Origin of the sequence: Enterococcus haemoperoxidus ATCC BAA-382, from assembly GCF_000407165.1 — a bacterium.
Lineage (GTDB): Bacteria > Bacillota > Bacilli > Lactobacillales > Enterococcaceae > Enterococcus_L > Enterococcus_L haemoperoxidus.
The window spans coordinates 1062402-1177744 of sequence record NZ_KE136479.1; the positions used below are offsets into that span (position 1 = coordinate 1062402).

The 115343-nt window shown below is 35.0% G+C and carries 98 protein-coding genes, 1 other RNA gene, 2 pseudogenes and 1 other annotated feature (2 of these 102 cut by a window edge); of the genes and pseudogenes, 81 read left to right on the forward strand and 20 right to left on the reverse strand.

The window, feature by feature from the left end; genetic code table 11:
- Nucleotides 1-134, forward strand: the 3' portion of a protein-coding gene (locus I583_RS05005) for an SDR family oxidoreductase (protein ID WP_010760267.1). Its footprint begins 613 nt before the window's first position; 134 of the gene's 747 nt are visible here — the last part of the coding sequence; the start codon falls outside the window, past its left edge; it ends in the stop codon at nucleotides 132-134.
- 291 nt (nucleotides 135-425) lie between these two features.
- Nucleotides 426-1406: an aldo/keto reductase gene (locus tag I583_RS05010; protein WP_010760268.1), complete on the forward strand. Its 981-nt coding sequence runs from the start codon at nucleotides 426-428 to the stop codon at nucleotides 1404-1406.
- Between the two features lie 42 nt (nucleotides 1407-1448).
- Here the strand turns inward: I583_RS05010 and I583_RS05015 are convergent, their stop codons facing one another.
- Together I583_RS05015 and I583_RS05020 are read right to left on the reverse strand one after the other, a co-directional pair.
- Nucleotides 1449-2249: an MBL fold metallo-hydrolase gene (locus tag I583_RS05015; RefSeq protein WP_010760269.1), complete on the reverse strand. Its 801-nt coding sequence runs from the start codon at nucleotides 2247-2249 to the stop codon at nucleotides 1449-1451.
- A 22-nt stretch (nucleotides 2250-2271) separates the two neighbouring features.
- On the reverse strand, nucleotides 2272-2589 hold the full coding sequence (locus I583_RS05020; protein ID WP_010760270.1) for a carboxymuconolactone decarboxylase family protein: 318 nt from the start codon (nucleotides 2587-2589) through the stop codon (nucleotides 2272-2274).
- Nucleotides 2590-2715: 126 nt separating this feature from the next.
- Here I583_RS05020 and I583_RS05025 point away from each other — a divergent pair, with 126 nt between their 5' ends.
- Entirely contained in the window at nucleotides 2716-3108 is a 393-nt protein-coding gene (locus I583_RS05025) for a MerR family transcriptional regulator (RefSeq protein WP_010760271.1), read from the forward strand.
- A 22-nt stretch (nucleotides 3109-3130) separates the two neighbouring features.
- Nucleotides 3131-4024: a MurR/RpiR family transcriptional regulator gene (locus I583_RS05030; protein ID WP_010760272.1), complete on the forward strand. Its 894-nt coding sequence runs from the start codon at nucleotides 3131-3133 to the stop codon at nucleotides 4022-4024.
- Nucleotides 4025-4083: 59 nt separating this feature from the next.
- Here I583_RS05030 and I583_RS05035 read toward each other — a convergent pair whose 3' ends face one another.
- Complete coding sequence (locus tag I583_RS05035) at nucleotides 4084-4680, reverse strand: histidine phosphatase family protein (RefSeq protein ID WP_010760273.1); 597 nt, start codon at nucleotides 4678-4680, stop codon at nucleotides 4084-4086.
- Between the two features lie 250 nt (nucleotides 4681-4930).
- Here I583_RS05035 and I583_RS05040 point away from each other — a divergent pair, with 250 nt between their 5' ends.
- Entirely contained in the window at nucleotides 4931-6778 is a 1848-nt protein-coding gene (locus I583_RS05040; protein ID WP_010760274.1) for a beta-glucoside-specific PTS transporter subunit IIABC, read from the forward strand.
- 76 nt (nucleotides 6779-6854) lie between these two features.
- A complete protein-coding gene (locus I583_RS05045; protein ID WP_010760275.1) occupies nucleotides 6855-8306 on the forward strand; it encodes a 6-phospho-beta-glucosidase in 1452 nt (483 codons plus the stop codon).
- Nucleotides 8307-8398: 92 nt separating this feature from the next.
- Here I583_RS05045 and I583_RS05050 read toward each other — a convergent pair whose 3' ends face one another.
- From I583_RS05050 to I583_RS05065, 4 genes are all read right to left on the reverse strand, one after another.
- A complete protein-coding gene (locus tag I583_RS05050) occupies nucleotides 8399-8695 on the reverse strand; it encodes a bacteriocin immunity family protein (RefSeq protein WP_010760276.1) in 297 nt (98 codons plus the stop codon).
- 242 nt (nucleotides 8696-8937) lie between these two features.
- Nucleotides 8938-10614: a glycosyltransferase family protein gene (locus I583_RS05055; RefSeq protein ID WP_010760277.1), complete on the reverse strand. Its 1677-nt coding sequence runs from the start codon at nucleotides 10612-10614 to the stop codon at nucleotides 8938-8940.
- A gap of 412 nt (nucleotides 10615-11026) precedes the next feature.
- Nucleotides 11027-11941, reverse strand: coding sequence for a helix-turn-helix domain-containing protein (locus I583_RS05060; protein WP_010760278.1), 915 nt, complete (start codon nucleotides 11939-11941; stop codon nucleotides 11027-11029).
- 470 nt (nucleotides 11942-12411) lie between these two features.
- On the reverse strand, nucleotides 12412-12744 hold the full coding sequence (locus tag I583_RS05065) for a hypothetical protein (protein WP_010760279.1): 333 nt from the start codon (nucleotides 12742-12744) through the stop codon (nucleotides 12412-12414).
- Nucleotides 12745-12966: 222 nt separating this feature from the next.
- On the opposite strand from I583_RS05065, the gene I583_RS05070 reads away from it, so the two are divergent.
- The 10 genes from I583_RS05070 (at nucleotide 12967) to I583_RS05115 (ending at nucleotide 22546) form a co-directional block, all read left to right on the forward strand.
- Nucleotides 12967-13284, forward strand: a complete 318-nt coding sequence (locus tag I583_RS05070; protein WP_010760280.1) for a hypothetical protein — start codon at nucleotides 12967-12969, stop codon at nucleotides 13282-13284.
- Nucleotides 13285-13500: 216 nt separating this feature from the next.
- Nucleotides 13501-13548: a sequence feature (sodium ion sensor (DUF1646 type); this cis-regulatory element may regulate processes involved in with the transportation of sodium ions), on the forward strand.
- A gap of 169 nt (nucleotides 13549-13717) precedes the next feature.
- Nucleotides 13718-14044, forward strand: coding sequence for a hypothetical protein (locus I583_RS05075; RefSeq protein ID WP_010760281.1), 327 nt, complete (start codon nucleotides 13718-13720; stop codon nucleotides 14042-14044).
- Nucleotides 14031-16034: a V-type ATP synthase subunit I gene (locus I583_RS05080; protein WP_010760282.1), complete on the forward strand. Its 2004-nt coding sequence runs from the start codon at nucleotides 14031-14033 to the stop codon at nucleotides 16032-16034. The genes I583_RS05075 and I583_RS05080 overlap by 14 nt, the downstream gene beginning before the upstream one ends.
- Nucleotides 16035-16049: 15 nt before the next feature.
- The gene (locus I583_RS05085; protein ID WP_010760283.1) at nucleotides 16050-16523 is read left to right on the forward strand and encodes a V-type ATP synthase subunit K; all 474 of its coding nucleotides are present in this window, start codon (nucleotides 16050-16052) and stop codon (nucleotides 16521-16523) included.
- 13 nt (nucleotides 16524-16536) lie between these two features.
- Nucleotides 16537-17118: a hypothetical protein gene (locus tag I583_RS05090; RefSeq protein WP_010760284.1), complete on the forward strand. Its 582-nt coding sequence runs from the start codon at nucleotides 16537-16539 to the stop codon at nucleotides 17116-17118.
- Between the two features lie 168 nt (nucleotides 17119-17286).
- On the forward strand, nucleotides 17287-18288 hold the full coding sequence (locus I583_RS05095; protein ID WP_010760285.1) for a V-type ATPase subunit: 1002 nt from the start codon (nucleotides 17287-17289) through the stop codon (nucleotides 18286-18288).
- Nucleotides 18278-18589, forward strand: coding sequence for a V-type ATP synthase subunit F (locus I583_RS05100; protein WP_010760286.1), 312 nt, complete (start codon nucleotides 18278-18280; stop codon nucleotides 18587-18589). Before I583_RS05095 ends, I583_RS05100 begins: the two co-directional genes overlap by 11 nt.
- A gap of 164 nt (nucleotides 18590-18753) precedes the next feature.
- On the forward strand, nucleotides 18754-20535 hold the full coding sequence (locus I583_RS05105; protein WP_010760287.1) for a V-type ATP synthase subunit A: 1782 nt from the start codon (nucleotides 18754-18756) through the stop codon (nucleotides 20533-20535).
- Nucleotides 20528-21904: a V-type ATP synthase subunit B gene (locus I583_RS05110; RefSeq protein ID WP_010760288.1), complete on the forward strand. Its 1377-nt coding sequence runs from the start codon at nucleotides 20528-20530 to the stop codon at nucleotides 21902-21904. The genes I583_RS05105 and I583_RS05110 overlap by 8 nt, the downstream gene beginning before the upstream one ends.
- 6 nt (nucleotides 21905-21910) lie before the next feature.
- Complete coding sequence (locus I583_RS05115) at nucleotides 21911-22546, forward strand: V-type ATP synthase subunit D (RefSeq protein ID WP_010760289.1); 636 nt, start codon at nucleotides 21911-21913, stop codon at nucleotides 22544-22546.
- Between the two features lie 82 nt (nucleotides 22547-22628).
- Here I583_RS05115 and I583_RS05120 read toward each other — a convergent pair whose 3' ends face one another.
- Nucleotides 22629-24125 (reverse strand): helix-turn-helix domain-containing protein, encoded by a 1497-nt coding sequence (locus I583_RS05120; RefSeq protein WP_010760290.1) that lies wholly within the window; start codon nucleotides 24123-24125, stop codon nucleotides 22629-22631.
- A 1237-nt stretch (nucleotides 24126-25362) separates the two neighbouring features.
- On the opposite strand from I583_RS05120, the gene I583_RS05130 reads away from it, so the two are divergent.
- The 8 genes from I583_RS05130 to I583_RS05165 all read left to right on the forward strand — a co-directional run bounded on the left by I583_RS05130 (nucleotide 25363) and on the right by I583_RS05165 (nucleotide 35586).
- Nucleotides 25363-26133, forward strand: a complete 771-nt coding sequence (locus I583_RS05130) for a helix-turn-helix domain-containing protein (RefSeq protein WP_010760291.1) — start codon at nucleotides 25363-25365, stop codon at nucleotides 26131-26133.
- A 42-nt stretch (nucleotides 26134-26175) separates the two neighbouring features.
- Nucleotides 26176-26829 carry a hypothetical protein gene (locus I583_RS05135; protein ID WP_010760292.1) on the forward strand — a complete coding sequence of 218 codons (654 nt, stop codon included), beginning with the start codon at nucleotides 26176-26178 and terminating at the stop codon, nucleotides 26827-26829.
- 34 nt (nucleotides 26830-26863) lie between these two features.
- Nucleotides 26864-27967 (forward strand): WxLIP family cell surface protein, encoded by a 1104-nt coding sequence (locus tag I583_RS05140; RefSeq protein WP_010760293.1) that lies wholly within the window; start codon nucleotides 26864-26866, stop codon nucleotides 27965-27967.
- 2 nt (nucleotides 27968-27969) lie between these two features.
- Entirely contained in the window at nucleotides 27970-28287 is a 318-nt protein-coding gene (locus tag I583_RS05145) for a hypothetical protein (protein WP_010760294.1), read from the forward strand.
- Nucleotides 28288-28296: 9 nt separating this feature from the next.
- Complete coding sequence (locus I583_RS05150) at nucleotides 28297-28521, forward strand: hypothetical protein (protein WP_010760295.1); 225 nt, start codon at nucleotides 28297-28299, stop codon at nucleotides 28519-28521.
- 90 nt (nucleotides 28522-28611) lie between these two features.
- Entirely contained in the window at nucleotides 28612-29334 is a 723-nt protein-coding gene (locus I583_RS05155; RefSeq protein ID WP_016249895.1) for a WxL domain-containing protein, read from the forward strand.
- Between the two features lie 134 nt (nucleotides 29335-29468).
- Nucleotides 29469-30521 carry a WxLIP family cell surface protein gene (locus tag I583_RS05160; protein ID WP_016249896.1) on the forward strand — a complete coding sequence of 351 codons (1053 nt, stop codon included), beginning with the start codon at nucleotides 29469-29471 and terminating at the stop codon, nucleotides 30519-30521.
- Nucleotides 30522-30741: 220 nt separating this feature from the next.
- The gene (locus I583_RS05165; protein WP_016249897.1) at nucleotides 30742-35586 is read left to right on the forward strand and encodes a MucBP domain-containing protein; all 4845 of its coding nucleotides are present in this window, start codon (nucleotides 30742-30744) and stop codon (nucleotides 35584-35586) included.
- Nucleotides 35587-35819: 233 nt separating this feature from the next.
- Here the strand turns inward: I583_RS05165 and I583_RS05170 are convergent, their stop codons facing one another.
- Nucleotides 35820-36773: a serine hydrolase gene (locus tag I583_RS05170; RefSeq protein WP_167584569.1), complete on the reverse strand. Its 954-nt coding sequence runs from the start codon at nucleotides 36771-36773 to the stop codon at nucleotides 35820-35822.
- Nucleotides 36774-37083: 310 nt separating this feature from the next.
- On the opposite strand from I583_RS05170, the gene I583_RS05175 reads away from it, so the two are divergent.
- Nucleotides 37084-38601: an ABC transporter permease gene (locus I583_RS05175; protein ID WP_010761573.1), complete on the forward strand. Its 1518-nt coding sequence runs from the start codon at nucleotides 37084-37086 to the stop codon at nucleotides 38599-38601.
- A 15-nt stretch (nucleotides 38602-38616) separates the two neighbouring features.
- Complete coding sequence (locus I583_RS05180; RefSeq protein ID WP_010761572.1) at nucleotides 38617-39276, forward strand: ABC transporter ATP-binding protein; 660 nt, start codon at nucleotides 38617-38619, stop codon at nucleotides 39274-39276.
- 50 nt (nucleotides 39277-39326) lie between these two features.
- Here I583_RS05180 and I583_RS05185 read toward each other — a convergent pair whose 3' ends face one another.
- Genes I583_RS05185 through ccpN form a run of 3 tightly spaced genes read right to left on the reverse strand, consistent with a single transcriptional unit; the run spans nucleotide 39327 to nucleotide 42746 of the window.
- Nucleotides 39327-41222 carry a fructose-bisphosphatase class III gene (locus I583_RS05185; RefSeq protein ID WP_010761571.1) on the reverse strand — a complete coding sequence of 632 codons (1896 nt, stop codon included), beginning with the start codon at nucleotides 41220-41222 and terminating at the stop codon, nucleotides 39327-39329.
- A gap of 15 nt (nucleotides 41223-41237) precedes the next feature.
- Nucleotides 41238-42050 carry a pyruvate, water dikinase regulatory protein gene (locus I583_RS05190; RefSeq protein ID WP_010761570.1) on the reverse strand — a complete coding sequence of 271 codons (813 nt, stop codon included), beginning with the start codon at nucleotides 42048-42050 and terminating at the stop codon, nucleotides 41238-41240.
- A 60-nt stretch (nucleotides 42051-42110) separates the two neighbouring features.
- Nucleotides 42111-42746, reverse strand: coding sequence for a transcriptional regulator CcpN (gene ccpN / locus I583_RS05195; RefSeq protein WP_010761569.1), 636 nt, complete (start codon nucleotides 42744-42746; stop codon nucleotides 42111-42113).
- Between the two features lie 174 nt (nucleotides 42747-42920).
- Between ccpN and ppdK the strand changes: the two genes are divergently transcribed.
- The 7 genes from ppdK (at nucleotide 42921) to I583_RS05230 (ending at nucleotide 50909) form a co-directional block, all read left to right on the forward strand.
- The gene (gene ppdK / locus I583_RS05200) at nucleotides 42921-45530 is read left to right on the forward strand and encodes a pyruvate, phosphate dikinase (RefSeq protein ID WP_010761568.1); all 2610 of its coding nucleotides are present in this window, start codon (nucleotides 42921-42923) and stop codon (nucleotides 45528-45530) included.
- 136 nt (nucleotides 45531-45666) lie between these two features.
- On the forward strand, nucleotides 45667-46773 hold the full coding sequence (locus I583_RS05205) for a serine hydrolase domain-containing protein (RefSeq protein WP_034682670.1): 1107 nt from the start codon (nucleotides 45667-45669) through the stop codon (nucleotides 46771-46773).
- 91 nt (nucleotides 46774-46864) lie between these two features.
- Nucleotides 46865-48169 carry a diaminopimelate decarboxylase gene (gene lysA / locus I583_RS05210; RefSeq protein WP_010761566.1) on the forward strand — a complete coding sequence of 435 codons (1305 nt, stop codon included), beginning with the start codon at nucleotides 46865-46867 and terminating at the stop codon, nucleotides 48167-48169.
- Between the two features lie 200 nt (nucleotides 48170-48369).
- Entirely contained in the window at nucleotides 48370-49338 is a 969-nt protein-coding gene (locus I583_RS05215; RefSeq protein WP_010761565.1) for an alpha/beta hydrolase, read from the forward strand.
- 15 nt (nucleotides 49339-49353) lie between these two features.
- Nucleotides 49354-49722, forward strand: a complete 369-nt coding sequence (locus I583_RS05220; RefSeq protein ID WP_010761564.1) for an EamA family transporter — start codon at nucleotides 49354-49356, stop codon at nucleotides 49720-49722.
- Complete coding sequence (locus tag I583_RS05225; RefSeq protein ID WP_010761563.1) at nucleotides 49719-50066, forward strand: EamA family transporter; 348 nt, start codon at nucleotides 49719-49721, stop codon at nucleotides 50064-50066. Before I583_RS05220 ends, I583_RS05225 begins: the two co-directional genes overlap by 4 nt.
- A 423-nt stretch (nucleotides 50067-50489) precedes the next feature.
- Nucleotides 50490-50909 (forward strand): hypothetical protein, encoded by a 420-nt coding sequence (locus tag I583_RS05230; protein ID WP_010761561.1) that lies wholly within the window; start codon nucleotides 50490-50492, stop codon nucleotides 50907-50909.
- Between the two features lie 70 nt (nucleotides 50910-50979).
- Here I583_RS05230 and I583_RS05235 read toward each other — a convergent pair whose 3' ends face one another.
- Nucleotides 50980-51321: a metal-sulfur cluster assembly factor gene (locus I583_RS05235; protein WP_010761560.1), complete on the reverse strand. Its 342-nt coding sequence runs from the start codon at nucleotides 51319-51321 to the stop codon at nucleotides 50980-50982.
- Nucleotides 51322-51493: 172 nt separating this feature from the next.
- A complete protein-coding gene (locus I583_RS05240) occupies nucleotides 51494-52060 on the reverse strand; it encodes a helix-turn-helix domain-containing protein (RefSeq protein ID WP_010761559.1) in 567 nt (188 codons plus the stop codon).
- Nucleotides 52061-52355: 295 nt separating this feature from the next.
- Here I583_RS05240 and I583_RS05245 point away from each other — a divergent pair, with 295 nt between their 5' ends.
- From I583_RS05245 to I583_RS16430, 5 genes are all read left to right on the forward strand, one after another.
- Nucleotides 52356-53420 carry a mandelate racemase/muconate lactonizing enzyme family protein gene (locus tag I583_RS05245; protein ID WP_010761558.1) on the forward strand — a complete coding sequence of 355 codons (1065 nt, stop codon included), beginning with the start codon at nucleotides 52356-52358 and terminating at the stop codon, nucleotides 53418-53420.
- Between the two features lie 16 nt (nucleotides 53421-53436).
- Nucleotides 53437-54807: a transglutaminase-like domain-containing protein gene (locus I583_RS05250; RefSeq protein ID WP_010761557.1), complete on the forward strand. Its 1371-nt coding sequence runs from the start codon at nucleotides 53437-53439 to the stop codon at nucleotides 54805-54807.
- 32 nt (nucleotides 54808-54839) lie between these two features.
- Nucleotides 54840-56507 (forward strand): peptide ABC transporter substrate-binding protein, encoded by a 1668-nt coding sequence (locus tag I583_RS05255; RefSeq protein WP_010761556.1) that lies wholly within the window; start codon nucleotides 54840-54842, stop codon nucleotides 56505-56507.
- Nucleotides 56508-56751: 244 nt separating this feature from the next.
- Nucleotides 56752-58353, forward strand: coding sequence for a CTP synthase (locus I583_RS05260; RefSeq protein ID WP_010761555.1), 1602 nt, complete (start codon nucleotides 56752-56754; stop codon nucleotides 58351-58353).
- Nucleotides 58354-58491: 138 nt separating this feature from the next.
- Nucleotides 58492-60285, forward strand: a complete 1794-nt coding sequence (locus I583_RS16430; protein ID WP_010761554.1) for an IS1182 family transposase — start codon at nucleotides 58492-58494, stop codon at nucleotides 60283-60285.
- On the opposite strand, the gene I583_RS05270 is transcribed toward I583_RS16430, so the two are convergent.
- Together I583_RS05270 and recU are read right to left on the reverse strand one after the other, a co-directional pair.
- Nucleotides 60178-62508, reverse strand: coding sequence for a PBP1A family penicillin-binding protein (locus I583_RS05270; protein ID WP_010761553.1), 2331 nt, complete (start codon nucleotides 62506-62508; stop codon nucleotides 60178-60180). The two genes, I583_RS16430 and I583_RS05270, sit on opposite strands and share 108 nt — an antisense overlap.
- Nucleotides 62498-63139, reverse strand: a complete 642-nt coding sequence (gene recU, locus I583_RS05275; protein ID WP_010761552.1) for a Holliday junction resolvase RecU — start codon at nucleotides 63137-63139, stop codon at nucleotides 62498-62500. The genes I583_RS05270 and recU overlap by 11 nt, the downstream gene beginning before the upstream one ends.
- A 61-nt stretch (nucleotides 63140-63200) precedes the next feature.
- Between recU and I583_RS05280 the strand changes: the two genes are divergently transcribed.
- From I583_RS05280 to nth, 7 genes are all read left to right on the forward strand, one after another.
- Nucleotides 63201-63743: an SLOG family protein gene (locus I583_RS05280; RefSeq protein ID WP_010761551.1), complete on the forward strand. Its 543-nt coding sequence runs from the start codon at nucleotides 63201-63203 to the stop codon at nucleotides 63741-63743.
- A 93-nt stretch (nucleotides 63744-63836) separates the two neighbouring features.
- Complete coding sequence (gene gpsB, locus I583_RS05285; RefSeq protein ID WP_010761550.1) at nucleotides 63837-64268, forward strand: cell division regulator GpsB; 432 nt, start codon at nucleotides 63837-63839, stop codon at nucleotides 64266-64268.
- Between the two features lie 23 nt (nucleotides 64269-64291).
- An RNA gene (gene rnpB, locus I583_RS16435) (RNase P RNA component class B) lies at nucleotides 64292-64706 on the forward strand.
- A gap of 126 nt (nucleotides 64707-64832) precedes the next feature.
- On the forward strand, nucleotides 64833-65996 hold the full coding sequence (locus I583_RS05290; RefSeq protein ID WP_010761549.1) for a THUMP domain-containing class I SAM-dependent RNA methyltransferase: 1164 nt from the start codon (nucleotides 64833-64835) through the stop codon (nucleotides 65994-65996).
- 10 nt (nucleotides 65997-66006) lie between these two features.
- On the forward strand, nucleotides 66007-67506 hold the full coding sequence (locus tag I583_RS05295; RefSeq protein WP_010761548.1) for a carboxypeptidase M32: 1500 nt from the start codon (nucleotides 66007-66009) through the stop codon (nucleotides 67504-67506).
- A gap of 35 nt (nucleotides 67507-67541) precedes the next feature.
- Nucleotides 67542-68258, forward strand: coding sequence for a DnaD domain protein (locus I583_RS05300; protein WP_010761547.1), 717 nt, complete (start codon nucleotides 67542-67544; stop codon nucleotides 68256-68258).
- 11 nt (nucleotides 68259-68269) lie between these two features.
- Nucleotides 68270-68917 carry an endonuclease III gene (gene nth, locus I583_RS05305; RefSeq protein ID WP_010761546.1) on the forward strand — a complete coding sequence of 216 codons (648 nt, stop codon included), beginning with the start codon at nucleotides 68270-68272 and terminating at the stop codon, nucleotides 68915-68917.
- Nucleotides 68918-68972: 55 nt separating this feature from the next.
- On the opposite strand, the gene I583_RS05310 is transcribed toward nth, so the two are convergent.
- Nucleotides 68973-70775: a glycerophosphoryl diester phosphodiesterase membrane domain-containing protein gene (locus I583_RS05310; RefSeq protein ID WP_010761545.1), complete on the reverse strand. Its 1803-nt coding sequence runs from the start codon at nucleotides 70773-70775 to the stop codon at nucleotides 68973-68975.
- Between the two features lie 92 nt (nucleotides 70776-70867).
- Nucleotides 70868-71257: pseudogene (locus tag I583_RS05315) on the reverse strand (TVP38/TMEM64 family protein); the annotation flags it as partial.
- 609 nt (nucleotides 71258-71866) lie between these two features.
- Between I583_RS05315 and I583_RS05320 the strand changes: the two are divergent.
- The 4 genes from I583_RS05320 to rplS all read left to right on the forward strand — a co-directional run bounded on the left by I583_RS05320 (nucleotide 71867) and on the right by rplS (nucleotide 75109).
- Nucleotides 71867-73234, forward strand: coding sequence for an Nramp family divalent metal transporter (locus I583_RS05320; protein WP_010761543.1), 1368 nt, complete (start codon nucleotides 71867-71869; stop codon nucleotides 73232-73234).
- Between the two features lie 119 nt (nucleotides 73235-73353).
- Nucleotides 73354-73878, forward strand: coding sequence for a ribosome maturation factor RimM (rimM, locus tag I583_RS05325; RefSeq protein WP_010761542.1), 525 nt, complete (start codon nucleotides 73354-73356; stop codon nucleotides 73876-73878).
- Entirely contained in the window at nucleotides 73868-74617 is a 750-nt protein-coding gene (gene trmD, locus I583_RS05330) for a tRNA (guanosine(37)-N1)-methyltransferase TrmD (protein WP_010761541.1), read from the forward strand. Before rimM ends, trmD begins: the two co-directional genes overlap by 11 nt.
- 144 nt (nucleotides 74618-74761) lie before the next feature.
- Entirely contained in the window at nucleotides 74762-75109 is a 348-nt protein-coding gene (rplS, locus tag I583_RS05335; protein ID WP_010761540.1) for a 50S ribosomal protein L19, read from the forward strand.
- Between the two features lie 558 nt (nucleotides 75110-75667).
- Here the strand turns inward: rplS and I583_RS16440 are convergent.
- On the reverse strand, nucleotides 75668-78082 hold the full coding sequence (locus I583_RS16440; protein ID WP_010761539.1) for a hydroxymethylglutaryl-CoA reductase, degradative: 2415 nt from the start codon (nucleotides 78080-78082) through the stop codon (nucleotides 75668-75670).
- A 185-nt stretch (nucleotides 78083-78267) separates the two neighbouring features.
- On the opposite strand from I583_RS16440, the gene I583_RS05350 reads away from it, so the two are divergent.
- The 22 genes and pseudogenes from I583_RS05350 to I583_RS05450 all read left to right on the forward strand — a co-directional run bounded on the left by I583_RS05350 (nucleotide 78268) and on the right by I583_RS05450 (nucleotide 99766).
- Complete coding sequence (locus tag I583_RS05350) at nucleotides 78268-79419, forward strand: hydroxymethylglutaryl-CoA synthase (RefSeq protein ID WP_010761538.1); 1152 nt, start codon at nucleotides 78268-78270, stop codon at nucleotides 79417-79419.
- 440 nt (nucleotides 79420-79859) lie between these two features.
- Nucleotides 79860-80252 (forward strand): MerR family transcriptional regulator, encoded by a 393-nt coding sequence (locus tag I583_RS05355; RefSeq protein ID WP_010761537.1) that lies wholly within the window; start codon nucleotides 79860-79862, stop codon nucleotides 80250-80252.
- A 366-nt stretch (nucleotides 80253-80618) separates the two neighbouring features.
- Nucleotides 80619-81602 carry an aldo/keto reductase gene (locus I583_RS05360; RefSeq protein WP_010761536.1) on the forward strand — a complete coding sequence of 328 codons (984 nt, stop codon included), beginning with the start codon at nucleotides 80619-80621 and terminating at the stop codon, nucleotides 81600-81602.
- A gap of 33 nt (nucleotides 81603-81635) precedes the next feature.
- A complete protein-coding gene (locus I583_RS05365; protein ID WP_010761535.1) occupies nucleotides 81636-81914 on the forward strand; it encodes an NAD(P)H-binding protein in 279 nt (92 codons plus the stop codon).
- Nucleotides 81871-82245, forward strand: coding sequence for a MerR family transcriptional regulator (locus tag I583_RS05370; RefSeq protein ID WP_010761534.1), 375 nt, complete (start codon nucleotides 81871-81873; stop codon nucleotides 82243-82245). Before I583_RS05365 ends, I583_RS05370 begins: the two co-directional genes overlap by 44 nt.
- Nucleotides 82246-82256: 11 nt before the next feature.
- Nucleotides 82257-82394, forward strand: a complete 138-nt coding sequence (locus tag I583_RS16745; RefSeq protein WP_155854181.1) for a hypothetical protein — start codon at nucleotides 82257-82259, stop codon at nucleotides 82392-82394.
- 76 nt (nucleotides 82395-82470) lie between these two features.
- Nucleotides 82471-83355 (forward strand): LysR family transcriptional regulator, encoded by an 885-nt coding sequence (locus I583_RS05375; protein ID WP_010761533.1) that lies wholly within the window; start codon nucleotides 82471-82473, stop codon nucleotides 83353-83355.
- A gap of 112 nt (nucleotides 83356-83467) precedes the next feature.
- Nucleotides 83468-83974, forward strand: coding sequence for a flavodoxin (locus tag I583_RS05380; RefSeq protein ID WP_010761532.1), 507 nt, complete (start codon nucleotides 83468-83470; stop codon nucleotides 83972-83974).
- 28 nt (nucleotides 83975-84002) lie between these two features.
- Entirely contained in the window at nucleotides 84003-84410 is a 408-nt protein-coding gene (locus I583_RS05385) for a cupin domain-containing protein (RefSeq protein WP_010761531.1), read from the forward strand.
- A 29-nt stretch (nucleotides 84411-84439) separates the two neighbouring features.
- Nucleotides 84440-84754 (forward strand): carboxymuconolactone decarboxylase family protein, encoded by a 315-nt coding sequence (locus I583_RS05390; protein ID WP_010761530.1) that lies wholly within the window; start codon nucleotides 84440-84442, stop codon nucleotides 84752-84754.
- Nucleotides 84755-84797: 43 nt separating this feature from the next.
- The gene (locus tag I583_RS05395) at nucleotides 84798-85958 is read left to right on the forward strand and encodes an MFS transporter (RefSeq protein WP_010761529.1); all 1161 of its coding nucleotides are present in this window, start codon (nucleotides 84798-84800) and stop codon (nucleotides 85956-85958) included.
- Nucleotides 85959-85960: 2 nt separating this feature from the next.
- Nucleotides 85961-86677, forward strand: a complete 717-nt coding sequence (locus tag I583_RS05400) for a dihydrofolate reductase family protein (protein ID WP_010761528.1) — start codon at nucleotides 85961-85963, stop codon at nucleotides 86675-86677.
- 26 nt (nucleotides 86678-86703) lie between these two features.
- Nucleotides 86704-87441, forward strand: coding sequence for an SDR family oxidoreductase (locus tag I583_RS05405; protein WP_010761527.1), 738 nt, complete (start codon nucleotides 86704-86706; stop codon nucleotides 87439-87441).
- Between the two features lie 213 nt (nucleotides 87442-87654).
- Complete coding sequence (locus I583_RS05410; RefSeq protein ID WP_034682678.1) at nucleotides 87655-88344, forward strand: alpha/beta hydrolase; 690 nt, start codon at nucleotides 87655-87657, stop codon at nucleotides 88342-88344.
- Nucleotides 88345-88611: 267 nt separating this feature from the next.
- Entirely contained in the window at nucleotides 88612-89853 is a 1242-nt protein-coding gene (locus I583_RS05415) for a sugar ABC transporter substrate-binding protein (protein WP_010761525.1), read from the forward strand.
- A 117-nt stretch (nucleotides 89854-89970) separates the two neighbouring features.
- Nucleotides 89971-90855, forward strand: a complete 885-nt coding sequence (locus I583_RS05420; protein ID WP_010761524.1) for a carbohydrate ABC transporter permease — start codon at nucleotides 89971-89973, stop codon at nucleotides 90853-90855.
- A gap of 14 nt (nucleotides 90856-90869) precedes the next feature.
- The gene (locus I583_RS05425; RefSeq protein WP_010761523.1) at nucleotides 90870-91700 is read left to right on the forward strand and encodes a carbohydrate ABC transporter permease; all 831 of its coding nucleotides are present in this window, start codon (nucleotides 90870-90872) and stop codon (nucleotides 91698-91700) included.
- Between the two features lie 10 nt (nucleotides 91701-91710).
- A complete protein-coding gene (locus I583_RS05430) occupies nucleotides 91711-93870 on the forward strand; it encodes a glycoside hydrolase family 3 N-terminal domain-containing protein (RefSeq protein ID WP_341853144.1) in 2160 nt (719 codons plus the stop codon).
- Nucleotides 93871-93884: 14 nt separating this feature from the next.
- Nucleotides 93885-97190 (forward strand): GH36-type glycosyl hydrolase domain-containing protein, encoded by a 3306-nt coding sequence (locus I583_RS05435; RefSeq protein ID WP_010761521.1) that lies wholly within the window; start codon nucleotides 93885-93887, stop codon nucleotides 97188-97190.
- A gap of 13 nt (nucleotides 97191-97203) precedes the next feature.
- Nucleotides 97204-98163 (forward strand): LacI family DNA-binding transcriptional regulator, encoded by a 960-nt coding sequence (locus I583_RS05440; protein WP_010761520.1) that lies wholly within the window; start codon nucleotides 97204-97206, stop codon nucleotides 98161-98163.
- A gap of 79 nt (nucleotides 98164-98242) precedes the next feature.
- Nucleotides 98243-98563, forward strand: a pseudogene (locus tag I583_RS05445) (CorA family divalent cation transporter); the annotation flags it as partial.
- Nucleotides 98564-98782: 219 nt separating this feature from the next.
- Nucleotides 98783-99766, forward strand: a complete 984-nt coding sequence (locus tag I583_RS05450) for an aldo/keto reductase (RefSeq protein WP_010761518.1) — start codon at nucleotides 98783-98785, stop codon at nucleotides 99764-99766.
- A 103-nt stretch (nucleotides 99767-99869) separates the two neighbouring features.
- Here the strand turns inward: I583_RS05450 and I583_RS05455 are convergent, their stop codons facing one another.
- Nucleotides 99870-101291 carry a helix-turn-helix domain-containing protein gene (locus I583_RS05455; RefSeq protein ID WP_010761517.1) on the reverse strand — a complete coding sequence of 474 codons (1422 nt, stop codon included), beginning with the start codon at nucleotides 101289-101291 and terminating at the stop codon, nucleotides 99870-99872.
- A 1219-nt stretch (nucleotides 101292-102510) separates the two neighbouring features.
- On the opposite strand from I583_RS05455, the gene I583_RS05460 reads away from it, so the two are divergent.
- The 10 genes from I583_RS05460 to I583_RS05505 form a co-directional block, all read left to right on the forward strand.
- Nucleotides 102511-103638, forward strand: a complete 1128-nt coding sequence (locus I583_RS05460) for a tyrosine-type recombinase/integrase (protein WP_010761516.1) — start codon at nucleotides 102511-102513, stop codon at nucleotides 103636-103638.
- A gap of 287 nt (nucleotides 103639-103925) precedes the next feature.
- Nucleotides 103926-104594, forward strand: a complete 669-nt coding sequence (locus tag I583_RS05465; RefSeq protein WP_010761515.1) for a winged helix-turn-helix domain-containing protein — start codon at nucleotides 103926-103928, stop codon at nucleotides 104592-104594.
- Between the two features lie 41 nt (nucleotides 104595-104635).
- The gene (locus I583_RS05470) at nucleotides 104636-105433 is read left to right on the forward strand and encodes a signal peptidase I (RefSeq protein ID WP_010761514.1); all 798 of its coding nucleotides are present in this window, start codon (nucleotides 104636-104638) and stop codon (nucleotides 105431-105433) included.
- A gap of 54 nt (nucleotides 105434-105487) precedes the next feature.
- Nucleotides 105488-106702, forward strand: coding sequence for a hypothetical protein (locus I583_RS05475; RefSeq protein ID WP_010761513.1), 1215 nt, complete (start codon nucleotides 105488-105490; stop codon nucleotides 106700-106702).
- A 29-nt stretch (nucleotides 106703-106731) separates the two neighbouring features.
- Entirely contained in the window at nucleotides 106732-107430 is a 699-nt protein-coding gene (locus I583_RS05480; RefSeq protein WP_010761512.1) for a hypothetical protein, read from the forward strand.
- A gap of 83 nt (nucleotides 107431-107513) precedes the next feature.
- Nucleotides 107514-108326: a hypothetical protein gene (locus I583_RS05485; RefSeq protein WP_010761511.1), complete on the forward strand. Its 813-nt coding sequence runs from the start codon at nucleotides 107514-107516 to the stop codon at nucleotides 108324-108326.
- Nucleotides 108327-108375: 49 nt separating this feature from the next.
- The gene (locus I583_RS05490; protein WP_143139970.1) at nucleotides 108376-109056 is read left to right on the forward strand and encodes a hypothetical protein; all 681 of its coding nucleotides are present in this window, start codon (nucleotides 108376-108378) and stop codon (nucleotides 109054-109056) included.
- Nucleotides 109057-109147: 91 nt separating this feature from the next.
- Nucleotides 109148-111865 (forward strand): hypothetical protein, encoded by a 2718-nt coding sequence (locus I583_RS05495; RefSeq protein ID WP_034682682.1) that lies wholly within the window; start codon nucleotides 109148-109150, stop codon nucleotides 111863-111865.
- Between the two features lie 22 nt (nucleotides 111866-111887).
- Nucleotides 111888-113180, forward strand: coding sequence for a hypothetical protein (locus I583_RS05500; RefSeq protein WP_010761508.1), 1293 nt, complete (start codon nucleotides 111888-111890; stop codon nucleotides 113178-113180).
- A gap of 255 nt (nucleotides 113181-113435) precedes the next feature.
- Nucleotides 113436-115343, forward strand: the 5' portion of a protein-coding gene (locus tag I583_RS05505; RefSeq protein WP_010761507.1) for an ATP-binding cassette domain-containing protein. Its footprint extends 336 nt past the window's final position; only the first 1908 of its 2244 coding nucleotides appear in the window; it begins with the start codon at nucleotides 113436-113438; the stop codon falls past the right edge of the window.

Below are 115343 nucleotides of genomic sequence, written 5' to 3' on the forward strand. Positions count from 1 at the left end.
GAATGACTAGTTTGTATGATAAATATGGTATTGCGCCAGAGCGTGTGGCAAGTATTGTTGCATATGCAATTGATCAGCCTGAAGATGTAAATGTCAATGAATTTACAGTAGGGCCAACTAGTCAGCCATGGTGATATATAACAGCTTCGTTTAAAGAAACTGCTCTCACTGAATCTAGGTTAAAATAGGCTCTAATTTCATAGAGAAAGTCAAATTGATTCTAACATTGTTCGTGACTCTCTATGAATGGGTCGTTTGAGGTATGTGTCCTTTTATCAATGTTATTAAATGAAATAGAAAACTTCAGGGTATAGATAATTACACAAAACAAATCAATTAAATTAAAATTTAAGCCTTGCGTTAAAGTGTGCTTTAAGTTGTATAATAAAAAATAGAACAAGTACAAGACGGAGAGGATGATAAAAATGGAGTATGCAAAATTAGGCAATACTGGACTAGATGTTTCAAGGATTTGTTTAGGTGCAATGAGCTTTGGAGACCCTAAAAATTGGATTCATAAATGGGTACTTGAAGAAGAAGAGAGCAGACCATTAATCAAAAGAGCACTAGAACTGGGTATCAACTTTTTTGATACTGCAAATGTTTATTCTTTAGGTAGAAGTGAAGAAATTTTAGGCAAAGCATTGAAGGACTACGCCAATCGAGATGAAATTGTACTAGCGACAAAAGTTCATCAAAAAATGTTTGATGGTCCAAACGGTCAGGGATTATCAAGAAAAGCTATTATGTCTCAAATAGATCAGAGTTTGAAGCGTCTGCAAACAGATTATGTGGATTTATATATCATTCATCGTTGGGATCCCTATACACCGATTGAAGAAACTATGGAAGCATTAAATGACGTTGTTAAAGCTGGTAAAGCAAGATATATTGGTGCTTCCGCGATGTATACTTATCAATTTCAACAAGCAAATAATATAGCAGAAAAAAATGGTTGGGCAAAATTTGTCTCTATGCAAAACCACTTAAATTTGATTTATCGTGAAGAAGAACGTGAAATGATTCCCTATTGTCTTTCTGAAAAAATTGCACTTACACCCTATAGTCCAATGGCATCAGGGCGATTAATTAGAAGTACTTCAGAAGCAACCAAACGAAGCACCACCGATGATGCACAAAAAGCTAAATATGATGAAACCGCGGATAAAGATCAGATGATTATAGATCGCGTTGCTGAATTGGCTGCCAAATATGAGACCAATAAAGTGAATATTGCCTTAGGATGGTTACTACAAAAAAATCCAGTAGTTGCACCTGTTATCGGCGCAACAAAAATGAATCATATCGAAACAGCGGTGGGCGCGGTAGATTTTAAATTAAGTCAAGCAGATGTTCTTTATTTAGAAGAACCTTATATCCCACACAAAGTAGTGGGACACGTCTAAAAAAATACTTCCCGTTCTTTAATGAATGGGAAGTATTTTTTGTTATTTTCCTAAAATAAAACGATCTCCAGCAGCCATTATCTGGATTCTTTCAGGATTGGTTACTCTATGAATCAGATCAGCTGGATTTCCATTGAAAACATTCATATGAGGAGCATCCACTGTTCCCCAATGAGACAAAAGTAAAGCAGCATTTGGATAAGTGTTAGCAAGTTTAATCGCATTATCTAAGCCAATATGCCATTCGTTATCAGAAAAATCAAAGAGAATCGCATCAGGTTCAGGCATTTCTAGATGAGATGCTAATAACTTGGAATCGCCAGGAATCCATAAGGTTCCATCTGGTGTTTCAATCCAAAATCCACAAAAGTCCTCTAATTTAAAGACACGATCGTATTTTTTACTTTCATTTTGCCATAAATGGTCAGCAGGTGTTAATGTTATTTTTAATGGACCTTCGTTAAAAGAAGCATGTATTTCATGACCAAATGCTTCAAACATCATTTTTTCTTTAACTAGTCCAGCTACATATTTAGGTGCGTGTAGAGCATTTGTCAGCGGTAGTAATTTTTTTAAGGTTGCTATACTAAAATGATCATTGTCAGCATGGGTGATAAGAATACTATCCAAATGTGGTACTTGATCCGTTTTGATTGGCATTTCAATTAACAAAGGCAAATCAAATCCTTCTAAAACTGGATCAACCATCATGCAATAGCCTCTGCTATTTAAAAATATACCTGAATTTCCTAGCCATCGGATTTCAGTATGATGATTTTCTTGAAAGGCTTCTGCGCCAAACGAAATGGTTTTTGGTGGTGTTGCTTGTGATTGTTCGTTCATTATTTTCTCCTCTCCAAGAACATTATTTTTTGTAAATATCTTTAGCAATTGTAAAAGCTGACCAAGCTTTAGGCCATCCAATATAAAAGGCAAGGTGAGTAATGATTTCTGCCATTTCTTCTTGAGTAACCCCATTTTCTTTTGCTTTTCCCATATGAAAGACTAACTGTTCAAAATTGCCTCCAGAAATTAAAGCTGTAATTGTAACAATTGAGCGATCACGTGGATTCAACTCCTCTTCTCTTGACCAAACTTGTCCAAATAAAACATCATCATTTAGTTCAGCAAATTTTGGTGCAAATTCACCGAGTTGGTCACGGCCTGCTGTAATTTTTGTCATAATTGATAACCTCCTAATGTTGCATCTGTTTAAAGTATACACCTTAAAGTGCACTTTAAATCAAGTGGAAATACTGGTAAGATAGAATGACCAAATACTTAAATGATAGAAGAGGGATTGATTACTATGAATATTTCAGAAGTTGCAGCAAAATATGATATGACACCTGCTACGATTCGCTACTATGAGAGTCAAGGGTTAATGCCGGCGATTACCCGTAACCAATCGGGAACTAGAGATTTTCAAGAAGAGGATTTAAATTGGGTTGAATTCATTAAATGTATGAGAGATTCAGGATTGTCTATTCATTCTCTTTCAAAATATTCAGAGTTATATCAAATTGGGGAACAAACGTTGACGCAAAGAAAAGAGATTTTGTTGGATGAATATCAAAAACTTTTAAAGAAACAGGCATTAATTAATGGAACTGTTGCTAAATTAGAAAAGAAAATCGCGAATTATGATGTTAAAATAAAAAAATATGAGGAAGAGATAGTTACGGAAAAAGAACTAGGCTAGTTTAAACTGGAGGGAAATGAAAATGTATCTTTTTCAAAGAATTGAAGAAGCAGTCTTTAAGCAAAATGATGCCCGACGAGTGATTGGTGAATTTATTCTTGAAAATCGTGACCAACTAAAATCTTACTCGATGGAAGAGATTGCCAAGAAAACCTTTACGTCTAAGCCAACCTTAGTTCGATTTGCGAAATATTTTGGCTATTCAGGTTGGAAAGAATTCATGTATGCTTTTACTCATGAAGTGGCCTATCATGACGATAATGCTTACGTAGATGTTGATCCTAACTTTCCATTTTTAGCTCAACACGATACGTTAGAAATCATTGAAAGTATTGCGACTTTAAAAATTCAGAGTATCAAAGATACGGTTTCTTTGATTGCTATAGAAGATCTTAACAAAGCTGCAGAACTTATTCATCGTGCAAATAGCGTTGTGATTTATGGGACGAGTCCAAATTATTATTACGGTGAACTGATTAAGAGAAATTTGTTATCGATTCAAAAGAAAGCAATCATGGCCAATTCGGGTGAAAGTGGTATTATCACACAAACAGTGAATAACAAAGATTGTGCGATTATGATTTCTTATTCTGGAAGTAGCTTTGATGACAACCCAACCAGCAATGTAAAATTATTAATGAAAAATTCAGTACCAATCATTAGTATTACAAGCGGTGGTGAAAACTATTTAAGGGATTACTCAGATGTTGTCCTTAATATTTCTAGTAAAGAAAAATTATATTCCAAGATAGCCAATTTTGCGACACAGGAATCCATTCTATTTATTCTCGATGCTCTGTTCGCAAAGGTATTTTCACTTGATTATGAAGTCAATAGAAGGAATAAAATTACAAATTCAAAATTATTAGAGTCTAAAAGACAGGCTACTTTTAAAGAGTTATCTGAAAAATTTTAATCATAAAAAGCACTTGGATATTTTTGACCAAGTGCTTTTTACCTGTCTTCATAACCAGATTAAAGAATACTTTTTTTACTTGATGGGTCAATAATATCAGTGAGGTCAAATTGATATTTTTCATAAGTGTAAATGAAAATGGCACAGTTTGGAAAATAAGTAGGAATTTTTCTGTCAGAATGTTTCCAAATAGAGTTTAAAAAGTAAAAACACGCGCCATTGTGCGATACTGCCAAAACCTTTTGATGATCCTCCTGCTCCATAATTGAGAGAAGCGTATGGCATATTCTCTTTTGAACATCCCGAGCTGTTTCACCTCCAAATTGTTCATAGAAAGTTTCAAAATTGTGGGAACCTTTTGGCTGTAGCTCCGAACTTTCTCCCTCAAATCGTCCAAAATTCATTTCTTTCAAGCCTTTTTTACGTTGATAAAAGTGATTGCTATTGGTAATGATTTCCAATGTGTCGCAAGCACGCTCTTGGGTTGATGAGTAGTAATGATCAAAGTGAATTTGATTTTCTTGAAAAAATGTTGCAGCTTGTTTTGCTTGCATTTTTCCTTTGTTTGTTAATGGAGAGTCACATGCACCTTGGACTTTTCCTAGCACATTAAAAAGAGTTTCTCCATGACGCATAAGATACAACTGTTTTTTCATTTATACACCTCCTCAAGCTCATTATAAGTCTTAAAGCGAGCTTTAAGTCAATCATTTCCGTTAAAAATTCAAGGAAATATGAAACAGATTTCAATAATTTCAACTTTTTCCTTTATTTTCCGAAATATGTTTCGAGATGTTTTGAAACTATTGGTAACGCTATCAATAAGTGGTAAAGTTCGATTAGAAACAAGAGTTGAATAACCGGTGGATTCAAAATAGGATCTTGTTACATTGAAGGGAGAACTCCATGAGTAAAAAATATGAACAGTTGGCTCAAGACATTATTGAGACGTTAGGTGGAAAGGAAAATATTGCAGATGCCTATCATTGTCAAACACGCCTTCGTTTTAAACTAGTAGATGAACAAAAAGTAGATAAAGATGGTCTTGGTGAATTAGAAGGAGTCGCAACTTATTTAGTTAATGCAGGCGTTCATCAGGTTGTCATAGGAACGCATGTGAAAGATGTCTTTGAAGAGATTGAGAAAAAAGTTGATATTACTGCAGAAAATGAACCATCATCTGAGAAAAAAGGCATATTTAATAGCATTATTGAGTTTGTAGCTGGTACATTCCAGCCAATTATTCCTGCCTTATCTGGAGCTGGAATGGTGAAGGCTGTTCTAGCATTGTTAGTTGTTTTTAAGGTTGTTTCTGTAGAATCACAAACGTATTATTTATTAAACTTATTTGCAGATGGTGTATTTTTCTTCTTACCAATGATCTTAGCTTTTACAGTTGCTCAAAAATTGAGATGCAATCCTATCTTGGCGGCATCTGTCGCAGCGATGATGATGCATCCAAATTGGGGTGTATTAGTCACAGCAGGGGAGCCAGTTAAATTCTTTGATCTTATTCCTTTTACCTTAGCTACTTATACTGGTTCTGTTATTCCGATTCTTTTAATTATTTTCGTTCAGTCTTATGTAGAGAAATTTCTCAATCGTGTGATACCAAAATCAGTTGAATTAGTCTTTGTGCCAATGTTGACTTTTCTAATTATGGGAACTTTGGCGTTTTCAGTACTAGGTCCGATTGGTAGCATTATTGGTGGTTACCTTGCAGCATTCTTTACGTTTTTAAGTGTAAATGCTAGTTGGGTACCAGCAGTCTTGATCGGTGGTTTTCTGCCGATTATGGTGATGTTTGGTCTTCACAATGGTGTTGCTCCTTTAGGGGTGATGCAAATGGCAGAGCTTGGTTATGATAGTATTTTTGGGCCAGGCTGTGTTTGCTCAAATATTGCTCAAGCAACGGCTTCTGCAGTAGTTGCATTTAGAACAAAAGATAAAAAATTGAAGCAACTAGCAGTATCGGGTTCAATTACTGCATACATGGGGATTACTGAACCAACATTATATGGTGTGAATTTACCTAAAAAATACCCATTGATTGCGGCTATGATTGGTGGTGGAGCGGGTGGTTTATATGCTGGATTAACGAATACACATCGCTTTGCAACAGGGTCATCTGGTTTACCTGCAATTTTACTTTATATTGGTGATAATTCGATGGCTTTTTTCTGGAATATTGTGATTGCTTTGATCATTTCAGCAGTCGTATCAGCCGTATTAACCTATGTGTTAAGTTTTAAATTTGAAAAAGAAGTAACACTACCATCAGTTAAAGAAGTTATTTTAGAGGATACAACAATTGCTAATCCTATTAAAGGGAATGTCATGCCCTTGAGTGAAGTACAAGATGGCGCTTTTGCATCGGGGGCTCTTGGTAAGGGGTTTGCTATTGAACCAATAGAAGGGAAAGTAATTGCACCATTTAATGGGAAAATTGCGGCTATTTTTCCAACAAAACATGCAATTGGACTTGTGTCGGATACTGGAATAGAACTGTTGATTCATGTAGGTTTAAATACTGTAGAGTTAAAAGGTCAATATTTTGATACTTTGGTAGAATCGGGACAAACAGTAAAAAAAGGGCAGGTAATCCTAAATTTTGATTTGGAAAAAATAAGAGAAGCTGGCTATGAAACGCAAGTGCCAGTTGTGATAACCAATACCCCTCAATACTCTTCAATTGAATTAATAACTAAAGGACAATTAGCAAATAGTGAAGAAGTATTAATCGTTAAAGTGTAAAGATAATAGAATAATCATCTAAATGGATAATAATTAAGATTAATAGTTTTGAAAAAAGAATAGGAGCTGTAAATATATGACTTTAGATAAACATTTCTTATGGGGTGGGGCAACAGCTGCAAATCAAGCAGAAGGTGGTGTATTAGAAGGTGGCAGAAAGCTTTCTAATATTGATGTATTACCATGTGGTGAAGATCGTAAGAAAGTTGCTTTAGGTGAGTTGGAAATGTTAGATTGGCAGGACGGTTATTATTACCCTGCAAAAGAGGCAATTGATATGTACCATCGTTATATGGAAGATATTCAATTATTTGCGGAAATGGGGTTTAAAGTTTATCGTATGTCATTGTCGTGGTCTCGTATTTTCCCAAATGGAGATGACGCTAAACCAAATGAAGAAGGTCTTGCGTTTTATGAAGCTATTTTTAAAGAATTAAGAAAGCACCAGATTGAACCATTAGTGACGATTGCTCACTTTGATGTTCCCGTTCATTTGATTAAAGCTTATGGTGGCTGGAAGAACCGTCAGTTGGTTGAATTTTATACACGGTATGCTGAAACTGTTTTGAACCGTTATAAAGGCTTAGTTAAGTATTGGTTAACAATTAACGAAATCAACATCATCTTACATCAGCCATTTGTTGGTGGCGGAATTATCTTTAAAGAAGGTGAAAATCAAGAAGAAATTAAATATCAAGCTGCACATCATCAATTGGTGGCAAGTGCTATGGCAACAAAAATTGCGCATGATGTTGATTCTAAAAATCAGATTGGCTGTATGTTGGCAGGTGGTAGCCATTACCCTTATACATGTCGACCAAAAGACTATCAAGAAGCGATTAATCGTGATCGTGAAGGCTACTTTTTTATTGATGTTCAGGCACGGGGGAAATACCCCAATTATGCCTTGAAAAAATTAGCGCGCGAAGGGTTACATATTGTGATGGAAGCAGGAGATGAAGAAATTCTGGCGGCATCACCGGTTGATTTTGTAACCTTTTCTTATTATTGTTCACGGACAGTGAGTGCCCATTCAGAAGATTATGAGCAATCAACTGGGAATATTTTTGCGTCAATAAAAAATGAACACCTACCCTCAACTGAATGGGGGTGGCAGATTGATCCATTAGGCTTAAGGAACTCATTGAATCAACTATATGATCGCTACCAAAAGCCTTTATTTATTGTTGAAAATGGCTTAGGTGCAGTTGATACGCCAGATGATAATGGTTATGTAGAAGATGAGTATCGTATTGATTATTTACGCAAACATATTCAAGCATTTAAAGATGCAGTAGAGATTGATGGCGTAGAATTGCTTGGCTATACAACGTGGGGATGTATTGATTTAGTTGCTGCCAGTACAGGTCAAATGAGTAAACGCTATGGTTTTATTTATGTAGATCGTGATGACGAAGGAAATGGCACATTAGAACGCTTTAAAAAGAAATCTTTTTATTGGTATCAGCAGGTAATTGAGACAAATGGGGAAAACCTTTCTAGTGAAAATTTGAATAATGTGAAGTAAGTAATAGCTTCATAAGAAAAGAATCAATCGTGTTGTAAAAATGTCTCATGATTGATTCTTAGTTACATAGGAGTTGTACCATTTTTACATGTTTAATAGCCATATCTAATCATGGATAAAGAAGCCAACTCTTTTAATTTTTTAGATTGATGATCAGATAAAGGATCCCCTTCATTTCTGATTGCTTTAGAAATATCTATGTTCATACGACTCAAAACCATAGGAACAGAAGTCACCTTTTCTCCTAACTCCTCAAGATAACTCTCTAACACGTTTTGTAGAGCTTCGTTTCCTGATTCTGTTTTTAAATCATGCAACAATTCTGTGATAATGGTTGTTGCTTTTTTTCCCCGTTCGTTTCCGTCAGAATACCATTTTAATTTGCTCATAAAATTTCGCTCCTTAATAGTACACATGATTTTAGTTCTTCTTTATCCTCTGTTGAATATACTATGTTTGATAGTATAGCAAAATTGTCAAAACTATAGTTAGGTTACACCTGGATTATTGTACATGTAGTAGTAAATTGTGGTATGTCAAAATTGGAACTGATGATGGTAATGTAAAAAAGTTTTTATTTAATTTTTGTCGAAATAAAAATAGCTAGTAGCATGAATAGAGTAAATTAACACTATCTAGCTTTAAAAAGAAGAATTGAGCATGATTTATTGGTTTGCTTGTTTTTTATTACATTAAATAAAAGGATTAACACCGCTAATAAAACAGAAAAAATAGCTGAGACTTTCTGGATAATAGTTTTTTTATAGGTAATACTAAGTTCATGTGCACCAGGCTCTAATTTAACCGTCACTAAGCCATCTTTATTGTAATTAGGAACCACTCGTTGATCCACTGTAACCTCATAACCCACGTAATAAAACTTAGGTAGCTGAACTTCTTGGGTTCCGTTAGTTCTCACAGTAAAAGCACTATCATTATATTTGTTTACAGTGTTACGAGAGAGATCAGCATAAGGAATACCATCAATGAACAAACCAGGAGAAGCAAAATATTTTTTAAAATCTGTATTTTTTACTAAATATTCTTTGCCGTGTCCAATTTCCGATTCATAAAAATCAGTAAAGTTTTCATTCGTTACAGTTACATTGTTTTGAACGGCGCTCTGGGTTAAATTATTGATATTAAAACCAAGCGTTAAAAAGCTAGATAACGTAATGAATAACAGTACATTTTTCTTTGAAAGTAAACAAAATTGTTCAACCAAACAAACTGCAAGTAAACTAGCAAAAAAAGAAGCGAATAACAATAATCTCCAAGGAAATTGAATTGTTGCTAACACCGAAACTTTGAAAAATCCCCAAGGAAAAATATTTGTTGCAAGTAAAATAAAGAAAAGTGTAGCGACAGTAATATGTTTAACTGGAGTGGTTGACTTTCGGTAACTGAAAACAGCAATTATGACAGTTACTAAGAGAAAAAGACCAATATTTGGTTTTAACTCAGTAAATGGTGCACTCACATTAGCAAGGCTGTTTGTAAATAAATCCCCCAAGCTAAAATTTAATCCACTAGCCCATAGTGTCGTATTATTAAAGTTAAACGTTAAATGATGTATCTGTTCCAAATAAGGAAATAAAAACCAAGCAGATAAGCCTAGTGACAATAGACCTGCCTTAAACAGGCTATTTATTTGAGCTTGTCTACATTTTTTCCAATTAATCAAGATGAAGATAATAAGCAGGATAGATGAATAGAAGGCTGTGATCAAGTGGCTGGCAATCAATAAACTCATTCCAATTCCAAGTAATTGCCAGCGATGTTTATTCCCATAAAAAATCGAATAAACACCAAGAATAAACAAAGGTAAAAAAGCAAATGCTAAAGTTTCACCAAGTGCTGCTCGAACAGATTGGTCAATTAAACGATAGGTAGAAAGAGTATAAAAACAAGAAAATAAAAGCGCCAGTTTTCGCGATTTTTTGATTGAATATAGGAAATAATAAGCACAGGTTGCAGTAACAAAGCTAATCAATAATTGATACAAGTAGTAGGAAGGAACAAAAGCAATCCCAATAATCCTAAAAAATGCAAAAGGCAGTAATAAAATAGAGGGATAAAATAAATCTGCACCATAGCCAAAATTTAATCCCATAGTAGAAAAAACACGTGGGAAAAAATCTAAATGTTTTACTGCTTGAGTGTAACTTTCTAATCTTGTTCTGTGAAATAGGAGATCATCTTGACTGAAAATATAGTTATTAAAAAAATAGGGAAAGATGGAAATAATGCTGATACATAGTAAAACCAATAAAAGAGTGATTTTTACTTTTTTATATTTTAAATTCAAGTCATTTCGCCTACTTTATAATGTTTTATATTTATTTTAACAGAAAATCAGCTTATTATATAAAATATTAATATGGACAGTGAAAGCCTAAACGAAAAATTAATTTTATTGGTATGTAAAAGATCTTGAGTAAAGAGAATATCCCAGCAGATGCCAAAAAATACACTTGAATAAATCAACAAGTGAGATAGATCGCGATGTTAGAAATCAAAGGCAGTTGAGTCTTTTAACTTACAGATGAACAAATAAAAAATATTTATTAACCAAAGGGTTGAAATTTATAACATAGTGTAGTATTATAAATATACCCTAACAGTATTTTCATTTTACTCAATCCGAGTAATACTCCTTATCCCACCTTGAAAGAGGTGGGATATTCTGATTTTAAGAGTATTCTTAATATACAAAACTCTTATGTTTCTTTAAGAAGACCAACAGAATAGCTATTTAATAATTTTTCTCCGTTCTTTTCATGAGTAAGAATTTTTACTTCTTTTTTTACTTGAGCGGCTTGTAAAGTATCACCGGTATTTTCCAATAGATGAATGAAATCGTAAACACGTTCCATATAAACAGGTTCACCTTCGCGAATGTAATTTAGAAGATTCGATAAGTATTGTAAATTCAATTTAAAGCTATAATTTTCACTTTGTCTATCTTGCTTCTTAGCTAATTTAATATATTTTTCTGCACCATCATAATCTTTGGCATATAATTTTAGTGAAATTAGATTGATAAGAATGTTATAAGCAAATTTTTTAGTGGTAAAGTCACGTTGTTCTTCATATTTTATTGGAAACATCCGTGTAACCAATAGGTCTGCTTGTTTTGCATTGAAAAATCGACTAAGATTGGCTGTAATTACATAGTCATATTGAAGATAAAAAGGTTTTTTTAATAAGTCTTCAAAAATATCATTGACTTCTTTCGATGTGATTGGGTCTATTTCATCCCAATGAGCATGGAAATAATTCTTAATAGCTATATAATTTGATAATTCTCTTAAAGTTTTTACTTTTTTATTATTCAAAGAAAAGAAATAGGTGAGCAACTTTTGCTTAGTGGTTTTATTTTCTAAATGAGCACCGCAATAATAAAAAAATTCTCTGAAATCTTGTTGCTCTTTATCGAAAGTAGTAAAGCTAAAGAATTCCTCGGCGTTAATAGATGTCTGCCCTAATATCTCCTCAAGTTCATTTACTTTTAAAGAACGTTTGCCACTTTCAATTTTTGAATACGTAGAAGGATCAGTGTATTCTGACATCATTTCTCTTTGAGTAAGCTTCAATTTAAGTCTGAAAAAACGTAAAGTTTCTATAATATTCAAGAGTTTCTCTCCCTTCTTATGCGATTATAGCATGTATTACTTATAAAATTCTTATTTTTAATAAAAAAAAGAATAATTCGTCAGATTTTTATGCTAATTTCGCACTTTTCGATTTTGATACTTTATTTTTTTTCGTCTGTTTGTTATTCTTTACTTAAGGAAAATTATTTGTTTGCAAACGTTGATGTCAAAAAACTGAATGGAGGTGTGCTAATGATATCATTAATTGCTCTAGTTTCTGGTGTTATTTCTGTATTTGTTATTACCGGTGGAGGTTAGATATATTATTTAGCTATCTCGTATTTAAGTTATCAAAACGAATGTTGTAAACAAACAATTTAACTTAACTAAAAATTACTAAAATGTATAAGTAAAAAGTGCGTACCAAAAGAAAGTGCAAAATAATAGCTTCTGATTTACTTTTCCTGTTGAATGAAGTAAATCAGAGGCTGTTATTTTTTTTAGCCATCTTATTTTATAACTTCATCACTTGGTGTAGAAACTAGATATTGCTCTAGATTATACTTAGTTGCTAATGACTTTGAAAAAGCTTTTTCTTGCGCTGTCTTCATATAGTTGAAAAATGCAATTTCGCTTGCAGTGGGTGTTTCTTTAGACAAGACCTCTTTGTTATATGTTAATGCGATAGCTTCTGAAAAGAAATAAGAATCATTTTTAGCGATAGAAAGTCTTAATGTATCTCCAAATAAAATCTCGTTTTCTTCAGAAAAATGATCTTTTTTCAAGTCGACTAGCCAAGTATTATGAAAAGATGTTGTCACTTTAGTTACTGTTTGCTCCATTAGTATTCCTCCGATTGATGAAATAGTAGCTATACATCTCTATTATATCAAATGGTATTGAATTTCAAACACAAAGTTTAAAGAAAAATTCGCTTTTTTGTGACGATTCTGATTGAAGCTATATACATTTATATAGGTTAGATGATTTATAAGCGTGACTTGATTTTTCAAGCGGTAGTTTGATATGATAAAATTATTGAAGAAATCAAAGGAGTAAATTGTATGAAGCAAATTTCACCTACAATGTTTGTCACGTTGCTTGATAATAAAGAAGATCGTTTTGCTGTCATTATCAATCACTGGTTCTACTACATAGAAAAAGGACGTATCTATCGCTTTCAGCAACATAATAATACAAAAATGCTTGCTATGTTAGGGTCATTTTATGAAGGGGATATTGATGCTGAGGGATTGATCGATGAGTTGAAAAAAAGTATCATCAATCAAATCCAATATGACTGGTTTACAGATGTATGGAAAGAGACGATTATTGAACGAATTAGTCGTTCTCCATATGACTTAGAAGCTTTCTTTTTTTAGAACGTTACGAGGCCTATCATTTGTAAAAGTAAAAATAGGATAGTAAGATAAACCTATCCTAACAATAAACTTTTTTTCATTTACTCTCATGAGTAAAACTCCTTTCCCGTCTTCGCTTGAAGATGGGATTCTTTTTGAACGTTAGATAAAGATTACTCGTAAAGCAGTTGTAATTTTAGTTTTTTTTTGCTAAGATGAGTGCATATTAATAAAAATGGTTGGGCGCAAGCTTCAAGGATCAGGTTCTTCAAGGGGTGAGAAGAATGTTTTTTGAACTTACGCCCTTTTTTATTTTTCAAACAAAAAATAAGGGAATAAGTTGTGCTTCTATTAAGTTAGAAGCATAAGTTATTCTCTTTTTGATTGTAATAAAAAGGGATAGGTTCGATAATAGAAATGAAGACGAAGTCATCAGATGATAGGGGTGAAAAAAATGGTTTTGGAAGCTTTGGATAGAATCCGTGAAGCGGAAGATCAGGTTAAAAAAATGAGACAAGCAGTCAAAGAAGAAATTAATGGATATGAACAAGAAAAAGTAGAGGATCTTAAGCGAAAACAAGAAGAAAGCCAAGAGAAAATAAAAAGGTTACTTCATGAGTTAGAGGAACAAAAAAATGAACAGCTTCAAAGAGAAAAAGTTATTTTATTGAATGAAGCGCAAGAACAAAATCAAAATTTCAGAGAAAAATATGAAAAGAATAAAGACTCTATACTTGATCATGTAATAGAAAGGGTGAAAAAAATCTATGGCAGTCAATAAAATGGAAAAAATGACGATCATAGCTGCAGCGGAAAGAGAAGAAGCAATTCTTCAAGCAATTCAAGGCTTGCAGGCAATCGAAATCAAAAGTTTTTTTCATTCGAATGTAGATAGCTCTTATATTGAGAAATACTTTGCGGACACATTAGTACAAGATGACGAAATCCAAAAGAAACGTTTCAAGACGATGTTAACAGACATACAGGATGCGCTCACTTTTATTGAGCATTTTTCAGAAAGCTCATCAAAAAAGAAACCGTTAAAAAGACAAGTTCTTTCATTAAGTTCTTTGGAGAAAAATTTTGATGAGCAACAAATCAGTGTTTACCTAAAAGAAATAGCTGCTCTTAAAAATAGATTTACATTGATTGAGACTACGAGAAAAGATTTATTGTCAAAAGAAAAATGGTTGGCTCGTTGGCAGTATTTAGATACTATTCCAAAAAATAATTCGCTGGAAAGTTCCAATATATTGTTAGGAACAATCAGCTCAGTTAATCAGGTAGATTTTTTAGCAGACTTAAAAAAAGTTTCATCTGTTTATGTAGAAGAAATTTATCATAGTCAAAATCATGTGTACTATAGTTTGATCTATCTAAAGAGTTACTCGGATGTTTTAGGGGAAATCACTGCTAGATATAGTTTTAATCAATTTGACTATCCGTATGATATTTTACCGAAAGAGGCCTATCAAAAAAATAAAGAAGAACTCGCTTCACTTGTTGAAGAAGAGAAGCAATTAAAAACTGATTTATCTTCTTATCGCAGCCATTTAGAAGAACTTTATTTAGCAGAAGAGATGACGTATGCCTATATTCACCGAGAGAATGCGAAGAAACATTTGCTGAATACTTCTTACTTTTTTATCCTGCAAGGATGGCTTCCTAGCGATGAAAAGCAGGAGTTATCCGGTGTTTTACAGGAGGCACTTCCTAAAGACGAGGTATATGTTGCTTTTGATCAGCCAACTGAGGATGAAATTCAAGCGGATATTCCAGTGAAGTTAAAAAATAATTCTTTGGTAGCGCCATTTGAGATGTTGACTGAAATGTATAGCTTACCAAAATATGACGAGATTGATCCAACGCCGATCATGACACCTTTTTACATGGTATTTTTCGGCATGATGGTGGCAGATATAGGCTATGGATTGTTGATGTTGTTGGGGGCATTACTGGCATTGAAGTTGTTGGTTTTACCACGCGGAATGAAACGTTTTGCAGATTTCTTCCTAATATTATCGTTTCCAACGATCATTTGGGGTTTTATTTATGGGTCATTCTTTGGAGCTGCTTTGCCAAAAGTGTTGCTGGGGATCCAGTTACCGTTTCCTATTTTATCAACGACTGAAGATGTGAATACAATTTTGATTATATCGGTTATCTTCGGGTTTATTCAATTGTTGACAGGATTGATGGTCAATGGGATTGAATTGACGAAAAGGAAACGTTATTTAGAAAGTATTAGTGAGAGTTTTGCTTGGCAAGGGTTGCTGGTAGGTATTTTGATCATTGTTTTAGGGATGTTGCTCTTTAGTAATGATGGTTTAGTTACAACAGGAATCGTCGTGGCAGTCATTTCAGCTTTATCGATTGTGATTGTACCAATCATTCAATCAAAATCAAAAGTCAAAGGGTTGGCTAAAGGTCTTTATGGATTATATGGTTTGACCGGTTACATTGGTGATTTGGTCAGTTATACACGATTGATGGCTTTGGGGATTTCTGGGGGAAGTATTGCTGCAGCATTTAATATGCTAGTAGCGTTTATGCCACCAGCAGCCCGATTTACGGTAGGAATTTTGCTGATTATCGCATTACATACGTTGAACCTCTTTTTAAGTTTATTGAGTGCGTATGTTCACGGTGCGCGTTTGCAATATGTAGAGTTTTTTGGAAAATTTTATACCGGTGGCGGTCGTCCGTTTAACCCGTTAAAGACAGAAGAAAAGTATATAAACATTGAAAGAAAATCAAAAGTAAAAGAATAATGGAGGATTACTAATATGATAGATTACTTAATTAACAATAATGGCGGAATTCTTTTTGCAGTTTTAGGAATGGCAATGGCAACGATTTTAGCAGGGATTGGCTCGGCTAAAGGTGTTGGATTTACAGGGGAAGCAGCAGCAGCACTAACCACAGAACAACCTGAAAAATTCGGACAAGCATTGATTTTACAACTATTACCAGGAACACAAGGGTTATACGGATTTGTTATTGCCTTTTTGATTTTTATCAATTTAAACAATGATATGACGATGGTTCAAGGTTTGGATTATTTTGTTGCATCCTTACCGATTGCTTTTGCGGGTTTATTCTCTGGGATTGCCCAAGGACGTGTTGCAGCTGCTGGGATTCAAATTTTAGCTAAGAAACCAGAACACGCAACTAAAGGGATCATTTATGCTGCCATGGTTGAAACATACGCGATTCTTGGGTTTGTTATCTCATTCTTACTTGTACTAAATGTGAAGTAATAGGAGGAAAAACATGGATGCAATCGAAAAAATCGTCGAACAAATTCTAGAAAAAGGGCAAGCTGAAGTTTCAGAACAAAAAAAAGTCGAAATTAAACGTATCAATCAAGAATATCAAGAACAAGAAGAAGCGCTTTTTTTGCAAGAAAGTAAACTAATCGAAAAAAATCAAGAACTAATAAATAAAGCGTTTAAACAAAAACAAAATCGTCAACAACTAGACATCAAACAAGCAACGTTGAATCAAAAGCAGGGGTATCTTGAACAGCTTTTTTTAGAATCGATTGAGCGGATGAACCATTGGTCGGAAAAAGAGTTTCAATCATTTGCAGAGCAAATCATTATCCAGTTACCGGTTGAAGGTGAAGCTTACTTGAAATTAGGAGAGTTTTCGGAGGGTAAGCTGTCAGAGCAGTGGTTAGTAGAACATACTAATAGCAAATTGACATTACTACTGGATAAAGAAGTAATGTCAAATGATGGCGGATTTATCATATCTAAAGAAGGAATCGAATATAACTTTTTGTTTTCTAGTCTCGTACAAGAAATAAAAAAAATGGAAAGTTTTAAAATAGCAGAATTACTGTTTCAATAAAAGTAGTGTTTAAAGAGTCTGTTTTGCTGTGTCTTATCTAGTTTCAAGGGCTAGCCTCTTTTAAAAAAGACAAAAATTGAATGTGACAAAAAGCATCACAGTTAATTTCCACTATTTTTTAATCGAGATCAAGCGAGCTCACTATGCTTTTAGATTAGGAGGGTCGTAATGAAAGAGACTGCATATAATCAAATTAATCCTTTGATTCGTCTTAAAGAAACAGAATTGTTAAGCAGTGCCCAATATGAACAATTACTGACTGCAAAAAACATAGATGAACTAAAAGATAGTTTAAAAAATACTGTGTATGGAACGTATATGACGGATGATTTTGCAGAAAATTTTGAATATATCTATTCAAGAGAAAAAGGCAAACTCTATGAGTGGCTCTATAAAATGGCGCCGGAACCTGAAGTCATAACGATCTATACTTCTAGAGCAACATTTCATAATTTAAAAGTCCTGACGAAAGCTGAGTTAACAGGTCAAGATTTGGACTATCTGTTTATTGATGATGGTCGCTATTCATTGGAAACGCTGAAAAGTGCAATTCGTACGCGTGTTTCCAATGAATTACCAGACCAGTTGATGAATGCGGTTCTTGAAGTGTTGGATTATTTTCAAGAATCTTCTACACTTCAGGCAATCGATATTATTTATGATCGGAATTTTTTAACGTTTCAACGACAATTAGCTGAAAAGCTAGATGATAAGGATATTGTGGCTGAGGTTATTGCATTCATTGATTTAACGAATATTTCTACAATGGCTAGAGGAATCCTTCAAGGACAACATGAAAATTTTTTATCGACGGTATTATCTAGTTCAGGAAGTATTCCAAAAGAAAAATTTTTAGAATACACTCAACAATCATTAGCTGTGTTTACTGATTTTATTCTTAGTACGGCCTACAGCGGACTTGTAACACCAATCATCTCTGCTGACACCAAATCATTAGATTTAGTCGCTTTTGAAAAAGTTAAAGATGATTATCTAACTAGTATGTACGACAAGGCTAAAATTAAGGCTTTTGGACCATTACCTTTACTTGCATTTTTAAATGCCAAGGAAGTGGAGTGGAAGAATTTACGCTTGATTCTAGTCAGTAAGCGGAGTAACTTTCCAATGGAAGTGGTTAGAGAAAGGATGCGTATGACTGATGGCTTATAAAATTGGTGTAATTGGTGATAGAGATTCTGTTATGCCGTTCAAACTTTTTGGTTTTGAGGTTGTTTATGCAATCTCGTCAAAACAAGTGCGAGACACAATTGAATCAATGGCAAACAATAATTTTGGTGTTATTTTTATTACAGAAGATGCTTCTGAATTAGCTGTTGAAACGATCAACCGCTATAAAGGTGAAGTTACACCAGCCATAATCTTAATCCCAAGTCATAAGGGAACCAAGGGAATTGGTTTGAAAGAAATTCAAGATAATGTTGAAAGAGCCGTTGGACAGAATATATTGTAGAAGGTTGGAGAGTACGCTCAGCTTTATATTGATTTAGCTACGCAGGCTAGCTCTTCGGAAAAAAGATAAAATCTGAATAAGGAAAAAACGCCTCAGTCAGATTTTCTATTTTTCAATCGGAGCTAAATGAGCCTGCTCAGCTTTACTGAATAGGAGGAATGATTTTGCAAACCGGTAGAATTATTAAAGTATCTGGTCCTTTGGTTATGGCTGAAAATATGTCTGATGCAAGTATTCAGGATATTTGTCATGTAGGGGAATTAGGAGTTATAGGAGAAATTATTGAGATGCGAGGAGATGTCGCATCTATTCAAGTATATGAAGAAACAACAGGAATTGGACCAGGTGAACCTGTTGTAACGACAGGAGAAGCTTTGTCAGTTGAGCTGGCACCAGGCTTGATCTCAGAGATGTTTGATGGGATTCAGCGTCCGTTAGATACATTTGCTGAGGTTACAGAAAGTAACTTTTTAAGCAGAGGGGTGCAGATTCCTGCACTGGATAGAACAAAAAAGTGGTTATTTGAGCCAACTGTTTCTATTGGAGATGAAGTTTCTACAGGAGATATCATTGGATTAGTCCAAGAGACAAAAGTGATTCCTCATAAAATCATGGTTCCTTTTGGTATCAGTGGTGTTGTTAGAGAAATCAAACAAGGCGAATTTACGATCGAAGAAACGATCTATACCATCGAAACAGCTACTGGTGAAAAAGAATTTACAATGATGCAAAAATGGCCAGTCCGTCGTAGTCGTCCAATTCTAGAAAAATTAAATCCAGATGTACCACTTCTAACAGGTCAGCGTGTGATAGATACATTCTTTCCAGTGACAAAAGGTGGAGCTGCTGCTGTTCCAGGCCCTTTTGGTGCGGGGAAAACAGTAGTGCAGCATCAAATTGCTAAATGGGCAGATGTTGATTTAGTTGTTTATGTAGGGTGTGGTGAACGCGGAAACGAAATGACTGACGTATTGAATGAATTTCCAGAGCTGATCGATCCAAGTACGGGGGAATCAGTGATGCAACGAACTGTATTGATCGCAAATACCTCTAATATGCCCGTAGCTGCTCGTGAAGCCTCAATCTATACAGGAATCACAATTGCAGAATACTTCCGTGATATGGGCTATTCTGTAGCAATCATGGCAGATTCAACGTCTCGTTGGGCAGAAGCATTACGTGAAATGAGCGGACGTTTGGAAGAAATGCCAGGTGATGAAGGATATCCTGCTTATTTAGGTAGTCGTTTAGCAGAATATTATGAACGAGCTGGACAAGTTGTGGCTTTAGGGAAAGATCATCGTGAAGGAAGTATCACAGCAATCAGCGCTGTTTCGCCATCTGGTGGAGATATTTCTGAGCCGGTTACTCAAAATACCCTACGTGTCGTAAAAGTATTCTGGGGATTAGATGCAACCTTGGCGCAAAAACGCCATTTTCCATCGATCAATTGGCTCCAAAGTTACTCTTTATATGATTCAGAGGTTGGTAAATACTTAGATCAGCAACTTCAAGTTGATTGGTCTAAAATGGTTATGGATGGTATGCGCATTTTACAAGAAGAATCGCAATTAGAAGAAATCGTTCGGTTAGTCGGGATTGATTCACTGTCTGATAAAGACCGTTTGACATTAGAAGTAGCGAAATCGATTCGTGAAGATTACTTACAACAAAATGCTTTTGATGATGTTGATACTTTTACCTCAAGAGAAAAACAATACAAAATGCTGGACTTGATTTTAACTTTCTATAAAGAAGGACAGGCTGCGTTGGATTTAGGGGCATATTTAACTGAAATTATGGCTGGAACGGTTGAGCTAAGAGACCAAATTGCCAGAAGTAAATATGTACCGGAAGAACAAATCGGCCAATTAGATAACTTAGTTGACGAGATGAAGCAAACATTAAAACAAATTATCGCAGACGGAGGGATGACAAATGATTAAAGAGTACCGTACGATCAATGAAGTTGTCGGTCCGTTGATGATCGTTGAAAAAGTTGAAGGGGTCAAATATGAGGAGTTGATCGAAGTTCGTATGCAAAACGGGGAAATTCGTCGAGGACAAGTTCTTGAGATCAATGGAGATAAAGCAATGGTTCAGATTTTTGAAGGAACCAGCGGGATTAATCTTCGAGATTCAAAGGTTCGTTTTTTAGGCCATCCTTTGGAGTTAGGTGTATCAGAAGATATGGTTGGTCGAATTTTTGATGGTTTAGGCCGTCCCAAAGATAATGGACCTGAAATTTTACCAGAAAAAATGGTTGATATCAACGGGGAAGTCATCAACCCAGTTGCTAGAGATTATCCAGATGAGTTTATCCAAACAGGGATTTCTGCCATCGATCATTTAAATACATTAGTTCGTGGACAAAAATTACCAGTATTTTCAGGTTCTGGCTTGCCTCATAAAGAATTGGCTGCTCAAATTGCTCGACAAGCAAATGTCTTAAATAGTGATGAAGAGTTTGCCGTTGTTTTTGCGGCAATTGGGATAACTTTTGAAGAAGCCGAATTTTTCATGGAAGATTTTCGTCAAACTGGAGCCATTGATCGATCCGTAATGTTTATGAATCTAGCCAATGATCCAGCAATCGAGCGGATCGCTACACCAAGAATGGCACTTACAGCGGCTGAATATTTAGCGTACGAAAAAGGTATGCATGTCCTTGTGATCATGACGGATATGACTAATTATTGTGAGGCTTTACGCGAGATTTCAGCAGCACGACGTGAAGTACCAGGCCGTCGTGGGTATCCAGGTTACCTTTACACTAATTTAGCTACGCTTTATGAACGAGCTGGTCGTATTCGTGGTCTAAAAGGTTCTGTAACCCAGATTCCTATTCTAACGATGCCAGAAGATGATAAAACGCATCCTATTCCTGATTTGACTGGTTATATTACGGAAGGGCAAATTATTTTATCTAGAGAACTATACAAGAGTGGTATTCAGCCGCCAATTGATGTATTACCATCACTTTCCCGTTTGAAGGATAAAGGAACGGGTGATGGTAAAACTCGGATCGATCATGCGCCAACGATGAATCAATTGTTTGCAGCATATGCCCAAGGAAAACAAGCAAAAGAATTAGCGGTAGTTCTTGGAGAATCAGCATTATCAGATGTGGATAAAATCTATGCGAAATTTGCAGATCGTTTTGAAAAAGAGTACGTCAATCAAGGATTTTACACGAATCGTTCTATTAACGAAACACTTGATTTAGGCTGGGAACTATTGTCTATGCTTCCAAGAACCGAATTAAAACGAATCAAAGATGACATGTTGGATGAATACTTGACTGAAGGAGAGTGATCGATTATGGCACGGTTAAATGTGAATCCTACTCGAATGGAACTCTCTCGTTTAAAAAAACAACTTGGAACCGCAAGTCGCGGACATAAATTACTAAAAGATAAACAAGATGAATTGATGCGTCGTTTTATTTTACTTGTCAAAAAAAATAATCAGCTTCGGATCGATGTAGAGCAAGAATTGACAGCGGCATTATCTCATTTTGTATTAGCTAATGCGACACTGAATGAAGCGTTTATCGAAGAATTGGTGGCTGTTCCAGCAGATAACGTCACACTGGATGTTATTGAAAAAAATATTATGAGCGTGACGGTCCCAATCATGAATTTTCACTATGATGAAACTGTAACTGAAGCACCGCTAAATTATGGTTATCTAAATTCAAATGCTGAGTTGGATGGTGTTTTTGGCAAAATTTCGAGTATTTTGCCAAAACTATTGGAATTAGCGGAAGTGGAAAAAACGTGTCAGTTGATGTCAGAAGAAATCGAAAAGACACGTCGTCGTGTCAATGCGTTAGAATATATGACGATTCCTCAATTAGAAGAGACGATTTATTATATTCAGATGAAGTTGGAAGAAAATGAACGCAGTGAAATTACTCGTTTGATCAAAATTAAAAATATGGGCAGTAATGCCTAATAAGTATAAAAGAGAGTGGGGCATCAAAGGGCCACTCTCTTTTATATGCGATTCCCAAAATACTAGAATTGGAGATAGTTTTTCAAGGAAGATCGAAAATTTCGTCAGTTAGAAACCGATAAATTATGTCAATTAGAGGAGATAAATTATTATTGTAAAGAAAGCGTGTATCAACGTAGCGTGTGGCTTTTATGCTTTTGTCAGACCAAATTTCTGGATTTAAGGCAGTGTGTATCAATAAATCGATGGGTTCTGTTATGTTGTTTACTCCAGAATAGAAGACGATGTTCACAATATCGCAGAAGTAATCAGTTAAAATACGTAATAGTTTCGCTTCGATAGAAGGATCAATATCTGTGCAAAAACTAATGACGATTTTCCTTGAAAAAGCAGAAGGAGGATAAACCGTCGATAAAATAATGTTGTACCGGTAAATTAAGAAGTTTTTGATTTCTTCATTCAATGGTATCTCCTTTTTAATTAAAGTTATGATTTTGTTAATAATAGGTTCTATATTCTTTTGGTTAAAGAAAGATATTTTTTTTCTATTTATAGTATAGCTGTTATTAAATAAAATCAGGTGCATATGAGTACAAAATAAATAATTCAACATATTGTAGGTATTTTCTTGCGACAATGGACCAATCGTTTCTGTAACGAAGGTCAAAATACGAATATTTAACTTTGCATAGGCATCCAATTTGTCAGACCTCAACATAATAGCATTAAAATCTGTGTCAAAGTACGAATAGTATTTTGAGCTTGTTGCTAGTCGAAAATAAAAATAATAGAACTCTGCTTCTGTTGGAAACAAGGTTTTATTTTGTTGCATATTTGCTATGAAGGGAGTTAAAGATGGGAAATAGCTCACGATAGATGAGTTGGTTTTGAAGGGTTGACCACATTTGACTCGTATCTCTTGGACTGCCAAGGCGTAATGCATTTTTCGCTGATCAATCAAGGAAAAGGGGCGCGTTGACTTTTGTAGTAATTGAGTTGCTTTTGCTTTAATAGATTGTTCCTCAACTGCTTCAAAGGGCCAGGAACTACCTTTAAAAAATTGCCAGAAAAAATCTTCTGACACTCGTCGAATATTGGCTTCATTTCCTTCTAAGTAATAAATGCCGTTTCGTATTTTCAGTGTGATTGAAAAAAAATTTAAGATTTTTCTAAAATCTTTGATTTTATTTTTTAATGCTGATTCACTAATAAAAAATTCGATAGGAAAGATAGCCTTGTTTACCTTATTGTGTAAAATCAATTGAGCCAAAAATTGAACTGGCCACATGTCGAAAAGAATATCACGGTAATATTGTCCAAATTCAAATTTATTTTCTATTTCCAATGAATATCCTCTTTTTTTATCAAATTTAAATGAAAAACCATTATTTTTTTTTTGTTCTTTTTCGAATTGCGTTAAATATTTTTTTAAAGTAGTTGTTGTATACCCTAATGATAGATGTAGTTCTTCTAAGTCCATCCAGTCATTTTTATACTCTAAAGCTTTCATTATTGAAAGCTTTTTTTTTGTTTCTGGTTCGTACAGTAAATTCAATAAGGTGTCAAAAGACTGGGGCATTGTAAAAGTTCCTTTCTATGGAAAAGACATTTTTTTAAAAAAAATTAAACAAAAAAATGTCCCTTAGTGATGAAAAATAAATATATCATAATATTATCGTTACTAAAACATTTATTTTTTAAAAAATTAAACGTTTTTATATTGATTATCAATTCTTTTATTTTTGTTTTTTTCTCATCCAGATACTGACAGATGTAATTGAGTAAGCAAGTCAACAGATAGATGGGTCTAATGTGGAAGCACAAATTACTCAGCCGACTGCTAGTAATAAGAAGGCTGAAGAGATTTCAGACACAAAAAAAGAGATGGTAAATTATACTACAAAAGTATTAGGCTCTAGCATATAAGATGGATTACTGTTAATGGACTTTTGTATAACGCAGTGGGTGGGACGGGATTTGTATTCCAAAATTATACATCTAATACCAGTTCAAATAATGGATTTCTATATATTGGAGTCACAATTGTTAGGAAAAGCAATATGGCACTTGATAATAATAAGGTGGATTTTCCCAAATCTTTTGAAAGAATGAATGTTTGTCACATTTGGTAGTGTGAAGTCAGGTGTTTTTATTTTTACTATATACAATGATCCAAAGTAAACACAAGCTCACGAGAAAAAAAGGCAGATTTACAAAATTGAGGCATATATGGATCTAATGGTTCTTCTCAAGGATTATTAGCTGAATACAGGTGTAATAAAATATTCATTTTCGGTAGAGTTTGATTTATAAACTAACAGTATCACGCGCTATCCTAGTACATATGATATTTCTGATTATGGTAGCAAATTTTATGCTTAACATATGTCATATACTTTTCCAAAAAGCTTGGACTTAACGTATCAAGCAATTAGACAAAAGTGTATTAAGAAATATTTCAAATGATAGTAGTTGGTTTATGAACGGACTAAAATGCTTGTTGACAGCGACAAACTAATGAATGGTATAAAAGGACTGCGACCACGACATAAAGAGTCATTTCTACTATCTAACAGTTGTTTCTTGTGGCGGCCAAAAGAAGGTGCAAGCCAGCCTATTCTAGAGAAACAATCAGGTAAATTGTTGAGTATTTTGGAGACAACAAAAATAACTTTAAAGGGTAGGCACTATTATCAATTGCCTCAGAATAACACAGTAGGTTTATTCATGACTAATGAGGGGTAATGTACAATTTCTTATTTCTTAACAAAGTAAGAAAATAAAGAGTAGAAAAAATTTAAAGAGGTGGGAGCCAGATGGAAAATACAATTGGCATATTACATATTAGAGATGATTCTGAACAAAACGATAATATAGGTATATTGCTAAAAAGAGCTCTCAATGAACAACGCTATTCGTTGATTGAGATCACAGAAAAAAAACAAATAGTTTCCTTAGATGGTTTGATCATTAATTTGGAGAAGTCGTCTGATTACGTTAAGGCATTTCAGTGGTTACTTGATTTACAAGAAGAACATTCTTTATTTATTTGGATTCTTAGCGGAGAAAATGATTCAGAACTGATCAAACTCTATCCCCATTTGAGTAAAAATTCAGTGATAGAAATTATTCGACCAGACCAAGGATTTGAGACGTTGGGAATCATAATAAAAAATGCGCTTAATTATAAAAATCAGTTATTAAATGGCAGAAAGCCGAAAAAAAAATCAGCGCGTCATTATTTAGATGAATCAATGCTAAGCTTAGTGATTCATGACAAAATAATAGCACTAACCCGAAAAGAATTCAAAATTATTGAGCTGCTATATGAAAATTTGGAAAGTGTGGTGACATATGCTCAAATCAATGAGGCAATCTATGGTACGTCAACAGGAGAACCACTAGAAAAATACAGAGTTGCAAATTTCATTTTTCATATTCGCAACAAATTAAAAGAACAATCCTATTTTGAAATTGAAATCATTCGAACCAAGGGCTATCTTCTTACGTATGCAAATAAAGAACCCTTGATTTCAACGATACACGTAAAGAAGACCTATAATGAGCAAACCTTAAATAGGAGATAAAAAAGCTTACGCAATTATTTGAAGAAATGGAAGGCTAAATGTGTGAAAGATAAAAAGAATTATTATCAAAAATATCGATATTATTATCTTGGTGAAATTGTCCTTTTAATTGGATGGATCACTAATACGCTGCTCTTTTCAAGATTCTACGAAGAGGCCATATTTTATGTCGATAAGAAGGATAAGTATATTATCCAGTTACTGTTTCTGGTGAATTACTACCTGGATGATTTACTCAAGTATTTATTTGTTGCTTTTTTACTGATGACCTTAAATTTATTCCTTATCTTGAGGTTTTATATCAAAAATAGGAGAGAAGTAACCAAACGAAAAGAAATGCAGTATTCAATGATCGTGTTCCTAGTACTTATCGGTTTTAACATTATCGCCCTGCTAACGACGATTGTTTGGCCACTGTTCTTATTACTATTTATTGTGTCTATGACGATTGTTTATATCATATACGTTATTACAAAATATTTATATGAAGAAAAAGATGAACGATATGAAGAAAATGAACTAGTCAAAGTAGGAGGGCCTTTTCAAACGAAAGAAGCAGCGGAAAGATACGCTAATGAATTTTTAGCTCATTGGAAGAATCATTTTGCCAAGAATGGTTACATCTTAGTTGATAACCTAACCTGTCATGATAAAACTAAATGGCAGGTGGAAATTATTGTGCAATCAATTAAATAAGAACAAATATTAGTAGTTAGGAGAACCCTTTTTCATGAGAAAGATTAATGCGATATATCTATCATTTATCTGTGTCTTTTTATCATTTTTTTTTGCAGATCAAGTGATGGCTGCAGAGGATGATAATAATTTAGGCTATACAGTAACCCTAGTACAGTCGAACACGCAAATAGATCCAAATAAAAGTTATTTTTATGTGAAAACCACACCTGGAGAAGCACAAACGTTAGAGGTAAGAATCAAAAGTACCAAAAAAGAGAATGTGCGAATTAAGATATCTGGAACTAATGCGATCACAGGTGACGGCGGAACGATCGAATATAGCGATGATAAAACATATTACGATTCGACATTAAAAGAGCCAGTAACGTCGATGCTCAAAATTCCAACTCCAGAAATTACAGTTGGTAATTATGAAGAGAAAACGGTGAAATTTCAACTTACACCGTCAAAAGAAAAGTATGATGGTGTGAAAATGGGTGCAATCGTCTTTGCGTTAGATCAAGGCGAAAAAGCAAAAAGTGGTGTTTCAACAGAATTTTCATATCGAGTAGGGCTGATCACTTCCCAATCAGGAGATGAATTCAATAATGCGCAAACGCTGAATTTAAATTCAGTAAAGGCCTCAATCAAACGCGGGAAAAAAATGGTTTTAGCGAACTTACAAAATCCTGAACCTAAAGTCTTAGAGAATCTAAGTATCGTCGGTACGATGACTAAAAAAGGAACGGATGAAGTCGTTAAAAGAAAATCTGTAGAAAACTATAGTATGGCACCAAACAGTTCATTTGATTTTGAAATGGATTGGGGGATTGCGAATCTGCCGTCGGGTACTTATACCTTGAAATTGGATGCATCAAATGACTATCAAGAATGGCAACTTAGTAAAGAATTCACGATCACCAACCAACAAGCCAAAAAAATGAATGAAGAAAGTGCGTTTAAGATCATTACGCCAACATGGATCAAAGGTAGCGCGATTTGCTTATTAGTGCTCACCGTTTTGATTATGTCATTAACCCTTTTTAGAAGAAAAAAATGGGAGAAACAATGGAAAAAAATCAGAATCGCGAAACGTAAAAAACAAGGGAATCAAAAGAAAAAACGAAAAAAAATCAATAGAAAAGATGGTGAATAAGGATGAAAAAAACTTACTTTATTTGGCCGCTATTTATTGTGATTTGTGTATTTGGACTCTTGTTCAGTCAAGCATCATATGCGTTTGCCGAGCAAGAAAAAACAGAAATAGGTATTTACTTCGATCCGTTTGTCAAAACGGATAAACCGAAACCACCCATCTATGAAACAAAAACTCCAGGCTATCCAAAAACGAACGGGGCTCTCCCGTATTTAGGACAAATGATGACTTCTTTTATTCTATTATTGTTGGGTGTCGCTTGTTTGATTGTATTTCTAGGTGTAATCAGTTTACGTAAGGTATATAGCATACATGTATAGGAGTGTAAAATGAGAGATTATTTATGGATTTATATATTAGGAGGAATCGCCTCTGTGTCGTTGATTTTTTTTCTGGTAACACTTTCCAGAGATGTATTTTTAGCAAGGAAACTAAAGAAAAAGAAGCTTGATCTAGCAGTCAATTTCACTCTATTAGCAGTGTCGATCACAAGTTTAACGCTGATTATTTATTTATTTGTGTTACTAAAAGACCAAATCAGATTGATTGGCTAGATCAGAAAGAACAAGCATTATTCTGTGAACAATTTACAACAGTAACTGTCGCCAATTTTATTTACGCTAAATAAGAAGGGTGATTAAATTATGAAAAAAATACTATTTACAACATTACTTGCTTCATCAGCATTGCTGATTTTTGCAAAATCTGCTGATGCGGTAGAAATTGGAAATGAGCAATCAGACTTGGGGATTCGTTTTGATACTGACGGACCAGTAAAACCTGGACCTGGACCATTTAAAGATAACTTAGCATTGGTATGGACACCATCTAAATTTGATTTTGGTCGTCAAGCAGCAACAGCGAATATTGCTACATATAGCAATACTGTAGCTGGAGATCAATATGTTGTCGTAAATGATGACAGACAAGGAACAGAAACAGGCGAAGGAAGCACAAGAGCCGTAACGACTTCTGCTTGGAAAGTGACAGCTAAATTGTCTAAATTAATCTCCACAGATAGCTCACCTACAGAATTGCCATCAAAGTTAACGTTCACTTTAGGCGCTCCACAATCTTACAATATTGGTGAAATTGATCCGGATACCAATGACTTCTTACCAAATCCGATTGAAGGAAACTTAGGTACTCTTGCTGATCCTAACAATATCGTGGTAGGTAAAGACGTAACATTGGAAGCTGGCAATACAACTGCAACAAACATCATTGCTAAAACACAAGCAAATGCTGTTAAAGGTGGTTTTGCTACAAAATTCACTAATACTAAATTAACCGTTACTACAGGTACAGGCGCTGCGGGGAAAGCGTTTAAAGGTAGCGTGAACTGGAGTCTTGACAACACATACTAAGAAATAGATTAGTTATGCGTTACGAGAAATAAGTAAGTAAATTGGTTGACAGTTATTGTTATAAATTGTTCACAGAATTAATAGATACTACTTAAAAAAAATTTTTATTTTTACAAAGAGAGAGGGATCTGTAGATGAAAAAACATTTTACCTGCGTATTACTAGTCCTGTTTTACCTTGCATTATTCTTTGATCCCAGTAAAGGTTTTGCTAAACAAGATGTGGAGAATTTGATTGGTGGATTGTCGTATGAAGTTTTATATCCAGAAAACCAAAAAAACAAGAACCTAGGTTATTTTGATCTCCAAATGAAGCCAGGACAAGAACAAAAAGTATCCCTAAAATTATACAATTCATTACCGAAAGAGTTAACAGTAGAAGTTCGGTTAAATACTGCAAAAACCAATAGCATCGGTAAGGTTGAATATGGACCAAATGATTTAAAAGAAGACTCATCTTTGACAAATGATTTTATCAACATCGTCAAGGGACCCAAAAAAGTAGCGATCCCTTCTAAAGGTAGTACGCAGGTCGACTTAATGATTTCTTTACCTAAAGAGACGTCCGTAGGTTTGATAGCAGGTGGGATTCAATTGCACCCTGTAGTCGATAACAAAACACCGTCTAAAACTAAAAAAGATGTTGTACTAAATGAATTTGCTTATTTAGTTGGGATGTTATTAAGAGTAGGAAATACCGATAGTATAAAACCAGAGCTAAAACTAAATAAAACATACATAGCATTCAAAGAAAGTAAAAGCCATTTATTTGTCAATATTTCAAACATCCGTCCAGTGTATGTCGAAGGTATGACTGTTGACATTCAAGTAAAAAAAGCAAATAAACAAAAAATGTTATTCGAGTATCAAAAAAAGGCAATGAGAATGGCACCAAATTCGATAATTGATCTACCAGTTGATTTAGCGGATAAAGGAATGACCGCAGGAGATTATTCAGCTCGAATAAATGTCATATCAAAAGACGGGGATAAATGGTCTTGGACAGAAGATTTTAAAGTCAACGTGTTAGAAGCGAGTGAGTTTAACAAGAAAACGATAGAGAATAAAATGGATAATAAATTAATTCTTTTAGTATTCATCTTGTTTTTATGTATGAGCGGACTTGTACTTATTTTTAGTTTAATAGTAATGAAGCATAACAGAAAAAACGTGAAAATGAGTAAGTAACTTTGTTCGGCAGTTAGAAAAAGAAATGCTGCTTAAAGTCAAAAATAGCACAGCGATTCTAAGACTCTTTTTGAGCATCGTCTTTAATCATCGAACAAGATAATCTAGTCATTGGACTGACTTGTTCCTTCGAACTAAATGAGTGACAGCAATACAAAGGAGGTGTTGCGAGAAGAGTGTATTTGAAAGATGCTCAAAAATATAGAAGAAAGGAGAAAAAATGGATAATAAAAAAAAGCGTCCTACTAAAACCAAACTATTTTTGACGATCAACGGATTAATCTTAATTAGTGTCCTATCAGTTATCGTTTTATTCATCGTAACCAATCCTATATCAGCTAAACCTGAAACGAGTGTAGAAAAAGCAACAATTGATACAGGTCTCGCTAAATCAGAAATGGGAAAAACACCCGAAAAATACACAGCTAAAACACTAGCTCCTATTGAAAATGAAACTGGGCTAAAAGCAACGCCAAAAGTGCTGATGATGACACAAAATGAAGCCTTTCCGGATCTTAATAGCGAAGTTGGTCTATCAAAGCTTTTTTCAGAAATAATCATTCCACGTCCAGAATATGATGCATTATATGAATATGTAAATGCTGATGGAACACCTGCTAATCTCAGTAGTAAGTTAGTAGGATTTCAAACGATTTACGTAGAAATCACTGAAAATTATAATCTGACTAGTATTCGTGTTCCTATACCAGTAACTGTTACAAATATAGGCACGTCCTTTTTGTTAGATAATCAAATTGCTATTCAAACAGAGACTATGAATGGCAAAATCATCTTGTATCCAAATGAAATCGCGAATAAAACACAAGAACAGCTACAACAGTTAGTTAAAACAAAATCCAATGTGCATGCTTGGAAATTAGAAGATGGCTCAGCTGTTCCTGTTGATGTGATCAAAACAACAATTTTGACAACTTCTGTTGGCAGTTACAAGGCTGAATTTGAAATTACAGTAGGAACTGGCATAGCGGAGCAAAAAGCTTCTGTTCAAAAAGATGTCGTAGTATTCGGTGCTGATCCTCAAGGGTTTGTCTCTGTAGCGCAAAATGCAATCTTAACTTTAGGAACAAGCCCAACCAATCTATTTACGAAATTTCAAACAGTAAATAGTACGATTGCAACGAATGCGTCCTACCAATTTGTGACCGAGAAAGGCGAAGTATTGAACAAGTTTGATACAACAACCGTTGGGTTTCGCTGGGCGTATGTTAAGATGACCGAGAAAAACAATGAGTCTGTGACGACAACAATAAAAGTTCCAATCAATGTGACAAATGCGGATACCACGGCTCTATTAACAAATAAAGTGATGGTGAAAGCGGACGCAAAGGTCATTCTTTATCCTGATGAAACGAAGGGGAAAAGTAAAGCAGAGCTGATTACGCTGATTCAGTCAAGAGCTCATTTAAGTGCTTGGAATACGAGTACAGGAGTAGCTGTTCCAGTATCTTTCAGCGATACAACAATGCTCAATAATTCTATAGGTGCATACAACGGAACGATTAAAGTTGAAATAGATGGAGTACAAGCTACGACAACACGAAATGTCACAATATTCGGTGCAAATCCGCAGTCTTTTGTAACAGTTGCTCAAAATACTACATTACCTTTGGAAGCAAGTCCAACCAATCTATTTACAAAATTCCAAACAGTAAATAGTACGAGTGCAACGAATGCATCCTATCAATTTGTAACCGAAAAAGGCGAAGTATTGAATAAGTTCGATACAACAACCGTTGGGTTTCGCTGGGCCTATGTTAAAATGACCGAGAAAAGTAATGAATCTATCACAACAACAATTAAAGTTCCGATTAATGTGACAAGCGGAGATACCACGGCTTTACTAACAAATAAAGTGATGGTGAAAGCAGATGCGAAAGTACTTTTGTACCCGAATGACACAAAAGGAAAAAGTAAAGCAGAACTAATAGCACTGATTCAGACAAGAGCCCATTTAAGTGCTTGGAACATGAATACAGGAGCAGCCGTTCCAGTATCATTTACAAATACTACGGTAGTTAACAATTCAGTGGGCTCTTATAATGGAACGATTAAAGTAGAATTAGAAGGCACATCTGCAACAACAACACGAAATGTCACTGTTTTTGGTGCAGATGTAAAATCTCCCTATTATTTTACAGTAGATCAAAACAAAGACCTAGCGATGGGGACGAATGCAGCGAATATTTTTTCGAAATACCAATCTGTATACTATACAGCAGCAAGCAGCTCTACCTATGAGTGGGTCAAAAATCCAGCAGGTGAACCTACTAATCCAGTCAATACATTTGATACGAGCAAAACGGGATTTCACTGGGGTTATATAAAAATGACGGACTTAAAAGATACAAGTGTGTCGACGATTATTCCTGTGCCAGTTACGGTAACGTTAGAGAATCAAGCAGCTATTTTAGAGTCGAAAGTAGGAGTGGGTATTAATCATCTACCGTTTGTGAATGCAAGTGAAATCAAAGACAAAACTGCTTCACAAATCGTTCAAGTACTCACTAAAAAATTAGCACCGAAAGCATGGAGTCTAGTAACGGGACAAGAACTTGATGTGCGCATTACTAAATCAATGGTGGTTAATTCTAGTAGAGGGTCCAAAGAGTTAACCATTACGATTGCCTTTGGTGAACAATTGTTGACTTATAAAGTGAATGTTTTGATTCTTCCAGATCAAATTTTTGGAGAAAGTTCTATAGAAGACTGGAAAAACATCCCTTTAAATTCTACAGAAGGAGTGCTTACAAATCCACTGAATGAGTCTAAAATAGGATTTCCCCAAAGAGGTATTTCTGTATCAAGAAACACAAGTGAATTAGGGTTTATCGCTCAGGATAGCGCTAACAGAGGATACGTTGGCCTTTATGGAGAAACTAAAGTAGCAGATATTCCAGGTGTTAACAAAACTCCTTTATATGGAACGTATTGGATGGAGAGTTATGCAGTTGGTAGCGATTGGCTAGGGATAATGTACCGTTTGACTTCAAAATATTTTTTAAGAAAAGGTGATGAACTAAAGCAAATTTTTATAGATGAATCCAAGCAAATTCTGTATGTTTACAATTTATCAATGAAGCCAAACTTAAACTTTAGTATACAGCTAGATATGTATAATCTTTCAAATTCAACAAAAAGCTTTTCAATGTTAGAAAGCGTGGGTATCAATTACTATTACGATACAGTTCCAATATATGCATTGGGAAATAATAGTGGTTTTTATATGAACGTTTCCTCAACTCTGAGATTTGCAATCAAACTGAAAGATTCTAATGGAAATTGGTTATCTGATTTTACTAAGTATATTGCTGGTAATTATGATACTATTGGTGTTGGAAATTCAGACAATTACTTTAAGAATGACTTTACGGGAAATGGTTCTGAAAGTGAAAATTACAGCGAAGGACAAGTTATTGCAAAAGACGTTAGGACAGCCTATCAACTAGGTGCACCATGGAAAGATATTGCTCCCGATGAAGCATTAAAAACAGGTTATGAGTTATTTGTAGGTAAGGAACTCCCGTATATGCAAATAAAAGCCAATCCGGAAGTTTTCAATGTTTATCCAGATTATGTGAGTGATTTTAAGTTTGATTATAAATTAAGTAAAATCCCTACAGAAACGGATCATGGTACAGTTCAGGTAAAGTATCCGACAGGCGAAGAGGTCAAAATGCCCTTTAGCTCAAATAGCCAAAAAGAATTCACTAGTTCGATTACGATTCCTAGATCTAGCTTGCCTGAGCAACTGAACGAAGAAGTGGGTACAATCAAAAAATACGATACGTCTTTACTAGCAACCAACGAGTCAGAAGGACCTTATAAGGGATTGCCATCTAAGGATTATGCAGTAAAAATTAACGTGTATAATCTTGGAGCGAAACCAATTCCGCAAATCATCAAAAAAGGGACAGCTTTTAATAAAAAAGCTTCCGAGGTGATTCAAGACGCAGTTATTTTACCTGGACATACTGCTTCATATGAATATGAGAGCAAAATGCCAGATACATCTATCCTCGGTTTAACGAGTGTGATGGTGAGAATGACGGATACAGATCAACCAGATAAAAAAACGCTGATCAAAGTGCCAATTCAAGTAATCAATGAAATACCGCCGACTAAAGGGCTGTATATCGTAGCGAATGATTTCAACAGTAGAACAGAACCATTTCAAAATTTGACTGAAAGTGAAGTCAATAAATTGATCCTTAAAAACTCTGAAGCGATTGCTTGGGATGTTGCGACGGGTTCAAGTAAAGATATCACGCTTTCAGTAGAGTCAACAACATTACCACTGAATCCTGTACAAGGCAGCTATAAAGCAACATTAAAAGCGGTCAGGGGAACAGAAATAATCAAAAAGACCATTACAATCAATCTTCAAAATAATCAAAAAGTGAACGTGGAATTTGTTGATGAAACTGGAGAAGCCTTACACGATAAAATTACGTTTGATAAAGTGATCGGAACAACGATTAATTTATCAGAAGAAGCAGAAGTACAAAAAATACTGAAATCCATTCAGGCTGAGAACTATCAATTAGTGAAAAAGCCAGACAACGAAACGAAGATTCCTGTTACAAGTGAAGAAAGTACTGTTCAATACCAATTTAAAGGGATGCTGTTTGTACAATCTTCCCCAACTTTCTTGAATTTTGGGCGTAAGACTTTAGGGATTCCGTTTATAAAAGTCGAAAAAGCAAAATACGACAAACCATTGATCGTTTGGGATAATCGCAAAAACGGCGGTGCATGGAATTTAACAGCAACATTAAAGAAACCATTGACCAGCCAAGAAGACCCGAGCAAAATTCTACCTACGGCTATTCGTTACAAGGTAAGTGAGACAGAAACAGTCATCTTATCTGAGAATACGACACAACCAATAGCGAAAAGAACACATGAAACCAAAGGGCAATATAACGTGAGTAATGAGTGGGATAAAAACGAATCCGGCTTGTTGTTAGAAGTTCCTTCTGGGGAAGTGTTGCAAGCAGGTGGCTATCGAGCGACGATTTTATGGCAAGTTGAACAAACACCTTAAGAAATAAACAAAAAGCTTCTCCCAAAGTAGTAAACGATGGGAGAAGCTTTTTTGTTTGCTGCTAGGGTTTAGTTAAAGTAGTCTATTGGTATTATTCCAATTATTTGGTGGAATTTTGATCCTTATGAGAATGGGTGAGATGGCATCTTATTTCCAGTTACGTAATAGTGATTAAGCGTTTCTGCTTTCATTGGATAACCAGCTTAAATAACATACTAAGATTAAAACCTATATCATTTTGGGTATTCATTATTTTGAATAGTCCACAATTGATCGGTAATGGTTGAGATAAATGGAATACCTGCATCCGTTTGGCCATTTGTAAACACGGTCAAAATGAAGGGATGCTCTGTTTCTAAAATTCCAATATCATGCAGGAAACCAGCATATGAACCGATCTTATGTGCGACTTTTCCTGATGTGGTCGGCGTATCCATCCGTTCATGGAAAACGGTATTTTTCATATATTCATAAATCTTTTGATATTCTTGATTAGTGGATTTTTCTTCGTATAAAATCTTGAGAATTTTTGCAGCATCTTCAGAAGTTAATTTTGCATCGTCCCAATCAGTTTCTTTCTGAAAAAAATGAGCATACAGAGCTTTTTTAGCTTCTACATCTCCGCCAAAAGTATCATACAACATATTCTTAGCAATGTTATCTGAATAAATAATGTTGTATTCTTGTAACGTTCTTAATGAATACGTTGGCTGAATATCATTGATAATAATCCCCGTACCATCTTCGTAATCTTCTTTTTCATTAAAAGTAAGCTGATCGTCCCATTTTAAACCGCCAGCCTGAACTTTGTCAGCAACCATCATAGCTAAAGGTACCTTGATCGTGCTAGCGCTATAGAATTCTTTGGTTCCATTAACTGAGATTTGTTTTCCAGTAGTTAAATCCACGTAAGTTATCCCAACATCACCGTTAAAGTTTTTTGCAGTAGCTGTCATTGTTTGTTCGATTTTATGATAAAAAGCTGTCAGTTCTGGACTTTCAGTTTCTTTTGGTTTAGGTTTTTTATCTGTAGAAGAGGATGCAGTTTTTATTGGAACAGACATTTTTTCACTCGTTTCAGTTTCGTTTGCATAATCTACAGTGTGTGTAGAAAAAAAGAACGAAACAATTAAAAAGAAACAAATAGAGAAAATCATCCCATATAGAGTCATTTTCTTTTTTTCCAAATACTTTTCGTTCCTTTCAAAAAAAATAAAATTGTAATGATCTTATCAAAATATAATCATAAAAAGTATAACTAAAAAATACGACCACAACCATTTAATCACTTTTTCTATAGATTTGCAAGGTAGGATACAGTGAGAATTGAGAATAAAACGATGAAAGTATGCTTTAAGGTTTGTTTAAGGTAAGTGGAATAAAGTAATAGCAGTTTACAAATAATGTTGCGCGGAGGACTGTAAGAAACGACGCGTAACACTGAAAGTTCAGAATGTAGCAAAAGCGGAATGTTGTTACATATATAGGAGGAATTAGATGGATTTTATCAAACGTGCAATGTTAAGTATGAAGAGCAAAAAAGGTCGAACATTTTTATTATGTGCTGTCTTTTCAGCTATTTTGATTTTTGTTTTAGCTGGTTTAACGATTCAAAGTGCTGCGTTGACTACGACAGAAAATGCCAAAAAGAGTGTAGGTGCGACAGTTACACTATCCGCTAATCGAGAAGCAGCGATGAAAAAAAATCAAGAAGGAAGTACGGGTGAAAAACCAGATCCAAGCAGTTTTAGCTTAACTCCCGTTTCATTAGCAGATGCGCAAAAGATCGCAGATTTAGCTAATGTGAAGTCGTATTCATTTTTATCTTCATCCTCTGCTGGAGCAAGTGATGGCATTACACCGATTTCTACTGAATCGGAAAGTGAGACCACAACAGGATCAACAGCGAGTGATGGAACACAAGGTGAACCTCAAGCAGTTGGAAGAATGGGCAGTGGTCCAATGTCTGATATAAAGCAAAGTGATTTTCAGGTAAGTGGTGTGATGGAGTTATCTATGTCGAGTGACTTTTCTGATGGTACGGCTGAAATTACAAGTGGTGAAGTAATCAATGCGTCAGATAAAGAGACGAATAACGTGGTAATCGAGCAAACATTGGCAGATGCAAATGAGTTAAAAGTTGGGGACACATTCAAGGTAACAGATCCGGAAGATGACACAAAAACATATGAGTTAACGATCAAAGGAATTTATAAAACTTCTGAAAACGGTAATAGCATGGGGATGATGTTTAATTTCTTGAATCCAGCCAATACGTTATATACATCTTATACATTTGCGAATACATTAAAAGGCGATGACGCAAAAGATACCATTGATTCAGCTTCTTACACATTGGCTGATCCAAAACAAATGGATACATTTGTTAAAGAGGCAGAAAAATTGATAGATACAGAAAACTTTAGTTTACAAACTAATGATCAAGCATATCAACAAATGTTACAACCTTTGAATAATGTTGCAAGCTTTGCCAAAAATATTGTTATCTTAGTGGCAATTGCTGGGGTGATCATCTTGACTTTGATTGTAATGATGATGATCAGAGAACGCCGCTATGAAATTGGCGTATTATTGTCACTTGGAGAATCGCGTTTCAAAGTCGTTTTACAATTTTTCAGTGAAATCATTATTTGTATGTTTGTTGCGTTAGTGATTGCTACCTTTAGTGGAAATATTGTAGGAAATGTAGTTGGGGAGCAATTGATTACCCAACAAACAGAGTCCGTTTCGCAAGCTACAAATAATCAAGGTCAACCAACGGAAAAAGGGGACAGAGGAAGCGAACGACAAGGCGTACCTGGAGGAGGTAGCATGAATAGACTCGGAGCAAGCTCTCAGGGAACAGCAAAAGCAATCGAAGAGTTAAATATCTCTGTTCAGCCAAAGGAAATCACAATAGTAGCTGGACTAGGACTTTTAATCAGCTTCTTGTCCATCATATTATCATCCAGCGGAATTTTAAGACTACAACCCAAAAAAATCTTGACGACATAGAAAAGAGGACATGCGATGTTACAAACAGAAGAAGTAGGCTATTGGTATAAAAATGAGCAGGACTATCTTTATAAAAATGTAAATTTAGAATTTCAAGGCGGAAAGATGTATGCTATTTTAGGAGCAAGCGGTTCTGGTAAGACGACATTTCTCTCATTGATCGCAGGCTTAGATGTACCTAAAACGGGGTCTATTCTATATAATGGGGATGCACTCACTAAAATAGGTCTCAGAAATTACCGGAAAAACGATGTCTCCATTATTTTTCAAGCATATAATTTACTACCATATATGTCGGCGTTAGATAATGTTTTAACTGCGATGGCAATATCCAACTCAAAACAAGCGAATAAAAAAGCGTATGCATTAGAAAATTTAGTGAAAGTTGGGATCGACGAAATGCTGGCTAAGAAGAATGTGACTCAGTTATCAGGAGGTCAGCAGCAACGCGTAGCAATCGTTAGGGCACTTTGTTGTGATCATGAACTGATCGTAGCAGATGAGCCAACAGGAAATTTAGATGAAAAAACATCAAAAGATATTGTTCAATTGTTTCAAAAAGTAGCACGTGATCAGCAAAAGTGTATTATCATCGTGACCCATGAACAGGAAGTAGCAAAAGCGTGCGATGAAGTTTATGAGTTGAAAAATCAAGCATTTGAATTGATCAAATAAAAATAAGAACGAAGGTGCAAAAAATTAGTGCATCTTCGTTCTTATCTTTTTTAATTGGAAAAAAAATGGCTGTTATTTTCTAATTGTTGTTTTAATGTTCGAGTATCATTGATCAACGAGGCACCAATCGTTGTATCTTTGACTTTTAATCGTTTCACCTGACGATCGACGATTTGTCGTGTGGAAATGATATCATCATTTTTTTTGATTGCTGTTTCTTTATCTGAAAAAGGTTTATGAGCAGCCAGTTGCATACCAAAAGAATTATATAAAAGTGTATATCCACCAATTCCAGTTACTTTTTGATAAGCACGTGAAAAACCACCATCTATGACAATCATTTTGCCGTCAGCTTTGATTGGAGATTCTCCTTTGAGCAATTTTACAGGCGTGTGGCCATTGATAATATGAGCATCAATTTCATTAAGAGCAAAAGCCTTCAAAATATGTTGGCAAACGTCAGAACTATTTCTTAATTCATAATAGGCATTTTTTTCTTCCACATGAGTTTCTGATTCTTGAATAAAATAGCGTTCAAATGTTTTCATCGCTTTTTTACCAAAAAGAGAAGAACTTTCACCACACCATAAATACCAAACAATATCAGTTGAAAAATCTTCAGTCTGCCATGGTTTTGCAAAAGCTTGTTTGATGTTTGCTTCAAAAAAATCGAGCAAGTTTTTACCAGCATATTTTTTTCCATTAAAGTCCACAGATTGAAAAGAGCCATCTTCATTGAGTGGAATACAGCCGTGGATCAGTAAGTTGTGATTGTAAGAAAGGTAAAGAGAGCCTTTTTCAATAAGAAAAGCCATATGCTGATTTAACTTTTGTGAGTGTTGAAATTGCTGCATTAGATCAGTTAGGACGAATGCTTCATCGTCTGTTAGTTGATAAGGATCGGACCAATCGATTGTTTGAAAACATGTATTGATCAAGTTATACGGCTGATCGCCTATTACAAGTTGATTGTTATTAATTTTATCTAGTAAAAGTCGATGGGGCATTTGAAATTCTGGACGACGTTTAATGAGTTGCCCTTCTAACTTTTCTTGGATGATTGCCATTGCTTGTTGAATTTTCATTGCATCCGTTATTTCGGTTATCGAAAGCGTTCTATACGGGTTCTTCTTAGGGATAAAATGCATATTTTCTTGATATGTTTTGCGACTGAAATTTTTCAAATGATCTAAATCAATCCCATAAGCCTCTTCCAAAAGGTCAAGATTCCCATAGCGAGAACAGATTCGTAGAACATTTGCTAAACAAGCCTTTGATCCACTCACAGCGCCTAACCAAATAATATCATGATTGCCCCATTGGATATCAAGAGAATGATAGCCAATCAAAGAATCCATAATTTTATCAGGATGAGGCCCGCGATCATAAATATCTCCGATCACATGAAGATGATCGATTACGAACCGCTGAATCAAATAAGCTAAATCAGTTATAAAACGTTCAGCTTCATCAAGTTCGATGATTTTTTGGATAATTTGCCGATAATAAGCTTTTTTATCGGTGGTTTCGTCATACTGATAAATCAATTCTTCTAAAATATATGCATACGTTTTTGGTAAAGCTTTACGAACTTTGGAACGCGTATACTTACTTGACGAAAAACGGACAATAACCAACAAATGTTCAATTGTTTGAAACCACCAATGTTGAGACAATAACTGTTGCTGCTTTAAAACGTGCATTTTTTCTTCAGGATAATAAATCAAAAAACATAATTCATCCATTTGTTCTGCAGAAAGTTCTTGGCTAAAAAGTGTGTAAACTTTATCACGAATACTTCCTGAACCGTTTCTTAAAATATGGTTGAATGCTTCAAATTCTCCATGAAGATCACTGATGAAATGTTCAGTTCCCTTAGGCAAATTTAAAATGGCTTCCAAATTTATAATTTCGGCAATCAGCTCATTGGATTGATTGTTACTCATCTAGAGGACTCCTCACTATTTATTTTGGGCCAAATCTTCGATGATCGTTGTTGTTTCTTCGATTGATTTCTTTTCGACATCGATCACTAATACATTATATTTTTCAAAAACACTATTGGCATAATCTAATTCCTCTTGAATACGATCGGCATTTGTGTAAGCCGAATCTTCTTTTAATCCCAATGAATGTAAACGGGATTTACGAATATCCATTAAACTCTCAATACTTGTTGTTAGACCGATGATTTTTTTAGGATCGATCTGATCTAATTCGGCAGGTAAAGAAACTTCTGGAATCAAAGGTAAATTTGCAACTTTATGATTCCGGTTGGCCATATACATGCTTAACGGTGTTTTAGATGTACGTGAAACGCCTAATAATACATAATCAGCTTCTAAGAAACCTTTGGAATCTTTACCATCATCATATCTAACGGCAAATTCAATTGCTGAAACACGACTAAAATACTGCTCATTTAACTTGTGGATCGCACCTGGTTCTTGTAAAGGTTGAATACCAAAAGTCCCTTCAACGATTTCGCTTAATGGGCTCATATAATCGACGTATTGTAAGCCAGTTCGGTTTGCGAAATCCTTTACTAAAGTCACTAGCTTTTTATTCACTAATGTTGTCACAACAACAGCTTTGTCATGTAAAGCATCTCTCAAAATAGGCTGCAATAATTCTTCATCGGTAATGAATGGAAATCGTTGGATATCGCTCATATCAATACTTGGGTATTGGGCGGAGACTGCTGAAATAATTTTTTGTGCGGTCTCTCCAACTGAATCTGATACTAAATAAATTTTGATTTTGTCTTTTTGCATGAGTACACTCTCCTAGTTTTTGAAGGTTTGTTTTTTTTTTCGTTTCATTATCTCTGATTATCAATAATTTTCTTTATCAATGTCATTACCGGCATTAATAAAGTAAGACATCATTCGGGTTTTGGTCACTTTTCCGATCACTTTTTTTGGCTGGTCAATTTCTACAACGGGTAAGGTATCGATGTTGTGTTGCATCAATAGACCGCCAGCTTCTAAAATCGTACGGTCACGAGTGATCGTGACGATGTTTGGCATACGACTCATGATCATCGCAACAGGTGTTTTTTCGGTATTAGGATTACTAATAGCTGCTCGTAGTAAGTCTTTGCGTGATAAAACACCGTTCAATTCATCGTTGTCATCTTTTACATACAGAGAACCGACATCGTACATAAATAAATTTGTCACGGCATCATAAACCGTTGTACTTTGATGGATAAGTATAGGTGGCAACATAATATCTGCTACCGTTTTTTTGTATAATTTTTCATAAAGTAAAGGCTCAATTGTTTGACCTGTGTAAAAATAACCAACTTTTGGTCTAGCATCAAGCAAACCAGTCATCGTCAAAATCGCTAAATCGCTTCGTAAGGTCGCACGACTCAAACCAAGTGTTTTGGCAATATTATCACCGCTGATTGGTTCGTTTTCTTTAACAATTTTGATGATCTCTAATTGTCTTGAGGTAAGTTTCATTTTATCGACCTACTTTCTTAATGTGACACACTAATTATTATATATTTCTTATAAAAATAAAGCAACAATAAAAATAAACCATACTAATTCTTGTTGACAATGAATGTGATACACAATATAATCATGTTTGTATAAATGTGATACACTATATAAAACAAGAAGGAGAGTTTGCTTGTGAAATATGTGATTGATTTTTCAGAGGGTAGCAAAGAACAAAGCGATTTACTAGGAGGTAAAGGCGCTAATTTAGCTGAAATGACAAAACTGAAGTTACCTGTTCCAACAGGATTTACGATTACAACAGAAGCTTGCTTAGATTACTTAAAAAAGAAAGAAAATGTCTCAACTGAACTGAACTTAGAAATTCGCCAACATATTTTCAGTATGGAAAAAAGAACCCAAAAGAAACTAGGAGATGCTATAGATCCGTTATTGGTTTCCGTACGAAGTGGGTCAAAATTTTCAATGCCTGGAATGATGGACACGATTTTAAATTTAGGTTTAAACGATGAGACGGTAATCGGATTAACAAAAAAAACGGGTGATGGTCGTTTTGCCTTTGATTGTTATAGAAGACTCCTGCAAATGTTTGGTGATGTGGTTTGTGGCATTGATAAAAATCGTTTCGAAGAACAACTTGATTTTTATAAATCAAAAAAAAGATATCTGGCGGATACAGATATGCAAGCGGAAGATTGGCAAGAATTGGTAGCGGTTTATAAAGATATCTTTCTAGAAGTGACGCATCAACCATTTCCACAAAATCCTTATGAGCAATTGAGTTTAGCTGTAGAAGCAGTTTTTCGTTCTTGGAACAATCGTAGAGCGGTTACGTATCGCCGTTTGCATGATATTTCTGACTCATTAGGAACGGCCGTCAACATTCAAGAGATGGTTTTTGGTAATTTTGGGGAAGCTAGTGGAACTGGTGTTGCGTTTACTAGAAATCCTGCAACTGGTGAGAAAGGGATTTTTGGGGAGTTTCTATTAAATGCACAAGGGGAAGATGTCGTTGCAGGAATAAGGACGCCGCAGCCAATCAGTGAACTTGAAGCATTGATGCCGGAAGTTTATCAAGAGTTCTTGGAACTAGGTCATTTGCTGGAGTCTCATTATAAAGACATGCAGGATATTGAGTTTACGATTGAGAACCGAAAATTATATCTGTTACAAACCAGAAATGGCAAACGAACGGCGAAATCTGCTTTCAAAGTCTGTATTCAATTAGTTGAAGAGGGCATAATCTCTAAAAAAGAAGCAATCAAACGTATTAATCCAACGATGATCACTCAGCTGCTTCATCCAGTTTTTGAACCAGATGAATTAAAAAATGCGGTAGTTTTTGCTAAAGGACTACCGGCAAGTCCGGGGGCCGCGAGTGGAAATATTTATTTCACAGCAGAAAAAGCCAAAAAAGCGAGTGAGCAAGGGGAAAAAGTTATTTTGATCCGCCAAGAAACTTCACCAGAAGATATCGAAGGCATGGTAGTTAGTGAAGCAATCGTAACTTCTAGAGGTGGAATGACCTCTCATGCTGCTGTAGTTGCACGGGGGATGGGCGTTTGTTGCGTTGCAGGTTGTGAGACAGTTTATGTGAATGAATTTTTAGAACAGGCAACAGCAGGAGATCTTATCTTGCATCAAGGGGATACAATTTCAGTTGATGGGACAACAGGAACCATCTATCTTGGTAGTATTCCTTACGTCGAAGGAGATGAATGGCAGTTATTAGAAACAATCACGGACTGGGCAAAAGAAGGGGCGAGTATCGGTGTCAAAGCCAATGCAGAAACGCCGGCAGATATTAAAACAGCATTGAAATTAGGAGCGCAAGGCATTGGTTTAGCAAGAACAGAGCATATGTTTTTCGGAGAAGAACGAATAGTTGAAATGCGTAAAATGATTCTTGCTGAAAATAAAGAATCACTCCTAGCACCTTTAGATCGATTAAAAGAGTTCCAAAAAAATGATTTTCGAGCGATGTTTACTTTATTAAAAGGAAAAGCGTGCACCATTCGATTACTAGATCCACCACTACATGAATTTTTACCGCAAACAGAAGAGGAAATTATTCATTTAGCAAATGAAACAAAGCGGACAACTACCGAAATCAAGCATCGTATTGAAGAACTACACGAACAAAATCCAATGCTTGGGCATCGTGGGTGTCGTCTAGCTGTTACAACGCCTGAAATTTATGAAATGCAGGTAGCGGCTATTATTGAGAGTGCAATAGAGGTTGCCCAAAAAGAACCGACATTAGAAATTGTACCAGAAATCATGATTCCTTTGATTGGTAGTAAAGAAGAGATGGCGTGGTTAAGAGAATGCTTAGAGCAAACGATCCAAACTATTTTTACTAAAACCAATCAAGTCATTTCCTATAAAATAGGGACGATGTTAGAGATACCTAGAGCGTGTTTAACAGCTGAAAAAATAGCAGAGGTTTCTGATTTTTTCAGTTTTGGAACGAATGATTTAACGCAATTAACATATGGTTTTTCACGTGATGATTCGGGTAAATTTATTAAGGCCTACCAAGATAAAAAATTATTAAAAGAAGATCCATTTCAGCATATCGACGAAGAAGGCGTGGGGGCGTTGATGAAAATAGCTGTAGATAAAATCAGGGGCTTCGATCCATCGATTAAAATCGGAGTTTGTGGCGAAGTTGGCGGAGATCCGCAGTCGATTCGTTTCTTGAAAAAAATTGGTGTGGATTATATATCGTGTTCACCTTATCGGATTCCTGCAGCTATATTGACGATTGCACAAGAGCAATAAAAATTAAAGATGAACTAAAATAATGCCTGTAGGGTGTTGTTTTAGTTCATTTTTAATTTCTTTTTCTTAGTAGTCTGCTTTTTTTTCAGTAAATGTTATAATTTACTGGAAGTAGATTGAGAAAGAAGTGAATAAGATGAATAAGCGATGGAAATGGTCAATTGCAGGAGGAATGTTCCTTTTGCTTTTTATTCTTTTAAGTAGTTGGTTTTTTAACAAAGAAAATGGCCTTTTTATAGAACATTTATCGGAAAAGCAACAAAGTAACCAAAAGGGAAGTATGTCAAATTCTGCTACCCAAAAAAATATCGATCAGATTATCAAAGATGCTCATTTTCAAGGTGCTGCTTTGCTTGTGAGTCAAGATCAGATTTTTTATCAACAAAGTTATGGGTATGCGGATGAACAAAATAAGCGACCAAATGAAATAGATGGTGTATTTCCAATTGCATCCTTACAAAAAATAATCACAGGTTCGATTATTTTAGAATTAGTGAAAGAAGGAAAACTTAAATTAGATACTACTTTAGATACTTTTTATCCAGAAATCGATTTAAGTCAGACAATCACGATTCAACAATTGCTTGATCATAATTCAGGTATTTATATGGCAGAAGAGGAACCAGAAAATCTTTTAACAGATCAGGAAAGTCAGATAGATAATGTTTTAGAGAGCTTGACTGTGGTAGGAAATAAAGAATTTAATTATACAAATAGTAATTATACCTTGTTAGCGGGGATTATCTCTAAACTTACAAGACAATCCTATGAAGAAGTCATTCAAAAAAGAGTGATCGATAAGTTATCGTTAAGCCATACTTATTTTTGGGATGATTTACCTACAGATGTAACAATTCCAGAACCTTATTTTTATGTGGAAGAAGATTATCAAGCAGATCTGTCTCCAGCTAACGAGAAGTTATATTCAAGTTTATTAGGTGCGGGCAACATGTATATGTCGACTGAGGATTTTTGGGTGTTTATTCAAAGTTTAGCTAATGGTCAGCTTTTTGATCAAGCCGAATATGAGCAACTTGCAAAGGTTAAGGAAGAAGGATATCAAGCCGGGATGATCTATTTTGATGATCTGAAATACTCGGAAGGCAATTTGGGTGGTTATGCTACAGTTATTTATGGAGATCAAGATAATCAAAATTTAGTGATTCTTTTTGCAAACCAACCTACAAATAATGGAATGCAAGCATTAAGTGAAGAGCTATTTAATCAGTTACGAAACGTATAAATGATTGTTTGTGAAAATAATGAAAAATAGATAGGAAGTTTTTCATTTTTATGCTATTATTTTTAATAAATCAATTGAAGAAGGTGAAGAGATGCCACTATTATTTGGAACGGCGGAATTTAATGAACAAGAGCATTTAACGATTGGCGGATGTGATACAGTCCGTTTAGCTGAGAAATATGGAACACCGTTATTTGTGTATGATGTTGCCCATATCAGAGCGCGTGCAAGAGGATTTAAACAAACATTCAACTCTTTAGGAGTAAAAAATAAGGTAATATACGCAAGTAAAGCATTTTGCTGTTTAGCAATGTATAAACTTTTAGAAGAAGAAGAGCTGGGTTGTGATGTAGTTTCTGCTGGTGAAATCTACACGGCAATCAAAGGTGGTATGTCACCTGAAAATATCGAATTTCATGGAAATAATAAGACTAAAGAAGAACTGACCTACGCTGTTGAGCAGGGGGTAGGGACAATCATTATCGATAATTTTTATGAAATCGACTTATTAAGTGCTGTTTTAAAAGAAACTGGCAAAAAGCAAAACGTCATGTTTCGTATTACACCAGGCGTGGATGCTGAAACTCATGAGTATATTTTAACCGGACAAGTAGATTCTAAGTTTGGTTTCGATGTAAATAGCGGGCAGGCGACGCAAGCGCTAGAAAAAATCTTGGCAGATGAACATTTAGTCCTAAAAGGAGCACATTGTCATATTGGGTCACAAATTTTCTCTGCAGAAGGGTTTTTAGCAGCTGTCGAGAAAATGTTGCTGATTTTAAATGAATGGAAAAAAATGTTTGATTATACTGTAGATGTTTTAAATATGGGCGGCGGTTTTGGTGTGCAGTATACTGAGACAGATGATCCATTAGAACCTGAACTATTTGTTAAAGCTATCGTAAACGCGGTAAAAGGTCAATGTGAATTGTTGGATTACACATTTCCAGAAATTTGGATCGAACCTGGTCGTAGTATTATCGCCGAAGCAGGAACAACGATTTATACAGTTGGTTCACAAAAAGTCATTCCAGATGTACGTCATTACATATCAGTAGATGGAGGAATGGGTGATAATATTCGCCCAGCTTTGTATGATGCGGTTTATGATGGATTTTTAGCAAACAGAATCAGCGCAGAGATGCCTGAAGAAATGAGAATTGTCGGTAAATATTGTGAATCGGGGGATATTTTAATTAAAAATATCGAGTTACCACCGATGGAGCCAGAGGATCTATTAGCTATGACAAGTACAGGCGCATACGGCTATTCAATGGCAAATAACTATAATCGTAATTTAAAACCTGCTGTTGTTTTTGTAGAAAATGGACAGGATAAATTAGTGATTCGTCGCGAGACTTATGAAGACTTAATTTCATTGGATTGTGAAGGATAAGCAATTTTAAGATGTGACAGAAGATTATCTGGAACAGACTATTTCGTCGCGTCACTGTCTATATGGATTTCATGTGATTGGGGTATGGCTCAAAGAGTGATATCCCGATCATTTTTGTTTTGAGTACATCCATAACTTTTTTTCTTAAAAAAGAGTATAATTAAATAAGGAATCAAATTTTTAGAATTGAGGTGTCGCTATTGAAGTGGCTTTTATTGATCGTAATTATTGTGTTGCTTTTGATTATTGCAGTTTCCTTTTATGCAGCAAATTTTTTCCTGAATGTGGCACTTTTCAGAGATAATAATTGGTATGACAAGACAGGTCATAAAATGATGAATCCAGATAATTTCAATAAGGGGAAATCTCAGTATGACCTTACCGAAGAGCAACAAAATCAACAAGGTGATGTGTTTTGGCATCAAGCATTCGCTCAAGATTATTGGATAGAAACTGATGGAGAAAAATTATATAGTCGATTGATCGTCTCGCATCCTGATAGCAAAAAATGGGTGATCTGTGTTCACGGTTATCGTTCATACGGCAAGCGTGACATGGCTTTTGTTGCATCTAAGTTTTCTGAGCAACAATATAATATTTTAGTTCCTGATCTAAGAGCACATGGCAAAAGCACAGGGAATATCATAGGAATGGGTTGGTTGGATCGTTTTGACTTATTGAAATGGATCAATGAAGTGCTGACAATTGAACCATCAGCTGAAATTATTCTGTTTGGTGGATCAATGGGCGCGGCAACGGTAATGATGACAAGCGGTGAAGCATTACCAGATAATATTAAAGGCTTAGTTGTAGATTGTGGTTATTCCTCTGTCTACGATGAGTTTGGAGCTATGTTACAATCTGCATTTAAATTACCAGCATTTCCTATACTGACGATTGCTGACAGTTTGGCCAAAAAGAAAGTAGGTTACTCTCTGAAAGAGGCTTCTTCAGTTGCTCAGTTGGCTAAAAATAATTTGCCAACGTTGTTTATTCATGGTACAGGAGATAAGTTTGTTCCTCATCAAATGATTTACGATAATATGGAAGCAACCAATGGCGTAAAAGAAAGTTTGATCGTCGAAAATGCTCCCCATCTGTCTTCATTTATTTATGAACCGGAGCATTATTTTGACACTGTTTTTGAATTTGTTCATCGTTATTGTTAAGAAAGGGGAAATCATATGGACGCTAAAAATAAACAACAGAAGTTAAGTTTAGGAATTGTATTGATTTTGATTGCAGCTACTTTGAGTAGTGTGGGACAATTAGCATGGAAATTTGGTGCCGATGGCGCTGGTACTTATGCAATCGTCCTTTATGCAGTTGGTTTTTTAGCAGCAGGAGCAGGAATGTTTTTTATGATGGCTGCTTTTCGATATGGTGAAGTCTCTATTTTACAACCGATGATGAGTTTGGGGTTTGCGTTGTCGATTGTTTTAGGGGCATTATTTTTAAACGAAAGTATCACTTGGTATAAATTATTAGGAACTGCCTTCATTATTGCAGGTTCGATCCTTTTAGGTATCGAAGGAAATGAGGAGACTGTATGATCAATTACGCAGCGATTCTGACGATTCTGGTGATTACGACTTTTTCCGGAAGTGCCGGTGCTTTGGCTTTGAAAAAAGGAATGAATGATCTTCCGCAATTAAGTCTTAAGTTGGTATTGATGAATGGTTGGATTTATTTAGGTTCGTTCTTATACATTTTAAGTGCGGTAACCAATATTTTTTTATTAAAATTTTTGGACTATTCAATTGCTTTTCCAATGACATCATTAACGTATGTTTGGACCGTTATTATTAGTTATTTTATTTTTAATGAAAAGCTGACTGTTCGAAAAGTTTTAGCAGTAATTTTGATTATTATTGGTGTTTTTGTTATCAGCCAATAAAGCGTCTCATTGGTAATGAAATCATTCTAGTTGTACTATAGATTTATAAACAACAGGAGGGGTTACTATGACCGTGAAATCAAAAGGAATTGATAAAATCAAATTATTGCAGGCAGTAACAACGATCGTGACAGGAGTTATCATGTTGAATGCAGTATTGAAAGCAAAGAAAAAATAGATAAAATCACTAGCAAGCATTACTGCAGTTGTTCTTTTGAAGAGCAACTGCAGTAATGCTTTTTTTACAACAAATTGGGAGATTTTTAAAAGGTTGCAATGCTTAGAAACTTATATACTTAAATAAAAATTAGGTTTTTAAGGAGGGAAAAGAGTGAATAAAAAAATCAAAATTATACTATTTTTTATAATAATGTTGGTACTTTTATCAGGTTGTGTCATCGTGAGGATGTAAGGAGGAAAATGATGAAAAGAACGATCGGTTTAGTGTTTTTTTGCTTGTTTTTATTGACTGGCTGCAAAATTGAATGTAACAGTCCGCAAAGTGCTAGAGACGACAATTATGGAGTGGGGGCTAAAGGCAGTTACAGTAGTGAAAGTAACTTAGATGACAAAACTAGTGGTACTCTTATATCAAAAACGGGTACAGGGGATGAAATCATTCCAAACTTGGCTTTTAAAAAAGGACCAGTGGTTATGTCACTTATGTATGAGGGAAAAGCCAAATTTACGGTAAAAATGTTGGACAGCAATGGCGATACCGTAGAAATTTTAGTCGATAAAGTGGGGAAATATTCTGGGAAAAGGATTGTCAAGATTCCAAAAGATGCAGATAATTATATTCTAGAAATTCAAGCTGATGGTAACTGGCAAATAGAAATATAAAAGTTGGGTGAGAGTGAAAAATTCTAGCCGCTATGTATTCAAATAGCGGCTAGAATATATTTTTATTAAATTAACGAATACCTAAAGCAATCCTAGCATAACGTGACATTTTATCAGTCGTCCAAGCGGGATACCAGACCAATTTTACTTCTGGATTTTTTACTTCAGGAATCTCTTTTAACGCTTCATGAATCTGCTCAGTAAGAACATCAGCTAATGGGCAACCCATAGTAGTTAAAGTCATCTTGATGACAGTATCGCCGTTTTGTGCGAAGTCAACTTCATAAATTAATCCTAAGTTTACGATGTCGATTCCAAGTTCAGGGTCGATCACTGTTTCTAGAGCGGTTAAAATCTGTTCTTTGATATCTTCAATCTCTTCAGCAGACCATTCTTGATTTGTTTCAGTCATTGTATCTACTCCTTTTTAGTAGTCGTCCGTTATCATTATTAAAAAAATTATTGCAACAACGGCACTCCTTTACAGTTTGTTCTTTTCATATAATACCTTTTTTTAAAGGCTTTGTAAATGAGAATCTTTTTCAATGACCTAGTATTGAAAAGGGGTAGTAGTAGGCCGTGAGCTAAAATTGTAAGGTGAATAACATCAACTCATTTTCAGTAGCGTTGAGAATATTATGTTGGGTAAACGCTTCTAAAAATATCGCATCTCCTTCATGCAAAATAAGCACTTCATCTTTCAACTCAATCGTTGCTTCACCTTTTAAAACGTAATTAATTTCACAAAGATTATGAGCAATTTTTCTACCGCTGGATGATGATTGAGCATCAATATAAATTTTTGAAATGACCATATTGTTAGTATGTACAGGTAAATTGAACAAAGTATCATAATAAGTAGAGTTCGTCTGCCACGGATTATAAATCGTACCAGAGGAGTTACGAATCACTTTATAGCCATTTTCAGAAGTTTCACCATCTTGTATCACTTGCGGTGCCTCATTGGCTAAAAGATAAGCAACCGTGACATCTAAAGAATCAGCGATTTTTCTTAGAGCTTCAAGGGATGGTCGATTAGTCCCACGTTCGATTTGTGATAAGAAACTGGCGGAATAGCCGGTCTTTTCTCCTAGTTCAGTTAATGTAATCTTTTTTTCTTTCCGTAAATTCTTGATTTTTCTAAATTCCATCGGCAGCCGTCCTTTGCATAGAGTCCTTTTTTCAATCATATTATCTCGAATTCGTTACAAAATTACAAGCACTTGAATTTCAATTAAAAAAAACACATGACAATCTCATTATTATGTTGACATTTACATAGAGTAAACTTAAAATTGTAACCAATAATTCAAATTTTGAAGTAAAATTTAATTCAAAATTAAAAAAAGAATGTTAATTGTATCCTTTGGACGGATTTAATTTTTTTAATAAGAATTAGAAATTAGTATAAAAACAAGTATTAAATTAAACATTGGAGGAAATGAATTGAAAATAACAAAAATCAACGTAGCACCAAAAGCAGTAAAGTTAAAGGAACCGATCACGATTTCACTTGGAACGATTGAGTATTCAATGAGTGCAATCGTTGAAATTGAAACGGATGAAGGAATTATTGGCTATGGTGAAGGCTCACCCGGAATACTGATTACAGGTGAGACATTAAAAGGGACAACGGAATGTATCCAATTATTTGAAAAGAAATTATTAGGTGTTGATCCATTAGATATTGAAAAAATTCATAGTATTATGAATTCTGTAGCGGCACTTGCACCTTCTGCTAAGACTGCGATCGATATTGCATGTTATGATTTATTTGGAAAAAAAGCTAATTTACCTGTTTACAAACTTTTAGGTGGTTTTGATTCATCTGTTAAAACAGACATGACCATTGGAATCGATAGGCCTGAAAGAATGGCTGAAAAAGCAAAACTAGCTGTCTCACAAGGGTTTGACACGTTGAAAATCAAAGTAGGTACAGGATTTGATGAAGATATTACCCGTATCAAAACAATTAGAGAAGCAGTTGGCAGTCAAATAAATCTGCGTCTGGATGCCAATCAAGGTTGGCAACCCAAAGAAGCTGTAAATACGATCAATCATCTAGCGCAATACAATATTGAATTAGTTGAACAACCAGTGGCTTATTACGATATTGAAGGATTGGCTTTTGTTACAAATAACGTATCAACACCAATCATGTCAGATGAAAGCTGTTTTAATTCAAAGGATGCTTTACGTTTGATTAAAGCGCGTGCAGTCGATTTTGTGAATATCAAGCTAATGAAATGCGGTGGTATTCATGAAGCGTTGAAAATCAATAGTATTTGTGAAGCCGCTGGAGTTGAATGTATGATCGGCTGTATGGTAGAGGAAACGAATATTGGTGTGACTGCTGCTGCACATTTAGCTGCGGCAACGAAAAATATTACAAGAGCAGACTTAGATGCGACTTTTGGATTAAATGAAGTAGTTATTCCAGGTGGTGTCGGATTAGAAGCAACAAGTGTAATTACGTTATCTGATAAAGCTGGTTTAGGTTTGAGTAAATAAGAGAGGAGCTTGTCAAATGTATTATGATTTAAAATATATGAGTGTTCCATTACCAGAAGATATAGTCAAATTAAAAAACTATGGTGATTTTGATGGTGCGGGAAAGTTGATCGAACACCTATTATCTAATGAATTACCACAGGCGTTGAGAAAACGTCTGGAAATCGAACAAGATATTATCCGGATTGTTGGAATCAATGAGTATCCATTTGATTTTGTTGAAGCCAACAAGATGATGAAAGAAACATTCAAAGATTATCAAGAGCAGGAGTTAACGGAATTAAAAGAAACAGGAAAAGTTGATTGGCTATATATTGATGGCAAAATTCATTTTCAACGTCGCTTTTTAATGAATTTAATTAAGACACAAGCTGATTACGAAGCAAGACTAATCGTTAAAGAAGACAATGAAGTTGATCGTTTGAGAAAGCAAGAGCTGACCCAGAATGTTCAAATAATGAAAGAACAAGGGGGCAGAAAAGTTAAAATTCATTTGAAAACAAGTATTCAAGTGAAAAAAGAATATGAGCGCCCGGGAGAAATAGTTAAAGTATACTTACCAATTCCTAAAGATTGCAAACAAGTATCTGATATTCAAATCCTAAAGACAACGCCAGAGGCTACCTTTATTGCACCAGAAAAAGAAGCGCAACGCACGGTTTACTTTGAAACAGTTTTGAAAGAAGATCAGGTCTTTTCAGTGGAATACAGTTATACAAATCAAGTTGATTATGTCGTACTGGATCCAGAAAAAGCATCAGAACTACAACCAGAATTTGAACTCAGTGAAGAACTACCGCATATTCGCTTTACTCCATACTTGGAGAAATTATTGGAAGAGATCTTGTCGGGTGAAACGAATCCAATTAAAAAAGCACGGAAAATCTATGATTTTATTACGACAAAAGTCAATTATTCATTTATGCGGGAATATTTTACGATCGATAACATCTCAGAGTATGCTGCGGTCAATTTAAAAGGGGACTGTGGCGTTCAAGCTATTTTATTCATCACGTTATGCCGAATGGCAAATATCCCGGCAAAATGGCAATCAGGCTTGTATGTGTCGCAATACTATACTGGATGTCATGACTGGGCACAATTTTACGTGTCACCTTATGGTTGGGTTTTCGCAGATTTATCATTTGGAGGCGGGGCACGAAGAAATGGCGATTTAGATCGTTGGAATTATTACTTTGGTAATCTAGACATTTTCAGAATGCCGGCTAATAGTGAAATTCAAACAGATTTCAACCCACCAAAACAGTTTTTACGAGCAGATCCAATCGATAATCAGCGAGGAGAATTCGAATATGAAAACCAAGGACTTCCTTATGCTTACTTAGAGGTGAAACAAGAGTTGGTTTCAATGGAAGAACTTGTGTAATAAATAAAAAAGAGAAGGAAAAGGTGGAACGTATGAAAAAAGGGTTAAAACAAAGTATCGTATTAATTACAACAATGCTACTGCTATCGGCTTGCGGGGGAAATACAAGCGATAAAACAGCAGATAGTAAAGACAAAAAGGATACGACTAGTCAAAAATCATCAAAAGTATTGAATTTAATGGAAGCTTCTGAAGTAGGATCGATGGACACGATTTTTACTCAAGATGAGCCCAGTGTAAATGCACAATCCAATGTATTTGAAGGACTTTATCAATTAGATGAAAAAGACAATGTCATTCCAGCAGTAGCAAAAGAAATGCCGGAAATCTCAGAAGACGGTAAAACATATAAAATCAAGCTAAGAGAAGATGCAAAATGGTCGAATGGTGACAAGGTAACAGCAAATGATTTTGTTTTTGCTTGGAAAAAAATGGCTGATCCGAAAAATCAAGCTAATTACTTTTTCTTAATGGATGGTACGATTGAAAACGGGACAGAGATTGTAAATGAAGAAAAATCAGCAGACGAACTAGGTGTCAAAGCCTTAGACGATTATACACTTGAAATCAAAATGGCAAAACCAGTAACTTATTTCACATCTTTACTAGCATTTTCACCATTTTTCCCGCAAAATGAAAAATTTGTGACAGAAAAAGGCAAAGAATATGGAACATCAAGTGAAAATATCGTCTCTAATGGACCATTCTTAATGGAAAATTGGGATCAATCATCAATGTCATGGGATTTAGTTCAAAATCCAAATTACTACGATGCAGACAAAGTGAAATCAGAAAAAATTCACTTTGAAGTTTTAAAAGAAACAAATACAGTGTTCAATCTATATGAATCGGGCGAATTAGATGTCGCGATTCTTACAGGTGATTTTGCAAAACAAAATAAAGATAATCCAGACTATGAAGCAATTCAACGCTCAAAAGTCTACTCTTTGAGAATGAATCAAAAACGAAATGACAAACCATCAATCTTTGCAAATGAAAATGTTCGTAAAGCTGTTGCATATGCACTCGATAAGAAAAGTTTAGTAGAAAATATTTTAGCAGATGGTTCAAAAGATATTTATGGCTATATTCCAAAGGATTTCGTTTCGAATCCTGAAACAGGAGAAGATTTTAGAAAAGAAGCTGGTGACTTAGTCAAAACAGACGAAAAATTAGCTAACGAATATTTAGAGAAAGCTAAAAAAGAATTGAACGGCGATGTAACGATCGAATTGTTATCTAAAGATGGTGATGGCGATAAGAAAGTGGCAGAGTTTATTCAAGGACAATTAGAAAAAACTTTACCAGGCTTAAAAATCAATGTAAAAACAGTTCCTTTGAACAATTCGATCGAACTAATGAAAAAAGGGGACTATGAACTTTCTGTCAGCATGTGGGGACCGGATTACCAAGATCCAATGACGTTCTTAGAAAGCTCAGTCAGTACAAAAAATAAAACAAGTTACCGCAGCGAAAAATATGATCAGTTGATTGATGATGCATCGAACAAATATGCGAATGAACCTGAAAAACGCTGGGAAACATTGATTGCAGCAGAAAAAGTGTTAGTTGAAGAAGATGTAGCATTGATTCCATTATATCAACAAGCAAGAGGACAATTAGTCCGTCCTGGTGTTGAAGGAATCGAATACCACAACTTTGGGGCAACCAGCACTTACAAAAATGCGTATATCAAATAATAAATGACTGAAGCTTTAAAACTTTACTAAAAAACCAAAAGTCTTCTAACAGAAATACTTGACCTCGAACAGATTTGCTTGTATTATACTACTTGGGCACCTTTGAGAAGGTCAGAAGTTTACAACGAATTCCAGCTCCCTATTCTTTTTGGATAGGGAGCTTTTGTTTTTATGGATATAAGAAACAGGATCTGTTGTTTACTCATCTCTACAAATCTATTTTGAGAAAGGGTTTTTTTATATTATGACAAAATATATCTTTGTTACAGGCGGCGTAGTTTCTTCGATTGGGAAGGGTATTGTTGCAGCATCTTTAGGGCGTTTATTAAAAAATCGCGGCTTGAAAGTAACGATTCAAAAATTTGATCCATATATCAACGTGGATCCAGGAACAATGAGTCCTTACCAACACGGAGAAGTTTTTGTCACAGATGATGGTGCCGAAACAGATTTGGATCTTGGTCACTATGAACGATTTATTGATATCAACTTAAATAAATTTTCTAACGTGACAACAGGAAAAATTTATTCAGAAGTATTAAGAAAAGAACGTAAAGGTGAATACTTAGGTGCAACTGTACAGGTTATTCCACATATCACAAATGAAATCAAAGATAAAATCATGCGTGCAGCTAGCATGACAGATGCTGATATCATTATCACAGAAGTTGGTGGAACGGTTGGAGACATTGAGTCACTACCTTTTTTAGAAGCATTGCGTCAGATGAAAGCAGAAGTAGGCAGTGATAATGTGATGTACATCCATACAACATTGATCCCTTACTTAAAAGCAGCCGGCGAAATGAAAACTAAACCAACACAACATAGCGTAAAAGAACTACGCAGTTTAGGGATTCAACCAAATATTTTAGTTGTTCGTACAGAATTACCTGTTTCTCAAGGAACAAAAAATAAATTAGCTCAATTTTGTGACGTAGCACCAGAAGCTGTTATTGAGTCACGTGATGTAGAAACACTATATTCTATTCCTTTAGCACTACAGGCGCAAAACATGGATCAAATTGTTTGTGATCATTTAAAAATAGATGCACCAGTTGCCGATATGACGGAATGGCGTGCACTAGAAGAAAAAGTATTAGGCTTGAAGAAAACAACTCGAATTGCCTTAGTTGGGAAATATGTAGAACTTCCTGATGCTTATCTTTCAGTGGTTGAAGCGTTGAAACATGCTGGTTTTGCGTTTGATTCTGATATTGCGATCGATTGGATCGATTCACAAGAATTAACGGAAGAAAATGTTTCAGAAATTTTAAAAGATGCTGATGGAATCCTAGTACCAGGTGGATTTGGTGATCGTGGAGTAGAAGGGAAGATTGAAGCAATTCGTTTTGCTCGTGAAAATGATGTCCCATTCTTAGGTATTTGTCTAGGCATGCAAATGGCTTGCGTTGAATTTGCCCGAAACGTTGTAAAACTAGAAGATGCAGGTTCCGCTGAAAACAATCCTGAAATCCTTAATAATATTATTGATTTGATGGCCGATCAAGAAAATATTGAAAATCTTGGTGGAACATTACGTTTAGGATTATATCCTTGTAAACTAAAAAAAGGCAGTGTTACTGCGGCTGCTTACGATAATCAAGAAGTTGTTCAAGAACGTCACCGCCATCGTTATGAGTTCAATAATAAATACCGTCAATTATTTGAAGAAAACGGCTTAGTCTTTTCAGGTGTTTCACCAGACAATCGTTTGGTTGAGATTGTTGAGTTACCAGAGAAAAAATTCTTTGTTGCTTGTCAATTCCATCCAGAGTTGATTTCTAGACCAAATAGACCACAACATTTGATTAAGGGGTTTGTAGAAGCAGCTTTAAATAATCAATAATTAATAAACTAAGAGAGTGGGACAATAATCAGAAAAAATCTGATTATTGCCCCATTTTTTTGATTTTAGGGTACACAAAAAGCACACAACCTTGTAAGATTAAAGTGACGAAACCCAACCAAAAAGGAGCGTGCTTTTATGTTTAAAAATTATACCATCAATCAAACAACTTTACCATTAGATATGGAAAAATATATTCCTGAAACCGATGTCGCTTTTGCGGTCAACGCCTTAGTAGAAGCAATCCCTCAAAAGCTTTTCGATCAAATAGAACAACAACTCGGACGTCCGGCTTATCACCCCAGAATGATGTTGAAAATTATTCTTTATGCCTATACACAACGTGTTTTTTCTGGAAGGAAAATTGAATTTCTACTAGATGATAGCTATCGTATGCGTTGGTTAGCCAACCACGAACAAATCAGCTACCGCACAATCAACCGGTTTAGAAGCCACGAGACAACCGCTCAACTTTTAGCTGAAACCTTTGTCTTATTTCGTCGTCAGTTGATTACGAATCGAGTCATCGACAACGAAGCCATTTTTATCGATGGTACAAAAATAGAAGCCGATGCCAATAAATTCAGCTTTGTTTGGCGGAAAGCGACCACTCGGTACGAGCGGACTTTAGACGAAAAATCCGAAGCCTTCTATCAAGCTCTTTATCAAGAAGAGATCCTGCCCTATTTAAAAGAAGAACGTCAATCCGATGGATTGACAAGCGACCAATTAGAAGAAGTCGCTCATCATTTAGAAGCAGAACTCCATGAAACAGAAGCACAATTAACACATGAAAAGCGCAAAGAAAAACAAAGCCAATTAAAGAGAAAAAGAAGAACGTACAAAAAATATCTCCGAAGAGTGCAAGCAGATTATCTACCAAGAAAACAAAAGTACGAACGCTACAATCAACTGTTTCAAGACCGCAACAGCTTTTCAAAAACGGATACAGACGCTACATTTATGCGGATGAAAGACGATTACATGCGTAATGGACAGTTGAAACCAGGCTATAACTTACAAATCGCTACAGAAAATCAGTATGTCCTAGCCTATGATCTCTTTCCAAATCCAACCGACACAAAAACCTTAAATCCATTCTTAGACAGCTTTTTAGCGCAACATAAAGAACTACCAGAATATATTGTGGCCGATGCTGGGTACGGTAGTGAAGAAAATTATATGTATATCAACGATATTCTGCATAAAACTCCTTTGATTACGTACGGCAGTTACCACAAAGAAAGTAAAAAGAAATACAAAGAAAATCCATTTAACGTTGAAAACTGGCTCTATCTTGAAGAGCAAGATGAATATAGTTGTCCAGCGAAACGTCCAGTTAGTTTCAAAAGATATAGCCGACGAAAAGATAAAGGTGGGTTTGTACGAGATTTCAAAGTCTATGAATGTGAAGACTGTCGGGGGTGTCCAATCCGTAGTCAATGTACGAAAGCCAAGAGCAATCGAAATCGGCAAATTCAGGTCAACAATTCATGGCGTTATTTCAAATCAGACTGTAAAAAGAAGCTTTTAGATGAAAAAACAGGTTCGATTTACCGAAAACGGAAAATCGATGTCGAACCAGTGTTTGGTCATCTAAAAGCTCAATTGGCGTTCCATCGTTTCCATTTGCGTGGAAAACAAGGAGCGAAGATTGATATTGGGCTAGCGTTAATGGCCTTAAATTTAAGAAAATTAGGGAACTATATGGAAAAGAAAGCACGTAAAAAGAAGAAAACTAGTCTGATTTTGACACTAATCATCAAAATCAGGCTAGTTTTCTTTTTTAGAAGGACTATTGTCCCAGACTCTTTTGTTTTTATATCAGCCAGGAGAGGATCTTCTTCTAGTTGCATTATTTTGTATAACAGGTGGCGTAGAGGATTCTTGCGGCGGTTCACTGCTTGGCAAGACCTCGGTCGGCGTGGTTGATGCCGGCGGTTCTGTTTGTTGAGTAGAAGAAACAGGTGGCTCACTTGGTTGAGTTGATGATGGTTCTGTTTGTGAAGGTACAGTCGAACTACTCGTTGTTCCTGGTTCAGAACTTACAGGATTTTCCCAAGATGAAGAGCTTGTATTACCAGTGTTTGACGGCAATAACTGTTCTTCGTAAGCGCCTTTTACATATAGTTCACTACCAGAACGTATAACACTGTCTGGCATAACCCAGTCATCATTAGAGACACCTTCTGAAAGGTAAGTCATCATTTCTCGGTAAACATCAGAAGCAGTTCCCCAATATTCGTATGGAATAGGCGTTAAGCGCTGCTTATAGCCTGTCCAAACAGAAACGGCATAATGAGGTGTATAACCAACGAACGTGCTGTCAGGCGCAATGCTAGAGGATGCAGAGGCACCTATTTTAACTAGATCATCATCTGTGTAGTTGGCGGTTCCAGTTTTACCAGCTTGAATCAATCCCGGAACTCCTGCATTAAAGGCCGTACCACCAGAGATAACATCTTTAAGCATGTCAGTCATCATATAAGCAGTTGAGTCTTTCATAGCACGTTTACTTTCAGTTTCAGTTACATCCTCTGAACCATCTTGATAGACTACTTTGCTAACGTAATAAGGTTTATTGTAGACACCCATATTTGCAAAAGCCGCATAAGCCGCAGCCAATTTTAAGGAAGAAACACCATATTTATTACCACCAAGTTCACTGGTATTACTAGATATAGCATTTGCAGCAACGAAATCTTTGAACTCAATCCCTAAATCTTTAAGGAACGCTGCGGATTTGTCACTACCGACAGCATCGAAAGTTCGAATTGCCGTTGTGTTACGAGAATACATGATAGCTTTACGCATTGTTAAAGCACCATAGTATTGCATATCAGCATTTGTAACTTCAATGTTGGTTCCTTCATAGGTCGTCGGTTGATCCATCATAATACGACCGGTTGAGTAGTTTAAGTTTTCAATGGCAGGACCGTAATCTGCAATTGGTTTCATCGTTGATCCAACATCGCGATCGGTTTCGATTGCTAAATTACTACCGAGTTGGACATCATCAGGAATATTTCGACCACCGATTTGAGCTTTAACTTGACCCGTTTTTACATCGATCACAGTCGAAGCAACTTGGAATTCTGGATCAGGATACTCTACATACGTATCACTATTGATGATGTCATAAAGGCGTTTTTGTGCGTTCATATCAAGGTTGGTATGAATGTCCAAGCCATCTGTGTAAGGATTTTTACCCATACTTTCTACTTCAGCGATAACTTCTCTGATATAGTTATCAACGATTTTACGGTTTTCATTAGACTGTTTTAAAGGTTGTAAACCGTCAGCAATCGGAGTCGCTTTAGCATCGTCGTATTCTTTTTGTGTGATTTTATCATTTTCTTTCATTGTGTATAACACAACGTCACGTCGTTCTTTAGCGACATCAGGTTTTACATAAGGATCATAGTCATTTGGTGCTTGCGGCATTCCAGCTAATAGCGCTGTTTGTGGAAGGCTCAACTCAGCCAATGGTTTTCCATAATAAGCTTGAGCCGCTGTTTCCATACCGTATAAACCATTAGCCATATATACCTTATTGATATAGTAGGTCAAGATTTCTTCTTTTGATTTTTCTTTTTCTAACTGCATTGCAAGCCAAGCTTCTTGTGCTTTTCTTTTAAGGTTTTGATCTTTTTCTTTTGTGGAGAAGTAAGAAAGCTTGATCAATTGCTGTGTCAAAGTACTACCACCTTGAAGACCACCTGTTTTAAAGTTTGAAAAAGCAGAACCTAGTATTCGGATCGGATCAACACCGCTGTGTTTGTAAAAACGTTTATCTTCAACTGAGACAACCGCATCTTTAAGTAACTGAGGTACATCTGTAGGTTTGATCATTTCACGTTTTTCAGCGCCTAATTCTTCAAAAACTTCATTATTGGCATCGTATAACTTTGACGAAACCGTTGCGCTTAGTTTATCGTCTTCTAATTTAGGTGCATCTTTGGCATATGACCAAAACAAACCTACACCAGCTAGAAGACCCAAGATACCAAGCAGAACTAAGCCTAAAAATATTTTTAATAGGATTCGTTTTTTCTTTGGTTTTTTGCCGCCATTTGACGGTGTGTTTTCAGTGCCGTTAGATACAGGAGTATGTCCGTGTCTTGCAGCACGTGATCCTATTTCATCAGTTGTCATTAATCGCAACTCCTTTGTTTGATTGAATATGTTGCCGGACTGCATCTAAATATGGAACTCTAGGTGCAACGCCAATTTGGATCTCTATTCCATTTTTTTCAATAATAGATAAAGGCAACGATTTTTTTCCAGTACTTTCTTGCTCTGACCAATAGGTTACTAATTCCTCTCCGCTAAAAAAGAAACATCTATTCAATGAAGAGAACCACAATAGAACAAAGCAAATTCCTTTTTGCGCCAAACATTGCTGGATATGATCGATTTGGTGTTGGTGAAAATTTTTAAAAGGAAAGGAGGTTTTGTTTTTTGTTTCCTTAGCCTCAAAATCCAGATAATATCCGTTGTAGACACCATTATAATCGGTTGTAGAAGCTTGTCTAAAATAAGCTTCTTTGATCACTGCAGCGCTACGGCTAGGGTAATCAACCTTGACAATTTGAACGGGGGTAGGCTTTTTATGGACGACTGCTATATTGCGCGATAAATAAAAAGCATTGCTTTTGTTGATTTCTTCTTCGAAATCCATTCCTCGTTTGCCAAATTGAATTGATTTTTGTTTTTTTACTTGTTTTTTTGATTTAGGTGCTTCATGATTATTATAGGGAGTACCATTAGGATAATGAAAAGCCATTTCTATCACACTCCTAGCCAACATTATAACAAAAAATCTTTATGAAAGAAAAGGAATGTCTATGGAAAACGTAAAAACACTTTATGTGACTGGTTATAAAAGCTTTGAAATCGGGGCTTTTCAAGACAATGACCCTAAAATTACAGTTATTAAAAATGTATTAAAAAAAGAAATTATGGGGTATTTAGACACTGGATTGGAGTGGGTTTTGGTTTCTGGCAATCTTGGAACAGAGATTTGGGCGGCAGAAGTTGTAGCAGAATTGAAAAATGATTATCCAGAATTAAAATTAGGACTGATTTATCCATTTAAAGATTTTGGTAGTAATTGGAATGAAAAAAATCGTGCAAATTTAGAAAAAATTGAACTTTTAGCAGATTTTGTAGATTCGGTGAGTCATCAACCATATAAATCTCCTGCACAATTAAAAATGCATACCCGCTTTTTATTAGAACATTCAGGGGCTAGTTTATTAGTCTATGACAAAGAATATCCAGGGAAAACGGAGTATTTTTTAAAGGATGCTGAACTTTTTTCTGAGAAATTTCCTTATGAAATCCGCTTGATAACAATGGATGATTTACAAAACTCGATGGATTCGTGATAATCTGTTTGATTTTCTGATCATTTTCCGATACAATAATGCTGTTGAACTATGAACTTTTATCCTAATCAAAGAAAATAATGAGGTGTAAGTATGGCAAATTTAGTATACAGTCCAAAAGATATTTTACAAAAAGAATTTAAAACAAAAATGCGCGGTTATGATCCAGTAGAAGTTGATGAATTTTTAGATAACGTTATTAAAGATTATGAAGCGTATAACAAAGAACTTTTAACTTTGCAAGAAGAAAACAACCGTCTCTTAGCTAAACTTGATCAAGCTTCTAAAGTACAACAAGCAATGCCATCACGTAGCGCACAAGAAATGCCTAAAAGTGCTGCTGTTACAAACTTTGATATTTTAAAACGTTTGTCAAATTTAGAGCGTGAAGTATTTGGCAAAAAGCTAGATGATACTCCTGCTTCAAATCCTATTTCAGGCATGAGTCATTCTAATCCATACGAAAGCAATCTTCACAATCCGTATGAACGTGAAATAGACAACTCAGAAACACGTCAATTTTAATTGATCGCATCAAACATTTTGTAATTTTCGGGTGATCGCGGTTTGAATTTATTCAGGCTGAGGAAAGTCCATGCTCGCACAGGCTGAGATGTCTGTAGTGTTCGTGCTTAGCGAAATCATAAGCTAAGGTACTTGATTTTGTGAAATCTGTAAGTTTTCGGACAAACTGATTTTGCTTTTTAGAGTAACGGCAGGAAAAATGACTAAGGTTTCGGCTATGTCAAAGTACCCTTGAAAGTGCCACAGTGACGAAGCAATTTTGGAAACGGAATTGGTGGAACGCGGTAAACCCCTCGAGCGAGCAACCCAAACAATGGTAGGGGCGCTCTTCTAAAGGAAATGAACGAGTAGAAGAGGCAGATTAATTTCTGCAGATAGATGATGACCATCGAGTGTCTTTCCCTGAGAGGCATTCGATACAGAACATGGCTTACAGAAAATTACAAGTATTCAGGATGACCTTCCAACTTTGTTGTGAAGGCTTTTTTTAAAGTAAGAGATAGTTTTTAATGTAGATAAAGCAATGAATAGTTCTTAACGATAACAAGAACAAGAGGAGATATAATGACAAAAGAAAAAACATTTAAACTTGTTGCAACGGCAGCAAGTGGTTTAGAGGCATTAGTAGGTAAAGAATTACGTGATTTAGGAATTCCTTGTGAAGTGGAAAATGGTAAAGCTTTGTTTGAAGGGACAATGGAGACAATCGCGACAGCTAACTTATGGTTAAGAACAGCCGATCGTATTAAAATCATTGTTGGTGAATTTGATGCGTTTAGCTTCGATGAATTATTTGAAAAAGTCAAGGCGTTGCCTTGGGAAGATTATTTGCCGATGGATGCAGAATTTCCAGTAGCTGGAAAATCAATTAAATCTAAATTGTACAGCACACCAGATTGTCAATCAATCACTAAAAAAGCAATTGTTAATCGTTTAAGAGAAGTATATCATCGCCCAGCAACAGTACCTTTGGCTGAAACAGGTGCCTTTTTCCAATTAGAAGTTGCTCTTTTAAAAGATCATGTAACGGTAACAATCGATACGACTGGGCCAAGTTTATTTAAACGTGGCTATCGTATTGAAAAAGGTGGAGCGCCTTTAAAAGAAAATATGGCAGCGGCTTTAGTAACTTTAACGAATTGGCGCAAAGATCGTCCGTTTTATGATCCGGTTTGTGGATCGGGTACGATTTGTATTGAAGCAGCTTTGATCGGTCATAATATTGCACCAGGCTTTAACCGTGAATTTGTCTGTGAAACGTGGGATTGGTTTGATTCTGCTATTTTTGAAAAAGTCCGTAAAGAAGCAGATGAGAAGGCAGATTATGATATCAAATTAGATATTATGGGATCAGATATCAACGGAAAAATGATTGAGATCGCTAAAGCAAATGCCGAAGAAATTGGGTTAGGTGATTCTATCACATTTAAACAACTAGCTTTACGCGACTTTACGACAGAAAAAGAATATGGCGTAATGGTTGCAAATCCGCCTTATGGGGAACGTTTAGGTGAAGAAGAATCTGTGCGCAAATTATACAAAGAGATGGGCGAAGTTTTCCGTCCACTTAAAACTTGGAGTAAATACATTTTAACGAGTGATTTAACGTTTGAGCAATATTATGGTGCAAGAGCTACAAAGAAAAGAAAATTATACAACGGGGCTTTACGCACTGATTTGTTCCAATATTGGGGAGAAAGACCACCAAGAAAACCAAGAGAAGAGTAGGTGAAGTGATATGAAAGAACAAGAATTTTTAAACGAAATTAAAGAGATCCAACTATTAAATCAAGCGATTGGCTTATTAGAATGGGATAGTCAAACCGGCATGCCAGAAGCTAGCAGTCCTTTCCGTGGAGAATCTGTTGGATATATCTCAGGGATGGCTTTCGAACGAAGTGTAGGGCCTAAAGTTCAAGAAGCGTTAGCTTATTTCGAGACACATTCTGATGAATTATCAGAAGTTGGATTAGCAGTCTACAAAAAAGTGAAGGAAGACTATGAGCTAAATCACAGTATCCCGGCAGAAAGAATGCAAGCATATAACACAGCATTGACTAACGCTCATACAGCATGGTTGCAAGCTAGAAAAACGAAAAACTTTGCTGAAATGAAAAATGAAATCCAACTAATTATTGATTTTTTAAAGGAATTTATTCCTTATTGGAAAAAAGATGAAGCCACAAATTATGATGTTTTACTAAACCAATATGAGCCAGATTTGACTGTTGAAAAATTAGATCAAATTTTTGCTCAGGTGAAAACGGGCATTATGGAAATCAGAGAAACAGTTGCTGAGAAAGGTATTGTTCCACGTACAGATTTCTTATCTAGAGAAGTTTCAAAAGAACAACAGAGGACCTTTGTATCAGGAGTTGCAGAGCAATTAGGATATGATTTTTCACGTGGGCGTTTAGATGATACTGTCCATCCGTTCATGTTGGCGTTAAATCGTAATGATGCACGAATTACGACTCGTTGGGATGAAACAGATTTCACTATGGCAACTTTTGGTATCATTCATGAAGCAGGTCATGGAATTTATGAGCAAAGTATCGATCCAAAATATGATTATACGCCACTTTCAACAGGAGCATCGATGGGAATCCATGAGTCTCAATCATTATTTAACGAAATTATTATCGGCAGTAATAAACAGTTTTGGAAAAAACAATTTCCGTTTTTTAAAGAATGCACTGAAGGTACATTTGATGATATTGATTTTGAGACCTTTTATGATTCTCTAAAAGAAACAAAAGCTAGTTTAGTGCGTATTGAAGCGGATAGTTTAACGTATCCACTTCATATTATTATTCGTTATGAAATTGAAAAGATGATTTTTAATGAGGACGTTTCAGTCGATGATCTACCTCAAATTTGGAATGACAAATATGAGGAATATTTAGGGATTCGACCAGAGAATGATTTAGAAGGGATTGTACAGGATGTTCATTGGTCTGGGGGGAGTTTTGGCTATTTCCCATCTTATGCATTAGGGTATATGTACGCAGCTCAGCTACGTCATGCAATGGGCAAAGAAATTGACGTAGATACTGTTTTAGCAAGTGATGATTACTCTTCTATTAAAAACTGGTTAACAGAGCACATCCACCAATATGGCGCATCAAGAAAGCCTAACCAATTGATTTTAGATGCGACTGGAGAAGCATTGAATCCGCACTATCTAATTGATTATATGAAATCTATTTATTATGATGTATATAAAATCAAAGAATAACTAATTTTTCTAGCAACAGAAACGAGGGAGCAGTTATGTTATCAATCAATGAATACCTGAAAGCCGGTGAAACGACTGTCTCCAATTTGGTCATTGAGAATTATCAAAAAATTGGTTTGACAGATGAAGAATTTTTGTTTTGGCTGCAGTTGTTCCGTTCCCAAGTAAAAGGTGATTTATTTCCTGATTTAGCTGAAATCAGTCAAATAATGGGGAAATCAATCGATGTTATTTATAAATTGATGAATCAACTCGTTTCACGCGGATTTTTGATCATTGAAACAAAACAAAATGATCAAGGTCAAATGATGGATACATACGATTTATTGCCAATATTTGAAAAAATTGATCTTTTACAACAAAAGCAAACGGAAAAACAAAAAGAAATGACATCAGAAGAAACAATCAAACAGCTTTATCAAGGATTTGAAAAAGAGTTTGGTCGCCAATTATCTCCAATCGAGTTAGAGATGATTGGTCAGTGGTTAGAAACAGATCACTACCAACCAGAACTTATCCGACTGGCATTAAGAGAAGCTGTGTTAAATCAAGCCTATAGCTTAAAATATATCGATCGGATTTTATTGGCCTGGGAGCGTAAGAATATTACGACGAAAGAGCAAGTAGCTGAAGATCAAAAACGTCGAAAACAGGCGCTGATCCAAAAAGAAATTGAAGAACAAGGAGCTCAAAGTGAGCCGATTCCCAAAGTTACTTTACACAATTGGCTTAATCCAGAAGATAGTGAGTAGGAGGTAGATAAATGCTTTCTAAAGAGAAAACAATGGAAGCAATAGAAATAATGTATGATATGTTTCCAGAAGCAGCGTGTGAACTCACGCATAGAAGTCCATTTCAACTATTGATTGCTGTTATTTTAAGTGCTCAAGCAACGGACGTTTCTGTGAATAAAGCCACACCTGCATTATTTGCCGCATATCCAACACCTGAGGCACTTGCGGCAGCTCCCTTGGATGATATCATTCAAAAAATTAAAACGATTGGTTTGTATCGAAATAAAGCAAAGAATATTAAAGCTTGTGCTGCACAATTATTAGATCAGTTTGATGGAAAAGTACCCGAAACTCGTGAAGAGTTAGTTTCTTTACCAGGTGTCGGTCGCAAAACGGCTAATGTGGTAATGGGAGATGCGTTTGGAGAACCGGCTATCGCAGTGGATACTCATGTTGAACGGGTGTCAAAACGTTTACGAATTTGCAAGCTTGATGCTAACGTAATGGAAGTCGAACAAACATTGATGAGAAAAATTCCTAAAGAACTATGGGTCAAGACGCATCATACGATGATTTTTTTCGGCCGTTATCACTGTTTAGCACGAAATCCTAAATGTGATATTTGTCCGCTTTTGTATATGTGTCAAGAAGGAAAAAGTAGAATGAGCGCAAAATAAATAGAGTGACGTAAAACAGATAACTGTTTGCGTCACTCTATTTATTTAGATTATTTTAACCAATCCCAATAACAAAATGGAACAGTTTATCTGAATAGGTTAACTCGTCTAAATCAGTTTTGATCGTTTCATTAAGTAATTTCAATTCATCTGTAACAATACCGTCCACACCATAAAACATCATCCGTGTCATTGTATCTTGATCATTAACAGTCCAAGCATAGACTTTTTTTCCATCATTATGGGCTGCGCTGATAAAATTACGATTTAAGGTTGTATATTCCATTGTAAAGAAATCTACATTGGAAACAGGTGGCCCTACAATGTTAAATGGAAGAATGTAGCCAACGTAAAAGTCTGGTTCTTGTTCCTTTAACTGAGTCGCTGTATCAAAAGTTAATGTATGAAGAATGTGTTTTTCCGATAAAATAACTTTACGATATTTTTCAGTAAATCGTTTAACAAGGTCGGGACTGTCTTGTGGTGTTGTTTTGATTTCAATCAGTAACTTTTGATTTAATTGCTTGGCTTTTGCGAGATACTCATCGAATGAGCAGACTTTAGCCTTCATACCGTTTTCTTTAGCGGTCAACTTGACAAGTTCTGCTAATGTAAGTTCATTTGGACGCTTATTTACACCGGTAAGATTTTTTAGATTGAAGTCGTGCATGACAACAAATTGTTTATCTTTGGTTTCTTGTATATCCATTTCTATATAAGTAGGATGTTCTAAGCTTGTTTTTTCTAGGGCAGGTAAGGTGTTTTGGACACCATTTGCTGCATCGACTCCTCTATGAGATATTGTTAGAGGTTCAGTGACAGAAGGATTACTTAAATAATTAGTATTATAAGTTCCCACACCAATCCCAAAGAGAGCTGCGGTAAAAGCGAATAACCCTATTTTAAAGACAGACCATTCTTTTCTTGCTTGTTTTGGCTGATCAAAAAACCATTGTGGTAACTCAGGCAAAAAGCCTTCATCATCCATATAGTCGATCGTAATATAAAATATCCCCACGGTGGAAAAGATAATGTTCATAAGTAATATAAATTGTAAAAGTGTCATTGCAACAACAGCGCTGACTAACGCATAACTTGGAAACGTTGTTTCAATGATTGCTTGAACACTTAGAATTACCGTATAGCTTAGAACAAAAACCAAAAGAATACTGCCACCAATTACAATAAACTGGCCTAAGATTTTAAAGAAATGGTTTTTGGTTGAACGCCAACTTTCTTTCACGGCTTGACGGAAAGGAACATCTCGTAAAATCATTTCAGGCAATGCAAAAATCAAACGAATAGAAAGATAAAAGAACAGCAAATAACCTAAGACAACTAAAGCAATAATTGTTACACGATTAGCAAAGATAAAATCCATAATAAATGCTGGAATTTTTATTTTAGCTAATAAATCCGAATTAAAACCTAAACCACTAAGTGGTAACACTAAGAAAAAATAGAATAGAAAAAAAACTATCGTACTAAATCGAATTTTTTTAAGTTGAAGAATTGTTCCTTTAAGCAAATTTGTTAGAGAAATCGGTTCTTTTTTCTTTATAAAAAAAATGCTCAAAAGTAAAAAAGTAAATTCAAAGAAAACTGCAATCACAATTGCTAACAGTACAACAATCAAGGCGATCAATACACCTGGATGTTTAGCAAAGATAATTGGAATGGTATCATAAGATAGATAGTCTATTTTCCCTTGTCTTAATATAAAACGAGTGGAGCTGGCTAAAAGAGGGAGTAACACAAACAGCATAAACCCATGCATCAATAAAACATCGCGAAAATAGGCTGATGTACCTGCAAAAAAATCAATCATATTTTTAAAACTATTTTTTAAGTATTTCATTATTTAAACCACCCTTACAATACTAAAATAAAAGAAGATAGGATACTGTTGCATCCTATCCTAATTATGATTTTATTATATATTTTTAAGCTTTAAAAGCCCAGTAAACCGTTTAAGAATGTACCACCGTATATTAAAGCTAAACTATACAAGAAAATTGAAACGGGTTTTGCTAAGATAATAATCAATGTAAATTTCTTTAAAGACATCTTAGTCAAACCAGCCATTAAACAAAGTGCATCATCTGGCGCAATGGGTAGAAAAATAGCTAAAGCGAAAAGACGTTCAAAGCGTTTTTCATTATCTAACCAGCCAATATACTTGTTATAAGTTTTATCACTAACTAAACTTAGAATAAATGGTTTCCCGTATTGACGACCTAAGAGGAAAATAATCACAGAACCAATTGCGATTCCTACGTAATTATAGATAAATCCTGCAAAGGGACCGAATATCAGAACACCTGCAGCACAACTAATGCCGCCTGGTATGATTGGAATCACCACTTGAATGATCTGGATCAACATAAACAATATAGGACCTAAAATAACAGAGTCACCGACTAATCCTCTCAAAGCGTCTACATCTTTAAAAACACCTAATCGTATAAAATAAATGGTCACAGCAATCGTTGCTATAATACCTACGATTGAAATGCAATTAATAATTTTTCTTGAAAGCGCGATGCTCATGTCTATCATCTCCTTAATTTAAAAGTGTAACAGGATCGTTCAGTCTCGTAGAAAATATGTAATATGATGCTTTTTGTCACAGACAATGTTTTATCAATTTTTCTAGAGACTAGTCAGAAAGCTTGATAAAGTAACTACCTTCAGTATAAAAGTCTTCTTCTTATTTTACCATTGTTATTTATCAAATTTCACGAACAAAGTTGTAAGAATGAACTTGTTACGATTATTATACAAAGAACTTACGTTAAATACATCCTACTTTAGCCCTAAATAAAAAAATAACTGAGTGTTTCCTATTTACAAGAAACAATGAGAGGATTATAATTGTTTTAAGGATTATGGTGCACCTAAAAATATAATAATATAAACCTGATAATTTTAGTTGGAAGAAGGATTTACATGAAAGAAGAGAAAAATGAAGCAGAAAAGTTGTTGGAATATGCAAATGGACCTAGTTTAGAAGAAATCAATAATACCGTTGATGTACCAAAAAATGCTAATTTTTGGCGAACATTGATGGCCTATAGTGGACCTGGAGCACTTGTGGCAGTTGGGTACATGGATCCAGGAAATTGGATAACATCAATCGCTGGTGGTGCAGAGTACAAGTATGCATTACTGAGTGTCATCTTATTATCAAGTTTGATTGCGATGTTACTTCAAAGCATGGCGGCTAAATTAGGAATCGTAACAGGAAGAGATTTAGCTCAGGCGACTAGAGAACATACAAGCAAAAAAACAGGGTTTGTTTTATGGATCATTACTGAACTTGCAATTATGGCAACGGACATTGCTGAGGTAATCGGTGGTGCGGTGGCATTGCAATTATTGTTTGGTTTTCCATTATTAATCGGCGTATTGATTACAACATTTGATGTTTTATTGTTATTGCTGTTAACGAAACTAGGTTTCAGAAAAATCGAAGCCATCGTCGCTTGTTTAATTGCAGTTATCTTTTTTGTTTTTGCATATGAAGTAGCACTGGCTGATCCAAATATTGGTGAAGTACTACGTGGCTTTATTCCAGATACAAAAATTGCTAGTGACAAATCCATGCTATTTTTAGCATTAGGGATTGTAGGGGCAACGGTTATGCCGCATAATTTATATTTACATTCATCCATTGCTCAGGCAAGAAAATTCGATCGTAATGATGATAAAGAAAAAGCGAAAGCCATTCGTTTTACGATTTGGGATTCGAATATTCAATTGACCGTTGCCTTTATTGTTAATTGTTTGTTGCTGATTTTAGGTGGTGCTTTGTTTTATGGAACGAATAGTGATTTAGGGAAGTTTGTGGACTTGTTTGATGCATTGAAAAATCCTGATATCGTTGGGAATATTGCAAGCCCGGTTTTAAGTATCCTATTTGCGATAGCGTTGCTTGCTTCAGGTCAAAACTCAACCATAACTGGGACACTTTCAGGACAAATTGTTATGGAAGGGTTTATTCACTTGAAAATGCCGTTGTGGATGCGTAGAGTCGTAACACGCTTGATTGCGATCGTACCTGTAATTATTTGTGTGATTCTTTATGGCGGTAGAGAATCAGCGGTAGAGGATTTATTATTGTATACTCAAGTATTTTTAAGCATCGCATTACCAATTTCGATCATTCCTTTAACAATGTATACAAGTGATAAAAAAATCATGGGTCGTTTTGCGAATCCAATGTGGGTGAAAGTTTTAGCTTGGGTCATTGCAATTGTGTTGACAGCATTGAACCTATTCTTGATTTATGGCACACTGACTGGTATGAATGCTTAATAACGAACAAGAAAGCGATTCTTGATTGAATGGCTTTCTTTTTTATGTATATATAATAGAATTCAATCTACAGAAATGGTAGAATGAAAAAGACTAAAAATTTGAAATGAGGGTTTTAAGTGACTGAATATTTAAATGTTGGAAAAATCGTCAATACTCAAGGCTTAAAAGGCGAAGTACGAATAATTTCTCAAACGGATTTTCCAGAGCTACGCTATAAAAAAGGATCAGTTTTGACATTATTTCAAGAAAAAAAAGCACCAATCGAATTAACGATCAAAACCCATCGAAAACATAAAAATTTTGATATTGTCACATTTGAAGATCATTTTTCAATCAACGATGTTGAAAAATACCGTGATGGCATTTTGAAAGTGTCAAAAGAGGGTTTAAAGGATTTACCAGGAGATGAATTTTATTATCACGAAATTATTGGGTTAACTGTTATTGATGAAAACAATGAAGAACTTGGTAAGATCAAAGAAATTCTTTCGCCAGGAGCAAACGATGTCTGGGTTGTTCAAAGACCAAAGAAAAAAGATGCATTGATTCCTTATATCGAATCTGTTGTTAAGTCGATTGATTTAGAAGAAGGTATCGTTCGTGTAGAAATTCCAGAAGGTTTGATTGACGATGAAAATTGATGTATTGACACTTTTTCCAAGGATGTTTGAAGGGCCAATGGGCGAATCAATCATTGGAAAAGCCGTAGAGAAAAATTTGTTAGAAATCAATATCTCTAATTTTCGTGACCATTCTGATAATAAGCATCAGTCAGTTGATGATTATCCTTATGGCGGTGGAGCAGGAATGCTACTTAAGGTTCAGCCAATTTATGATAATTTTCGAAGAATTGAAGAAGCATCACCGAAAACTAAAAAACGTGTGATTTTGCTAGATCCAGCGGGGAAACGTTTTGACCAAAAAATGGCGGAAGAGTTCTCGGAAGAAGAGCATTTAGTCTTTATTTGTGGTCATTATGAGGGGTACGATGAGCGGATTCGTTCTCTTGTTACGGACGAAGTTTCATTAGGAGATTATGTTTTAACTGGTGGAGAATTAGGTGCAATGGTCATGATCGATGCAACTGTTCGTTTACTTCCTGATGTTTTAGGAAATAAATTATCTGCGCAAACAGATTCTCATTCAACAGGATTGCTGGAACACCCACAATATACGCGCCCGGCCGAATTTAATGGGATGAATGTACCAGAAGTCTTAACGAATGGTAATCATAAATTGATAGCTGAATGGCAGTTGAAAGAATCTTTACGTAGAACCTATTTAAGACGTCCTGATATGCTAGAAACACTTGAGCTTGATAATGAGATGAAAAAATTTCTTGCTGAGATCATTGAAGAAGAAAAGTCAGCTGATGAATAGAAAATACTCCATCTTTAAAGAAAAATCCCTTTACAGCTGTGAATAGCTATGTTACACTATTTCAGTGAGTGCAAAGCGCTCAACTATTACGATATTCCGCTGTGACAAGAGTCATAAGAATGTTTGGAATGAGGAGAAAAAAGAATGAATCCATTAATTCAAGAATTAACACAAGAACAACTACGTACGGATATCCCAGCGTTTCGTCCTGGAGACACTGTTCGCGTACATGCGAAAGTAGTCGAAGGAACACGCGAACGTATCCAATTATTTGAAGGAGTTGTTATCGGACGCCGCGGCGCTGGTATCAGCGAAACTTATACAGTACGTAAAATTTCTAATGGTGTTGGTGTGGAACGTACATTCCCATTACACACACCACGTGTTGCTCAAATCGAAGTAGTTCGTTATGGTAAAGTTCGTCGTGCGAAACTTTATTACTTACGTGCATTACACGGTAAAGCAGCTCGTATTAAAGAAATCCGTCGTTAAAAACTTGTTATTAATTAACAATGAACCCCTTGATTATCAAGGGGTTTTATTTTTTTATTGATAGTAACTCTTTCCAAAAGCAAAAGAAAGTAGAAAAGAGGATAGGAGCACGAAAGTCTGCATCTCTTTAACTTTTATTCCCCAAAGGGTATTATAACTTGTTAAGATAAAAACATTAATCAAAAAGAAATAGAATTAATTAAATAGGTAATGGGAAACAATGACTATGGTTAATGAAAAACCAAAATAAGACAAAGCGATATACAAGTAAAGTTTTTCTCTTGTTGCTCTAAACTTAAACAATGAAAAAACACCGAAAATAAAGAAAATTACCGATAATATCATGACCCTCACCTCTAAAAGAATTTTAACAAGTCAAAACAAAAATGGACAAAAGAAATGAAAGTAGTAGGGACGTTAAAAATCAATAAATTGAGATAATCTTAAAATTATAATAAAAATAAACCCTTATAAGTGCTAATTAATTTTAATAGGCAACTCATAGGGTTTATTTTTATCCTCTCAGTTAATAAATTAGTTTAGTGCGTTAACTTATTATTATCTCAATTCTAATAAAAATGCCAAAGCTTTTTCTTGATTCATTACACCTGTTTTGAGTCTCTCTGCGATTATTTCGATTTCTGCACCCTTTGCGCCAACAGACATAGCTAAAGAGCGAGCTTGTAAGGACATATGACCTTGTTGAATACCTTCTGAGACTAAAGCACGTAAAGCAGCTAAATTTTGTGCTAAACCAATAGCTGCGATTACTTCCGCTAATTCTTTAGCATCGGTCACATTTAAAATCTCTAAAGCAGCCTGAGCTTTTGGTAAAACACGGATTGCACCGCCAACTGTTCCAATTGCTAATGGTAACTCAATTGTGCCTTTCAAACCATCATTGACAAGTTTCCATCGACTTAAACCGTGATAGCTACCTGTTGAAGCATAGGCATGAGCTGCCGCTGCGACTGCACGTGTATCGTTTCCTGTTGCTAGAATCACGGCTTCTATCCCATTCATAATACCTTTATTATGTGTAGTCGCCCGATAAGGATCTATTTGTGCGAGTTGTGAAGCCGCAGCAATTTTTTCTGCAATGAATCTTCCAGACTCTAAATCACCAGTTTTGCTTAAACTAGCAAATGAAACGTCACATGTGGCTGTTACTAAAGATTCCGTTGCGTAATTACTCAAGATACTAAACAGAATTTCATCATCAAACCATTGACGGAATAAATCAGCAACCCCTTCTAAAATAGAGTTGAGAATATTGGCTCCCATAGCATCTTTGGTATCAACAAGTAAATCCACTGATAAATAGCTATTGTCCTTTGTAAACTGACGAACTTGGATTCGTTTTAATCCACCGCCACGTTTTACAATAGAAGGATAACTTTTTTCAGCTTGAACAAAAATCTCTTCAGAAAATTGGTTGATTTTATCTTCGATTAGCGCTGAATCGTTAACATTCATAAAAACAATTTGACCTCGTAAAAGACCTTCTGCTAATTTACTGTGAATACTGCCGGATTGTTGAATCATTTTGGCTCCATTACTACATGCTGCAATGACAGAAGGTTCTTCTGTTGCCATAGGAACTTGGTAGCTTTTATTATTGACTAAAATATCTGGTACAACGCCCATTGGCAAAGCCATTTCACTGATTTGATTTTCAATTAAATGATTCGCAATATCTTCATCTAATGACATGTTTTCTAATTCATATCTGCTTTCTATAGAAAGATTGCCCATCTCTTGTAAAAATGTTAAGCGTTCTTCTTTTGATAGTTGGTAAAATTTTTTATCCGAGTGTGCTTTTTGTGGGCGCTCAATCAGCATGGCAAGACCAAGACCACCGCCAACACATAGGGAAGCCACTCCATATTGACCGTTTGTGTCCTCTAATTGATGTGCTAAAGTCGCTACGATTCGAGTGCCAGAAGCACCAATTGGATGACCTAAACTAATACCTCCACCCCAAATATTGAGTTTCTTGTCAGGTATCTTCAATTCATTTTGAACGACAATGGAAGATGCCGCAAAAGCTTCATTGATTTCAAATAAATCAATGTCTTCAACTGTCAGATCATTGCGTTGTAACAAGGTTTGAATGGCCTTGATGGGTGAAATACCCATTATGCTTGGGTCGATCCCGATTTCAGTAACATCTTTCACAATAGCGAGATAAGGAATTTGATGTTCTTCTGCGAATGATTTTGAAGCTAGGATCATTGCTGAAGCTGCATCGTTGATCGTTGATGCGTTACCTGCTGTGACAGAGCCATCTGCTTTAAAAACTGTTTTCAATGTACTTAGTTTTTCAACAGTGGTATCTTTTCGAACACCTTCATCGTGCTCAAAAATAGCATTATCGATAGAAAGGGGGACTATTTCCTTTACAAATTTTCCTTCTGCTTGTGCTTGGGCTGCTTTTCTTTGTGAATGAGCCGCAAAAGCATCTTGCATTTCTCGTGTAATGGTAAACTGTTGAGCAACGTTTTCTGCTGTCAATCCCATTGCTTTACCGCTAAATGCATCAGTTAAACCATCTACCATCATAGTTGGAGCAGGTTTTGAATAGGTATCCTCTTCTTTGTATGTGATAGCAGGGGCCGTTGTCATGCTTTCTGTTCCTCCGGCTATAATAACTTCAGCTTGGCCTAATTGAATGGCTTGTTTGGCTAAGCTGATTGCTTTCATGCCTGATCCGCAAACTTCATTTACAGTAAAAGCCGGCACTTCAAAGCCCAACCCGCTATTGATTGCAATTTGTCTTGCTGGATTTTGTCCATTTCCAGCTTGTAGTACGTTTCCAAAAACGACTTGCTTTATATGTTCTGCTGCTTTTGTATTCCTTTTAAGTAACTCTTTTGTAACTGCTGTTCCTAGCTCAACTGCAGATAATGATTTTAATTGTCCTCGATACTTCCCGATAGGCGTTCTCAAGGCGTCGATAATTACGATTTCCACGACGTCACCTCCACTATGAAATATACCATGCTTTGTGAAAAAAGAATACTCTATAAACCATAATAAAAAAACTTCAGAAATTCTTTAACAAATTTTAAATTATCCTTTTTTCTACCAATCTTGCTCGAATTTATGATAAATTATAGTAGGTAATGAATTGAGAATAACGACAAAGGAGATATACAATGAACGTTGGCATAGATAAAATCAGTTTTTTTGTCCCACCATACTACGTAGATATGACCGATTTAGCTTTAGCAAGAGAGGTAGATCCGAATAAATTCCATATCGGTATTGGACAAGACAAAATGGCCGTTAATAAAAAAACACAAGATATTGTGACTTTTGCGGCAAATGCTGCAAAAAATATTTTAACGGATGAAGATAAAAAGCAAATTGATATGGTAATTGTTGGGACAGAATCTGGTATTGATGAATCAAAGGCATCAGCAGTAGTGTTGCATCGTTTGTTGGGGATTCAACCATTTGCACGTGCATTTGAAATAAAAGAAGCTTGCTACGCTGGAACTGCTGCTTTACAATATGCGGTGGCACATATTCAAAGCCATCCTGAAAGTAGAGTATTAGTGATTGCTTCTGATATTGCAAAATATGGACTAGCTTCAGGTGGCGAACCAACACAAGGTGCAGGAGCCGTAGCAATGCTAGTTTCAGCAGCTCCAAGAATTTTACAATTAAATGATGATAGTGTGGCATTAACGCAAGATATTTATGATTTTTGGCGTCCGGTTGGACATGATTATCCAATGGTGGATGGTCAACTATCGAATGAAACGTACATTCAAGCTTTCCAAAAAGTATGGGAAGAATATCAACGCCGTCATAATAAATCAATTGCTGATTTTCATGCATTGGCTTTTCATATTCCTTATACAAAAATGGGGAAAAAAGCGTTGTTAGCAGCTTTGGAGGATGAATCATCAGATGAGCAGGAACGTATTTTAAATAAATATGAATCAAGTATTTTATATAGTCGACAAGTCGGTAATTTATACACAGGCTCTTTGTACTTGGGGTTGATTTCATTGTTAGAAAATGGTGGATTAGATGCAGGAGAACAAGTTGGATTATTTAGTTACGGTTCTGGTACTGTAGCAGAATTTTTTAGTGGTACACTTGTTGAAGGGTATCAAACTCAATTACTTACAGATCTTCATCAAAAGCAATTGGCTGAACGAAAAGTGTTATCGATTGCTGAGTATGAAGAAATCTTTAATGATGTTTTGAATACCGATGTGGATAGTGAATATGAAGATTCGCTTCTTTTTAGTATCACGGCTACTTCAAATACGGTTAGAGCGTACAAGGAAAAGTAAATAAAATGAATAATTTAAATGATTAAATTGCCTTGAAAAAATAGATTAGTCATAAAATTTGTTGTGCTGCATTGTATTTTTTGCCTTTTCTATTTCTAAATTTTTATAATTTCAAGAGGTTGGAACAGAAGTGTTTATTTCTGAAAGTGTTGCTTCTTCCCCAAACGATTATTTGGATTACTTGAGGTTGAAATATGACTCGTAGAGTTATGTTTCAGCCTCTTTATTCTAGTTTTTAACAAAGTTATTCATTGTAGAACAAAAATTTGAAGTCTTGTATAAAAATAGTGATGCTAAAAAGTAATTGTGTTACGATAAACAATTAAACATCAGCCGCTCGTTTTTCCAAGTCAATAAGAAAGTTTGTAAAAGAGAATAAAATTGTTTTATAATAAAAAAGAAGTAGACTTGTTAAGGGATTCACAGAGGAGGATTGAGGTATGAATATAAAGAAAGTAAGTGAATTAAGTGGCGTTTCTGCAGATACGATCAGATATTATGAACGAATTGGTTTGATTCCACCTGTGAAACGTAATAGTAATGGGATTCGAAACTTTGATGAAGAAGATTTACGCTGGATCGTTTTTAGTAGACAAATGAGAAATGCAGGTCTATCTATTGAATCGTTAGTGGAATATTTAACCTTGTTTCAAGTTGGGAATGAAACAGTGCCAGCCCGTAAAGAAATCATTGCGGATCAAATTTCGGAATTAAAAGAAAAAGCTTCGGAATTAAATACAGCAATTGAACGTTTAGAGTTTAAACTAGCCAATTATGATGAGCATATGATTCCAGCTGAAAACGCGTTAAGAGATTTTAATATAAATAGATAATAGAAAATGAATCGCTTCTAAAGCGTGTCTTTCTCCTATATTTTTTAGAGGAAGACTGCTTTAGAAGCTTTTTATTTATTTTAACAAATCACTTGACTTGGAGTGAACTTCAAGAGCTAGACTGTTGTTGTTAGTAAGAAAAATGGTCATTTATTTGGTAGGACATTTATATTATCTAGCTATATGGTTTAGCCACTGCATTTTTGCTTTGAAACATGCCAAGAAACACAATGAAGCTATGAGTGGATGTTGATTGGTACGAGTGATTGAAAGAAACGTTGTGTCAATTCAATCATTATATGTTGAATTTTAGTAATGTAGTAGTACTAGAAAAAAAACGAAAAATAAACTAGAGGAGGAAATACAATGAACTATGTAAAATTTGGCAATACAGGAATGGAAGTTTCAAGAATTTGCTTAGGTGCAATGGGGTTTGGTGATCCGAATAGTGGCTTTCACGAGTGGGTTTTAGAAGAGGAAGAAAGTAAAAAAGTCATTAAAAAAGCACTAGATTTAGGGATCAATTTCTTTGATACAGCCAATGTTTATTCATACGGAGCTAGTGAACGGATTCTTGGCAAAGCACTGAATGAATATGCGAATCGTGATGAAATTGTTGTTGCCACTAAATTATTCACTACCATGAAAAAAGATGTTCCAAACAGTGGTGGACTGTCAAGAAAAGAAATCTTTCATCAAATTGATGCTAGCTTAGAGCGTTTAAGGATGGATTATGTTGATTTATATATTATTCATCGTTGGGATTATAATACGCCAATCGAAGAAACGATGGAAGCTTTACATGATGTTGTGAAATCAGGAAAAGCCCGTTATATTGGTGCTTCAGCGATGTTTGCTTGGCAATTTGCTAAAGCGCAAGCAGTAGCTGAAAAAAACGGTTGGACAAAATTCGTGTCCATGCAAGATCATTTGAATTTGCTATATCGTGAAGAGGAAAGAGAAATGCTGCCGTTATGCGAAGATCAAAAAATTGCGGTGACACCCTATAGTCCATTAGCATCAGGTCGCTTAACACGTGATTGGAGCGCACAAACGAAACGTTTTGAAACTGATAAAACAGCGAGGTCAAAATATGATACAACAGCAGATCAAGACCGTATCATCGTTGAAAGAGTGGCTGAAATCGCTGAAAAACGTGGTGTGGAGCGCGTACAAATCGCACTTGCTTGGTTACTTCAAAAAGGACCAGTTGTAGCACCGATTATTGGCGCAACCAAAGAAAGTCATTTGACGAATGCGATTCCTGCTTTAGAGTTAACCTTGACTGAAGAAGAAGTGCAGTTTTTAGAAGAACCTTATGTCCCTCATGCTATTGTTGGTCATAAATAAAAGTTCAGTCAAAACGTGAAAGAAGGATTTAACATGAAAATAATGATTTTAGGTGCAGCAGGTCAAATTTCAAAAATGGTTACAGAGTTGATCTTAACAGAAACAAATCACGACCTTGTTTTGTATGGTCGCGATCTTTCAAGTCGGATTTTAGTAAAGGACCCAAAGAGGGAGGTTATTATTGAAGGGGACTTTAATGATAAAGATAAATTAAAACAAGCATTAACCGGAGTGGATATTGCGTATTTAAATGATATGAGTTCGCCAAATGCGACACAATCAATCGTTGAAACAATGGAAGAATATGAATAGTAAAGAAATAAGCAAGCGAACTAATACCCCAATCAACACCATTCGTTACTTTGAACGAATCGGTTTGATTCCTCAGGTAAAGAGAAATCGTGATGGACTACGTGAGTTTAATGGAGAAGACGCTGATTGGATTTGTTTTATTAAGCAAATGAGAGAAGTCAATCTTTCTATCGAAGGATTGATTGAATATGTAACTTTATCTATCCAACCAGAAAAAACAGTACATGCTAGATTAGAACTGCTGAATGAACAAAAAAATGAATTGGAAGAACAAATCAATCGGCTAGAGGCAGCAAAATCCGAGCTCCAAAGACGGATAATAATTAAATAAGTCTAATAGAAATGATCAACTTTATAGCTGAAAATAATGCATCACCTCAAATTGAAATGATTACGGTAGATCAAGTATCTGTTATTTATGATCATGTATCAAAAAGCGAGGGTAAATATCGCTTCGAAATTGATACGGAAACGTTATAAAGTATAAAATGGTTCTTTTAGAAATTTGTTCTGTTTTATTGTAAAATAAGCATGTGAACTTAAAAGGAGAACCATTATGGAATTAAGAGAACTACGTTATTTTTGGACCGTTGCAGAAGAAAGAAATTTTTCAAAAGCGGCAAAAGTTCTGCATATTACGCAACCGACTTTAAGCCGACAAATCAAAGAATTTGAAGAGAAATTAGGCACGCCGCTTTTTATCAGAGAAAATAGGCAATTGACTTTAACAGAAGAAGGCTATTTTTTAAAAGAGCGTGCTGCTGAAATTTTAACTTTAACTGAACAAACAGAACGTGAATTTGAAGAACAGAGTAAAGGCTTTTTTAGTGGACATTTTTCAATAGGCTGTGTTGAAGCAGATAATTCAGATACGATGGCCATGATGTTAGAAGAATTGGTGAGTGATTATCCTCAAGTGACCTTCAATATTGTTTCTGGGACGAGTGATGATATTAGTGATAAGTTGGAAAAGGGGATTTTGGATCTAGCCATATTATTAGAACCTATTGCTACAACGAACTTTGAAAAAATTATTTTACCTAGGGAAGAAAAATGGGGATTATTAGTATCTAATGATTCTTTTCTTGCACAAAAAAATATTATTCAACCGGATGATTTAGAAGGGATTCCACTATTAAGCTCAAATCGTTCGGAGGTTCAGTTAATGCTTGAAAGGTGGTTGGAGAAACCGTTCGATGGTTTAAATGTGGTAGGCACCTTTAATTTGATTTTCAATGTTTTTTCGTTAGTAGAAAACCGTGTTGGTTCAGCTTTAACGATTGAAGGGGCAACGACAAATGGCAAACATGACGGATTGACATTTGTCCCGTTAGCTCCTGAGGTTAAAACAAACTGTGTTCTTGTTTGGAAGAAAAAACGAATCCAAACACCTGCAGTAAAAGAATTTATCCAACGATTCAATGATGCTTTTAAGGCATAGTAACTCAGTGCTGTAAGCATTAGACGTGTAGAGAAACAGGTTGTATCATTTACTTGTAAGTAGATGGTGCAACCTGTTTTTTTATAAGTAAAGGATAAAAGAAGGTGATCAAATGACTGCAATCATTTATTTTTCTCGACCTTTTGAAAATTTGATTGATGGAAAGAAAGAGTATTTGCAGGTTGGAAATACGAAAATTATTGCGCAAAAGATTGCTGAGATACTCAGTGCTGAAATGTTTGAAATTATTCCACAAATAGTTTATCCGAAAGTTTACGAAGAAGTAGTTACGCAAGCAGAACAAGAAAAAGCAATGAACGAGCGACCAAAATATCAACCACTCTCCCTTAACTTAGTAAAACATCAAAATATTTATCTAGGCTATCCCAATTGGTGGGGCACTTTTCCAATGATTGTTACAACTTTTTTAGAAGAAAATGATTTTTCAGGAAAAAATATTTATCCCTTCTGCACACATGAAGGCAGTGGAATGGGCAATAGTATCAACGATCTACAGAAATTATGTCCTGATTCAATTATCCATATTGGGATACCTATTCGTGGGTCCAGAGTTGAAAAAGCAGATATCGCAATCAAAAACTGGTTACAACATGAATAACCAAAAAAATCAATTGGAGGAATAAAAAATGGCAAAATTTGAAGAAGTGAAAAACGGTGTGATTTTTCCTGTAGGAGAAAAAAATGAGGCATATGCGCAGTATTTTATCGGTCAAAGCTATTTAAACAATTTAATTGCAGATCCAGAGGTTAATGTAGGTGTAGGCAATGTTACCTTTGAACCTGGTTGCCGCAATAATTGGCATATTCACCATGATGGGTTTCAATTGTTATTAGTAACTGGCGGGGAAGGCTGGTATCAAGAAGAGGGCAAGGCTGCACAATTTTTAACAGCTGGAGATGTGGTTGTGACTCATGATGGTGTGAAACATTGGCATGGAGCGGCAAAAGATAGCTGGTTTGAACATTTAGCCATTACAGCAGGCACGCCAGAATGGTTAGAACCTGTTTCAGATGAATTATATAATCAATTATAAAAATGAATAAAAGATGGGAGTCCTACCTAATGAAAAAACAAACAGCTGGCAGAGATCAATTAGGTGCATTTGCACCAAAATTTGCAGAATTAAACGATGATGTATTATTTGGTGAAGTTTGGTCTCGAGAAGAACAACTTTCACCACGTGAACGTAGCTTGATTACTTGTTCAAGCTTATTAACACAAGGCGTACCCCAATTAGAAGCCCATATGAACATCGCCAAACAAAATGGGGTGACAAAAGAAGAAATGGTGGAATTAATCACTCATTTAGCTTTTTATACAGGATGGCCAAAAGCATGGTCCGCGTTTGCTCTAGCAAAAGAAATTTTTGGTGAATAAAAAATACGGACTATCTTTTGCGTATTGTAAAGGAGACAATTCATTGAATAAACTAACCAAGTTTTCGTTATTATCTGTGTCATTACTTGTGGTATCGGGTGGCGCAATTGCTGCGAATATTCCAGCGATTATGACAGCTTATCCGACGATCGATCCTACTTTAGTAGAATTGATTACCACAATCCCTTCTTTGTTTATTATCTTAACCGTGCCATTTAGCCATATCTTCGCTAAAAAAATTGGTTACAAGCTATCTGTACAGCTTGGTATTGGTATTGTATTAGGCGCAGGGATTATACCTGTCTTTGCACAGTCCTTTTGGTTTTTATTTTTCAGCAGAATATTATTTGGGATTGGCATTGGATTATTTAATCCGCTACTCTTTTCTCTAGCTGGAAAAATGTACCAAGGAAAAGAACTTTCATCTGTGATTGGTTTTCAAAGTGCATTCGAAGGAATTGGTGGTATGATCATTACTTTTACAGTAGGTCAACTGTTGATAATGAATTGGCGTAGTTCATTTTTAGCTTATTTACTAGCTTTACCTGTTTTACTTTTATTTACATGGTTTGTCCCAGATGTTGCTCTTGAGAAAGAGGAGAATAAAAGTAAAACAGTGAATCAGACAATCACACCTTCAACTTATGGCTATATTGCTTTATTGATAATAGTTGTCACTATTTATATGTCAGTGACAGTGAAAATCACCTCCTTACTGCTAGAAAAAGGTTTTGGAAATGCAACTGATGGCAGTAATTTGATTGCATTGGTAGGTTTAGGTGCTATGACTGCGGGTGCATCATTCGGGTCAATCGTTACAATAACTAAAAAATGGACATTACCACTATCATTTATTGTTTTAAGTTTTTCAATGTTTATGATCGCCTATTCTCAAAATTTAGTGTCAATTTCATTTGCTGTATTGTTGTGTGGATTTTCTTTCCGCACCTTTATCCCATATTTATTTAATGAGGTGAATCAAGATAGCAATGGCAATTCAGAAAAGAGTACATCTTTGTTATTGATAGGTTTCAATATTGGCGCAGCTTTTGCCCCAATTTCGATTTCACTATTAGGAAATATCCTTCCTTCTAAAGAAAATACGGACATTTTTATGGCAGAAGGTATGATCATGATGCTGTTGGCTTTTTGTACTGTAATCAGCACCATAACGAAAAAACAAAAAAATAATGGAGGAAAGTAACAATGATGAAAAGGCCAAAAATTATTTGTCATATGCTAACTTCTATCAATGGAAAAATTAGCGGTGCTTATATGAATTCAAAATATGCCATTGCTGGCAGCGAAGCTTATGAAACAACCAATGGCAGCTACCATAGTCAAGCCTGGTTATGTGGTAGAGTCACGATGGAAAAGAATTTTACTCATTTCCATAAACCTGAGTTGAAAGAAATAGAAACACCTTATCCTAGAACAGATTACGTTGCACAAGGAAACGCCCAAATGTATATTGTTTCAGCTGATCCTACTGGTAAAGTTGGCTGGATTGAAAACACCGTTGAATACGAAAATCGTCCAGAAGCCCACGTTATTGAAATTTTAACGGATAAAGCTAGTGATGAGTATGTCGCTTATCTTCGAGAGCGACAAATCTCTTATATTTTTGCAGGACAAGTGCTGATTGATTGCACACTCGCTTCAGAAAAACTATTGAATTTATTTGGTATTAAAACATTAATGGTTTCAGGCGGCGGATATATCAATTGGTCATTTTTACAAGAGGGATTGATTGATGAAGTGAGTATTGTGATGACACCAGCAACTGACGGACGAACAGATACCAATACGATTTTTGAAAGAGCAGATAACCTGCCTGAAATAGCACCAGTTGGGTTTACATTAAAGTCAGTCGATATCATCGAAGAAGATACGCTATGGTTGAGATATGGCGTGGATAAATAAAAAACGAAATTAAAGGAGTCTTATTAATGAATAACAATGTAAAAGATAAAGTTGTAGTCATTACCGGTGCTTCATCTGGAATAGGGGAAGCAACAGCTCAATTATTGATTGAGAATGGTGCAAAAGTTGTTTTAGGCGCTAGAAGAGAAGAACGGTTGAAAGAACTTGTGAAAAAACTCGGAGATAATAGTATTTACGCTGTGACAGATGTTCGTAACGCTAAAGAGGTAGAAACACTTGTTAAAGTTGCAAAAGATAAATTTGGCAAAGTAGACGTGTTATTTGCGAATGCAGGAATTATGCCAGCTTCAAATATGAGTGAATTGAAAACAGACGAATGGGATGACATGGTTGATATTAATATCAAAGGTGTGCTCAATTCATTAGCAGCAGTTTTACCAGAATTCACAGCTCAAAAATCAGGTCACGTGATTACGACAAGTTCGATTGCGGGACTTAAGGTTTTCCCTGGTAATAGTATTTACACGGGAACCAAACATGCGGTTCGTGTGATTATGGATGGTTTTCGCATGGAATCTGCAATGGAAGGAACGAATATTCGAACAACTACTCTTTATCCAGGAGCAGTTGCAACTGAATTGCTAGAAACAATTTCCACACCAAAAGTAAAAAATGGGATGGAGCAGTTTTATCAAATTGCTATTACACCAGATGCGGTGGCGCAAACAGTTTTATTTGCCATTTCGCAGCCGGATTCAGTTGGTATTACAGAAATGACGATTTTACCAACGAAACAAGCTTAAAAATAAAAAGTAATAAAGTAAAACGCATAGATTAGACTTCGTTTTACTTTTATTTTTGTATCGCTAAAATGTGTTGGATACTAAATTTTTATTAAATTTAGTCAGGGTATGAAGAATGAGCGTACACTTTCAAGGTAAAATAAAAACGTTGAAAAAAATGTTAAGATACTCTTTCAATTAAACAATTATTCATTTACAAGAAAGTTGGTCAAAATGGAAAAAAGAGCGATATTGATTATTCATGGGTTTGGCGGTAATGAGAAAGAAATTCTTTATTTACATGAATACTTAAAACAAAATAATCTTGATTCATTTTGGATTCAATTAACTGGACACGATGGAAATAAACAAAATTTTTCAAAAGCGACATCCGACCAGTGGTTAGCAGATGTTAAGCGTAAATTAGATGAACTGGAACAACAGTATACATATATCACGTGCATTGGTTTTTCAATGGGGGGCTTACTCACAATCCAAGCTTCAGAAAGAGCATCAGTAGATCAACTCATTTTATGCAGTACTCCGATTTATCTTTATAATGTTAACGTGATTATGCAAGATATCGCGGGAGGCATCTTCTTTAAAAAGCAAGAGAAATTGGATTATTATTTTAGCTCTGCCAAAACAGCCTCTATTCGTTCTTGCTTCCAGTTTTTATCGTTACTTCAAAAAACAAAGAAAAAGTTGAAAAACGAAACGCAATCAACAACGAATAAAAGAATGCTCATTCTACAGAATAGACAGGATGAAACGACATATTATAAAAGTGCGTATTACCTTGCAAAAGCTAGTAAAGCACAAGTTTCTCTAAAAATATATGAGAATGGGAGGCATCAATTGTTTTTAGGAGAAAATAAAAATATTGCAGTGGAAGATATAAAAAAATTTATCCTCCACGAATAATTGAATCTTTACCTTATTTAAAATTCTTATTAATTAAGTGAAAAATACTTATAATGAGAATTTTTTTATTTTGAGTAAATTTTATTAAGATTTTCACTGCAAAGAGTGTATATATCTAGTTTTTAGTGAAACGTTTCTATTTAATGTTGTTCCAATTCCGGAAACATCAGGATTAGACCCGAAAGAAAACGCTTGCTTTTAAATGAAATGAGGAATATAATCATTTTTGTAGAAACGTTTCACTAAATATTATTGAGGAGTGGAAGTATGAAATCATGGAAAAAGCTTTGCTTATTAGGAACAACTTTATTTGCGACTGTAGGTGTTATGGCAGCTTGTTCTTCGGGAAGTAAAGAAAGCGCTTCAGATGAACTAACCTTTTGGTATATGGGTGATGGTGATCAAGGAATCAAGCCGATTGTGGATGAATTTACGAAGGAATCTGGAATCAAAGTCAAAATCCAAAGTATTCCGTGGTCTACCTCGAGAGATAAATTACTAACGGCAGTGGCTTCTAAAGAAGGACCAGATGTTGTACAAATGGGAACGACGTATATGAGTGAATTTGTTGATGCTGGTGCATTGTTGGATATATCAGATGATGTAGAAAAAAGTGACGTCATGAAATCAGAAAATTTCTTCGATGGTTCTGTTGCAACAACTCAATTTGATGGTCAAACCTATGCAGTACCTTGGTATACCGAAACTCGTGGGCTATATTATAGAAAAGATTTGTTAGAAAGTGTTGGTTACAAAGAAGCACCCAAAACATGGGATGAATTAGCTGATGCAGCAAAAAAACTAGCAGCTCGTGGAGACAATAAATACGGCTTTGGTGTTGAGCTAAAAGAGCCTACATTTGGTTTTATGTTCGCTCGTCAAAATGGCTCCGAGCTATTTGATAAAGATAATAAGCCACTATTTAATCAACCTGAAATGGTAGATGCCTTAAAATTCTTAGATAAGTTAGTCCAAGATGGTTCTGCACCTAAGACAGATTTAGGATTAGAGATCGGACAAAGCTTCGGTGGAGAAGGTGTTGTACCGATGTTTATCAGTGGTCCATGGATGATCAATAGTATCAAAGATTCCGCTCCTGATATTGACGGGAAGTGGGGAGTGGCTGAGTTACCTAAAGGACCTGTGAACAATATGTCAGTAACAGGTGGAGCCAATTTAGCAGTTTTTAGTAGTTCTAAGAAAAAAGATGATGGGATGAAGTTGATTGAATATCTATCAAAACCTGAAAATCAAACGAAATTTTTTGAAAGTACAAATTCACTTCCAACCAATAAAGAATCATGGAATTCAGATGTATTCAAAAATGACCCATTGATTTCAGTATTTGGAGAACAACTAAACGAATCACAACCGATGCCATTATTAAAACAATGGGATGAAATTTCTCAAAACTTTATGAAGCAATGGGAACAAGTTGTTGTGAGCGAAAAAAATCTTCAGGACGCAATGGATGAGCTAAATGAGCAAACGGAAAGCTTGATTAAATAATCTTAAGGAGTGAAGGGACAAAAGGCTAGAATATGTTATCGATCATGCATCTAGTGAATGATAAATGTAAACTTGTCTTTTGTTCTTTTTATTGATTTAGTAAGGAGGAACGAAACCATGAAAAAATCAAAATCACCTTATTTTTTTATTGCTCCAGCCGTTGCATTGTTACTGGTATTTTCTATCATACCGATTTTTATCGCTATAACAATTAGTTTTACAGATATGAGTTTAGCAGGATTAGCAGATTTTTCTCGGATTAAATTTGTAGGTTTAGATAATTATTTAAACATTTTCAACGATAAAGTTTTTGGACAAGCGATGTTTAACACTGCTTATTATGTTGTCATCGGTGTGCCCCTAGTTATTCTTTCTTCATTAGCGTTAGCTATTATGATCAACTTTGGGGAGAATAAATTTTTCTCTTTTATGCGTTTAGTATTCTATAGCCCTTCAATCACAAATACAGTGGCTGTATCAGTCGTATGGATGTATTTATATAATCCAACAATTGGCCTATTAAATCATTTATTATCTTTTTTAAACATTGGCCCGATTATGTGGCTGACAGATCCAAGTACATCGAAACTTTCATTAATTATCATTGCAGTTTGGAAAGCAATTGGCTTAAATATGCTGATCTTTTTAGCGGCGATTCAAGGCATTCCAAAAGAATATTATGAAGCAGCAGAAATTGATGGTGCAAACAAATGGCAGCAAATTTTAAAAATCACGATCCCATTGCTAAAATTTTCGATTTTCTTCGTAACAGTAACGACCTTGATCGGTTGGTTCCAATTCTTTGATGAGCCGTTCGTTATGACCAAAGGTGGTCCATTGGATAGTACGTTATCCGTTGCGTTATTTATTTATCAAAGAGGTTTCCAATACAACAAATTTGGGTATGCAGCAGCAGGCTCTGTCATTTTATTCATTGCGATCATTATTGTGACAAGTATCCAAATGAAAATCCAAACAAAACAAAAAGAAAATGAAGGATAAAAGGAGAGAACGATATGAATTCACATAAAAATGCGCAAATGAGTTTTAAGCTTTTTATTGGTATCCTCTTAGGCGTTCTGGGTATCATGACTTTTTTCCCGTTTCTTTGGATGATTTTTTCTTCATTTAAAACCAATGCGGAAATCAATCAGATCGTACCTAGTTTATTCCCAAAAGATGCGACATTTGATAATTTTAAAGAGTTATTTTTCAGATTGAATTTTGGCACCTATCTTAAAAATACGTTGATCATTACGGCTTGTTCTTTTATCGGCTTGTTATTAAACGCTATGGCAGGTTACGGGTTTGCTAAGTTTGATTTCAAAGGAAAAAATGGACTTTTTCTGATGGTATTAGCCACAATGATGATCCCAGGACAAGTAACCATGATCCCCGTGTATCTATTGTTGAATTCAGTTGGTTTGACGAATACATTAATCGGAATCGTTTTGCCAGGACTAGCTGGTGCATTTGGAATTTTTCTATTCCGACAATTTATGAATACTATTTCAAATGAAATGCTTGAAGCAGCAAGACTTGATGGCGCTAGTGAGTGGTACATCTTTTTCAAAATAATTTTACCAGTCAGTCGTCCAATTTTAGCAGTTCAGGGCATCTTGACGTTTATCGGTGGCTGGAATTCATTCTTATGGCCGTTGATTATCGCCAATGATGAAAAATATTATACATTATCTGTTGGCTTACAACTATTACAAGGACAACATGGTTCAAATTATGCCTTACAAATGGCTGGAGCGACATTTATGGTTATTCCAATTTTGATCGTATTTTCGATTTTCCAAAAATACATTTTACAAGGATTTAACGTTTCCGGAATAAAATAAAAAAGAAAAGGTGACTATAAAAATGGAACAAAAGCAATTAATCGATTTACTGGAGCAAATGACATTAGATGAAAAAGTTGGACAATTGCTTCAACTCGCAGCAGAATTTTATTCTGAAAAGGCGGAGGAAAAAACAGGACCCATGACGGATCTTGGTTTGACACATGAAGACATTAATAATGCAGGGACAACCCTTGGTATTTCAGGTGCAAAAGAAGCAATTCGTGTACAAAAAGCATACATGGAGAATAATCGATTAGGAATACCAACGATTTTAATGGCAGATATCATCCACGGTTTTCGGACGGTTTTCCCTATTCCGCTTGGTTTGGGTAGTTCATGGGATCTAGAAGCTGCAAAAAAAGTAGCGGAAGTTTCAGCGAAAGAAGCAGCAGTTTCAGGTTTACACGTGACATTCTCACCAATGGTCGATTTGGTTCGTGATCCACGTTGGGGTCGCGTAATGGAATCAACTGGGGAAGATCCCTTTTTAAATAGTCGTTTTGCGGAAGCATTTGTTAAAGGCTACCAAGGGAATGACCTGAAAAATGATTTCTTTCGTGTAGCGGCTTGTGTTAAACACTTTGCGGCGTATGGTGCAGCAATCGGTGGTCGTGACTATAATACAGTCAATATGTCTGAACGACAATTACGAGATAGCTATTTACCTGGTTATAAAGCAGCACTTGATGCTGGGGCAAAATTAGTGATGACTTCTTTTAACACAGTGGATGGTGTCCCAGCAACAGGAAATAAATGGCTATTTAGAGATGTGTTGAGAAAAGAGTTTGGTTTTGATGGAGTCGTTATTTCAGACTGGGGAGCAGTCATCGAGTTGATTCCTCATGGTGTAGCGGCAGATAAAAAACAGGCTGCTGAACTGGCAATCAAAGCAGGTGTGGATATTGAAATGATGACAACCTGTTATACCGAAAATCTAAAAGAACTGATTGAAGAAAATATCGTAACTGAATCTACCTTAGATGAAGCTGTTCTACGTATTCTCACGTTGAAAAATGACTTAGGTTTATTTGAAAATCCCCATAGAGGCGCTGACGTGATTTTAGAAAAAGAAGTTGTTTTGTCAAAAGAGCATCGTGATATTGCAAGGGATATTGCGAGAAAATCAATTGTCTTATTAAAAAATGAGCATGTATTACCCTTATCGAAATTAGAGAAAGTTGCTATTGTAGGCCCCGCTGCTGATTCTCACGATGTAATTGGTGTTTGGTCTTGGCAAGGTAAAAAAGACGAAGCGATTTCTTTAGCGCAAGGTGTTGCACAAATTGGCGCAGAATATGTGATTGGTAAAGAAGCGTTCGATTATTTTAAACCAAGTCAAGCAGCGATTGATGAAGCTGTGGCTTTAGCCAAAGAGGCTGACAAAGTTGTCTTAGCACTCGGTGAAGAAGATTGGATGAGTGGGGAAGCATCAAGTCGTAGTGATATTCGACTTCCACAAGCGCAACTAGACTTATTCGATGCTATTCAAGCTGTCAATAATAATATCATTGTGACTTTGTATAATGGTCGTCCTTTAGATCTAAAAGGAATCGATTCAGCCAAAGCCATCGTTGAGGCGTGGTTCCCAGGGACAGAAGCTGGGACAGCATTAGCTGATATTCTATACGGAGAGTATAATCCAAGCGCTCGTTTAAGTATGTCATTCCCTGAAACAGTGGGACAAGTACCTGTTTATTATAATTACGATAATACAGGTCGACCATATAAAACAGGTGATGAAAAATATGTAACTAAATATTTAGATGTTTCCAATTTTGCAAAATATCCCTTTGGTTTTGGTTTAAGCTATAGCGAATTTGTTTACACTGATTTTGAATTAAGTTCGCATCAAATGAATTCAGATCAAACAGTTACCGTTTCTATCACTGTAGAAAACCAATCAGATATCTCGGGTCAAGAAACAGTTCAATTATATATTCGAGATCAAATTGGTGAAGTTGTTCGTCCTGTCAAAGAATTAAAAGGCTTTGAAAAAATAACCCTACAAGCACATGAGAAAAAAACGGTTCAATTTACGATTACTGAAGAACTTCTTCGATATGTGCATAGTGACCAAACGTTTGCTAGCGATGCAGGAACTTTTGATGTAATGATTGGATCAAATAGTAGAGATGTCTTAACAAAAACATTCAAATTATTGAAATAGATAGGAAGAGTGAGATGACGCATCAAAAACGAACAATTAAAAATGGTGGGACGGCCGTTTCGTTTTTAGAAACGGGAGATCTATACGAAATAATACATGGACATATTATGATCAACCAACTAAATGGGAATGCATTAGATGGAAGTTGCAACCAACTCTATTTGAGAGTTTATGATAATAATGGTATTCATAGTGCCCCCATGATCGGCTCAAATTCAGCCAGTACATTTCTGATGGGAAAAGAACAAGCGACTTGGTTCGGCAATTTTTTCGACGTGAACTACCAAGTTGATTTTAAATTAACTGAAATGGGTATTTGGTTTTGGCAAGTGACATTGACAGGTTCTGGGCAGAAAGTTGATGTTATTTATGGTCAAGATATCGGTAATGCGACAAAAGGTGCTGTTCGATCAAATGAAGCGTATATGTCACAATACGTGGATCATCATGTCTGGAAAGAAAATGAAACAATTACTATTTCTTCTCGACAAAATCAACCGCAAGAAGGAAATTTTCCAGTAATCGAGCAAGGAAGCTTAAATTCGTTGGTTGCTTTTTCTACAGATGGTTACCAATTTTTTGGTCGCGAGTATAAGGAAACAAATCAAGCTCAAGCTTTGAAAAAAGCATCTTTAGCAAATGAAGTGTATCAATACGAATTTGCCTATATTGCGTTACAGACTGAAATCTACGGTGTAAGTGAGAAAGAGACTAAAATTGTTTTTTATGGAGCACCAATAGACAACCAAAGAACAGTTATTAAAGAGCCACTTATTTCTAAAGCAGATATCCAAAAAAATTATGATGCATTAAAATTCGAAGAAATTGATGAGCAATCAACAAACTATGAGAAAAAAATAGGTGAACCAATTACAGGTAAAACATTGACGGATATAGAACACGACGAATTATTTCCTAATCAAAACCTAGTCGAAACAATTGATGGCAAAGTAGCTTCTTTCTTTACAGATGAGTATCATCATGTGGTTTTGAAAGAAAAGGAAATAGCCATGGAAAGAGCTCACGGGCATATTCTATTAAGTGGAACAGAACTAGATGTAGAGCGTCCCATCCTGAGCACGACTGTTTATATGTATGGTCTTTTCAATTCTCAAATTGTTTTAGGCAATACCTCTATGAACAAATTAATGAGCAACAGCCGCAATTCACTAAATATCATGAAACAATCAGGTCAAAGAATTTATATCAAAGATGCAGAAAATTGGCGTCTATTAACAATGCCCTCTGCATTTGTAATGGGATTAAACTCCGCTACATGGTATTATAAATTAGAGAATGATATACTTACGGTGAGAACGTTTACGTTATGTGATACTAAAGAAATCCGTACAGAAGTGATAAGTCAACGAGGCTTGAAATATACTTTTGCTGTAACCAATCAATTGGTGATGAATGCAGATGAAGAAGAGCCAACCTATGAAGTGACTAAATCAAACGAATTGGTAAGTGTAAAAGCTTTACCAGAGTCAGTGATCCATGAAGAGTATCCTGATTTAACTTATTATTATTCGTTAGATAAACATTTTGAACTAACGGATGAGCGCTTGTTTTTATCTAGTAAATCTGCAGGAGTTTTAACTATTTTTGTGATTAAGGAACAAACAGAATTTTCTATGGCTATCCAAGGAAGCTTGACGGGAGAACCATTTCAGACAATAACGACCACATACGAAAAAGAAAACAAGCAATTCTTAGACTTTGTAAATGAGCTATTAAATAATTTCCAGTTAACACATAAAACTGAAGAAGTTGAATCAATAAACGTGTTGTCTCGCTGGTATACACACAATATGTTGGTACATTATCTTTCACCACACGGATTAGAACAGTATGGGGGTGCTGCTTGGGGAACACGAGATGTTTCACAAGGTCCAACAGAATTTTTCTTTGCCGTCAATCGACCAGAAGTTGTCCATTCAATCATTAAAAATGTCTATGCAAATCAATTTGAAGATGATGGAAATTGGCCGCAGTGGTTTATGTTTGATCGCTATGAAAAACAAAAAGCCGATGAGAGCCATGGTGATGTGATCGTTTGGCCGATGAAGATTGTGGCTGATTATTTGGCTAAAACAAAAGATTTCAGTATTTTAGAGGAAAAAATTCCCTATACTGATCGTAAAACCTTTTTAAAAACAACGAAGACTTACACCTTGTTTGAGCATATAAAAAAAGAAATTCAATTTATTGAAAATAACTTTTTAGAAGGAACATACTTATCTTGTTATAGTGATGGAGATTGGGACGATACGCTACAACCTTATGATAATAAGTTGAAAAAATATATGGCAAGTAGTTGGACAGTTGCGTTAACGTATCAAATCGTGAATAAATTATCCAATTTATTAATGGAGGTCGACGCCGTATTTGGCGAGCATTTACAAGTTTTAGCTGTTAATATTAAAAATGACTTTGAAAAGTATATTTTATCGACTGAAACAATTCCTGGTTTTGTTTATATGGAAGACACAGATCATGTGGAATTTATGATTCATCCAACAGATAAAAAAACAGGGATTCAATATCGTTTACTGCCAATGACACGTAGTATGATCGCTGAGCTATTAACAGCTGAACAAGCTAAACATCACTATGCTATTATTAAAGAACATTTGCAATTTCCAGATGGCGTCCGTTTGATGAATCGACCAGCAACCTATCAAGGGGGTGTCAGCACCAACTTTAAGCGTGCGGAACAATCAGCTAATTTCGGACGTGAAATTGGGTTACAATATGTTCATGCGCACATTCGTTTCACAGAAGCGATGGCTAAACTTGGTAAACCTGATGAAACGTGGCGAGCCTTGAATAGCATTAATCCGATTCAAATAAAAGAGCATGTTGAGAATGCTGAGATACATCAAGCCAATGCCTATTTCAGTAGTTCCGATGGTGATTTTAAAACAAGATACGATGCGCAAGAAAACTTTACCAAGCTGAAAGATGGCAGTGTTGGAGTTAAAGGTGGCTGGCGAATATATTCCAGTGGTCCTGGAATATATATGAATCAACTGTTGACCAATGTTTTAGGCATTCGGGAAGATAAGGAGAATATGATCTTCGATCCAATTTTACCTAAAGAGTTAGATGGTCTAGCGATGGGGTATCAAATTGCTGATAAAGACGTGAGAATTGTCTTTCATTTAGTGGGACAAAAAGAGGCAGTTCTCGCAAACGGAACTGAGTTTTCTATAAGACGAGAAGAAAATCCCTATCGCCAAGGTGGGTATATCGTTCCTTTAGATGAACTCATTGCTTGTTTAGATAAGAAAGAAAACCAAATAGATATTTTTTGTTAGGAGATGAGCGTACATGGTAGGAATCAAAGAGATTGCAAAAAAAGCGGGGGTATCGATTTCAACTGTTTCTTATGCATTAAATGGCAGTCCAAAAGTTACTGAAGCAACTCGAGCAAGAATCCAAGCGATTGCAGAGGAATTGGACTATATTCCTAACATGGCTGCTCGTACGTTAAAAAGGCAACAAACCAATATTATCGGTGTATATCTTGCTGATTATGGTGGTAGTTTTTATGGTGAACTATTGGATGGCATAAAAAAAGGACTGGAAGCCCAGAACTATGAAATGATTGTTTGCAGTGGGAATAAATCACATTTGTTTATTCCCGAGCGAATGATTGATGGTGCAATTATTTTAGACTGGACGTTCAAAAACAAAGAAATTGAACAATATGCAGATCGAGGTCATTTTTTAGTGATTTTAGATCGTTTGATTACTCATGAAAATGTGCGTAAAGTTTTATTAGATAATAAAGGTGGCGCAACGTTAGCCATTGAAAAAGCTGTGGCCAGTCAAACGCAAAAAATATTTTTAGTTTCTGGTCCCCAAAAAAGCTATGATAGTCAGGAACGATTAAATGCCAGTATCAAAGAATTAGAACGCTTTTCAATTGACTATGATATTATTTCAGGAGATTTTACAGAACCTTCTGGTTATCGGGCAGCTAAGGAAATCATGGGAAGTGAGCCTAAGTTTCCTGTAGATATTTTTGCGTTGAATGATGAAATGGCAATCGGCATTTATAAATATTTTGAAGAAACACCGTATGAAATTGGCAAGGATATTCGTTTGGTCGGTTTTGATAATATTGATATCAGTGCATTTATTCAGCCGCGATTAGCGACGATTTCATATTCTAAACATCGTTGGGGTATGTTGGCTGCTGAAAAAATCATTCAATTGATTACGGGAGAAGAAACGGAAGATGACCATATTTATACAAGTTTTATTGATGGGTCTTCATTTTCTTGAGTAGGCAAAGAATAGATCAATAGAATAATTGTGAAAGGTGTGATAAGGCGATTTTCAGTCTTGTCACACCTTTTTATAAAATGAGGTTGAAAAAGAACAATGGGAAGATACTCTGATTGAAGCAAGACAACTAGTCGAAATGGTGCAGTTAACATCACAAGTTCTACAGCAATTATCTGGAACGTATAACAATATCTTGAATAATAACTTGAATGACACGATGAAAATTTTGACAGTACTGTCGATTTTATTAACGATTCCAACAATCGTAACTGGTTTTTTCGGGATGAATATGCCTTTACCACTGGAACATAATATTTTAGGATGGGTGATTGCAATTGGAATAAGTTTGCTTGGTTGGATTGGCTTATCTTTTATATTGCGTCTTATATTAAAATAAGAGATTAAAAATATAATTGTTACGTTACTCTGAACTAAGAAAATTGTATTTTTTAGTGCTGGAAATAATTCCAGCACTTTTTTTTCAGTAAAGATTAATTTTTTTGATGTTTCATATAATGTCCGACTACAAAGATTATTGAGAGAAAACCCTTGACTTATAGTGCACTCTAATTGATATAGTTTGGATACATAAACAATTAGAAAGGATTGATTAATTATGAAAGAAAGACAACTTGGTAAAAACGGATTAGTTACTTCAGAAATTGGATTTGGCTGCATGGGACTGAATTATCATCGAGGACCTGCTAAAGATAAGAATGAAATGATTGAAGTAGTGCGTACAGCAATCGATGCAGGGATCAAAATGTTTGATACAGCAGAGGTTTATGGGCCTTATACAAATGAAGAATTAGTTGGGGAAGCATTGGCTGGAAAAAGAAATCAAGTTCAAATTGCAACCAAAGGTGGATTTAAAATCGACGGACTAAAAAATCAACCAGATAGCAGCTCTAAAGCGATTATATCTGCTGTAGAAGGCTCGCTAAAACGGTTGAAAACGGATTATATCGATTTATACTATATTCACCGAATTGATCCAAATACACCAATCGAAGAGGTCGCTCTAACGATCCAAAAGCTCAAACAGGAAGGTAAAATTTTGCATTGGGGTGTATCTGAAGCTGGGGCCGAAACGATTCGAAAAGCTCACAAGGTAGAACCGTTAGCAGCAGTTGAAAGTGAATATTCTATTTGGTGGCGGGAAGTTGAAGAAGAAGTTTTACCAGTTTTGGAAGAGCTGGAAATCGGTTTAGTTTCATATAGTCCATTAGGGAGAGGATATCTCACAGGAAAGTTAAATAAAAATACCCGTTTTAATGAAAATGACAATCGAGGAGAATTACCGAGATTTACTCAAGAAGCCATGAGAGCGAATCAAGTATTGCTTGATTTTATGCAGGAAATTGCTGATACGAAAAATATCACAACTGCTCAACTTGCGATTGCTTGGATACTTGATCAAGAACCGTGGATTGTTCCAATTCCAGGAACTACTAAAAAGGAACGGATTTTAGAAAATGTTACAGCAACTGATACAACGTTTAGCCCAGACGAAAGAGTCATAATTTCGAAAGCATTAGAGCAAATTCGTATTGTCGGTGATCGATATCCAGAATCTGAAAAAAAACGTACCGGACGCTAAAAAGTGTAGCTATAGTTAGAGTGCTCTTAAAAATTGGTGGCGTTAATAAAATACTATACGTTTTATTAATGCCACCAAAAAAAATTTTGTTACTGGACAAGAGCTAGCTAGACAATTTTGTTATGAGATGTTTTATTGATGTATAGATTGTATGGTAATCTTCATCTGTGGGTACTTCATTGATATAAAGGATATTTTCTGCCTTGAACTGTCTAGTTAATTCAGGTGTTTTACTGGTGGTAACTACTATTTTAAGATCAGCAATTGAATCAACAAAATCAGCGAGTGAGGTATGGATAGAAATATTCAAATAGGCTCTTAGTCTGCCATCTAATGTTTTCTTTATGATATTTTCAGTAAAAATACCAAATTCTGTGTCTAAAAGTATATCTACAGTAGGTTCAAAATAACTTAAATCTTTTAACTGACTGAAAATTAACATGTATTGATTTAAAATATAGTTATTACTAACGATGTTATATAAGCCAAATTTCTCTGATAAATGAAAAGCTATAATGTTCATATTCTTTTTTAACATTGGGAACTCTTCGAAATAATGATTATTTTCAGTGTCGCTCCATGTAGGGTATAGCAAGGCATTTACATGTGCAGAATAGACACTAGATTCAATATTCTTTTGATCGTCGAGAGAAAGGTTAAGATAGTTAGCTGAAAGATAATAGGAAAATTCTGAAGAAATTCTTGAAAGAAAAGTATTGTTCAATTTAGCATTTTTAATAAAATGCCTTCCTAGCTCAGTATTCATAAATCTAGGGTAACTAAATAAACGTAAGAAAAAAAATTCTATTTCTTTTTTTGAAAGTGTAGATTTAAGTTTATCTAAATGAAACTTTTCACTTATGTATTCAGCCTCATCTCTTAAATAATAAGGGATATCTACTTCATAACCATTTCTATACCTAATGATTTGTATTGATAATGAATACATAGTTTGTTTAATATTAATATTATTGACATTTTTTATATAGGATTCATTTTTTTTGGATTTAACAATGTCAGATATTAAGTCTTCATCTATCTCATCAAATGGCCACACTTCACCATGAAATAATTGCCAGAAAACTTTATTTGCATATAATCGTGTATTTTTTTCATCACCAATCAGATAATTGAATCCTTTATTCGATTTTATTATTAACTTGTATGCCGAAATCTGTTTAGTTATAGTTGCAATAGATCTTCTATAAGTAGCCTCACTAATAAAATTATCTTGAACAAACTTTATTCTGTTGACCTTGTAACCCAACAATAATCGCAAGAATAGTTTTATACTCCAATTTTCAAAAATAAGATTTCTTTTAAATTGCTTGTAATATAAAATATCTGAATATTCTAAAAAAAGCATGTTATTTTCACTTGTTCTAATAGAAACTTCATGACCAGGATACATCAAATCAGAGTTGATTTCTTTAATGTATTTTGTCACGGTTGTAGAAGATAAATCAAGATGTTGGCTAAGCTCAATTGTAGTTCTACCTTCAGTTGAATTAAGTAAACAATCCATAATATCAATTTTGGTTTTTAGAACACTATCGTACAATTCATCTAAGTAATATATAAGTAGCCCTCCCTTTTTATTTCCACCAACTGATTCTACTATAAAATCAAATACATCACAAACTAGCCACTCGATAAAATGTATTAAAAGATTGGAAGTTATACATGGAGTTATTATTTTTAGTACAAAGTGAAAAATCAGTTGATACCACTTTTAAAAAAATTGTGTATTAAAAGAACACTTTAATATCGGAAAAAAATCAATATTTTTGATATTTTATAATAAAAATTGAGCAATTATTGTTATAAAATTATGTGATAATTTGAAAGAGAAAAATAATGAAAAGATTAGATGAGGAGGAGACAAAAGGTAAATAGGGTAGAAGAACATACATATTTTTATTAGATATATTGCTATTTAACTTGTTAATTATTTATTAAAGAACGTTAAAATTATAGCCTCAATGTAACGGAATCAAAAAAAATTCATATGCAGATAAATGAGCAGTAATCACTGTTTATACATTTATAGACCCACTAATATACTAGGAAATTGTGTTTTAAATAAAGAAGGGCGAATAAATAAGATTTGAGGTAGTATTCAGATGGAAAAATCGGTTGAAAAGTCTAATCAAAATAAAATACGTATGCAGTTTTCTTTAATTATAACAGGTACGTATCAGTAAATATTGATGATCTTTGGACACATAACGAGGTTTTTAACTAAAATAAATCTGAATTTATATAATCTATTACTACAACTGATGTATATCAAAATTATTTTCTTATTCAGACCATGTTCAGTCTGATATTTGGGATACTATTGATATTTTTTGCATTTCAGTATTTAAATTTACAAGTTATATTAGTTATTTTCAAACAGGTTTTTGTATAAAAAAATACTAAGGAAAATTGAGCCTTAGTAGTAAGTCAAATTTATTTGAATAAATAATTTATATAGTTATCTTTATTCTTTGAAAATAAGGAAGTCAGTTAAATAAGACATTTCGTTTATATATTTATGATAATGGATGAAAGATTAATAGTCAATGTGATATTACGTTGATTTCTATCATTTTTTTAGATGTTTTATTAAAAAAATGATAGAAATAACAGTTTTTTAAAATAATAACAACGAAATGACTTATTTGTACATTAAATTGGCGATTTTAAAAATAAGCCGTCAAAATTAGCGTCAAAATAATTATCAGATAGGGTGAGATTCTATGGCTAAAAAAGGTGAAAATATATATAAAAGAAAAGATGGACGTTGGGAAGGTCGCTATATAAAATATCGGAAACCCAGCGGGAAAATCCAATATGGATATATATATGGAAAAAAATATAAAGATGTAAAGGAACGTTTAGTACATTTGAAAGCCACTCAGGCTGAAAGCAGAAAACACAGTATCGTTCCGGATAGTCTTTTTTTAGAATGGTTTGAATCTTGGATGAATAAAAGTTTAAAAAAGAAAGTTAAGCCAACTACCTTTTCAGTCTACTCAAATATGGCACAGAACTACTTGATTCCTTATTTTGGAAAAATAAGAATTCGACAATTGAATAAGCAAAAAATACAAACATTTGTGAACATACTGGAAGAACAAAACCTTTCTTCTGGTTATATTCGAAACGTTTTTAACCTTCTACAAAAGGGGTTGAAAGAAGCTGAAAGGCTAGGCTTTATTGATCAAGATTTATTAAAATATGTGAAATTACCAAAAATGAAAATGAAGCCAGTCCACGCATTGTCATTAAATGAGCAAAAAAATTTGGAACGAGCTGCTTTAAAATTGGACGAGTGCTCTGCCATTATATTGGCTCTTTATTCTGGAATGAGAATTGGTGAAATTAGTGGTTTGAAATGGTCGGATATTGATTTTGAGCAAGAAGTTATTTATGTAAAAAGAACAGTATATAGAATTTCAGACATAAAAGAAAATAACAAAAAGACTATTTTGATTGAAGGAAGTCCGAAAACAGAAAGTTCAAAACGAGCAATTCCAATGTCAAAAAACTTACAAAATTATTTAATAGAAAAAAAAGAGAAATCAGATTGTGATTATGTAATATCGTCTAATGGAAATTGTGTAGAGCCTAGAACGATTAATTATCGTTTTAAGAAGCTTTTAAAAGATGCAGATATAAAAGATATTCATTTCCATTCTTTAAGACATACTTTCGCTACAAGATGCTTAGAGCAGGGAGCTGATATAGCGAGTTTAAGTCGATTACTTGGACATAATTCGGCTAAGTTAACATTAGATACATATACTGATTCAATGTTCGAAAATCGGCGTGCGGTTATTTCAGCAGTTGATTTGCTATGGTGTTCGGTTGAAAGTAAAACGTAAACAATTAAATAATAAAGAGCTGAAAACAGAATGGAGAATGACTATTTTATAGTGTTCTCCATTTTGTTTTTTCTATATAAGCCGTCTTAATAACCGTCAAAAAAAAATACACCATGAATTTTAGACTATTTTTTCGTCTGTTTCTTTATTTTCAAAGAATAAGGAAAAATAATGCTAACTATATTATAACGAAAAATCATAAACTTAAAAACAATAATGCTTGAAAAAGTAATGAGAAATGAAACGTTTAAACGGAAATTATAAAAAATATAAACGGAGGTAGGAAAATGTATAACTTGTGTTATATAAAAGTGGCTACTTTTGATTTGGATCCATATTTAAAAGCGCTAAAAAAAGAATGTCAAATCTCTGAAATCAATGAGACGCTTATTTATTCACAAACAAATGATATAGATGGAATTTTGATCTTTAATGAAGATCCAGCGAAGTTTTCAGAAGTATGTGATTTAATCTTAAAAATTAAAAGACAGATAAATTGTCTGATTTGGACCATATCAAAAGAAAAAAATACTATTTCGAATATTGTCTATCTACAGTTAGGGGTCAATGGCAATTTTTGTGAGCAAGAGTCAATAGATGAATATCGATTAATTGTCTTAAATGCATTGAAGAACCGTAATTACTTTAAAAAAAAATCAGAAAAAAATTCTTTGCTAGTTTTAGATAAAAGTAATAGAGAAATAATAATAGACGGAAATAACCATGTGGGATTGACCAAACTAGAATATAAATTAATAAAACTATTGATGGAAAATCCTAATAGAACACTCACGTATAAAGAACTTTACGAGAGTATCTGGAATAAACCATTCAAACAATCAACATATCGAGTTTCTAACTTAATTTTTCATTTAAGATCAAAAATTGAAACAGATAAAATGCATCCTAAATATATCAAAACAATTCGTTCTAAAGGGTATCGATTTGTCGAATAGTTTTCGCTTCACAATAAAGTCATTATGAATGGAGGAGACTTTTGGAAAAACAAAAAAAAGTATTGAAAAAGGCACGTTCTTTGAAAAAGAATGATACGGCTGAACATATTGAAGTTGAACAAAAAATGAGGAAGAAACGTGTGAAAAAAAATAGTACAGCAAAAAAATCCAAGCAGAAAGCTAAACAAAATAGAGGTCAAATGAGTGACTCAGTTATAAAGCGAAATAGAAAAAAGAAAATAAATCGAGAAAAAATCAAGAAAAAAAGAAGAAAACGGATCTTAGCAAGAGGTTGGAATCTCGTTTTTTATACGTTTATCTTAATCATGCTATTTGGTGCTGTAATGTTTTCATTTAATGATAGTGAGAGTAAATCATTCTTTGGTTACCGATTTATGACAGTCAAAACAAATTCCATGGCTCAAAAGAAAGATCGCCCAAAACATAATGATGGATTTGAGGCTGGAGCGATGATTTTTTTAAAAAGTATTCCACCAGAAGAATTGAAAGTGGGAGATATTATCACCTACAAACCTTTTGAAGGTGAACAGGAAATCTATTTGACCCATAGGTTGATTAAAATAGATAAAGAATTAAACCAAGAAACAGGTTTATTTTTTACAACACAAGGTGATGCGAATGATAATCCAGATTCTCCAATACACTCAAATCAATATGTAGGTAAGGTAGTATTTCATATTGAGTATATAGGAAGAATTATTCAATTTATTCGAGACAATCTAATCATCGTTCTTGTTTTATTATGTGCAATATTTGCCTTTAGTTTGACGATTAAATATTATTTGAGTCTTCCAAGTGCAAAGTCTAAATCAGTATAAACTCCCTGAAATTTAGGGATTTATAAATAAAAAGAAATATAGGAGGTTTTTTCAATGAAAAAATGGAAAAACAAAAGTAAAAAACAGAAAGTGGGGTCACTAGCAGCAGCTTCGGCTGTGTTGTTGGTAGTAGCAGGTACTTTCGCCTTCACATCGTACACTGAGTGGGTTCGAAATCATATGCAATCTGCGGGGTATGAAAAAGGGGCAGTAAATATCGTCGAGGTCTTCCCACCAGGACAAGAGCTAGATGCTAATGCAACGATCCAAAAGAAAGTTGACGTTCAAAATGCATCAGGAAATGATGTTATTGTTCGTGTATCATTTGAAGAAATGTTAAGTAAACTAACTTCTGGGGAAACAACTGCTGGGAATGCCGCATATACACCTAGTAAAACTGCCTTTCCTGTGATTGTAAATCCTGATTCTCATGCATCAGGTTGGACGGAAGTTACAGGTCCTGTGACAATTCTTGATGAAAATGGTACATCTACTGCTAAACCAGCTAATTTGAAATTATTTGTTAATGGAAATAGTACAATGCTGGTAAACCAAACAAGCGGATTGAAATACTATGCTGATAAACCAGCTGATAGCAATGTAGAATTGCCAAAAGCTTTCCAAACATCGGGTCCAGAATATACAATTCCAACAATCAATGGAACAAAATGGGCAGATGCAACAGGTGCAACGGTTGAACAAAAAGTTACTGCAAAAGCTACGCTTAAAGATGGAGCAGGCGCGACTGGTACTTATGAGTTGAGTGATGTTAAATATTTCACATATGCTTCTACTTATACCGATACTGCAAATGATTGGAAAAACCCTGTTGTAAATCTTAATAGTACTAATTATCCAGGCTTTACAGGAACAGTGGGTACGATGACTCCAGCAGCTGGCTCAGCTAAAGTGTCTTCTGTAAATTCAGATATTACGTTTGATATGCCAAATGTAGTAACTACGATTCCAAGTTCAGGTCAAGGAAAATGGTTCTATAGTGATGGTTACTTCTATTATGATAAAGTACTGGCTGATGGTGCTAAAACAGAATCTTCAGTGTTAGAAAATATTAATATTGGCGCTGCAGATACCACTTGGAAATTGTCTTCATACGATTTATGGGTTGGTCTAGACTCTATTCCAGCTAGTAAAGCGGCTTTAGATATTGCTTTTGATGGCAGTCAAATTGGATCAGGTTCATCAGGCTGGAGCAACATGTCTTCTCAAGCGAAAGCTTACTTTACTGCTTTACCAGGCATGGCCGAGTAATGAAGTAACACATTCTGGGAGGAACAATTATGAAGCGAATTCATGCTATCATCATTTTAGTCGCAGGACTAATCATATTCACTGGATTCGGACTTTCCGCAAATGCTGCGGAGAGTCTTCCTCCTGGATTAGTTATTGCAGATGAAAATGGAATCCACGCGAATGAAAAAGGTAAATATTTTATTGAACACAATGAAATTAAACCTGAACTAACATTTGAGAGAGCTATTATGATTAGTAACTATGGTATAGAAGAAAAACCATATCGCCTATCTTTAAGATTTTCTGAAGGTGATGACAATCATTCAAGTTTTAAAGAAGGAAAAATAGATTTGAATAGAGCAATTTCTGTCACCATGACAATGAGTGGTAAAACGTTATACGCTGGTGATCTAATTGGAAATGGATTACCAGATGCAAAAAATACAGCTATTGATTTGGGAACTTTTAGACCAGGGCAAACAGAAACCTTGAACATTAATTTTTCTGTAAGAAATGATAGTGACGACGATTGGAGTGAAATAAGTCAATCCGACTTTTATTGGGTATTCTATGCGAGTGAAGATACTAAATTGCAACCAGACCCTAAGCCGTCCAAACCTTTTGGAATATTCCCTCAAACGGGTGAAGATCTAAGGAATGTTCTTTTAGGATTTATCTTAGGTCTACTTTTTATAAGTTTAGTAATTGTTGTTACGATAAAAAGGAATAGAAATAGGCGTCGTTAAAGAACACACGGTCGAATCTTATCTGATCTTTTGAATTTTACAAGTATTGTAAAAATTGAATTTCAGAGAAAGGAAGTGAAACATTGAAGAATAGAAAAAAAAGATTTTTTTATAAAAAAGGGTTGAGATTAAATCAAAATAAACTTTTCTTCGGTAGTTTTGCGCTATTATTTTCCTTTGTATTAGTTGTCGGAGCGACTTTAGCATGGACCAGTTATGCTGAGTGGACAAAAAACCACACCCAATCAGAAGGAACAGAGAAGCGTTTAGAAGTCAAAGTTGAAGAAGATTTTGATCCTAATTGGATACCAAACATAGAAACAAAAAAAGAAGTGAACATAATCAACACTGGTGAAATAGATGCCCAGATAAGAGTATCCTTAAAAGAAGTACTATTACAATTCAAAATGACCTATGAAGTTTATCCACGAGCCGAATATGCTAAAGATAGCTACGATTATGGTGACCTATACGAAGCAGGAAAAGGTTCAGCGACGATAGAGAAAAGTAATAGTCAGACATGGATTGTAGGACAAAAGTACAAATCTTTAGATGAAAAAAAACAAGAGCATTATTATGAAGGACGTAAGAGAATTCCAACTAGTGGTACAACAGAAATAGGATTTAATGGAGGAAATAGAGAGACTGAAATGTCAAAATGGATTCGCATTAATTTTGGACCCTATGTTCAGTCAAATCAAAGTGGTGGAGGGGAGTATTGGTATTATAAAAATGGATACTTTTACTATTCTACTATACTTAATCCAGGAGAAAAAACAAAAACACCATTGTTGAGAAGCTTAACATTATCAAATGAAACGCCTAACTATTTTAAAGGTTCTCTTTATGATTTGATAATTAAAGTAGAAGGACTATCAAAAAATGATTCGTGGTAATAAGAGAGAGCACCTAAATCTGATTAACAAAATTAAAGTAGGTGAGTCAATGGATTATTTTGTTAATGTAATACAAAAAAAGAACACGAAAAAACAAAAATGTTTAGTTGCAGCTAGTAGTATTGCTTTTTTATTATTTTTTTCAGCAAGTATTGCATACGCTTTGCAGGTTAGTGAAGATCAAAAAGATAATATATTAACTGTACCTACAACACAGGTTGTACTTGATGAACAAGGTTTTGTTAGTGATCCAAATGGTAGTACAGAAAATATGTTGGCTAGCAAAAAAGCAAAAGTAACAAATACTGGCGAGACGGCAGTATTTGTTAGAGCTTTAGTCATCCCGACTTTCCAAAAAACTGAAACCGCAAACCAAGAGCGAAGTGATCTCTTAAAAGAATCTTCGATTTTGCCTGTTGTAATTGATAAATCTGCAGGGATAAATACGGTTGCAATCAACAGCCAAGGAACAAAATGGTATTTGGGAAGTGATGGCTATTATTATTATTTAGCCGTTCTTAATAAAGGTGAGTCGACAGATAATTTAATAAATGGAGTGACAAAACCGAATAACATGACGGATTTTAAAGGGTATCAATTAAATATGGATGTTAAAATTGAAGCTATTGGTGCATATAGCAAACGAGATGGACAAAAAGCGTTTGTCGATGCGTGGAATGGACCGAAAGATTTAACTGTTAAAAGTCGATTAGACGGATTAGCGAATTAAGCGATAAAGAATTGGAGGTGAAACAAAATTGAAACATCACGCTCATAAGAATCTATTTACACGCTTTTTTTTCATAAGTAAAAAGATAAAAATGACTTATTTGATGGTAATTTTAGCTCTATCTTTAGCTTCTATTTGCTTTTTCAAAAGTTCAGTTGTTTTTTCAGAAGAAACAGTGAAACAAAGTTCGACTCAAGTTTCAGAAGGTCAAAAATCCAGCAACTCAGAAAAAGAATTGGATACAAAAAAAACATCATCCTCTACTACTTCAGCGTCTACACAAGACTCAAAAGAATCTGCAAAGAAAATTACTGCTCCTGATAAAGAAAAAAAGGGAGTGGATAATCCTACTTCTTCAATCACGCAGTTTGGTATTTATGCAGGTCATTATTATGATTATATACCTGATCTATATAAGTATAATGGAGTTTCGATAACTAGACCTTCTGGATTTGAAGGAGAATGGCCTCCTTATAACAGTATTTATACAGGAGAGTATGGGACTGACTATTTTACTGGTAAGCTGGGAGATCTTGGAAATGACTGGCAATATCAGTATGTTCAAATTGCTGGTATAGGTCCTAAGACTTTGAATCCTTATTCTGAATTTAAAATGTATCGGACGATGCCGTATCAAGTTGATATGTATACAAGTAAATATTTAGGGTATAGACCTGCTGGATTTCTCTATAGACAGAAACTAGATTTAAATAAAAAACAAGTGATGGGATTTTATTACCGCAGTAGTGTTGATGGACCAGGATTTACTGCTACCTTACACAATGATACCAATTTTAAACCTTCCACAGGAAACGAATTGTCAGATCCATTAGTTGAGAGTATGTTTGGACCTATTGGCGGTGGTGGTTTTGGACTAGGGGCCTATCCTTTAACCTATATAGAAAAAAGTTATGCTAATTCAGTATCTGGATCCAGTAACACTAGTACTTGGGGATTAAGTGGCTGGAATCTGGACAACCTTAGTGCAAAAAAATATGAAACGGATTATATTGAAAATGCAGTTTCTATTGAACTAGATTTTAATGGTGGTCAAAATCCAGAAGCAAGTTTAAATGGTCCACTAGGAAGTGCCTATAATCAGTACATCTATTCTGAAGCGCCATCACGTCTTTCAGGTCATATGGCAATGATCAAACCAGAACAGTTTAAATCGGGTATTATTACGAATGTAGAGCCACAATCCAATGCGTATCATAATTACTTTTCTGCAGCAGATGGAACACCAGTAGGACCAGTTTGGGATAAAGTAATTCCTACTAAGTCAGAAGGACTTTTAAAAGGTGGACGTGCGTGGCGGTATATGGAAGTTACTTGGGATCCAGTTAAAAATGAAACGAATCCTTCTGCTCCAGTTACAGAAGGGGATTTATCAGCAACAGTATACGCTTTAGATTCTGACTTTAATCGCTCAGGTATAAATCCTCAGTTGGGAGCAGCCTCTGGAATTTCAACAATTAAATATCTTAACGTTGATAGAAGTTCTAAAGGGGTGATTGCAAGGTTTGAAAAACCAGCTAGAATCAATATCCAACAAGAGTTTAAGACTTCAGATAATACTGTGTATTTTGAAGTAACGTCTTCCACAGGTGTTGCAGGATATGGAAAGGGTGGGAGTGTTGATCAAAACCTTTTACCTACAATCATACCTGGACGTGGAACCAATAATTTGAATGATGAACCAAAAACAAATGTTAAGAAAACTGCTGATCCAGATAAAATAGTTTATAAAGAAGACACACCACCAAGTGATTTATCTCAAAAAACGAGTAAGTTTTCAATCGAATTTGAAAATGATGCATCTGATAATAAAAAAATTACTCAGTTTAATATTACAGATGATTTATCTAAAATAGCAGATAAGCCTTTTGAATACATTCCATATGATTCAAATAATAAAAGTTCAGGAACAACAATCAACATAATGAATGCAAGTGGTAATGTAAAATCAGGTTTTCCGATTAGCGGACAACAAGCTGACAATTTTTGGAAATCAAGTGTATCTACTTCTAAACTAGATCAATTCGAATGGCCATCTTATCAAGGGGGACAAAAAGGGTTTCCTTATCCTTTAAACCCAGGAGACAAAGTTATGATTGAGTTCTATGCGAAATCTGTTTATACATTTAAAACAGAAGATGGAAATCAAGTCATCAAAAAAAATGAAGCTCAAATAGATTTTGATACAGATTACGAAGGAATAAACGCAACGGGAAATACAAAATTGACCGATGCGGATGTAACCTTGCTAAAAGAAACTCAAACGGATGCCCATCTATTTTTAAGACAGGTTATGCGAACGGATGAAACCAGTGTAAAACCGATATTGGTAAAACCAACATTACCTATTCCAACGCCAGGTTATGCTCGTATCACAGCGAATAATAGCTATAATTTTTCTATGCCAATAGTCAGTTATAATTATAATATCACGGGTGTTACTTTTGGAGGACAGTACGGGTTGCCGAGCAGTTTTACAGAAGTGATTGTTCCAAGTAAAGTTGCAGGTAATGTACTATCGATGAAAGATGTATCGATCAGAGCAGTAGAACAGCCTATGTATTATCGATACGTTGGAATGAAAATAGAGGATCAACTTCCTGTGCCCCAAGGAGTCACAAATGAAAATCAAAGTATTTTACCGGATATAACGAATACTACTTGGACAGGTGATATTACGAAAACAAAATATGTAACGTTTATTTATGAACCAGTAAATAAAACATCTTTAGATTTTGAAAAACCTTTTAGTGGTTCTTTAAAGTTTAATCAAATCGGAAAAGTAAATTAATGAAATAAGTGGGGAGAATAAAATGAACTATACTCAAGGGATTGTAAAAAAAAGTGTTTTAACCGTAGCATTAGTTTCAACAGGCTTATTATTGTTTAGCAATGCAACAACTGCGAATGCTGAAGCGTCAAGTGAAATGAAGGCTAATACAAATGAACAAAGAGCAGCAAGAGTTATAGCTAATAACTTTAAACAATTTAAACAGCTAATAGAATCGGGTGAAACTGTAATCACTGTGAATGGAACCATTATTTTCACGGACGATGTTTACGTGGATGGAGATTTAGAAATTAATGGTTCCGGAAGATTAATAACAAATGGCTATGGATTAAATACAGACTATGGTAATTTTACTAAAATAGTTTTGAAAAGAATAAGTGTTACTTCTAGCGGAACAAAAAGTTTGATAGAAGATAGTTTTAATGAAACTGGTTCGATTGAACTTGATTCGGTAAACTATTCTGGCAATAAACCATTAGTAAAAGTTCCGGGAAGTGTAACATTATTTGGTAACAACAAATTAGAAATAGAATCAAGATATGATAATTTTACTATTGAAGCTGGGAGTATCAACTACCAAGGTGCACAGACAACTTCAGGACCAATAAAAGTGAACAACGGTGATTTGATTGTTAATTCAGGTGAACTAACAATTACAGGAACTTACGGATCGATGGGAATGGATCATGGAAGTATCGTTCTTAATGGAGAGCATTCAATCGTTGTGAACAATAGTGCGAAACTAAATGTAAATGGAATAGCTAATGGTGTTTATGCCCCAAAAGGAACATTATCAGTATCTGATGGAGCCAATGTAATAATCCAATCAGACGGAAGTAAAATGCGACCTGGCGTACTTTATAGCGTCCTGTCTATTCAGAATATTTCCGTACAAGGAACTGGTGTTGTAGGAAGCAATGGTAAGCTGACCGTGACTTCTCCAAATAAAACGAATGTTAGAAATATTGATTTAGGGGAATATGGCTCCATCGATATCGACAATGGAGGGTTTGATTTTAATAATCAATACTATAGATGTACACCTATTTCAATGAGAAATACAAGTATTGGGTTTCTGAATATTAATATGGATAGAGGTTTTATTGAAGGTTGGGTGAATAGAGGGAAAACGACTACTCCGACACCAACAAATCTTTGGCGACCTATTTCTAATGTAAGCTTAACCTTAGACAATCCGAATAGATCTTCAGTCATTGCTCGATCAACAATAGACTATGCTGATAACGATCAATTTAAAACACAATTCCAAATGCAAAATTACGGAAGAATAAGTAACATGCGCTTTGTTCGATAAATTTAGCACCTAAATTATAATTGAAATGCTGTTTGTTTCGCTAGATATCCAAACAATATTATCATACTGAAAATAGAGTGGCGTAACCCGCTCTATTTTTTTTTTTTGAAAAAAATGTTTGATTTCTTTTATCTAGAGTTAAACTATCTCTTTATTCGCAATGCTACATAATTAGCTTTATAATAAATAGAGGTATTATAAAACGCTAAAATGAAACATCATTTACTAGTAAAATTCATGTAGGAGAAAAAGTTTATGGAAAATCAATTCATTAAGATCAAAAATGCTACTCAAAATAATTTAAAACACGTCACAACACAAATACCAAAACATCAATTAACTGTTGTAACAGGTGTTTCTGGATCTGGAAAGTCTTCTCTAATTTTTGATACGTTAGCTGCTGAATCTAGAAGAGAACTAAATGATACTTTCCCAAGTTTCTTACAAAAATATCTACCTAAATATGGCAGACCAACCGTAGATAACATTGAAAATTTACCTGTTGCGATCGTGATCGAGCAAAAGAAATTATCTTCAAATTCTAGATCAACAGTCGGAACATATACAGATATTTATACATTTTTACGGTTACTTTTTTCAAGGGTAGGCAAACCATTTGTTGGCTATTCGGATACTTTTTCTTTCAATCATCCGGACGGTAAGTGCCCAGAATGTGATGGCATCGGCACTGTAACAACTATTGATATTCATAAATTAGTCGATTTTAATAAATCACTAAACGAGGGACCTATAGATTTTCCAACTTTCCATTCAGGCTTTTGGCGTTGGAAACGTTACGCGGACAGTGGACTATTTGATTTGGATAAAAAAATAAAAGACTATTCGAAAGAAGAGCTAGATTTATTTTTGTATGCACCGCAACAAAAATTAAAAAATCCACCAGAAAAATGGCCTCACACTGCACTTTTTGAAGGATTGATACCTAGGATGAGACGAAGTATTCTTCAATCAGACGAAGGGAAAAGGCACCAAAAACAATTAGATCGCTTCGTTACTATTGAAACGTGTCCAGCTTGTTATGGCACTCGAGTAAACGAACGAGTGAGAAGTTGTAAAATTTTTGGTAAAAGTATTGCTGATGTAGTCACCTATTCGCTTGATGAATTAACATCGTTTATAGAAAAAATCGAAGACCCATTGGCTGTAGATATTAAACCCGAAATTCAAAAGCGCTTAAAGGCATTAATGGAAATTGGTTTAAGCTATTTAACTTTGGGGAGATCGACTGGCAGTCTTTCTGGAGGGGAAGCGCAACGTATTAGAATTTCGAAATATATCAATAGCGCACTAAATGATATGATGTATATTTTAGATGAGCCAAGTGCTGGTCTTCACCCAAAAGACATCGATCGGATCAACAAAGCGTTGCTTTCTTTGAAAAATAAAGGCAATACAGTCATCTTAGTAGAACATAACCCTCAACTGATTCGCTCTGCAGACTATATTCTTGATATGGGACCTGGTGCTGGAGAAGGCGGAGGAGAACTTCAATTTGCGGGCGATTATTCTAAGTTCCTTGAAGCCAAAACCATCACAAGTGAAGCATTGCAGACAACGATACAAATAAAGAAGAAGACACGGAAACCAAAGAACTTTTTGGATATAAAAAATGTCAATCTTCATAATCTAAAAAACTTTTCCGCAAGAATACCATTAGGTGTCATGACGGTTATTTGTGGTGTTGCAGGTTCAGGTAAATCATCATTGGGTGAGGTCATCCGTCAGACTTCTATTGAAGAAAATCAAGAGATTGTAGCGATTTCACAAAAAAGCATTGGAATCAATTTGCGTTCTACTCCGTTGACGTATTTAGATATCTTCGGGAAAATCCGTGAACTATTTGCCAAAGAAAATGGTGTAAGTGCTGCTTTATTTAGCTATAATTCAAAAGGCGCTTGTCCAAGGTGTCGCGGTAAAGGTGTAATCATTTCTGATATGGCTTTTATGGAAGATATTGTGACAACGTGCGAAGTCTGTCATGGTACACGTTATGATCCAGAAGTTCTGAAGTACACATATGAAGGTAAAACGATTGTCGATGTTTTAGAAATGACAGTCAATGAGAGTGGCCAATTCTTTTCCAGTCAGCCCTTCAAAAAAGAATTATTAACATTAATGGAAGTTGGATTGGGTTATTTAAGG

Excerpts from the sequence above, each read along its gene's own strand:
- I583_RS05010 (WP_010760268.1), top strand. The coding sequence starts at position 426 with ATGGAGTATGCAAAATTAGGCAATACTGGACTAGATGTTTCAAGGATT.
- I583_RS05015 (WP_010760269.1), bottom strand. The coding sequence starts at position 2,249 with ATGAACGAACAATCACAAGCAACACCACCAAAAACCATTTCGTTTGGC.
- I583_RS05020 (WP_010760270.1), bottom strand. The coding sequence starts at position 2,589 with ATGACAAAAATTACAGCAGGCCGTGACCAACTCGGTGAATTTGCACCA.
- I583_RS05025 (WP_010760271.1), top strand. The coding sequence starts at position 2,716 with ATGAATATTTCAGAAGTTGCAGCAAAATATGATATGACACCTGCTACG.
- I583_RS05030 (WP_010760272.1), top strand. The coding sequence starts at position 3,131 with ATGTATCTTTTTCAAAGAATTGAAGAAGCAGTCTTTAAGCAAAATGAT.
- I583_RS05035 (WP_010760273.1), bottom strand. The coding sequence starts at position 4,680 with ATGAAAAAACAGTTGTATCTTATGCGTCATGGAGAAACTCTTTTTAAT.
- I583_RS05040 (WP_010760274.1), top strand. The coding sequence starts at position 4,931 with ATGAGTAAAAAATATGAACAGTTGGCTCAAGACATTATTGAGACGTTA.
- I583_RS05045 (WP_010760275.1), top strand. The coding sequence starts at position 6,855 with ATGACTTTAGATAAACATTTCTTATGGGGTGGGGCAACAGCTGCAAAT.
- I583_RS05050 (WP_010760276.1), bottom strand. The coding sequence starts at position 8,695 with ATGAGCAAATTAAAATGGTATTCTGACGGAAACGAACGGGGAAAAAAA.
- I583_RS05065 (WP_010760279.1), bottom strand. The coding sequence starts at position 12,744 with ATGGAGCAAACAGTAACTAAAGTGACAACATCTTTTCATAATACTTGG.
- I583_RS05070 (WP_010760280.1), top strand. The coding sequence starts at position 12,967 with ATGAAGCAAATTTCACCTACAATGTTTGTCACGTTGCTTGATAATAAA.
- I583_RS05075 (WP_010760281.1), top strand. The coding sequence starts at position 13,718 with ATGGTTTTGGAAGCTTTGGATAGAATCCGTGAAGCGGAAGATCAGGTT.
- I583_RS05080 (WP_010760282.1), top strand. The coding sequence starts at position 14,031 with ATGGCAGTCAATAAAATGGAAAAAATGACGATCATAGCTGCAGCGGAA.
- I583_RS05085 (WP_010760283.1), top strand. The coding sequence starts at position 16,050 with ATGATAGATTACTTAATTAACAATAATGGCGGAATTCTTTTTGCAGTT.
- I583_RS05090 (WP_010760284.1), top strand. The coding sequence starts at position 16,537 with ATGGATGCAATCGAAAAAATCGTCGAACAAATTCTAGAAAAAGGGCAA.
- I583_RS05095 (WP_010760285.1), top strand. The coding sequence starts at position 17,287 with ATGAAAGAGACTGCATATAATCAAATTAATCCTTTGATTCGTCTTAAA.
- I583_RS05100 (WP_010760286.1), top strand. The coding sequence starts at position 18,278 with ATGGCTTATAAAATTGGTGTAATTGGTGATAGAGATTCTGTTATGCCG.
- I583_RS05110 (WP_010760288.1), top strand. The coding sequence starts at position 20,528 with ATGATTAAAGAGTACCGTACGATCAATGAAGTTGTCGGTCCGTTGATG.
- I583_RS05115 (WP_010760289.1), top strand. The coding sequence starts at position 21,911 with ATGGCACGGTTAAATGTGAATCCTACTCGAATGGAACTCTCTCGTTTA.
- I583_RS05120 (WP_010760290.1), bottom strand. The coding sequence starts at position 24,125 with ATGCCCCAGTCTTTTGACACCTTATTGAATTTACTGTACGAACCAGAA.
- I583_RS05130 (WP_010760291.1), top strand. The coding sequence starts at position 25,363 with ATGGAAAATACAATTGGCATATTACATATTAGAGATGATTCTGAACAA.
- I583_RS05140 (WP_010760293.1), top strand. The coding sequence starts at position 26,864 with ATGAGAAAGATTAATGCGATATATCTATCATTTATCTGTGTCTTTTTA.
- I583_RS05145 (WP_010760294.1), top strand. The coding sequence starts at position 27,970 with ATGAAAAAAACTTACTTTATTTGGCCGCTATTTATTGTGATTTGTGTA.
- I583_RS05150 (WP_010760295.1), top strand. The coding sequence starts at position 28,297 with ATGAGAGATTATTTATGGATTTATATATTAGGAGGAATCGCCTCTGTG.
- I583_RS05155 (WP_016249895.1), top strand. The coding sequence starts at position 28,612 with ATGAAAAAAATACTATTTACAACATTACTTGCTTCATCAGCATTGCTG.
- I583_RS05160 (WP_016249896.1), top strand. The coding sequence starts at position 29,469 with ATGAAAAAACATTTTACCTGCGTATTACTAGTCCTGTTTTACCTTGCA.
- I583_RS05165 (WP_016249897.1), top strand. The coding sequence starts at position 30,742 with ATGGATAATAAAAAAAAGCGTCCTACTAAAACCAAACTATTTTTGACG.
- I583_RS05175 (WP_010761573.1), top strand. The coding sequence starts at position 37,084 with ATGGATTTTATCAAACGTGCAATGTTAAGTATGAAGAGCAAAAAAGGT.
- I583_RS05180 (WP_010761572.1), top strand. The coding sequence starts at position 38,617 with ATGTTACAAACAGAAGAAGTAGGCTATTGGTATAAAAATGAGCAGGAC.
- I583_RS05185 (WP_010761571.1), bottom strand. The coding sequence starts at position 41,222 with ATGAGTAACAATCAATCCAATGAGCTGATTGCCGAAATTATAAATTTG.
- I583_RS05190 (WP_010761570.1), bottom strand. The coding sequence starts at position 42,050 with ATGCAAAAAGACAAAATCAAAATTTATTTAGTATCAGATTCAGTTGGA.
- ccpN (WP_010761569.1), bottom strand. The coding sequence starts at position 42,746 with ATGAAACTTACCTCAAGACAATTAGAGATCATCAAAATTGTTAAAGAA.
- I583_RS05205 (WP_034682670.1), top strand. The coding sequence starts at position 45,667 with ATGAATAAGCGATGGAAATGGTCAATTGCAGGAGGAATGTTCCTTTTG.
- lysA (WP_010761566.1), top strand. The coding sequence starts at position 46,865 with ATGCCACTATTATTTGGAACGGCGGAATTTAATGAACAAGAGCATTTA.
- I583_RS05220 (WP_010761564.1), top strand. The coding sequence starts at position 49,354 with ATGGACGCTAAAAATAAACAACAGAAGTTAAGTTTAGGAATTGTATTG.
- I583_RS05225 (WP_010761563.1), top strand. The coding sequence starts at position 49,719 with ATGATCAATTACGCAGCGATTCTGACGATTCTGGTGATTACGACTTTT.
- I583_RS05230 (WP_010761561.1), top strand. The coding sequence starts at position 50,490 with ATGAAAAGAACGATCGGTTTAGTGTTTTTTTGCTTGTTTTTATTGACT.
- I583_RS05235 (WP_010761560.1), bottom strand. The coding sequence starts at position 51,321 with ATGACTGAAACAAATCAAGAATGGTCTGCTGAAGAGATTGAAGATATC.
- I583_RS05240 (WP_010761559.1), bottom strand. The coding sequence starts at position 52,060 with ATGGAATTTAGAAAAATCAAGAATTTACGGAAAGAAAAAAAGATTACA.
- I583_RS05250 (WP_010761557.1), top strand. The coding sequence starts at position 53,437 with ATGTATTATGATTTAAAATATATGAGTGTTCCATTACCAGAAGATATA.
- I583_RS05255 (WP_010761556.1), top strand. The coding sequence starts at position 54,840 with ATGAAAAAAGGGTTAAAACAAAGTATCGTATTAATTACAACAATGCTA.
- I583_RS05260 (WP_010761555.1), top strand. The coding sequence starts at position 56,752 with ATGACAAAATATATCTTTGTTACAGGCGGCGTAGTTTCTTCGATTGGG.
- I583_RS16430 (WP_010761554.1), top strand. The coding sequence starts at position 58,492 with ATGTTTAAAAATTATACCATCAATCAAACAACTTTACCATTAGATATG.
- I583_RS05270 (WP_010761553.1), bottom strand. The coding sequence starts at position 62,508 with ATGACAACTGATGAAATAGGATCACGTGCTGCAAGACACGGACATACT.
- recU (WP_010761552.1), bottom strand. The coding sequence starts at position 63,139 with ATGGCTTTTCATTATCCTAATGGTACTCCCTATAATAATCATGAAGCA.
- I583_RS05280 (WP_010761551.1), top strand. The coding sequence starts at position 63,201 with ATGGAAAACGTAAAAACACTTTATGTGACTGGTTATAAAAGCTTTGAA.
- gpsB (WP_010761550.1), top strand. The coding sequence starts at position 63,837 with ATGGCAAATTTAGTATACAGTCCAAAAGATATTTTACAAAAAGAATTT.
- I583_RS05290 (WP_010761549.1), top strand. The coding sequence starts at position 64,833 with ATGACAAAAGAAAAAACATTTAAACTTGTTGCAACGGCAGCAAGTGGT.
- I583_RS05295 (WP_010761548.1), top strand. The coding sequence starts at position 66,007 with ATGAAAGAACAAGAATTTTTAAACGAAATTAAAGAGATCCAACTATTA.
- I583_RS05300 (WP_010761547.1), top strand. The coding sequence starts at position 67,542 with ATGTTATCAATCAATGAATACCTGAAAGCCGGTGAAACGACTGTCTCC.
- nth (WP_010761546.1), top strand. The coding sequence starts at position 68,270 with ATGCTTTCTAAAGAGAAAACAATGGAAGCAATAGAAATAATGTATGAT.
- I583_RS05310 (WP_010761545.1), bottom strand. The coding sequence starts at position 70,775 with ATGAAATACTTAAAAAATAGTTTTAAAAATATGATTGATTTTTTTGCA.
- I583_RS05320 (WP_010761543.1), top strand. The coding sequence starts at position 71,867 with ATGAAAGAAGAGAAAAATGAAGCAGAAAAGTTGTTGGAATATGCAAAT.
- trmD (WP_010761541.1), top strand. The coding sequence starts at position 73,868 with ATGAAAATTGATGTATTGACACTTTTTCCAAGGATGTTTGAAGGGCCA.
- rplS (WP_010761540.1), top strand. The coding sequence starts at position 74,762 with ATGAATCCATTAATTCAAGAATTAACACAAGAACAACTACGTACGGAT.
- I583_RS05350 (WP_010761538.1), top strand. The coding sequence starts at position 78,268 with ATGAACGTTGGCATAGATAAAATCAGTTTTTTTGTCCCACCATACTAC.
- I583_RS05355 (WP_010761537.1), top strand. The coding sequence starts at position 79,860 with ATGAATATAAAGAAAGTAAGTGAATTAAGTGGCGTTTCTGCAGATACG.
- I583_RS05360 (WP_010761536.1), top strand. The coding sequence starts at position 80,619 with ATGAACTATGTAAAATTTGGCAATACAGGAATGGAAGTTTCAAGAATT.
- I583_RS05365 (WP_010761535.1), top strand. The coding sequence starts at position 81,636 with ATGAAAATAATGATTTTAGGTGCAGCAGGTCAAATTTCAAAAATGGTT.
- I583_RS05370 (WP_010761534.1), top strand. The coding sequence starts at position 81,871 with ATGCGACACAATCAATCGTTGAAACAATGGAAGAATATGAATAGTAAA.
- I583_RS16745 (WP_155854181.1), top strand. The coding sequence starts at position 82,257 with ATGATCAACTTTATAGCTGAAAATAATGCATCACCTCAAATTGAAATG.
- I583_RS05375 (WP_010761533.1), top strand. The coding sequence starts at position 82,471 with ATGGAATTAAGAGAACTACGTTATTTTTGGACCGTTGCAGAAGAAAGA.
- I583_RS05380 (WP_010761532.1), top strand. The coding sequence starts at position 83,468 with ATGACTGCAATCATTTATTTTTCTCGACCTTTTGAAAATTTGATTGAT.
- I583_RS05385 (WP_010761531.1), top strand. The coding sequence starts at position 84,003 with ATGGCAAAATTTGAAGAAGTGAAAAACGGTGTGATTTTTCCTGTAGGA.
- I583_RS05390 (WP_010761530.1), top strand. The coding sequence starts at position 84,440 with ATGAAAAAACAAACAGCTGGCAGAGATCAATTAGGTGCATTTGCACCA.
- I583_RS05400 (WP_010761528.1), top strand. The coding sequence starts at position 85,961 with ATGATGAAAAGGCCAAAAATTATTTGTCATATGCTAACTTCTATCAAT.
- I583_RS05405 (WP_010761527.1), top strand. The coding sequence starts at position 86,704 with ATGAATAACAATGTAAAAGATAAAGTTGTAGTCATTACCGGTGCTTCA.
- I583_RS05410 (WP_034682678.1), top strand. The coding sequence starts at position 87,655 with ATGGAAAAAAGAGCGATATTGATTATTCATGGGTTTGGCGGTAATGAG.
- I583_RS05415 (WP_010761525.1), top strand. The coding sequence starts at position 88,612 with ATGAAATCATGGAAAAAGCTTTGCTTATTAGGAACAACTTTATTTGCG.
- I583_RS05420 (WP_010761524.1), top strand. The coding sequence starts at position 89,971 with ATGAAAAAATCAAAATCACCTTATTTTTTTATTGCTCCAGCCGTTGCA.
- I583_RS05425 (WP_010761523.1), top strand. The coding sequence starts at position 90,870 with ATGAATTCACATAAAAATGCGCAAATGAGTTTTAAGCTTTTTATTGGT.
- I583_RS05435 (WP_010761521.1), top strand. The coding sequence starts at position 93,885 with ATGACGCATCAAAAACGAACAATTAAAAATGGTGGGACGGCCGTTTCG.
- I583_RS05440 (WP_010761520.1), top strand. The coding sequence starts at position 97,204 with ATGGTAGGAATCAAAGAGATTGCAAAAAAAGCGGGGGTATCGATTTCA.
- I583_RS05450 (WP_010761518.1), top strand. The coding sequence starts at position 98,783 with ATGAAAGAAAGACAACTTGGTAAAAACGGATTAGTTACTTCAGAAATT.
- I583_RS05455 (WP_010761517.1), bottom strand. The coding sequence starts at position 101,291 with ATGGATTGTTTACTTAATTCAACTGAAGGTAGAACTACAATTGAGCTT.
- I583_RS05460 (WP_010761516.1), top strand. The coding sequence starts at position 102,511 with ATGGCTAAAAAAGGTGAAAATATATATAAAAGAAAAGATGGACGTTGG.
- I583_RS05465 (WP_010761515.1), top strand. The coding sequence starts at position 103,926 with ATGTATAACTTGTGTTATATAAAAGTGGCTACTTTTGATTTGGATCCA.
- I583_RS05475 (WP_010761513.1), top strand. The coding sequence starts at position 105,488 with ATGAAAAAATGGAAAAACAAAAGTAAAAAACAGAAAGTGGGGTCACTA.
- I583_RS05480 (WP_010761512.1), top strand. The coding sequence starts at position 106,732 with ATGAAGCGAATTCATGCTATCATCATTTTAGTCGCAGGACTAATCATA.
- I583_RS05490 (WP_143139970.1), top strand. The coding sequence starts at position 108,376 with ATGGATTATTTTGTTAATGTAATACAAAAAAAGAACACGAAAAAACAA.
- I583_RS05495 (WP_034682682.1), top strand. The coding sequence starts at position 109,148 with ATGACTTATTTGATGGTAATTTTAGCTCTATCTTTAGCTTCTATTTGC.
- I583_RS05500 (WP_010761508.1), top strand. The coding sequence starts at position 111,888 with ATGAACTATACTCAAGGGATTGTAAAAAAAAGTGTTTTAACCGTAGCA.